This is a genomic window from Rhizobium sp. 3T7 (assembly GCF_020166565.1).
Taxonomy (GTDB): domain Bacteria; phylum Pseudomonadota; class Alphaproteobacteria; order Rhizobiales; family Rhizobiaceae; genus Rhizobium.
The window spans coordinates 1-83,511 of sequence record NZ_JAIQXS010000025.1; the positions used below are offsets into that span (position 1 = coordinate 1).

At 60.0% G+C, this 83,511-nt stretch carries 76 protein-coding genes, 1 tRNA gene and 4 pseudogenes; 37 read left to right on the forward strand and 44 right to left on the reverse strand.

Features of this window, described 5'->3' with window-relative positions; translation table 11 throughout:
* Positions 1 to 141 precede the first annotated feature (141 nt).
* Genes K9B32_RS24970 through K9B32_RS24985 form a run of 4 tightly spaced genes read left to right on the forward strand, consistent with a single transcriptional unit; the run spans position 142 to position 3,501 of the window.
* Complete coding sequence (locus tag K9B32_RS24970) at positions 142 to 1,380, forward strand: urate hydroxylase PuuD (protein WP_224567176.1); 1,239 nt, start codon at positions 142 to 144, stop codon at positions 1,378 to 1,380.
* On the forward strand, positions 1,377 to 1,811 hold the full coding sequence (locus K9B32_RS24975) for a COG3650 family protein (protein ID WP_224567179.1): 435 nt from the start codon (positions 1,377 to 1,379) through the stop codon (positions 1,809 to 1,811). Before K9B32_RS24970 ends, K9B32_RS24975 begins: the two co-directional genes overlap by 4 nt.
* A 41-nt stretch (positions 1,812 to 1,852) precedes the next feature.
* Complete coding sequence (guaD, locus tag K9B32_RS24980) at positions 1,853 to 3,160, forward strand: guanine deaminase (RefSeq protein ID WP_224567182.1); 1,308 nt, start codon at positions 1,853 to 1,855, stop codon at positions 3,158 to 3,160.
* A 2-nt stretch (positions 3,161 to 3,162) separates the two neighbouring features.
* Positions 3,163 to 3,501 (forward strand): dihydrofolate reductase family protein, encoded by a 339-nt coding sequence (locus K9B32_RS24985; RefSeq protein WP_224567185.1) that lies wholly within the window; start codon positions 3,163 to 3,165, stop codon positions 3,499 to 3,501.
* Positions 3,502 to 3,513: 12 nt separating this feature from the next.
* Here K9B32_RS24985 and K9B32_RS24990 read toward each other — a convergent pair whose 3' ends face one another.
* Positions 3,514 to 4,236 (reverse strand): LysR family transcriptional regulator, encoded by a 723-nt coding sequence (locus K9B32_RS24990; protein WP_224567187.1) that lies wholly within the window; start codon positions 4,234 to 4,236, stop codon positions 3,514 to 3,516.
* 9 nt (positions 4,237 to 4,245) lie between these two features.
* Between K9B32_RS24990 and K9B32_RS24995 the strand changes: the two are divergent.
* Together K9B32_RS24995 and K9B32_RS25000 are read left to right on the forward strand one after the other, a co-directional pair.
* Positions 4,246 to 4,899: pseudogene (locus K9B32_RS24995) on the forward strand (zinc-binding dehydrogenase); the annotation flags it as partial.
* Positions 4,900 to 4,975: 76 nt separating this feature from the next.
* Positions 4,976 to 6,118, forward strand: coding sequence for an alpha-hydroxy acid oxidase (locus K9B32_RS25000; RefSeq protein ID WP_224567189.1), 1,143 nt, complete (start codon positions 4,976 to 4,978; stop codon positions 6,116 to 6,118).
* Between the two features lie 8 nt (positions 6,119 to 6,126).
* On the opposite strand, the gene K9B32_RS25005 is transcribed toward K9B32_RS25000, so the two are convergent.
* The 9 genes from K9B32_RS25005 to K9B32_RS25045 form a co-directional block, all read right to left on the reverse strand.
* Positions 6,127 to 6,867, reverse strand: a complete 741-nt coding sequence (locus K9B32_RS25005; protein ID WP_224567191.1) for a metallophosphoesterase family protein — start codon at positions 6,865 to 6,867, stop codon at positions 6,127 to 6,129.
* Positions 6,868 to 6,870: 3 nt separating this feature from the next.
* Complete coding sequence (gene uraH, locus K9B32_RS25010; RefSeq protein WP_224567193.1) at positions 6,871 to 7,227, reverse strand: hydroxyisourate hydrolase; 357 nt, start codon at positions 7,225 to 7,227, stop codon at positions 6,871 to 6,873.
* Positions 7,224 to 7,724 carry an ureidoglycolate lyase gene (locus tag K9B32_RS25015; RefSeq protein ID WP_224567197.1) on the reverse strand — a complete coding sequence of 167 codons (501 nt, stop codon included), beginning with the start codon at positions 7,722 to 7,724 and terminating at the stop codon, positions 7,224 to 7,226. Before K9B32_RS25015 ends, uraH begins: the two co-directional genes overlap by 4 nt.
* A 4-nt stretch (positions 7,725 to 7,728) precedes the next feature.
* Positions 7,729 to 8,091 (reverse strand): DUF86 domain-containing protein, encoded by a 363-nt coding sequence (locus tag K9B32_RS25020; protein WP_224567200.1) that lies wholly within the window; start codon positions 8,089 to 8,091, stop codon positions 7,729 to 7,731.
* Positions 8,088 to 8,378, reverse strand: coding sequence for a nucleotidyltransferase family protein (locus tag K9B32_RS25025; RefSeq protein ID WP_224567202.1), 291 nt, complete (start codon positions 8,376 to 8,378; stop codon positions 8,088 to 8,090). The genes K9B32_RS25020 and K9B32_RS25025 overlap by 4 nt, the downstream gene beginning before the upstream one ends.
* Positions 8,379 to 8,429: 51 nt before the next feature.
* A complete protein-coding gene (uraD, locus tag K9B32_RS25030; protein ID WP_224567205.1) occupies positions 8,430 to 8,927 on the reverse strand; it encodes a 2-oxo-4-hydroxy-4-carboxy-5-ureidoimidazoline decarboxylase in 498 nt (165 codons plus the stop codon).
* Entirely contained in the window at positions 8,927 to 9,850 is a 924-nt protein-coding gene (gene puuE / locus K9B32_RS25035) for an allantoinase PuuE (RefSeq protein ID WP_224567208.1), read from the reverse strand. The genes uraD and puuE overlap by 1 nt, the downstream gene beginning before the upstream one ends.
* 98 nt (positions 9,851 to 9,948) lie before the next feature.
* Positions 9,949 to 10,671, reverse strand: a complete 723-nt coding sequence (locus tag K9B32_RS25040) for a DUF1045 domain-containing protein (protein WP_224567210.1) — start codon at positions 10,669 to 10,671, stop codon at positions 9,949 to 9,951.
* Between the two features lie 112 nt (positions 10,672 to 10,783).
* Positions 10,784 to 11,962, reverse strand: a complete 1,179-nt coding sequence (locus K9B32_RS25045) for an NAD(P)/FAD-dependent oxidoreductase (RefSeq protein ID WP_224567213.1) — start codon at positions 11,960 to 11,962, stop codon at positions 10,784 to 10,786.
* On the opposite strand from K9B32_RS25045, the gene mnmD reads away from it, so the two are divergent.
* Complete coding sequence (gene mnmD / locus K9B32_RS25050) at positions 11,961 to 12,677, forward strand: tRNA (5-methylaminomethyl-2-thiouridine)(34)-methyltransferase MnmD (protein ID WP_224567215.1); 717 nt, start codon at positions 11,961 to 11,963, stop codon at positions 12,675 to 12,677. The two genes, K9B32_RS25045 and mnmD, sit on opposite strands and share 2 nt — an antisense overlap.
* Here the strand turns inward: mnmD and K9B32_RS25055 are convergent.
* Complete coding sequence (locus K9B32_RS25055; RefSeq protein WP_224567218.1) at positions 12,674 to 15,532, reverse strand: response regulator; 2,859 nt, start codon at positions 15,530 to 15,532, stop codon at positions 12,674 to 12,676. The genes mnmD and K9B32_RS25055 overlap by 4 nt on opposite strands.
* 258 nt (positions 15,533 to 15,790) lie before the next feature.
* Between K9B32_RS25055 and K9B32_RS25060 the strand changes: the two genes are divergently transcribed.
* From K9B32_RS25060 to K9B32_RS25070, 3 genes are all read left to right on the forward strand, one after another.
* Entirely contained in the window at positions 15,791 to 16,201 is a 411-nt protein-coding gene (locus K9B32_RS25060; RefSeq protein WP_224567221.1) for a hypothetical protein, read from the forward strand.
* A 334-nt stretch (positions 16,202 to 16,535) separates the two neighbouring features.
* A complete protein-coding gene (locus tag K9B32_RS25065; protein ID WP_224567223.1) occupies positions 16,536 to 18,227 on the forward strand; it encodes a DEAD/DEAH box helicase in 1,692 nt (563 codons plus the stop codon).
* Positions 18,228 to 18,438: 211 nt separating this feature from the next.
* Complete coding sequence (locus K9B32_RS25070; protein WP_224567225.1) at positions 18,439 to 19,080, forward strand: bleomycin resistance protein; 642 nt, start codon at positions 18,439 to 18,441, stop codon at positions 19,078 to 19,080.
* Here the strand turns inward: K9B32_RS25070 and K9B32_RS25075 are convergent.
* Entirely contained in the window at positions 19,077 to 19,988 is a 912-nt protein-coding gene (locus tag K9B32_RS25075; protein WP_224567227.1) for a DMT family transporter, read from the reverse strand. The two genes, K9B32_RS25070 and K9B32_RS25075, sit on opposite strands and share 4 nt — an antisense overlap.
* A 356-nt stretch (positions 19,989 to 20,344) precedes the next feature.
* On the opposite strand from K9B32_RS25075, the gene K9B32_RS25080 reads away from it, so the two are divergent.
* Genes K9B32_RS25080 through K9B32_RS25090 form a run of 3 tightly spaced genes read left to right on the forward strand, consistent with a single transcriptional unit; the run spans position 20,345 to position 23,525 of the window.
* Positions 20,345 to 21,754, forward strand: coding sequence for a circularly permuted type 2 ATP-grasp protein (locus K9B32_RS25080; RefSeq protein WP_224567229.1), 1,410 nt, complete (start codon positions 20,345 to 20,347; stop codon positions 21,752 to 21,754).
* Positions 21,754 to 22,695: an alpha-E domain-containing protein gene (locus K9B32_RS25085; RefSeq protein WP_224567230.1), complete on the forward strand. Its 942-nt coding sequence runs from the start codon at positions 21,754 to 21,756 to the stop codon at positions 22,693 to 22,695. Before K9B32_RS25080 ends, K9B32_RS25085 begins: the two co-directional genes overlap by 1 nt.
* Before the next feature lie 11 nt (positions 22,696 to 22,706).
* Complete coding sequence (locus K9B32_RS25090) at positions 22,707 to 23,525, forward strand: transglutaminase domain-containing protein (protein ID WP_224567232.1); 819 nt, start codon at positions 22,707 to 22,709, stop codon at positions 23,523 to 23,525.
* Positions 23,526 to 23,603: 78 nt separating this feature from the next.
* On the opposite strand, the gene K9B32_RS25095 is transcribed toward K9B32_RS25090, so the two are convergent.
* The 5 genes from K9B32_RS25095 to chvE all read right to left on the reverse strand — a co-directional run bounded on the left by K9B32_RS25095 (position 23,604) and on the right by chvE (position 30,123).
* Positions 23,604 to 25,037, reverse strand: a complete 1,434-nt coding sequence (locus K9B32_RS25095) for an aldehyde dehydrogenase family protein (protein WP_224567234.1) — start codon at positions 25,035 to 25,037, stop codon at positions 23,604 to 23,606.
* Between the two features lie 71 nt (positions 25,038 to 25,108).
* Positions 25,109 to 26,104, reverse strand: a complete 996-nt coding sequence (araD1, locus tag K9B32_RS25100; RefSeq protein ID WP_007800266.1) for an AraD1 family protein — start codon at positions 26,102 to 26,104, stop codon at positions 25,109 to 25,111.
* A 111-nt stretch (positions 26,105 to 26,215) separates the two neighbouring features.
* Positions 26,216 to 27,424 carry a multiple monosaccharide ABC transporter permease gene (mmsB, locus tag K9B32_RS25105; protein WP_224567237.1) on the reverse strand — a complete coding sequence of 403 codons (1,209 nt, stop codon included), beginning with the start codon at positions 27,422 to 27,424 and terminating at the stop codon, positions 26,216 to 26,218.
* Positions 27,421 to 28,959: a multiple monosaccharide ABC transporter ATP-binding protein gene (gene mmsA, locus K9B32_RS25110; RefSeq protein WP_007800268.1), complete on the reverse strand. Its 1,539-nt coding sequence runs from the start codon at positions 28,957 to 28,959 to the stop codon at positions 27,421 to 27,423. The genes mmsB and mmsA overlap by 4 nt, the downstream gene beginning before the upstream one ends.
* 99 nt (positions 28,960 to 29,058) lie before the next feature.
* Positions 29,059 to 30,123, reverse strand: a complete 1,065-nt coding sequence (chvE, locus tag K9B32_RS25115; protein WP_007800269.1) for a multiple monosaccharide ABC transporter substrate-binding protein — start codon at positions 30,121 to 30,123, stop codon at positions 29,059 to 29,061.
* Between the two features lie 273 nt (positions 30,124 to 30,396).
* Between chvE and K9B32_RS25120 the strand changes: the two genes are divergently transcribed.
* Entirely contained in the window at positions 30,397 to 31,404 is a 1,008-nt protein-coding gene (locus K9B32_RS25120) for a LysR family transcriptional regulator (RefSeq protein ID WP_224567240.1), read from the forward strand.
* A gap of 55 nt (positions 31,405 to 31,459) precedes the next feature.
* On the forward strand, positions 31,460 to 31,930 hold the full coding sequence (locus tag K9B32_RS25125) for a hypothetical protein (RefSeq protein ID WP_224567242.1): 471 nt from the start codon (positions 31,460 to 31,462) through the stop codon (positions 31,928 to 31,930).
* Here the strand turns inward: K9B32_RS25125 and K9B32_RS25130 are convergent, their stop codons facing one another.
* Positions 31,931 to 32,185: a hypothetical protein gene (locus K9B32_RS25130; protein WP_224567243.1), complete on the reverse strand. Its 255-nt coding sequence runs from the start codon at positions 32,183 to 32,185 to the stop codon at positions 31,931 to 31,933.
* 151 nt (positions 32,186 to 32,336) lie between these two features.
* Here K9B32_RS25130 and iolG point away from each other — a divergent pair, with 151 nt between their 5' ends.
* A complete protein-coding gene (gene iolG, locus K9B32_RS25135) occupies positions 32,337 to 33,329 on the forward strand; it encodes an inositol 2-dehydrogenase (RefSeq protein WP_224567245.1) in 993 nt (330 codons plus the stop codon).
* A 92-nt stretch (positions 33,330 to 33,421) separates the two neighbouring features.
* Here the strand turns inward: iolG and K9B32_RS25140 are convergent, their stop codons facing one another.
* Complete coding sequence (locus K9B32_RS25140) at positions 33,422 to 34,645, reverse strand: ROK family protein (RefSeq protein WP_224567248.1); 1,224 nt, start codon at positions 34,643 to 34,645, stop codon at positions 33,422 to 33,424.
* A gap of 225 nt (positions 34,646 to 34,870) precedes the next feature.
* On the opposite strand from K9B32_RS25140, the gene xylF reads away from it, so the two are divergent.
* The 7 genes from xylF to K9B32_RS25170 all read left to right on the forward strand — a co-directional run bounded on the left by xylF (position 34,871) and on the right by K9B32_RS25170 (position 40,057).
* Positions 34,871 to 35,911 (forward strand): D-xylose ABC transporter substrate-binding protein, encoded by a 1,041-nt coding sequence (xylF, locus tag K9B32_RS25145; protein WP_007800280.1) that lies wholly within the window; start codon positions 34,871 to 34,873, stop codon positions 35,909 to 35,911.
* Positions 35,912 to 36,175: 264 nt separating this feature from the next.
* A complete protein-coding gene (locus K9B32_RS25150) occupies positions 36,176 to 37,489 on the forward strand; it encodes a sugar ABC transporter permease (protein ID WP_224567249.1) in 1,314 nt (437 codons plus the stop codon).
* 14 nt (positions 37,490 to 37,503) lie between these two features.
* Complete coding sequence (locus K9B32_RS25155) at positions 37,504 to 38,304, forward strand: ATP-binding cassette domain-containing protein (RefSeq protein ID WP_007800285.1); 801 nt, start codon at positions 37,504 to 37,506, stop codon at positions 38,302 to 38,304.
* Between the two features lie 129 nt (positions 38,305 to 38,433).
* Positions 38,434 to 38,510, forward strand: a tRNA-Arg gene (locus K9B32_RS25160).
* Positions 38,511 to 38,633: 123 nt separating this feature from the next.
* A complete protein-coding gene (locus tag K9B32_RS25165) occupies positions 38,634 to 39,380 on the forward strand; it encodes a hypothetical protein (RefSeq protein WP_224567251.1) in 747 nt (248 codons plus the stop codon).
* A 113-nt stretch (positions 39,381 to 39,493) separates the two neighbouring features.
* Entirely contained in the window at positions 39,494 to 39,616 is a 123-nt protein-coding gene (locus K9B32_RS29000) for a hypothetical protein (protein WP_263491106.1), read from the forward strand.
* A gap of 21 nt (positions 39,617 to 39,637) precedes the next feature.
* Positions 39,638 to 40,057 (forward strand): hypothetical protein, encoded by a 420-nt coding sequence (locus tag K9B32_RS25170; protein WP_224567254.1) that lies wholly within the window; start codon positions 39,638 to 39,640, stop codon positions 40,055 to 40,057.
* A gap of 55 nt (positions 40,058 to 40,112) precedes the next feature.
* Here the strand turns inward: K9B32_RS25170 and K9B32_RS25175 are convergent, their stop codons facing one another.
* Together K9B32_RS25175 and K9B32_RS25180 are read right to left on the reverse strand one after the other, a co-directional pair.
* Positions 40,113 to 41,192, reverse strand: coding sequence for an alkene reductase (locus K9B32_RS25175; protein WP_224567256.1), 1,080 nt, complete (start codon positions 41,190 to 41,192; stop codon positions 40,113 to 40,115).
* 29 nt (positions 41,193 to 41,221) lie between these two features.
* Complete coding sequence (locus K9B32_RS25180) at positions 41,222 to 41,971, reverse strand: SDR family oxidoreductase (protein WP_224567259.1); 750 nt, start codon at positions 41,969 to 41,971, stop codon at positions 41,222 to 41,224.
* Between the two features lie 97 nt (positions 41,972 to 42,068).
* Here K9B32_RS25180 and K9B32_RS25185 point away from each other — a divergent pair, with 97 nt between their 5' ends.
* A complete protein-coding gene (locus K9B32_RS25185) occupies positions 42,069 to 43,010 on the forward strand; it encodes a LysR family transcriptional regulator (RefSeq protein ID WP_224567261.1) in 942 nt (313 codons plus the stop codon).
* A 414-nt stretch (positions 43,011 to 43,424) separates the two neighbouring features.
* On the opposite strand, the gene K9B32_RS25190 is transcribed toward K9B32_RS25185, so the two are convergent.
* From K9B32_RS25190 to K9B32_RS25230, 9 genes are all read right to left on the reverse strand, one after another.
* A complete protein-coding gene (locus tag K9B32_RS25190; RefSeq protein ID WP_224567264.1) occupies positions 43,425 to 43,841 on the reverse strand; it encodes a DUF1622 domain-containing protein in 417 nt (138 codons plus the stop codon).
* Between the two features lie 49 nt (positions 43,842 to 43,890).
* Positions 43,891 to 44,571, reverse strand: coding sequence for a YoaK family protein (locus K9B32_RS25195; protein WP_224567266.1), 681 nt, complete (start codon positions 44,569 to 44,571; stop codon positions 43,891 to 43,893).
* 165 nt (positions 44,572 to 44,736) lie between these two features.
* Positions 44,737 to 46,335, reverse strand: coding sequence for an MFS transporter (locus K9B32_RS25200; RefSeq protein ID WP_224567268.1), 1,599 nt, complete (start codon positions 46,333 to 46,335; stop codon positions 44,737 to 44,739).
* A complete protein-coding gene (locus tag K9B32_RS25205) occupies positions 46,332 to 46,775 on the reverse strand; it encodes a DoxX family protein (RefSeq protein ID WP_224567270.1) in 444 nt (147 codons plus the stop codon). Before K9B32_RS25205 ends, K9B32_RS25200 begins: the two co-directional genes overlap by 4 nt.
* 162 nt (positions 46,776 to 46,937) lie before the next feature.
* Positions 46,938 to 48,920, reverse strand: coding sequence for an amidohydrolase (locus K9B32_RS25210; RefSeq protein WP_224567272.1), 1,983 nt, complete (start codon positions 48,918 to 48,920; stop codon positions 46,938 to 46,940).
* Positions 48,920 to 49,207: a XapX domain-containing protein gene (locus K9B32_RS25215; protein ID WP_224567275.1), complete on the reverse strand. Its 288-nt coding sequence runs from the start codon at positions 49,205 to 49,207 to the stop codon at positions 48,920 to 48,922. The genes K9B32_RS25210 and K9B32_RS25215 overlap by 1 nt, the downstream gene beginning before the upstream one ends.
* Before the next feature lie 66 nt (positions 49,208 to 49,273).
* On the reverse strand, positions 49,274 to 49,963 hold the full coding sequence (locus tag K9B32_RS25220; protein ID WP_224567277.1) for a hydrolase: 690 nt from the start codon (positions 49,961 to 49,963) through the stop codon (positions 49,274 to 49,276).
* A gap of 746 nt (positions 49,964 to 50,709) precedes the next feature.
* Positions 50,710 to 51,627 (reverse strand): LysR family transcriptional regulator, encoded by a 918-nt coding sequence (locus K9B32_RS25225; RefSeq protein WP_224567280.1) that lies wholly within the window; start codon positions 51,625 to 51,627, stop codon positions 50,710 to 50,712.
* A gap of 68 nt (positions 51,628 to 51,695) precedes the next feature.
* Positions 51,696 to 52,628, reverse strand: a complete 933-nt coding sequence (locus K9B32_RS25230; protein WP_224567283.1) for a VOC family protein — start codon at positions 52,626 to 52,628, stop codon at positions 51,696 to 51,698.
* Positions 52,629 to 52,739: 111 nt separating this feature from the next.
* Between K9B32_RS25230 and K9B32_RS25235 the strand changes: the two genes are divergently transcribed.
* The gene (locus tag K9B32_RS25235) at positions 52,740 to 53,639 is read left to right on the forward strand and encodes a LysR family transcriptional regulator (protein ID WP_224567286.1); all 900 of its coding nucleotides are present in this window, start codon (positions 52,740 to 52,742) and stop codon (positions 53,637 to 53,639) included.
* 21 nt (positions 53,640 to 53,660) lie between these two features.
* Here the strand turns inward: K9B32_RS25235 and K9B32_RS25240 are convergent, their stop codons facing one another.
* Positions 53,661 to 54,338, reverse strand: coding sequence for a gamma-glutamylcyclotransferase (locus tag K9B32_RS25240; RefSeq protein ID WP_224567371.1), 678 nt, complete (start codon positions 54,336 to 54,338; stop codon positions 53,661 to 53,663).
* Between the two features lie 77 nt (positions 54,339 to 54,415).
* A complete protein-coding gene (locus K9B32_RS25245) occupies positions 54,416 to 55,252 on the reverse strand; it encodes an alpha/beta fold hydrolase (RefSeq protein WP_224567303.1) in 837 nt (278 codons plus the stop codon).
* Positions 55,253 to 55,650: 398 nt separating this feature from the next.
* Between K9B32_RS25245 and K9B32_RS25250 the strand changes: the two genes are divergently transcribed.
* On the forward strand, positions 55,651 to 57,588 hold the full coding sequence (locus tag K9B32_RS25250; RefSeq protein ID WP_224567305.1) for a TPR end-of-group domain-containing protein: 1,938 nt from the start codon (positions 55,651 to 55,653) through the stop codon (positions 57,586 to 57,588).
* Between the two features lie 158 nt (positions 57,589 to 57,746).
* Here K9B32_RS25250 and K9B32_RS25255 read toward each other — a convergent pair.
* Positions 57,747 to 58,329, reverse strand: a pseudogene (locus K9B32_RS25255) (OB-fold nucleic acid binding domain-containing protein); the annotation flags it as partial.
* Positions 58,330 to 59,002: 673 nt separating this feature from the next.
* Here K9B32_RS25255 and K9B32_RS25260 point away from each other — a divergent pair.
* A pseudogene (locus K9B32_RS25260) lies at positions 59,003 to 59,753 on the forward strand (SOS response-associated peptidase family protein).
* A 287-nt stretch (positions 59,754 to 60,040) separates the two neighbouring features.
* Here K9B32_RS25260 and K9B32_RS25265 read toward each other — a convergent pair.
* From K9B32_RS25265 to K9B32_RS25280, 4 genes are all read right to left on the reverse strand, one after another.
* Positions 60,041 to 60,301 (reverse strand): DUF4242 domain-containing protein, encoded by a 261-nt coding sequence (locus K9B32_RS25265; RefSeq protein WP_224567308.1) that lies wholly within the window; start codon positions 60,299 to 60,301, stop codon positions 60,041 to 60,043.
* Between the two features lie 41 nt (positions 60,302 to 60,342).
* Positions 60,343 to 63,867 (reverse strand): ATP-binding protein, encoded by a 3,525-nt coding sequence (locus K9B32_RS25270; protein WP_224567311.1) that lies wholly within the window; start codon positions 63,865 to 63,867, stop codon positions 60,343 to 60,345.
* 25 nt (positions 63,868 to 63,892) lie between these two features.
* Positions 63,893 to 64,051, reverse strand: coding sequence for a hypothetical protein (locus K9B32_RS25275; protein WP_224567314.1), 159 nt, complete (start codon positions 64,049 to 64,051; stop codon positions 63,893 to 63,895).
* Between the two features lie 217 nt (positions 64,052 to 64,268).
* Positions 64,269 to 64,580 carry a hypothetical protein gene (locus tag K9B32_RS25280; protein ID WP_224567317.1) on the reverse strand — a complete coding sequence of 104 codons (312 nt, stop codon included), beginning with the start codon at positions 64,578 to 64,580 and terminating at the stop codon, positions 64,269 to 64,271.
* Between the two features lie 522 nt (positions 64,581 to 65,102).
* Here K9B32_RS25280 and K9B32_RS25285 point away from each other — a divergent pair.
* Positions 65,103 to 66,032, forward strand: coding sequence for a LysR substrate-binding domain-containing protein (locus tag K9B32_RS25285; protein ID WP_224567329.1), 930 nt, complete (start codon positions 65,103 to 65,105; stop codon positions 66,030 to 66,032).
* Here the strand turns inward: K9B32_RS25285 and K9B32_RS25290 are convergent.
* Positions 66,021 to 66,971: an alpha/beta fold hydrolase gene (locus tag K9B32_RS25290; protein WP_224567332.1), complete on the reverse strand. Its 951-nt coding sequence runs from the start codon at positions 66,969 to 66,971 to the stop codon at positions 66,021 to 66,023. The genes K9B32_RS25285 and K9B32_RS25290 overlap by 12 nt on opposite strands.
* 411 nt (positions 66,972 to 67,382) lie before the next feature.
* On the opposite strand from K9B32_RS25290, the gene K9B32_RS25295 reads away from it, so the two are divergent.
* The 3 genes from K9B32_RS25295 to K9B32_RS25305 all read left to right on the forward strand — a co-directional run bounded on the left by K9B32_RS25295 (position 67,383) and on the right by K9B32_RS25305 (position 69,649).
* Positions 67,383 to 67,826 carry a VOC family protein gene (locus K9B32_RS25295; RefSeq protein WP_224567336.1) on the forward strand — a complete coding sequence of 148 codons (444 nt, stop codon included), beginning with the start codon at positions 67,383 to 67,385 and terminating at the stop codon, positions 67,824 to 67,826.
* A gap of 73 nt (positions 67,827 to 67,899) precedes the next feature.
* Positions 67,900 to 68,295 carry a cupin domain-containing protein gene (locus K9B32_RS25300; protein WP_224567339.1) on the forward strand — a complete coding sequence of 132 codons (396 nt, stop codon included), beginning with the start codon at positions 67,900 to 67,902 and terminating at the stop codon, positions 68,293 to 68,295.
* Between the two features lie 34 nt (positions 68,296 to 68,329).
* Positions 68,330 to 69,649 carry an epoxide hydrolase family protein gene (locus K9B32_RS25305; protein ID WP_224567341.1) on the forward strand — a complete coding sequence of 440 codons (1,320 nt, stop codon included), beginning with the start codon at positions 68,330 to 68,332 and terminating at the stop codon, positions 69,647 to 69,649.
* A 76-nt stretch (positions 69,650 to 69,725) separates the two neighbouring features.
* Here the strand turns inward: K9B32_RS25305 and K9B32_RS25310 are convergent, their stop codons facing one another.
* A complete protein-coding gene (locus K9B32_RS25310) occupies positions 69,726 to 70,766 on the reverse strand; it encodes an AraC family transcriptional regulator (RefSeq protein WP_224567343.1) in 1,041 nt (346 codons plus the stop codon).
* Positions 70,767 to 70,835: 69 nt separating this feature from the next.
* Between K9B32_RS25310 and K9B32_RS25315 the strand changes: the two genes are divergently transcribed.
* Both K9B32_RS25315 and K9B32_RS25320 read left to right on the forward strand, forming a co-directional pair.
* Entirely contained in the window at positions 70,836 to 71,204 is a 369-nt protein-coding gene (locus K9B32_RS25315; protein WP_224567345.1) for a DsrE family protein, read from the forward strand.
* A gap of 226 nt (positions 71,205 to 71,430) precedes the next feature.
* On the forward strand, positions 71,431 to 71,724 hold the full coding sequence (locus K9B32_RS25320) for a hypothetical protein (protein ID WP_224567348.1): 294 nt from the start codon (positions 71,431 to 71,433) through the stop codon (positions 71,722 to 71,724).
* Positions 71,725 to 71,775: 51 nt separating this feature from the next.
* Here K9B32_RS25320 and K9B32_RS25325 read toward each other — a convergent pair whose 3' ends face one another.
* The 5 genes from K9B32_RS25325 to K9B32_RS25345 all read right to left on the reverse strand — a co-directional run bounded on the left by K9B32_RS25325 (position 71,776) and on the right by K9B32_RS25345 (position 79,493).
* On the reverse strand, positions 71,776 to 73,089 hold the full coding sequence (locus K9B32_RS25325; protein ID WP_224567374.1) for a glucoamylase family protein: 1,314 nt from the start codon (positions 73,087 to 73,089) through the stop codon (positions 71,776 to 71,778).
* 160 nt (positions 73,090 to 73,249) lie between these two features.
* Positions 73,250 to 75,697 (reverse strand): phosphoketolase, encoded by a 2,448-nt coding sequence (locus K9B32_RS25330; RefSeq protein ID WP_224567353.1) that lies wholly within the window; start codon positions 75,695 to 75,697, stop codon positions 73,250 to 73,252.
* A 69-nt stretch (positions 75,698 to 75,766) separates the two neighbouring features.
* Positions 75,767 to 77,446, reverse strand: coding sequence for an ABC transporter ATP-binding protein/permease (locus tag K9B32_RS25335; protein WP_224567356.1), 1,680 nt, complete (start codon positions 77,444 to 77,446; stop codon positions 75,767 to 75,769).
* Positions 77,447 to 77,649: 203 nt separating this feature from the next.
* On the reverse strand, positions 77,650 to 77,985 hold the full coding sequence (locus tag K9B32_RS25340) for a hypothetical protein (protein ID WP_224567359.1): 336 nt from the start codon (positions 77,983 to 77,985) through the stop codon (positions 77,650 to 77,652).
* Positions 77,986 to 78,299: 314 nt separating this feature from the next.
* The gene (locus K9B32_RS25345; protein ID WP_224567362.1) at positions 78,300 to 79,493 is read right to left on the reverse strand and encodes an MFS transporter; all 1,194 of its coding nucleotides are present in this window, start codon (positions 79,491 to 79,493) and stop codon (positions 78,300 to 78,302) included.
* Positions 79,494 to 79,921: 428 nt separating this feature from the next.
* On the opposite strand from K9B32_RS25345, the gene K9B32_RS25350 reads away from it, so the two are divergent.
* From K9B32_RS25350 to K9B32_RS25365, 4 genes and pseudogenes are all read left to right on the forward strand, one after another.
* Positions 79,922 to 81,061, forward strand: a complete 1,140-nt coding sequence (locus tag K9B32_RS25350; RefSeq protein ID WP_224567376.1) for an alpha/beta hydrolase — start codon at positions 79,922 to 79,924, stop codon at positions 81,059 to 81,061.
* A gap of 189 nt (positions 81,062 to 81,250) precedes the next feature.
* A pseudogene (locus tag K9B32_RS25355) lies at positions 81,251 to 81,392 on the forward strand (haloacid dehalogenase-like hydrolase); the annotation flags it as partial.
* An 80-nt stretch (positions 81,393 to 81,472) separates the two neighbouring features.
* Positions 81,473 to 82,003, forward strand: coding sequence for a DUF1269 domain-containing protein (locus tag K9B32_RS25360; protein ID WP_224567365.1), 531 nt, complete (start codon positions 81,473 to 81,475; stop codon positions 82,001 to 82,003).
* 150 nt (positions 82,004 to 82,153) lie between these two features.
* Complete coding sequence (locus K9B32_RS25365; protein ID WP_224567368.1) at positions 82,154 to 83,176, forward strand: DUF4105 domain-containing protein; 1,023 nt, start codon at positions 82,154 to 82,156, stop codon at positions 83,174 to 83,176.
* Positions 83,177 to 83,511: the final 335 nt, after the last annotated feature.

Sequence of the window (83,511 nt, forward strand, 5' to 3'; positions counted from 1 at the left end):
CCCGTGGGGCTTTTCAAAAGTTCGTTACCACGATCGGCTTTGCGTTATTCCCGGCATTAGCTCCAAGTGATCGCCAATCCCCTTTCCTCCTGGCACGACTTTCTGCAATGTGACGAGTCGGAGGAAGAACAGGGGAACTCAATGTATGAATATGCCATCGCGTGGGAATGGCTGGCCTTTGCCGCCCGCTGGTTCCACGTCATCACCGCGATTGCCTGGATCGGCTCGTCCTTTTATTTCATTGCACTCGACCTCGGCCTGGTGAAGCGGCCGCATTTGCCGCCCGGCGCCTATGGCGAGGAATGGCAGGTCCATGGCGGCGGCTTCTATCATATCCAGAAGTATCTCGTGGCACCCGCGCAGATGCCCGAGCACCTGACTTGGTTCAAGTACGAAAGCTATTTCACCTGGCTCTCCGGCTTCCTGATGCTCTGCATCGTCTACTACGGCGGCGCCGACCTCTTCCTCATCGACCGCCATGTGCTCGACATCAGCGCGCCGGTGGCGATCCTGATCTCGCTCGCCTCGTTGGCCGTCGGCTGGATAGTTTACGACCTGCTGTGCAAGTCGCCGCTCGGCAAGAACACCTGGGGCCTGATGGTCGTGCTCTACGCCGTGATCGTCTTTATGGGCTGGGGCTATACGCAGCTCTTCACCGGCCGCGCCGCCTTCCTGCATCTGGGCGCCTTCACGGCAACGATCATGTCGGCCAACGTCTTCATGATCATCATCCCGAACCAGAAGATCGTCGTTGCCGACCTGATTGCCGGGCGCACGCCCGATGCGAAATATGGCGCGGTCGCCAAGCAGCGCTCGCTCCACAACAACTACCTGACGTTGCCCGTCATCTTCTTCATGCTGTCGAACCACTATCCGCTGGCCTTCGGCACCGCCTATAACTGGGTGATCGCCGCCCTCGTCTTCCTGATGGGCGTCACCATCCGTCACTGGTTCAACACGACGCACGCGCGCAAGGGCCGCCCGACCTGGACCTGGATCGTCACCGTCATTCTCTTCGTCCTGATCATGTGGCTGTCGACCGTACCGAAGGTGCTGACTGGCGAGAAGGATGCGCAGGCGGTTGCTCCCGCCTTCCAGCAATTCGCTGGCGACCAGCATTTCCCCGCGGTCAAGCAGCTCGTCGGTACGCGCTGTTCCATGTGCCATGCCGCCGAACCGGTCTATGAAGGACTGGCCCGTCCGCCGAACAACGTCATGCTTGAAACCGATGCGGAAATTGCCGCTCATGCGCGCGAGATCTATATACAGGCGGGCCGCAGCCACGCCATGCCACCCGGCAACGTGACCGATATCACCCCGGATGAGCGCAAGATGCTCGTCGCCTGGTTCGAAAGCGCAGTCGAAGGCAAGCAGGAATGATGTCAGCCGCCCTTCGCGTCATGCTCCTCGCCTCCGCTCTGACCGGTTGCGGCCAGAGCGGTGCGGATGCGACGACGGCGGCGGCAAGCAGCCCGACAGCAAATGCAGGCGATTTCGCCGGTGAGCTCAACGCGCTCGGTACCGAGCCCTTCTGGGCGATCAAGATCCGTGCCGACGGTCTCACGTTCAGCCGTCCGGGTGTCGAGGACGTCAAGAGCGCCAACCCTGGTCCAGTCATCGAGAACGATCGTGCCACGTGGGCAGTCGCCGACGGACCGACACCGTTCAAGCTGACGCTGACCAAAGGGGATTGCTCAGACGGCATGTCCGATCGCCACTACGCGATGAACGCGGTTCTGGTGTTCGGAGACAAGACCATGTACGGCTGCGCCGCCACGCCGGCGTCCATCGCCGCCCAGCCGGCGCCCTGACGCGAAAGCCGCGCAACAAGACAATCGAGAGGCAGAAAGCCATGACACACACCCTTCTCCGCGGCCGCCTCCTCTCCTTCCTGCGTGTCCCACAAGACCTTGGCGATAGCGGAAGCTACCTCTACGAAAGCGACGGTGCCCTCTTGATCAAGGACGGCCTGATCGTTGCCTGCGGCGCCTATGACACGGTGAGCGCGCAGGCCCCCGTCGATACCGTGACCGTCGATCATCGTCCGCATCTGATCATGCCGGGCTTCATCGACATGCACCTGCATTTCCCGCAAATGCAGGTGATCGCCTCTTATGCTGCAAACCTGCTGGAATGGCTGAATACCTATACCTTCCCGGAGGAATGCCGCTTCGTCGAAAGCGCCCATGCCGCACGTATCGCAACGCATTTCTACGACGAGCTCGTGCGTCACGGGACGACGACGGCCGTCGCCTATTGCTCCGTCCACAAGACCTCAGCCGATGCCTTCTTCGCAGAAGCGCTGAAACGCAACATGCGCATGGTCGGCGGCAAGGTGATGATGGACCGCAACGCGCCGCAGGGCCTGCTCGACACGCCTCAGATGGGCTACGACGAGACCCGCCAGATCATCACCGAATGGCACGGCAAGGGTCGCAACCATGTGGCCATCACTCCCCGCTTCGCGATCACCTCGACGCCGGCGCAGATGGAAGCCACGCAGGCGCTTGCCCACGAGTTTCCCGATCTGCACATCCAGACGCACCTCTCGGAAAACCACGACGAAATCAAATTCACCTGCGAGCTTTATCCCGAGGCGATCGACTACACCGATATTTACGCAGGCTACGGCCTGCTCGGCGACAAGACGCTCTTCGGCCACTGCATCCATCTCTCGGATCGCGAGGCCGATGCGATGAGCGAGGCAGGCTCGGTCGCAGTGCATTGCCCGACCTCGAACCTCTTCCTCGGCTCTGGCCTCTTCCCGCTGAAGGCGCTCGCCCGCCGCGAAAAACCGGTACGTATCGGCGTCGCCACCGATATCGGCGGCGGCTCAAGCTATTCCATGCTGCGCACGATGGACGAGGCCTACAAGATCCAGCAGCTGCTTGGCGAACGCCTGAACCCACTGGAAAGCTACTACCACATGACGCTCGGCAACGCCCGGTCGCTCTCGCTCGCCGATCGGATCGGCACGCTCGATGTCGGCTCGGACGCCGATATCGTCGTCCTCAACGCCGCCGCAACGCCCGCCATGGCGCTGAAGATGGAGGTCGTGAAGACGCTGCCGGAAGAACTGTTCCTGCTGCAAACCATGGGCGACGACCGCGCGATCGTCGAGACCTACGTGGCGGGCGTTGCGGCCAAGAGTGCGATCTGAGGTTGCGCGGCGACAGGTCGCCCGCAGGCGGCGGGCAGACGCAGCACGTCTCACGCCCGGTAGCGAAGCGCGTTCACGAGCAGGCGAAAGCCGGCGACTGCCTCCGTGCCGACGTCGGCATTGACCGGCTTTTGCTCGAGGGTGGGGGCGGCATCAACGGCAGCTTCGTGTCCGCAGGGCTCATCGACGAGATCAGCCTGCTGATCCTGCCTGCTGCCGACGGGAGCAGGAGCATGCCGATGATCTTCGACCGCGCCGCCGTGCCGGCAACGAGCCTGTCGCTTGTTTCGGTCGAGCAACTCCAAGGCGACGTCGTCTACCTGCGCCATCGCCCACGATAATGCTGGCGGCCGCTATTTCGACCACGCAATCGACTTCAGCGCGTCCATGACAACCCGGATGATCGGCACGTTACGGATGTCGGCGTGCACGACCAGCCAGAGTTCACGCGTCAGCGGCTGCCGCTGAGGGATCGCCTCGACCAGGTCGTCAAGGTCGGCCAGCATGAAATTCGGCAGCATGGCGATGCCGCCGCCGGCGCGTGCCGTCGCCAGCTGGAATTCCAGCGTCGTTGCCCTGAGCGTCACCTTCCTCCCCTCAGTCGCCTCGGCAAGCCGCATCGATTGCGGCGCGCTCGCCATCGTTTCGTCATAGGCGATAAACGTTCTCTGCTCGTTCGGCGTCGCCGCCAGATAGGCGGCCGTGGCATAGAAGCCGAAGGCGACATCTCCAAGCTTGCTGATGACGAAGTTACCCTGCTCCGGCTTCGTCATGCGAACCGCAATATCCGCCTCCCGCCTGTCGAGCGAGGCGTAGCGCGTCTCGCCAACGATAGTGATGCCGATATCGGGGTGGCGGGCTCGCAAGGCAACAAGCGCTGTCGGCAGCATTGCGGCGGCGAGTGTCGGCGGCGCGCTGATCCGGACCTCCCCTGAAAGCGTCGCGCCGGCCGCAAGCCCCAGCCGTTCGACGGCAAGCGCCTCCTGCCCCATACGCTCCGCCATTCCGGCGACCCGCTCACCCTCTTGCGTCAGCACGATGCGGCGGCCACGCCGATCCACCAGCTTCACACCCATCTGTTCCTCGCCGTTCGCCTGCCCGATGGCGTCCCTTCAAACCTCGCGGCCGCATCCATGCTGAAGGGAATGACGGCCTATATGCTGTTGACGAAGACCTACCGCGTCCAGCCGGGAACCACCGTGCTTGTCCATGCCGCCGCCGGCGGGCTTGGAAGTGTTCTCGTGCGATGGGCCAAGCACCTCGGCGCCACGGTGATCGGAACCGCAAGCTCGGAGGAAAAGGCTGATCTCGCGCGTGGCTATGGTGCCGATCACGTGATCGTCGGCCGCGACGCGGACGTCGTCGCCGCCGTGAAGGCGCTGACCGGCAATCGCGGGGTCGAAGTTGCCTATGACGGCATCGGCGCCGGCATGCTCGCAAAATCCATCCAATCCGTCCGTCCATTCGGGGTCGTCGCAACGATTGGACAGGCCGGCGGGCCAATCCCGCCTGTCTCGGTCGACGAGCTTCGCCCCGGCAAATGGCTGACGCATCCGAGCATCATGGCCTACATCACGGATACCGCGGACTATCTGAGCGCAGCCGAAGCAGTGGTCAAAATGCTGGCCTCCGGCATCACCGCAACGATCGCCCGCGAATACGCTCTGGAGGCGGCAGCAGAAGCCCAGCAATTCCTCGAAGAAGGGCGTGCCGCAGGCAGCCTGATTCTTGTTCCGTAGGCGACGAAAGAGATACACAAAGCCTCGGAAATCATGTTAAGGGCCATGGCATTATTCAGATGTGAAAGTCTTATCCATGGCCACGCCTCTCACGATCGCCGACTTAAAAAGCCTCGCCCAGCGCCGCGTCCCGAAGATGTTTTTCGACTATGCGGATTCCGGTGCCTGGACGGAGTCGACCTATCAGGCGAATGAGAGCGATTTTGCCAAGATCAAGCTGCGCCAGCGCGTGCTCGTCGACATGACGAACCGGACGCTGGAGACGACGATGATCGGCCAGAAAGTGGCGATGCCGGTGGCGCTTGCGCCGACCGGCATGACCGGCATGCAGCACGCCGACGGTGAAATGCTGGCGGCGCGCGCCGCCGAGGAATTCGGCGTTCCCTTCACGCTGTCGACGATGAGCATCTGCTCGATCGAGGACGTCGCCTCGGTCACCACCAAGCCGTTCTGGTTTCAGCTCTACGTGATGCGCGACAAGGACTTCGTGCTGAACCTGATCAACCGCGCCAAGGCGGCGAAGTGCTCTGCCCTCGTGCTGACCGCCGACCTGCAGATCCTCGGCCAGCGCCACAAGGACCTGCGCAACGGCCTGTCCGCACCGCCGAAGTTCACGCCGAAACACATCTGGCAGATGGCGACGCGCCCCTTCTGGTGCCTGGACATGCTGCAGACCAAGCGCCGCACCTTCGGCAACATCGTCGGCCACGCCAAGAACGTTTCCGATCTCTCTTCGCTCTCCTCCTGGACCGCCGAGCAGTTCGACCCGCAGCTCTCCTGGGCCGATGTGGCCTGGATCAAGGAACAATGGGGCGGCCCGCTCATCATCAAGGGGATCTGCGACGTCGAGGACGCCAAATCGGCGGCCGAAACCGGCGCCGACGCCATCATCGTCTCCAACCACGGCGGCCGCCAGCTCGACGGCGCCCCCTCCTCGATCAGCATGCTGGAGCCAATTGTCAATGCCGTCGGCCACAAGATCGAGGTGCACCTGGACGGCGGCATCCGCTCAGGCCAGGACGTGCTGAAGGCAGTCGCCCTCGGCGCCAAGGGCACCTATATCGGCCGCCCCTTCCTCTACGGCCTCGGTGCCATGGGCAAGGAGGGCGTGACGCTTGCCCTTAACATCCTGCGCAAGGAAATGGATGTTACCATGGCGCTCTGCGGCAAGCGCGACATCAACGACGTCAACGCGTCGATCCTGCTCGGCCGTCAGTAAAGAGAGAGCTACGGCATCCAACCCGTCGCAAGCGCGCCCGCCCAATCCAGGCGGGCGTTTTCTTTTGCGAGGCGCGACATGGCCATGTGGTCGTAGGCGACAGTGCGGAAAGCCGGAAGCCAGCCAGCCTCTCCCTTCTCGAGGATGCAATAGGACGCGAGCGGATGGCCGGTCTCGACCTTGTGGTAGCGCGGCAGGTCGTCGTCGTAGGCGGGGCAGCCGACGCTGCCGGGATTGACGATCAGCCTGTTGTCGCTGAGGCGGACCACTCGCGGGATATGGCTGTGGCCGCAGAGGATCAGCGGGAAATCCGCGCCCTTGGCCAGCGCCTCGATTTCCGTAAGCGGCTTCAGGAACACATGGCCTTCCGTAGACACGGACTCCAGCCAATAGGTGCTGTCGTCCGCCGGTGTCGCGTGGCAGAGATAGACCTCGCCACGGTAGACCGCATTCGTCGGCAGACTGCGCAACCATTGCAGGTCATCCACTGTCAGCTGATCGAATGCGACCGCATCCGAGGCATGCATGGCGTCCCGCTGCCGTTCGATCAGGTAGCGATCGTGATTGCCGCGGACGGTCAGCATGTCCTGCGCCCGCAGCAGTTCCGCGGTTCGTCCTGCTGTCAGCGGACCGCTGAAGCAGTCGCCGAGATTGACGATATCGGTGATGCCCTGCGCCACAATGTCGGCCAATACAGCCTCGAGCGCCAGATGGTTGCCATGAATGTCCGCAATCGCCGCAAAACGCATGGTCTAGCTGCCGCGATAGGTCGAGTAGCCGTAAGGCGAGATCAATAGCGGCACATGATAATGCGCGGTCACGTCGGCGATGCCGAAGCGGATGGGCACGAGATCCAGAAACGCTGGATGCGGCAAAGCGATACCTTTTGCACGCAGGTAATCGCCGGCATGGAAGAGCAGTTCGTAGGTTCCCGCCTTGAAGCTGTCGCCGATCAGGATCGGCCCCCCATCGACACGGCCGTCGGAATTGGTGTTGACCGTCTTGATGTGCCGGCGGACGTCTCCTTCCAGGTGGAAGAGATCGATCCGCAGCCCTTCGGCTGGCTTGCCGGAGGCTGTATCGAGGACGTGGGTGGTCAGTCCGGTCATAGGCTCGGCTCGCTGATGATGAAGGGAGTTTCGAAGGCGTATTCTTCCAGATTGCTGCCAGGCCCCTCGCGGTCGACGACGAGAAAATCGCTGACGGCGCCGAGCGACATCAAGGGATGATGCCAGACGTTGCGGCGATAGTTCACGCCCTGATCGCCCCGCGCCAGGAATACCCGCGGGCGACCGGGCTTGTCGCCCTCGTCCTCGGAGACGACAACAAGGTAAGGACGAGCGGAAATCGGCGAAAAGCTCTGGCTGCCGAACGGATGCCGCTCCATCATGCCGATTTCATAGGGAAAGGCCCGGGGCCGGCCGCGAAAAAGGTTGATGATGACGCGTGCACCCTCGCCTGCCGCTTCGGCGGCGGCCAGCGCATGAAACCGTTCGGTCGTGCCGTTGTTGATATAGCGCATCGTTGCCGGATCTGCTTCGATAACGTCGCCGAAGGGCGCGAAGGCGGATTTGGTGAGGGGAAGAATATCGAGTAATTGAGACATTTCACTATTCGCCTTGGATGCGCCAATGGCGTATCGCTTGAAGCTGCGAGATCAGATCCGCCAGATCGCTTCGCACCGTACCCCAAATCGCCGAAAGATCTGCACGATGGTCGTCGTGCACAATCAGATTCCGCATTCCCTCTATTTTCGACCAGGGGAGTTCTGGATGATCGCGAAGGAAATCAGGGTGGTTCGTACCGATGCGAGCCGCTGCCTCGCCCAAAAGGACGAGGGACATTGTGACAGCCAGCTGGGTTCTAAGGTCCGCCAGAAAGGTTTCTTTGTTCAAACCTTCGGTTAGCGCGCGTGCTTGTTCAGCGGCCTGCTGCATGCGATCGATGTACTCCACCAGCCGCTCGACGCTCATGCAACGACCGCTTCCGAAAGAATGCGTTCGCGTATTTTCTCCGGCAGGCCACCGGGCGTTACAAGATCGACCTCGATACCAAGCGTCTCTGTCAACTCCTCAAGCAACCCTCCTAGATCGAACAAGGTAGTGCCTGGCAAGGTATCCACCAGAATGTCCAGATCGCTGTCCGGCCGATCTTCCCTTCGCGCCACAGAACCGAAGACACGCGCATTTGCCGCGGCGAAGCGCTTCGTCGCTTCACGGATCGCCTGCCTGTTCTTCTCCAGCACTTCTGACGGCTTCATGGCGCAACTATAAGTCACGGATGCGAAAGAGAAAAGTCGGAGACGTTTGTTTCAACGCGCCGGCAGCATCGTTTCCAGTCGCAGCAACGCGATGCGCTCGACCTGAGCCGTGGCCGTGTCGAACTCTTCGTCGCGAGTGTTGCCGATGCGCTTTTCGAAGGCCGCCAGAATGTCGTCCTTGTTCAAGCCCTTGACGGCAATGATGAAGGGAAAGCCGAATTTCTCGACATAGGCCGTGTTGAGCTCGGTGAAACGGGCATGTTCCTCCGCGCTTAGTCGGTCGAGCCCTGCGCCTGCCTGCTCCTTCTTGCTGTCTTCGGTGAGTTCGCCCGCTATCGCCAGACGTCCTGCAAGATCAGGATGGGCGCGCAGCACGCCCAGCCGCTCCTCCTCACTTGCCGCCCGGAAGATGGCGACGAGTGCCGTATGCACCCGGTCCACCGTCAACTCGTCGCCGACGAAACCGTCGTCATAAGCGCGCTCGGCAGTGAACGGCGAATGTTCGAAAACACCGCCGTAACGCGATACGAACTCGTCACGCGACAGCATCAGATTGCCTCCGCCTTGTGGTTGGTGTGCCAATGCTGGGCGATCTCGATACGCCGTGGCACCCACACCTTGTCGTGCTTGAGCACATACTCGATGAACCGCTTCAGCGCCGCCGCGCGGCCCGGACGACCGACGAGGCGGCAATGCAGGCCGACAGACATCATCTTCGGGCTGCCCGCCTTACCCTCTTCATAGAGCGTATCGAAGGCATCCTTGAGGTAGGTGAAAAACTGATCACCCGAGTTGAAGCCCTGCGGTGTGGCGAAACGCATGTCGTTGGTCTCGAGCGTATAGGGGATGATCAGGAACGGCTTGTCGTCGATGCCCTTCACCCAGAACGGCAGGTCGTCGGCATAAGAATCCGAGGAATAAAGGAAACCGCCCTCCTCCATGACGAGGCGCAGCGTGTTGTCTGAGGGCTTACCCTGATACATACCGTAGGGGCGCTCGCCGGTCAGTTCCGTGTGCAGGCGCACGGCTTCCTGAATGTGCTTGCGCTCGACGTCCTCCTGGAAGTCCTTGTATTCCAGCCAGCGGTAACCGTGGCTGGCGATCTCCCAGCCGGCCTCTTTCATGGCCGCGACCGCTTCGGGGTTGCGCGCCATGGCCAGCGTCACGCCATAAACGGTGACCTGAACCTTGAGCTCGGTAAACATACGCCACAAGCGCCAGAAGCCGGCGCGCGAACCATACTCGTAGATCGATTCCATGTTGAGGTTGCGCTGGCTCGGCCAGGCTGCAGCACCGACAATTTCCGACAGCAGGTTCTCGGAGGCTGGATCGCCATCGAGAATGCAACTCTCGCCGCCCTCTTCGTAATTGATGACGAATTGGACGGCCACGCGCGCATCGCCCGGCCACTTCGGATCGGGCGTATTGCGTCCATAACCGATCAGATTGCGCGGATAAGTCTCGGATACCATGAAATCACCTTCCTGAAAGTCGGTGAAACGGTAACACCCGGAGACGGAATGTCGAGACGGAAAGTACGCAACAGAGTTTTGCGGTTGTGGCACAACTCTTAGGCTAGCGCGGGGACGCGATCTTTCCGGGCGCTGACCTTGCCCATCGGATGCAGCGAATGCACGCGAAACGGTCCGCCATTTCCCTCCTCGATCATCAGCGCGACATTGGCGACCTTCACGGAATCGGCAAGCACGGGCTCGAAGACGTTGCGCAGCGCGCGCTCGAGCCGTGGCAGGTCACAATGGCTGACCGGTCCGGTCAGCGGCATATGGAAGCGAAATTCGTCCATCACATAGGGGCTTCCCCAGCGGTGCAGATTGGCGAACTGCGCCGCCGACAGACCGCCCGGATCGGTGCGCTCGATTTCCGCCTCGCTCAACGGCGCGCGGAACCGGTCGAACTCCTGAACAACGGCATTGGCAAGATAGTGGACGTGTTCGCAAGGCAGCGACGGCACAAGGCTGTAGAATCCACCGAGCCGGGCCACCTCCAGCCGATTGATGTGAAACGGCGTCAGCGTGCCGCAGAAGCGCATGAGATCACGCAGAAGTTGCGCCTCTGTCACATCGGCGGCCAGGCGGAAGGGCGCCTTCAGGACACCGTGAAAACCATAGCGGCGTGGCATGGCCGTATGAAAGGCGATCTCGTGAATGCTCAGGCCACGTATCGCAATCGGCTCGACCATATCGCCGGAAAACACGTTCCGACCCAACCAATTTGCGGCCACATGCGAGAGCGGGTCGCTCGCAGCGGGCGTAAAGCAAATGGCGTAGCGCATCAAATTTCCTCCGTAGACAAACGGCGCAGCCCTCCGTCGGCGCCGCGATTGCGCTAGCAGATAGGTGATTTGCGTGACAAATTGACGAAAGGCAGGAAATGCTAATTCACGTTTAGCGTGAAGCCACGCGGATGTGATTGGCAAACAGGAAGTTTTCGGGCAGCGCAAAGGGCGGCTGAAGACCGGCGGCTAGGTGGACCGCTGCGGCCGCTAGACGGTGCGCCAAGCCGAAGCTGACCTTGAAGCCACCGGTCAAAGCGATCAGGCCGTCGTAGTCAGGGTGCACGCCAATCATCGGATCTCGGTCGATTGCCTTCGGCCGCAAACCGGCCCACCGTTCAAGCACAGGCGCACTCTTCAATAGCGGCACCAGCTGTCCGGCCGCCTCAAGCAGTGCGTCGAGCTGTCCATCGGTCGAGAACGGCTCGTCGAAACGATTCTCGCTGGTGCTGCCGACAGCGACGTGGCCGCCCTCGTGTGCAACGATATAGAGCCCGTCACGGAAGATGGTCGGCAAGGATGGGTCGACATCGGCTTTCAACAACGCCGCCTGCCCTTTGACGGGCTGGCCGAGCGGCCGCACAAGACCGGCGGTGTAACGCCCCAGCAAGGGAAAGGATTCGTGACCGGCTGCGACGATGCAGCGGCCGAACGCAATGTTACCTGCGGTCGTTTTCGCAACCTTGCGCTCAAAATCGATATCATCGACCGAAACATATTCGGCAACCCGCACATGCCGTGCGTCGCGCGTCGATGCGGCCAGTACTGCAGTCAGCGATCGGGGGGCAACCCTTGCCGCAAGCGTATCGTGCACGAAGCCGCTTTCGCCGGCCGCTGCGTCGAGCCAATTGTCCTGGGGAGGCCTGTCGAGGACGTGCCAGTGGAAACGCCGCTCGCCCGCGATCCAGCTATCGTCGGCATCGCGGGAATGACCAAAGGCGATCTCACGCAAATGCGGCTTCGGCAGCGGGATAAGGCGCCCAGAGCGGCGATAGCAGGCGGAAAGGCCCGTCTGCTGTTCCAACGCGGCAATCTCCGCTTCCAGCGAAACCAGCGCATCGAACTGAAATTGCTTCTTGGCGTTCCATTTGTCCGGCATATGGGGCATCAGCGCGCCGAGCAGGCCGCCGCTCGCACCGTGGCCAAGCCGACCGGCATCGACGAGCACTGCATCGATACCCAGCCTTTCCGCGTGAACTGCCGCCCACAGCCCCATGATCCCACCGCCGACAATCAGCAGGGCGGTCGATGATTGACCGGAAGACAAGGCCGGACTATCGGCTTTGGGCATGACAGATACAGATCCTGAAAAAATCGCTGGCGCACATGAGCCGTTGGAGTGGCGCGACGGCGATATGCCCTATTCACCGGCCTTTGGCGATCATTTTTATTGCCAGACCGATGGCAGGCTGGAGTGCGGGCATGTCTTCCTGAGCGGCAATGGCCTGCCGGAGCGCTGGGAAAACAGGAGTGATTTCCTGATTGGCGAACTTGGCTTCGGCACCGGCCTGAACTTTGCCGAAACATGGCGACAGTGGAAGCTCAATCGGCGCATCGGGCAGCAACTGCACTTCATGTCGTTCGAGCTCTATCCGATGCAGCGCTGGGAAATCGACCGTGCACTTTCTCATTGGACCGAGATCGATGCCGAACGACACGCGCTGACGGCAGCCTGGCCCGACACACCGCAAGGAACGGTATCCTTGAGGCTCGATGACCATACATGTCTCAGCGTCGTCTGCGGCCGTGCCCTCGAAAGTGTGGCAGCGGCGCGGGCAGATTTCGATGCCTGGTATCTCGATGGTTTCGCCCCGTCACGCAATGCCGACATGTGGTCTGCGGAATTGATGCGCCTCGTCTGCGAGAAGACGAAGCCTAGCGGGACCTTCGCGACATATGCGGCGGCGGGCTTCGTCAGGCGCAATCTGATTGCCGCCGGTTTTGTGGTGGAGCGCCGCAGCGGCTTTGCGGGAAAACGTGAGATGCTCTGTGGCATCAAATCCTAGCTGGCCGAGCGGTCCGACTGCTGCTCACTTCTGCCCAGCCATAGCCCCAGCTTTTCTTCGAGCAGTTCCGGGCTGATCGGCTTCGACATACAATCATCCATGCCGGCCTCCAGGCAGAGATCACGGTCGACATCCAGCGCATGCGCCGTCACGCCGATGATTGGCACGCGATGGCCTTGTCCGCGCTCGCGATCACGTATTGCTCGCGTCGCATCATGGCCGTTCATCACCGGCATCGAGACATCCATCATGATGATGCGCGGGGTGTAGCGATCCCACGCCTCCACCGCCTCCTGGCCGTTGCTGACGACGAGAAAGCTGACGTCGGTTTTCTGCAGGATCTGCTTGAAGACGATCTGGTTGACCTCGTTGTCCTCGGCGACCAGCACATCAATGAACCCCGCCGGCATTCTTTCGGAAGACTCGACCTTGGGGAGCAGCGACGGTGCTGTCTCCTGAACATTGGGAAACATGTTGACCGCCGTGGCGATCTGTTTCGTCCGGCTGGTACGCACGACGTCGACGATTGTGTTCCTCATGACGTTGGCCCGCGCCGGCTTCATGAGATAGGCTTGGCCATTCAGCGCCGCGAAGTCCTTCTCCGTCCCTGAAATGTCCATCGACGTCAGGAAGATGATTGGCAAGCGCTCGAACCGGCAGTCCGCACGCAGTTTTCGCGCGATCTCGGCGCCGTTCATGCCGGGTATCTGGTAGTCGAGCACAACCGCATCGATCTCGATGCCAAGCTCGTCGGCCGCCTCGAGGATCGCAACGGCCTCCAGTCCATCCCCGGCGGCCGCTCCATCGAAGCCCCAAACAGCCAATTGCTCAGTCAGTATCTGCCGGTTGACCGCGTTGTCGTCAACAATGAGAACACGCGCCCCCCTCACGTTGACGGGCAGCGGCTTTGGAGCCAACCGCGCCGCGGCCACGACGAAAGGCAGGTTCACGGTAAAGACCGAGCCTTCCCCCGGCTGACTGTCCACCTCGAGGTAGCCGCCGAACAGGTCAACCAGCCCTGTCGTGATGGCAAGGCCAAGGCCCGTTCCTTCGTGGCGACGCGTGGAGGATGTATCGATCTGCGAGAACTTGTCGAAAATGGACTCAAGCTTGTCGCCTGGAATACCAATGCCGGTATCTTCGACCCGGATACTCGCCATGATCTCATCTTGCGCACCCGGCGTGAAGCAAACGTCCACAAGGACGTGACCGCGCTCCGTGAACTTTACGGCATTGCCGATGAGATTGGTGATGATCTGCCGGAAGCGTCCCGCGTCGCCAATCACCGCCGACGGCAAATCAGGCGCCGTGCGCACAAGCAATTCAATATTCTTTTCCGCCGCAGATGAAGACAAGAGGGTCGCAACATCCTCAATCGCGTCAACCAGATCGAACGTCGTGCGCCTGAGCGTCATCTGTCCGGCATCGATCTTCGAGAAGTCGAGAATGTCGTTGATGATCGTCACCAGCGCATTGCCTGATTTGACGATGATATCGATGAACGTCTTCTGGCGCGTATCGAGATCGGTTTTTGCCAACAGCTCAGCCATGCCGAGGACGCCATTCATCGGTGTCCGGATCTCGTGGCTCATGTTCGCCAGGAACTCCGACTTGACGCGGTCAGCGGCTTCCGCCCGTGACAGCAGCCGCTCGAGCTCGGCCTCACGTTGCTTCGCTTCGGTGACGTCGGTGAACAACGCAATCCAATGCTGCCGCTCGCTGATGGTAGCGTCCAGGTTGACCCAACGCTCTCCAGCGACATGAAATGGCGTCGAAATCGGTTTCTTGGCCGCGATGTTGTCTCGCCAACTCGTGAGGATTTCCTCCTCCTGGCCATGAAAATCCCCCCGCTCAGCGCAGAACCGGAAGAGGTCGATCCATCCTCGGCCGACCGTCAGGTACTCGGGCGGAATGGCGAGGATGTCGCTGAGCGGGTCGCTGGCGAGCAGGATGATCCCGTCCTGAACGATCAGGAGGCCCTGCGACATCGCCCGCGTCGCGTCATCCATCAAGTCACCCAGACGCGCCAGGGCCGCCCGCGTTTCATGGATTTCCTTCTCTCGCAGGCGGACCGCGGTAACGTCCATGTATGAAAGCAGGACACGCCCGTTGGAAAGGCGGCGGCCCTCGAACAGGACCCGCTTACCGTTGACCCAGCCGAGTTCTACCGGCTCTTCCTGTCCCGCGGTGGCAAAATGCGCCTCCCGTCGCGCAAGAATCTGCTCCGGTGTCAGCCTGTCCCCGTAGCGTCCAAGTTGGTGATTGCGACGAATGACGTCAATGAAGGCCCAGCCGTCGAACCGCTCGTCTCGCGGCAGATCCCAGACATCGTAGAATTCGTCATTGGCATAGAGGACGTCGCGTTCGTCGTCGAGAATCATGACGCCGACGGGTAGAGCGCCAAGGATGCTTTGCAGATCCTCTGTCAGGGCCTGGCTGCGTGCTGCATCCGATGCCGATGGGGTAGGATTGGACACCGACCGGTTATCGCCCTTATGGCGTGGCGCCCTTCTCTCGAAGATGCCGAGCACGTAGACACGGTCTTCGGAGGGCGAGAAGCTCTCAATGCGCACCCGCTCGTGCTCGCCACGACGGGAATCGAAGCAAACGGCGCTTTCCTCGCTTGCAAAGACGAGAGCGCGCCGCTCCTTGTCCTCGCGGGTCTCCTCGTCCGGCGTATCGATCAGTTCGCGGCTCCGGCGACCGATAAAATCGGAGATCTCCTTTCCAAAGAAGGACGCATAGACCCCGTTGACGGCGACGTAGCGAAGCTCGCTGTTCTTGACATAGGCGGGGCGATCCAGATCTGCGATCCGGCGGCAGGCCAGTTCGAGAAGGTCCCCGTTCGATGTCAAAATTAGTCCTCGGTCAGGCAAAGTCTGTTCGTCGAACGACTATAGCCGCGCCGCTTTAACAAGGCTTTAACCATGATTCTCGAGGGCATGAGCAATTTGCGTGTTGGCCGGCGCTGTATCGTCACAAGCAGTAAACATCCGGGAACTGTGGTATAGTTTCAGTCGTTTCTAAAATGAACTCGTTCAGCTGGCCCGTAAACCCGAACGGCTTCTCCTGACGGCTTCAAGAACAAGCTTCGTCAACGAAAGGAGACGACCATGTTCGTACTTCGTAAAAGCATGGCGGCGGGCTTAATGGCATTGACCCTGACTGGGACAACCTTCCTCCCGGCAACGCCCGCGAACGCTAACAGTGACTTCTGGGGCGGCGTCGCGGCTGGGGCTGTCGGTGGCATCCTACTGTCGCAGGCTGTACGTCCCTACCCCAACTACGGCTACTATCCGCGGCCATACTATCGGCCTTACTACGGATCGGTGTATCGGCCCTACTACGGCTCCTACTATCGGCCCTATTACCGGCCCTATTACGGATCTTACTATCGCCCATATCCGGCCTATCGAAGCTACTACAGACCGTACTACCGCCGCGACTACTACGCACCCCGTTGTTATGTTCAATGGCAGCGCAACGGATGGGGCGAGGCTTACCGTGCAAGGGTATGCTACTGAGGACTGAAGCTGGTCCGAAGCGTCACAGGGCCTTCGCGCAGCCGCTCCTTGAGCCGGCGGCTCTTGACTTTTGGCCCGAACTAGACCAAATGCAGGCCAGCTTTCACCTTCCGGCCGCCGCGTGAGCGTGCCCCTGCCAGCAAATAGGATGCAGGAAGAAGGACAAAAGCGCATTTCATACAGGCCGCATCCCAAGACGCGGCAGAAGCGCTGGAAAGCTTTTTCCAACAAGACAAGTTCCCACTTCACGCGGGGTTCTTGACGCCAGAATGACACCGGGCCGCACTCTGCGTTCCGGCGATATTATTTTGGCGCGCCCTAAAAAGGTTATGACTTGACCAATTTTGAATCGCTTGGTGTTTCCAAGCCGATCGTCGCCACTCTTTTCCAGCTCGGCATTGAAACGCCGACCCCCATTCAGGAAAAGGCGATCCCGCTTCTTCTCGAAGGCCGTGACCTCATCGGCCTCGCCCAGACCGGCACCGGCAAGACGGCCGCTTTCGGCCTGCCGCTCATCGAAAAGCTCATCCCCGAAGAACGTCGCCCCGACAACCGCACCACCCGGACGCTGATCCTGGCGCCGACCCGCGAACTGGTGAACCAGATCGCCACCAACCTCAAGAACTTCTTGCGCAAGTCGCACCTGCGCATCAACGTCGTCGTCGGCGGCGTGTCGATCAACAAGCAGCAGCTGCAACTTGAAAAGGGCACCGACATCCTCGTTGCCACGCCCGGCCGCCTGCTCGACCTCGTCAACCGTCGAGCCATCGGCCTCACCGCCGTGCGCTATCTCGTTCTCGACGAAGCCGACCAGATGCTCGACCTCGGCTTCGTGCATGACCTGCGCAAGATCGCCAAGATGGTGCCGAAGAAGCGCCAGACGATGCTTTTCTCTGCGACGATGCCGAAGTCGATCGCCGATCTCGCCGGCGAATACCTGACCAACCCGGTCACCGTCGAAGTGACGCCTCCGGGCAAGGCTGCCGACAAGGTCGAGCAGTACGTCCACTTCGTCAACGGCAAGAACGACAAGACGGACCTCCTGAAGAAGTCGCTTACCGAAAACCCGGATGGCCGCGCCATCGTCTTCCTGCGCACCAAGCATGGTGCGGAGAAGCTGATGAAGCATCTTGATCACGTTGGCTATTCCGTCGCTTCGATCCACGGCAACAAGAGCCAGGGCCAACGCGAACGCGCCTTGAAGGCCTTCCGCGACGGCGACATCAAGACGCTGATCGCCACCGACGTTGCCGCCCGCGGCATCGACATTCCGGCCGTCAGCCACGTCTACAACTACGACCTGCCCGAAGTTGCCGAAGCCTATGTCCACCGTATTGGCCGTACGGCCCGTGCCGGTCGCGACGGTATCGCGATTGCCTTCTGCGCGCCTGACGAATCCCGCCTGCTGCGCGACATCGAGCGGCTGATGAGCATCAACATCGCTGTTGCCAGCGGCGAAGCCCCTGCCAACATGAACGCGACCCCGCGCCGCGGCAATGGCAATGGCAATGGCGGCAACCGCGGCCAGGGTCGTGGTGGTGAAGGCCGTGGCGAGGGCCACCGCGCCGGCGGTCGTCCGGAACGTCGTCCGCGTCGCGAAGGCGAAGGCGGCGAAGTGCGTGCCAACAACGAGGAACGTCGCGAGCGTCGGCCGCGTCCGGAGCGCCAGTCCCAGCGCAACGAGGATTTCCGCGGCCAGCGCCGTGGCGAGGCCGCACCGGTGACGTCAGGCCCTGACAACGATCTCGCGGTGACGTCGGACTTCCGTTCAGCGGGCCCGGCTCGCAAGCCGCAGCGCCCGCAGCATGGCAATCATGCCAATGGCAGTGATGCAAATCGTCATCATCCCGGTGGTGGCGCGCGCAACGCCCACGGTCGTCCGGCCCGCAAGCACGGTGAAGACCGTGGTGCACAGGCCAACGCTGGCGGTGGCGAGCGCGGCGAACGTCGCGAAGGCAACGGCGGCCAGCGCCGCGGTGGCCCATCACGCGGCGGCAATGGCGGTCAGCGCCGCGAACGCGCGTAAGCGTTTTGCAGGAGATACCAGTAGACGGCGGGAGAGATCCCGCCGTTTTTATTGCGCGTCTGACGGCCCGCCAGATGGCTCCTCACCATTTCAAGCCTACCTTGTGGCAACCGCTCAGCTGCGTTAGCATGACGGTGCTCGTGTAGGGCGCGTCGGCTTCAGGCCGGGGGGGCATTGCCCGCCTACGACAAAGTCGAACGTAGCCCGCGCCATGCCCAATATCGAAAACCTTCGAAAGCAAGCCAAGACCTACCTGCGCTGGCATCGCCAACGGTACCATCCCGTGGCGGCGCAAATCAGGTGGATTCTGCCCAGGTATCGCGACCAAAGCGATCGGGAGATACTGGAAGCAGATTTCAAGCTCAGCGACGCCCAGGAGCTTGTCGCCAGAAAGCATGGCTTTGCGAATTGGCCGGCGCTGCTCAAGGGAATCGAAGCCATGACAGAATCGCCAGTATGCGACAGCAAAGCCTCGGTTATCATCTCCGCGCAGCCGCAACTCTTCGTCTCCGACCTCGATGCCGCATGCCGGTTCTATGCCGAACAACTCGGCTTTGAAATTGCGTTTTCCTATGGAGAGCCGCCGTTTTATGCCCAGGTCGTTCGCGATGGCGCCCGCTTGAATCTGCGTAAGGTCGCCTTGCCGGCCTTCGATGCCGGCTTCACAGCCCGAGAGCTCGATGCCCTTTCCGCGACCCTGACGCTCGACGATCCGAAGCCGCTGTTCCTGGAATATCAGGCAGCCGGTGTCCCATTTCATCAGTCCCTGCGGACCGAACCATGGGGCGCACGCACCTTCATTGTCCGGGATCCCGATGGGAACCTCATCGCGTTTGCAGGCGGCTCCGTCTAGGCTCGCTCCATCGCAGCCGCTCCTCGCGAAGGCATAGCCGCCGCTCGATTGGTCAGATACACGCCGGCCACAACCACGACGGTGCCGAGGATCAGCGGCAGCGTCAAAGGCTCGCCGAAGGCGATAAATGCCTCGAGCGCCACGGTCGGCGGCATCAGATAGATGAGTGAAGCCGCCCGTGAGACCTGCCCACGACGGATGAGGTAGAGCAACAGTCCGACGCCGCCCATCGACAGCCCGAACACTGACCAGATGAGCGCCGCAATGGCCTGCGCCGATCCATCGAAATGCATGCGCTCGAAAGTAAGCATCAGCGGTACCGTGACGATCAGAGCACCGACATATTGCAGCGCGGCGATAGGCAAAAGGTTGCCACGCTGCAGGTGCTTCTTTTGATAGAGCGTTCCGTAAGTGACGCAACACATGGCGACGAGGTTGATCGTCAGCGGCACGGCGGCATGCGCCAGATCGGATATCGCCGGATCGAAGAGCTTCGGCGATATCGCGATGGCGATGCCGAGGAAGCCAAGCAGCAGGCCCAGCCTCTGGGTGCCCTGCAAGCGCTCGCCGACGAGGAGTGGCGCAGCCATGGCCGTCAATAGCGGCTGCAAGGCGGCAATGATGCCTGATATTCCCGCCGGCACGCCATTCGCGATCGCCCACCACAGGCCGGCAAGATAGAAGCCATGCAGGAACGCACCGGAGTAGACCGCCTTGAAAGCAACCACCCTGCCCGGCCACACCGCGCGCATGACGAGACAAAGGCTGAAAAACGCCAACACCGACAATGCATAACGCACCGCGAGGAAGGTGAAGGGCTCCGAATGAATGGCGGCGTATTTCGCCACGACCCAGCCGGTCGACCAGAGAAGAACGAAAATGGCGGGTGCAATGCGATCGAGCGACATGGAAGAATCCTGGGGCAGCAGAGAGTGCCGCAGATAACCGACCAGCAGCCTCTCCGTCAAAGTCGAAGCGTTGATGCTTACCTGCAGTTTCGTTGATGGGTGGCGCGATCGGTCGTACTGCGGCCCGGCCCGAAAATGAATCGAATGCCGATCTGAAAATAATCAGGTGCTTACATTTTGAGCGGCCACCAGGGATTGACGACGGCAACGGCCATGCCAGATTTTGATAAATGCCCAGTTTTTCGGCTCTTTTGGCCATTTGGGAGGATTTTACGAATCTCGCCCTCCAACTGTGCATGGTTCTTGCATTGCTTATTGCGTTGTATTCAAATGAACAAAAAAGGGGAGCCACACCTTTGGCATTTGATGAAATGATCACCGGGGACGAAAGTCCTCGTCAGCCGTATGAAAAATACTTTGAGTGGTACAATAACCAAGATCGAACGCATCTGATTGCCAAGAGCCGGGACGCGGAAAACATCTTTCGAAAGACCGGCATTACCTTCGCGGTTTACGGACACGCAGACTCTTCCGAAAAGCTCATCCCGTTCGACATCATCCCCCGCATCATTTCCGGCCGCGAATGGCGCAAGCTCGCGCAGGGCATCGAACAGCGGGTGATCGCACTCAACGCCTTTCTCGATGACATCTACCACAAGCAGGAAATCATCCGCGCCGGGCGCATTCCGCGCGAACTGATCGAGAAAAACGACGCGTTCCTGCCCGAGATGATCGGCTTCCGGCCGCCGGGAGGCGTCTACACCCACATCGTCGGCACCGATATCGTTCGCACCGGCGAGGATGAGTTCTATGTGCTGGAGGACAACGCCCGCACGCCATCCGGTGTCAGCTACATGCTGGAAAACCGGGAAACGATGATGCAGATGTTCCCGGAGCTGTTCCACGCCAATAAGGTCAGGCCGGTCGAGGACTATCCCTACCTGCTGCGCCAGAGCCTGGCGTCGCTTGCGCCTCCGGGCTGCAAGGGCAAGCCGCGCGTCGCCGTGCTCACCCCCGGCATCTACAATTCCGCCTACTACGAGCATTCGTTCCTCGCAGACACGATGGGCGTCGAGCTTGTCGAAGGCTCGGATTTGCGCGTCATCGATGGCAAAGTGAAGATGCGCACGACCCGCGGCTACGAGGCGATCGACGTGCTCTACCGCCGCGTTGACGACGACTTCCTCGATCCCCTCACCTTCCGTCCGGATTCCGCGCTCGGCATCCCGGGGATCATGGATGTCTACCGCTCGGGTAACATCACCATCGCCAATGCGCCGGGAACCGGCATATCGGATGACAAGGCGATCTATTCCTATATGCCCGAGATCGTAGAGTTCTACACCGGGCGCAAGCCGATCCTGGAAAACGTGCCGACCTGGCGCTGTTCCGAGCCGCAAAGCCTCAAATACGTCCTCGAGCATCTCGAAGAGCTCGTCGTCAAGGAGGTACACGGTTCAGGCGGTTATGGCATGCTGGTGGGCCCGACAGCTTCGAAGAAGGAACGCACCGACTTTGGCGAGAAGTTGAAGGCCAAGCCCGCCAACTACATCGCACAGCCGACGCTTTCGCTTTCGACAGTGCCAATCCTCGTCAACAAGGGAATTGCGCCGCGCCATGTGGACCTGCGCCCCTATGTTCTCGTCTCCGACAAGGTGCAGATCATCCCCGGCGGCCTGACCCGCGTAGCCCTGAAGCAGGGTTCGCTGGTGGTCAACTCCAGCCAGGGCGGCGGCACAAAAGATACCTGGGTATTGGAGGACTGATGCTCGGAAGAACCGCAAATGGACTCTACTGGATGTTCCGTTACTTCGAGCGCGCCGAAAACATCGCGCGCCTCATCGATGCCGGTCTTCGCATGTCGCTGACGCGAAGCGGAACCGGTGACGACGATTGGGATGGCGTCCTGCAAAGTGCGGGCGTGCGCGAGACCTTTGACGAAGGCCACAGCAAGCTGACGAGCGCTGATGCCATCGACTACCTGCTGCGCGATCGCACCAATCCCTCGAGCGTGATGTCCTGCGTCGACTACGGGCGAAACAACGCCCGCATGGTACGCACGGCGCTGACCCGCGAAACCTGGGAAGCGACCAACGAGTTCTGGATCGAACTCAAGGCTCTGCTCTCCAAGAGGCTGAAGCCGGCGGAGCTGCCTGAAGCGATCGATGCCATCAAGCATCGCGCTGGGCTAATCCGCGGCGCCTTCCATGGCTCCATGCTTAGAAACGAGCTCTATAATTTCGCGCGCATCGGCACCTTCATCGAGCGCGCCGACAATACGAGCCGTATTCTCGACGTGAAGTACTATGTGCTGCTGCCCTCGGTCTCGGCTGTCGGCACCTCGATCGACAACATCCAGTGGGAGTCGATCCTGCGCTCGGTCTCCGCTCACCGCTCCTACAGCTGGGCCTACGACGGCGAGTATCGCGCCATGAACATCGCCGACTTCCTCATCCTCAACGGCCAGATGCCGCGCTCGCTCGCCTACTGCTACGAGAAGATCGTCAGCGAGCTCGGCTATCTCGCCAAGGACTATGGCGAGCGGCTGGCGGCGCACGACACGGCAGACGCCATCCGCAAGACGCTCCAGACACGTGCCATCAAGGAGATCATGGATCAGGGCCTGCATGAGTTTCTCGAGGATTTCGTCACGCGCAACAACCAGCTCGGCATGGAAATATCCGACGGTTACCGGTTCTATGCATAGGCGGGCACGACATGAAACTTAAGATCAGCCACGTCACCGAATATCACTACGAAGAGCCGTCGGCGTTCTCGCTGCAGCGGCTGCGGCTGACGCCGCCGACCGTGGTCGGGCAAACGATCCTCAACTGGTCCCTGCATGTCGAGGGCGCCAAGCCCGAGGTTGAATACGACGATCAGTTCGGCAACCATGTCAACCTCGTCTCGCTGGAGGGTGAGCAGCGGACGACACGCATCGTTGCCGAAGGCGAAGTCGAAACGGAAGATCGAAACGGCGTCCTCGGCCCCCACAGCGGCTTCTGCCCGCTCTGGCTATTCCTGCGCGAGACGCCAAGGACGAAGCCCGGAAAGCTTGTCAAGGAGCTGACCAAAGGCGTGAGCGGCGAAAACGAACTTGCGCGCATGCACGCGCTGATGTCCGAGATTCATGAGATGGTAGCCTACCGGCCCGGGACGAGCGATACCGAGACGACAGCGGAGCAGGCGCTGGAGAAGAAAAGCGGCGTCTGCCAGGATCACGCTCATATCTTTGTGGCCGCCGCACGCAGCCTCGGCGTTCCGGCCCGCTACGTCTCCGGTTACTTGATGATGGAAGAGAAGGTTGAGCAGGCAGCGACCCACGCCTGGGGTGAAGCGCACGTCGCGGGCCTTGGTTGGGTCGGCTTCGACCCGGCCAACAATATCTGCCCGGACGCACGCTATGTGCGTGTAGCCTCCGGCCTCTGCTACCGCGATGCCGCCCCCGTTTCAGGCATGCGCATCGGCACGCCGGGCGAAAAGCTGTCGGTCGTCGTCACGGTGGAAGATCAGGGACAGATGCAGAGCCAGAGCTGAGCGGCTGGCCTAGGAAGAACTCTGTATCGAGATCTGGCCGAGCCGCCACAGGGCGGCTCGGATCGTTTTGGGCCGTGGTTAGGCCAGCGTGTAAGCTGTCTTGACGGTCGTGTAGAACTCCGCCGCGTACTTGCCCTGCTCGCGCGGGCCATAGGATGAACCCTTGCGGCCGCCGAAGGGAACGTGGAAATCGACGCCCGCAGTCGGCAGGTTGACCATCACCATGCCAGCTTCGGAGTTACGCTTGAAATGCGTGGCGTGCTTGAGGCTCGTCGTGGCGATGCCGGCTGACAGGCCGAACGGCGTGTCGTTGGCGGTCGCCAGCGCTTCTTCGTAGTCCTTGACGCGGATGACCGAGACAACAGGACCGAAGATTTCCTCCCTGCTGATACGCATCTGGTTCGTGGCTTCCGTAAACAGCGTCGGCTGCAGATAGAAGCCGGGCGTCTCGCGGGTGATGAGTTCGCCGCCGAAGGCGAGTTTCGCGCCTTCTTGTCTGCCGATCTCGATATAGTCGGTATCGGTCTTCAACTGCTTCTCATCGACGACCGGCCCGATGTGCGTGCCAGGCTTCAGCGCGTTGTCGACGACGAGCGTCTCCAGCTTTTGCGTCAACGCGGCAACAAACTTGTCGTGGATGCCTTCGGTGACAATCAAACGCGACGACGCCGTGCAGCGCTGGCCGGTAGAAAAGAAGCCGGAATTGGCGGCCGCTTCGACGGCGACGGTGAGATCGGCATCGTCGAGGACGACCATCGGGTTCTTGCCGCCCATTTCCAGCTGGAACTTGCGGTTATGCTCGATCGAGGCGGCCGCGACGCGGCGCCCCGTGCCGGTGGAACCGGTAAACGTGATGCCCGCGACATCAGGACTGTCGAGCATCGCCTGGCCGACAACCGAACCCTTCCCCATGACGAGGTTCAGCACGCCCTTCGGCAGGCCGGCACGGTGCAGGATGTCGACGATTGCCCAGGAGCAGGCCGGAACGAGTTCGGCTGGCTTGAAGACGATCGTGTTGCCATAGCAGAGCGCCGGCGCGATCTTCCAGGCAGGAATCGCGATCGGGAAATTCCAGGGCGTGATGATGCCGATCACGCCGAGCGGGTCGCGGGTGATCTCGACGCCAATGTTGGGGCGAACCGACGGGATGACCTCGCCTGCAAGGCGCAATGCCTCGCCAGCGAAAAATTCAAAGATCTGCGAGGCGCGGATCGTTTCGCCGATCGCTTCAGGAAGCGTCTTGCCCTCTTCGCGGGCAAGCAGGGCGCCGAGCTCGTCCTTGCGGGCCATGATCTCGTCGCCGGCCTTCTTCAGGATGACGTGGCGCTCCCAGATGCCCGAACGCGACCAGGCAGGAAAGGCTGCCTTGGCGGCGGCAATCGCATTCTTCGTGTCTTCGGCCGTACCGTCCGCATAAAGGCCGACGACTTCGTTGGTGTCCGACGGATTGATGTTCTTGGTCGCGTCCGAGCCAACCCATTCGCCGGCAATGAGGTTCTGATAAATGGTCATGGGCTGATTAGGCCTCCTTCACCGTTCTTATGGAAACGGTCCGGCCGTCGAAGCGGCCGGGCCTTGCGAAATTAGAGCTGCTTGACGGCAATCTCTTCTTCGGCGGCAATCTTCAAAGGGTTGCGAAGCGGCAGGCCGAACTCGGCGACTTCGATTTCGAAGACATCGCCCTCTTCCGCCTTGATGCCTTCCGCGAAGGAGAGCGTCGCCGTTCCGAACATGTGGACGTGGACATCGCCGGGCACACGGAACAGGCCGTACTTGAAGTGATGATATTCGAGATTGGCAAAGGTGTGCGACATGTTCGCCTCTCCCGACAGGAAGGGCTTTTCGAAGATCACCTTGTCGCCGCGCTTGATGCGCGAGGTGCCGCGGATGTCTTCCGGCGCCACGCCGATGCGGATTTCCGGACCGAAGCTTGCCGGGCGCAGCTTGGAGTGCGCGAGGTAGAGGTAGTTGATCCGCTCCGTGACGTGATCGGAGAACTCGTTCGACAGCGCAAAACCGATGCGGAACGGAGTACCGTCTTCCGCGATGACATAGATGCCCGCCATTTCGGGCTCTTCGCCGCCATCAAGCGCAAAGGACGGGGAAACGAGCGGCGTGCCGGGGGCCGCCGAACCGTAGCCGTTGCCCTTGTAGAACCACTCGGGCTGGACGCCCTTCTCGCCGGCTTTCGGCTTGCCGTTCTCGAGGCCCATCTTGAACATCTTCATCGAGTCGGTGAGCGTCTCTTCAGCCGCCTCGGAGGTCTTCTTGTGCATGGAGTCGCGCGTGGCGGCCGAGCCCAGGTGGGTGAGGCCGGTGCCCGTCAGGTGCAGGTGCGCCGCATCGGGATGCGTCATCGGCGGCAGGAAGCGGCCCTCGGCGTAAGCCTTTTCGAGATCGACCGCATCGCCGTAGCCATGCGCTTCGATCACCGAAACCAGCGACTTGCCGCCATTTGCGGCTTCCATGGCCAGCGCATAGACGCTGCCGGCATTCTTGACGGCTTTCGCGGTACCGCCCGGCTCGCGCACGGCGACAATGATCTCTCCGTTCGAACCCTTGATCTGCGAAATGAGCACGGTCTTCATCCTTTTTTCGATAGCGCGGAAAATGCTCCGCCAATCCGGCTCTAGAATGAGCCGGATTGGTAAGTTCACATAACTGCGAATGCGTGGGCAGCGCCGGAGCGCTTAGCCCTTGTTCTTGTTGTAGACGTCGAAGAAGACGGCAGCGAGAAGCACCAGCCCCTTGACCATCTGCTGGAAGTCGATGCCGAGGCCGACGATCGACATGCCGTTGTTCATGACACCCATGATGAAGGCGCCGATGACAGCGCCGGTGATCTTGCCAACGCCGCCGGATGCCGAGGCACCGCCGATGAAGCAGGCCGCGATAACGTCAAGCTCGAAGCCGACGCCCGCCTTCGGGGTCGCCGAGTTCAGGCGAGCCGCGATGATCATGCCCGCGAGGCCAGCCAGGACACCCATGTTGACGAAGGTGTAAAAGCTCAGGCGCTCGGTGTTGATACCCGAGAGCTTGGTTGCCTTCTCGTTGCCGCCCATGGCGTAAATGCGGCGACCGATTGTCGTGCGGCGCGTTACGAAGGCGTAGGCCGCGATCAACACGAGCATGACGACGAGAACGTTCGGCAGGCCCTTGTAGCTCGAGAGCTGATAGCCGAGAAACAGGATTGCCAGCGACAGGACGGCGTTCTGTGCGATGAAGAAGCTCGTCGGCTCGACATCGATGCCATGGCTCTCGTTTACCTTGCGGCGGCGCCAAGCGAGATAGAAGAGGACAACAGTAATGGCAACCGTCAGGATCAGGGACGTGGAATGCAGCGGAACACCAGCGACATCGATCATCGTGCCCGGTAGGAAGCCGGTCGAGATGACCTGAAAGTCCTTCGGGAACGGGCCGATGTTCTTGCCGCCGAGCACAAACAAGGTAAGGCCACGGAAGACGAGCATCCCCGCCAGCGTAACGATGAAGGACGGAATGCGGTGATACGCAATCCAGTAACCTTGGGCAGCACCGATCAGACCGCCGATGATCAGGCAGAGGATGCCCGCCACCACAAAATTCATTTGCCAGGTGACGGTCATGATTGCGGCAACAGCACCGACGAAGGCGACGATCGAGCCGACCGAGAGGTCGATGTGACCGGCCACGATGACGAGCAGCATGCCAAGCGCCATAATGACGATGAAGGAGTTCTGCAGAACGAGGTTCGTCAGGTTGACCGGCTTGAAGAGAATACCGCCGGTATAAAACTGGAAGAAGATCATGATCGCGACGAGCGCGATAAGCATGCCATATTCGCGGATATTGCCCCTGATATAGTCGGCAACAGATACGACGTTACTTTCCTCGGTGGCTGAAGGGTTGACCGGAGTCATTGTTTCTTCTCCCCTGAGCGCATGATAGCGCGCATGATGGTTTCTTGGCTCGCCTCTCCCTTTGGCAGTTCCGCCACGATACGTCCTTCATTCATGACGTAGATGCGGTCGCACGTGCCAAGCAGTTCCGGCATTTCCGATGAGATCATCAGAACGCCTTTGCCGTCGGCGGCGAGCTGGTTGATGATAGTATAGATTTCGTATTTTGCACCGACATCGATGCCGCGTGTGGGTTCGTCAAGGATCAAAACGTCAGGATCGGAGAACAACCACTTCGACAGCACGACCTTCTGCTGATTGCCGCCCGAGAGATTGACCGCTTCCTGGAAGATGCTGGAGCTGCGGATGCGCAGCTTCGAGCGGTAGTCCGATGCGACCTTCGATTCCTTGATACTGTCGATAACCGTGGCGCTCGACACGCCGGCCAGATTGGCGAGCGTCGTGTTGTGAACGATGTTCTCGCCGAGCACGAGCCCGAGATGCTTGCGGTCTTCGGTCACATAGGCAAGACCGGCATCGATCGCCTTGCGAACGGTGCTGACATCCACCGGCTTGCCGTGCATGGACACGTCGCCATGGATCTTGTGTCCGTAGGACTTGCCGAACAGGCTCATCGCAAATTCGGTGCGACCGGCGCCCATCAGGCCCGCGATACCGACCACTTCGCCCTTGCGGACGGTGACGTTGATGTCGTGCAGAACCTGGCGGTCACGGTGATGCTGGTGATAAGCGTTCCAGTTCTTCACCTCGAGGATCGTCTCGCCGATCGGCACCGAGCGCGGCGGATAACGATCGGCGAGCTCGCGGCCCACCATGTTCTTGATGATGATGTCTTCGCTGATCTCTTCGGTCTGACAGTCGAGCGACTTGACCGTCATGCCGTCGCGCAGAACCGTGATCTGGTCGGCGACCTTGCGCACTTCGTTGAGCTTGTGCGTGATGATGATCGACGTCAGGCCCTGGTTGCGGAACTCGATCAGGAGTTCCAGCAGCGCGTCGGAATCCTTTTCGTTGAGGGAAGCCGTGGGCTCGTCGAGGATCAGCAGCTTTACGCTCTTCGACAACGCCTTGGCGATTTCGACCAGCTGCTGCTTGCCGACGCCGATGTCGGTGACGAGCGTTTCCGGCGACTCCTTGAGGCCAACCTTGCTCAGCAGCTCTTTCGTGCGCTTGAAGGCTTCCTGCCACTTGATGATGCCGTTCTGGGCGACTTCGTTGCCGAGGAAGATGTTTTCGGCGATCGACAGGAGCGGCACCAGCGCCAGTTCCTGGTGAATGATGACGATGCCGATCTCTTCGGAGTCCTTGAGTGCCTTGAAATGACGGACGTCGCCTTCGTAGACAATATCGCCGTCGTAGGTTCCGGCCGGGTAAACGCCGGAGAGAACTTTCATCAGGGTCGACTTTCCGGCCCCGTTTTCACCCACCAATGCGTGGATCTCACCCTGTCGAACCTTGAGGTTCACATTCTCAAGCGCCTTTACGCCTGGGAACGTCTTGGTGATGTTCCGCATTTCGAGGATTGTATTGTCCATGGTCATAATCCAGCGCCAGCAGCCAAAAGAGGCGCGGCGATCATAAAATTGAAGACCGGAACCCGCAAGCAGCGGATTCCGGCCAACTTGGTACAATTATTACTTCAGCTGGTCAGCCTTGTAGTAACCGCCTTCGACGAGGATCTTCTCGTAGTTGGTCTTGTCGACTGCGACCGGGGTCAGCAGGTAGGACGGAACAACCTTGACACCGTTGTCGTAGGTCTTGGTGTCGTTGACTTCAGGCTCCTTGCCTTCCATCAGAGCGTTGACCATGCCGACGGTAACCTTTGCGAGGTCGCGGGTGTCCTTGAAGATCGTGGAGTGCTGCTCGCCAGCGATGATCGACTTGACCGACGGAACTTCAGCGTCCTGGCCGGAAACGACCGGAAGCGGCTGGTCCGGGGTGCCGTAGCCAACGCCCTTCAGCGACGAGATGATGCCGATGGACAGACCGTCGTAAGGCGACAGAACTGCATTGACCTTCGCGTCGGTGTAGTTGGCCGAGAGCAGGTTATCCATACGAGCCTGGGCCGTTGCCGCGTCCCAGCGCAGCGTGCCGACCTTGTCCATGCCGGTCTGGCCGGACTTCACGACGAGCTTGCCGCTGTCGATGTAAGGCTGCAGAACCGACATTGCGCCGTCATAGAAGAAGAAGGCGTTGTTGTCGTCCGGCGAACCACCGAAGAGTTCGATGTTGAACGGACCCTTGCCATCCTTGAGGCCGAGGGCATCAACAATGGAAGTTGCCTGCAGAACGCCGACCTTGAAGTTGTCGAACGTCGCGTAGTAGTCGACGTTGCCCGAATCGCGGATCAGGCGGTCGTAAGCGATGACCTTGATGCCTGCGTCGTGAGCCTTCTGCAGAACGTCGGAAAGCGTCGTGCCGTCGATAGCGGCGATGACGAGAACCTTAACGCCCTTCGTGACCATGTTCTCAATTTGAGACAGCTGGTTCGGAATGTCGTCGTCGGCGTACTGCAGGTCTGTGCTGTAGCCAGCTTCCTGGAGCTGCTTGACGATGTTGTTACCGTCATCGATCCAGCGAGCGGACGACTTCGTGGGCATTGCAATGCCGACAGTCCCCTTGTCGGCTGCCATAGCCGGCATTACGAACGAAGCGACGCCAAAGGCCGCCGCTGCCATCAACGAGATAATGGATTTCATATCTCTCTCTCCCTTAGTTAATAAACGCACGGACGAAAAATCGCCCGCTCCGAAACTGTGGCAGGTTCCGTCTTGGATAATACTTCAGATGGTGAGAAACGAAGTAGGTCTCCTCCACGCTCTCACACGTGTTGAGTGCCAACCAGCACACGGCGGCAAACTGGTATGGATTCCTATAACTGTCAAATAGAATAACTGGCAAAGTGCATAACAATTTTGGTATATCGTTAAAAAGTATTACTTTTAATGGAGCGCGGTTGGGAGGCCGCAACCATGGCGTTCATGTCAGACCCGCAGACCGATGCCTATGTGGACATTCATACCGATATTTTCGGTGACGACGCCCTTTTGAGATCGGGGCTTAAACTGAATCACCTGCGGATGATCGTCGCAATCGAAGATAGCGGGCAAATTTCAGCCGCCGCCGAGGTGCTGAACATTTCGCAGCCGGCGGCATCGCGAATCCTGTCGGAAATGGAGTCGATCGTTAAGACACCGCTCTATGAGCGCGTGGCGCGCGGCGTCGTACTGACGACCTTCGGACAGGCGCTTGCCAGACGGGCGCGCAAGATCATGCTGGAACTTCGCGAGGCCGGCCGCGAGATTGCCGAACTGAAGACGGGAAAGGGCGGCGCCGTCTTCATCGGCGCGGTTACCGCGCCGGCCATGAGCCTTGTGGTACCGGCGATCAAGCGGGTTAGAACCGCCCTGCCCGGCATAGAGGTGACCATACAGGTCGAAACGAGCAACGTGCTTGCCCGCGAACTGCTGGCCGCCCGGCACGACTTCATTATCAGCCGCATTCCCGACGATCTTAATCCGCGCTTGTTCCAGGTCCAGGAGATCGGCGTGGAGAAGGCTTGCCTGATCGTGCGGGGAGGTCATCCGCTGCTGAAGAAGAAGGTCGCCGTCCTCGAGGACCTCCCACGATATGATTGGGTCTTTCAGCCGGCGGGGACGCTGCTGCGCCGGACGATCGAGGACTTGTTCCTCTCTCGCGGCGTGCCGCTGCCGGAAAATATCGTCAACACCTCGTCGCTACTGCTCACCTGCGCGACGGTTTGCCAGACGGATGCAATCGCCCCGATCGCGCTTGACGTCGCGCAGTTCCTGGCGACCCATAAGTCGAAGGCGTCGGATGTGCGGGTATTGCCGATCGATTTCGAGATCAATGTCAGGCCCTACAGCCTGATCACGGTGAAGGAGCGGGCACTCCCCCCGAGCGCGCGCCTCCTTTATGACCTAGTACTGGCCGAGAGCAAGAAGGCGGCCGCGGGCTGACAAGCTTTGCACCATTTTGCTCGCATCTAATGCCCCCCGCCAAAGGAGGGCAATCATGCTGTTCAGCCAATCGGTGTTCCAGTCCGTGCTCGACCGCCTGAAAGCGGAGGACGAGACTGTCGAACAGGATGCACCCGCTTCGGCCCGTGTGAGCGGTCTCAACACCGGACTCGCTTTCAACGTCATGGAAGGGGTCTCGGTATCGTCAGCACGGCCCGACCAGGCGTATTTCGAGACACTGGAATTCATCCCTCCGGAGACGGTGGCCGAGCCCCTGCCGCCTCCTGAACCGGAGCCCGAGCCGGTGATGCCGGATTATCTTGCACGCATCACAGCAGAGGACATCGCCGCCGAATTGGATATTTCAGCTCGCGAAACGGTGCAAAGTCTCAGCGTGAAACGGCGCGCCTTTGCCAAGCAGAACCATCCAGATCGCGTTGACCCGCCGTTCCGTGAGAACGCGACGAAGCGGATGACCACAGCCAATCTGCTGATCGACCAGGCACTGCGCCGCCTTGCCCGCTGACTAGTCCACGTCCTTCTTGTCTTCCTTGTCGTCGTCGTCATCGGTCGATGGCGGCGTGGCGGTCTCCTCCGACTGCGGCTTGTAGGTCCAGAACAGCATGTAGACCGCGTAGACACCGGCACCGCCCGACAGGACGGCCCAGAATGGATCGCCGGTGATGATTTCGACCAGCGCCCAGCCGAAGCAAACGGCCACAATCAGGATGCGAACCCAGAGCGGGCGATAGGCCGGATGTTGTGGATCGATCAGTTGCATCTCATTCCCATAGCTAAATTGTCACACGTCTTTAAGGTGGATTCTGAAAATGTGAAAGAGCGCCGGCTTGACGCGGTGGACATAAAATGGAATGAAAATTCCACATTAGATGCAATTCGGTTCATTTGTTCCGAATCCAAGGGAGGTTCTCATGACAGTCAGATTTGGTCTTCTCGGCGCCGGCCGTATCGGCAAGGTTCATGCGAAGGCCGTCAGCGGCGATGCCAACGCCAAGCTCGTTGCCGTTGCCGACGCGTTCCCGCAGGCAGCCGAAGCGATCGCGTCCGCCTACGGCTGCGAGGTCCGCACGATCGAGGCGATCGAAGCCGCCAAGGATATCGATGCTGTCGTCATCTGCACCCCGACCGACACCCATGCCGATCTGATCGAACGCTTCGCGCGCGCCGGCAAGGCGATCTTCTGCGAAAAGCCGATCGATCTCGACGTTGCCCGCGTCAAGGCCTGCATCAAGGTCGTCGACGAGACCAGGGCCAAGCTGATGGTCGGCTTCAACCGCCGTTTCGACCCGCACTTCATGGCCGTTCGCAAGACGATCGATGACGGCCGAATCGGCGACGTCGAAATGGTCACCATCACCTCGCGCGATCCGGGCGCTCCGCCGGTCGACTACATCAAGCGTTCGGGCGGCATCTTCCGCGACATGACGATCCATGACTTCGACATGGCCCGCTTCCTTCTTGGTGAGGAGCCGGTTGCCGTCAGCGCGACCGCGGCGGTCCTCGTCGACAAGGCGATCGGCGAAGCCGGCGACTACGACAGCGTTTCGGTGATCCTGCAGACCAAGTCCGGCAAGCAGGCGATCATCTCCAACTCGCGCCGCGCCACCTATGGCTACGACCAGCGCATCGAAGTGCATGGCTCGAAGGGCATGGTCGCCGCCGAAAACCAGCGCCCGGTCTCGATCGAGGTTGCCAACGGCGACGGCTACACCCGCCCGCCGCTGCACGACTTCTTCATGACCCGCTACACCGAAGCCTATGCCAACGAGATCGCGAGCTTCATCGCCGCGATCGAGAAGGGCGCGAAGATTACGCCGTCCGGCGCCGATGGCCTCGCTGCTCTGGCGCTTGCCGATGCTGCCGTGCAGTCCGTCAAGGAAGGCAAACTCATCAAGATTGGCTGACGGCCCTCTCCCGACCGAAAGCCACCTGTGAAATGGCCGGGTCCCTGCCCGGCCATTTCTCGTTTCATTGCTATGCTGCGCGGGACGCACGGCTAGTCCGATCCCTGAATGCCGGACAGAACCAGCTCCTGATCGATAACCGACAATGCCCTGTCCAGATGCCCCTCGAAGACGAGGATCGATTCGTCAGGTACGACGCGGATCTCCGGCATCCCTTCCATCCGCACGACATGCGCTTGGCCAAGCCCTTCCTCGATCCCTTGTCGCAACAGATCATAGTAACGCGTTCCCGGACCGGTGATCGCGATCGGCATACGCTCCGTCAGGCTGAGGAGACGCGAAAGCCCGTTTCCGAGTGCGATACCGGCCTGCCTGAACGCAAAAGCGGACATGCGATGCCCCTGGCGCGCTTGCGCGGCGATCTTGTCGAGCTCGGCAACCGGCACGAACTTGGCCGGGATCGTGTCGAGCGGCACTTCGAAGGCCATGCGCAAAATGGCATAGAATCCGGCATAGGCCTCGATGCACCCCCTGCTTCCACAGCGACAAAGGCCTCCGTTTGCCATATGCAGCATATGGCCGAAATTCGGCGCCGAGATCTCACGCTCCCCCTGCCCCGTGCGCCGAACGATGCCGAGGCCGATGCTATGTCCGAGCGACAACGCCGCCAGCGAGCGGAATTCCGCTGGCCTGGTGTTCTCCTCATGCGCGCCGAGCGCCGCGGCAACCAGCTGCGTCTCGTTGCCGAGAATGATCTTGGCCTGCCAGTCCGGCCGTAATGCCGATTCAAAGTCGATCTGATTGCTGCCGAATATCGGGGACCACACCAGCACGGGGTCCGTGGCATGCACGAGACCTTTGCTGCTGATCGATATCAGCAGCACTTTTTCCTGGGAAAGCTTTGAGCGTGAAAGAATGCGTGCAAGCCCCTCCCTGACGGAGGCAATAAACCGCTCGGCACCGGCGGGATCGTGTGACCTTTCCTCGCTGAACCGGTCGATGAGCCTGCCGGCATAGTCGACGAGCGAATACTGGACGCCATCCGATGAAATGATCACGACGACAAGGTAGCCGCAGTCGCGCCGCTGCCGAAACAGCACGCGCGGACGCCCTCTCCCGCTCGTTGCCTGGTGTTCGGATTTCTCGATGATCTGCGCTTTTTCCAGATCGGCGGTGATTGCCGAGATCGTCGCCGAGGAAAGCTTCGTAAATTCGGAAATCCCCGTATGCGCCAGCGCGCCATGTCTTCGAAGCGCGGCAAGCACGAGGACGCTATTTCGCTGCCGGACCAATTCCGTGCTCGACTTGGTCAGCATATATGCCGGCCCTCTCCCCCTCGCATTCCGCCCTCGTTCACACAGCATCTCCAGCAGTTTTCGCAACGGAAACGAAGCTGATAGTGCGGTGTTGACAGTTGAAAAAATCTCTGACACTAAATTTCTCGACTGTCGAGAAAATAATTGGAACTTCTCGTCAGCGAACCGCGGCGGCCGGAGGAACCACTGGCTGGGGCTGGCCGCAACTCACTCGGGAGGATAATTATGAAGTCAATTTTGAAGCTGATGGCCGGGGCGGCCATCCTTGTATCGGTCCACACTGCCGCCATGGCTGCCGATCTCGTCGTTGGCGTTTCCTGGTCGAACTTCCAGGAAGAGCGTTGGAAGACCGACGAAGCTGCCATCAAGAAGGCACTGGAAGCCAAGGGCGCCAAGTACATCTCCGCTGACGCCCAGTCGTCCGCCGCAAAGCAGCTGACCGACGTTGAATCGCTGATTTCGCAGGGCGCGAATGCACTCATCATCCTCGCTCAGGATAGCGACGCCATCGGCCCGGCCATCGAAAAGGCCGCCGCTGAAGGCATCCCGGTCGTCGGTTACGACCGTCTGATCGAAAACCCGGCTGCCTTCTACATCACCTTCGACAACAAGGAAGTTGGTCGTCTGCAGGCTGAAGGCGTGTTCAAGGTGAAGCCGGAAGGCAACTATGTCTTCATCAAGGGCTCTTCGTCCGACCCGAACGCGGACTTCCTGTTCTCGGGCCAGATGGAAGTGCTGAAGGCCGCCGTGGATGCCGGCAAGATCAAGAACGTCGGCGAAGCCTACACCGACGGCTGGCTGCCAGAGAACGCACAGCGCAACATGGAGCAGTTCCTGACGGCGAACAACAACAAGGTTGATGCCGTTGTTGCTTCGAACGACGGCACCGCCGGTGGCGCGATTGCAGCCCTCGACGCGCAGGGCCTCGCCGGCTCCGTACCGGTTTCCGGTCAGGACGCCGACAAGGCAGCTCTGAATCGCGTCGCGCTCGGCACACAGACGGTCTCCGTCTGGAAAGACTCGCGCGAACTGGGCAAGCGCGCCGCCGAAGTCGCGCTCGACCTCGCTGCCGGCAAGAAGATGAACGAGATCGAAGGCGTTCAGACCTTCAAGGGTGGCGCCAAGGGCGTTCCCATGGAATCGGTCTTCCTGAAGCCGCTTCCGATCACCAAGGACAACCTGAACGTCGTCATCGATGCCGGCTGGATCTCCAAGGCTGAAGCTTGCCAGGGCGTCAAGGCCGGCAGCGTCAAGGCTTGCGACTAATCGACGGCCGCAAGGCATAGATTGCCGGCGCCGCAACGGCTGAAACCGTTGCGGCGCCGGATGCGGATTGGAACCGTCGGTCGATGGTCTATCCGCCTCACCCAACCATCGCGGCCTTGATTCCCTGCCGGTTTCATGTCGCGGGACAGAGCGACCGAAATTCGGAAGCACGGCGATGGTCAATACAAGAACGGGGCGACGCCGCGGGCATCGACGTGATGCGAAGCGGATCAAACGTCCAAACAGTGGGGGAACGGCAAACCCATGGCCGAAATGGTAAAATCCACAACTTCAAGCGGACCGAGCATGGCTGAGGGCAACCTCGTCAGCCGCTTCTTCCGCGCGACCGAAATCGACACGCGCCTTCTCGGTATGATCGGTGCGCTGCTTATCATCTGGATCGGCTTTCACATCATCACCGGCGGGTTGTTTCTGACGCCGAGAAACCTGTGGAACCTTTCGGTTCAGACAACCGACATCGCGATCATGACGACCGGGATGGTTCTCATTATCGTGACGCGCAATATCGACCTCTCGGTCGGCTCCGTGCTTGGCCTCTGCGCCATGATCATGGGCGTCACGCAGGCAAAAATCCTGCCCGAATTCATCGGCTTCGACAGCCCTTTCACCTGGATCATCACGCTGATCGTCGGCCTCATCGCCGGCGCACTGATCGGTACCTTCCAGGGCCTCATCATCGCCTTCCTGAACGTTCCCTCCTTCATCGTGACGCTCGGCGGTCTGCTCGTCTGGCGCGGCGCCACCTGGCTCGTCACCAGCGGCCAGACGGTTGCCCCGATGGACCAGACCTTCCGCATCATGGGCGGCGGTGCCGAAGGCTCGATCGGCGCTACCTGGAGCTGGATCGTTGGCGTGCTCGCCTGCCTTTTCGTGATCGGCAGCATCCTGAACTCGCGCCGCCAGCGCAAACGCTTCGGCTTCCCGCGGCGCCCGGTCTGGGCCGAGTACTTCCTGTCGGCGCTCTCCTGCGTGTTGATCCTCGGCGCCGTCTGGATCGCCAACAGCTATTACTGGCCGATCAATATCGCCAAGAGGTACGCAGAGGCGAACAACATTCCGTGGCCCGAAACCGGCTTGGATATCCCCTACGGCATTGCCGTGCCGGTTCTGATCGCAATCATCGTCGGCATCATCATGACCTTCATCGCCACCCGCCTGCGCTTTGGCCGTTACGTCTTCGCGATCGGCGGAAATCCTGAGGCGGCAGAACTTGCCGGTATCAAGACCCGCTGGGTCACTGTCCGCATCTTCGCGCTGATGGGCATGCTCGCCGCTGTCGCGGCAGCGATTTCGACCGCCCGCCTCAACGCCGCCACCAATGCTCAAGGCACGTTGGACGAACTGTATACGATCGCCGCAGCCGTCATCGGCGGCACGTCACTGGCCGGCGGTACCGGCACCATCGCCGGCGCCATGCTCGGCGCACTGGTGATGCAGTCGCTGCAGTCGGGCATGGTGCTTGCCCATGTCGACACGCCGCTGCAGAGCGTCGTCGTCGGTGCGGTGCTGGTCGTCGCCGTCTGGCTCGACACTGTCTATCGTTCGCGTGCCAAGTAAGAGGAGTCCTAGATATGACTGATCAACGCACTCCCCAGAACCAGAACGCTCCTCTTGTGGAACTCAAGAACATCTCGATCTCCTTCGGCGGTATCCACGCCGTGGACAACGCTTCCGTCGATCTTTACCCGGGCGAGGTCGTAGCCCTTCTCGGCCATAACGGCGCTGGCAAGTCGACGCTCATCAAGATCCTCTCCGGCGCTTACAAGCGCGACAGCGGCGAGATCCTGATCAACGGCGAGCCAGCCGACATCCGCAATCCACGCGATGCGAAGAAGTACGGCATCGAGACGATCTACCAGACGCTCGCCGTCGCCGATAACGTCGACGCCGCCGCCAACCTTTATCTCGGCCGCGAGCTGCGTACCCCCTGGGGCACGCTGGACGACGTCGCCATGGAAGCCTCCGCGCGAGAGGTGATGGGGCGTCTCAACCCCAACTTCCGTCGCTTCAAGGAGCCCGTAAAAGCGCTCTCCGGCGGCCAGCGGCAATCGGTGGCGATCGCTCGCGCGATCCTCTTCAACGCCCGCATCCTGATCATGGACGAGCCGACGGCCGCCCTTGGTCCGCAGGAAACGGCGCAGGTCGGCGAGCTGATCAAGCAGCTGAAGAAGGAAGGCATCGGCATCTTCCTGATCAGCCACGACATCCACGACGTCTTCGATCTCGCCGACCGCGTCTCGGTGATGAAGAACGGCCAGGTCGTCGGCCACGCCCGCACCGAGGACGTCACCAAGGATGAAGTGCTCGGCATGATCATCCTCGGCAAGGTGCCGCCTAAGGCCATCCCTGGCCCCGGCGCCATGCAGGTCTGACCCCCAGACGTGAGATATAAAAGTCCGCCGCCCGCAAGAACGGCGGACTTTTCATTTTGTAGATTGAAGCCAGCGAGAAGCTAGGCTAAGAACCACGCATCGGACAGGCGATTCAAACGCCTCAGGCATGCACCCGTAGCTCAGCTGGATAGAGTGTTGGATTCCGATTCCAAAGGTCACAGGTTCGAATCCTGTCGGGTGCGCCACCATTTTCCTTTTCTTTGTCATCACATAAGTGCGAACTCGCACCCGCGGTTCGCGAACTGTAGCCACCATAATTGCGAACTGAGTGCGGTCAACCGAGGGCAATTCGATCCAGGATTCGCACGATGTCGTGGAGCGATACACTCAACCAAAAAGCGGCTTACTGGAGACAGTCCGCAGCCCGCTATAAGGCCACCATTGACCAGACTGGAGCGTTGCCCCGGAGCGACTGGTGGCGCTACGAATACTGCCAGACATCTTACCTGATGCTCGCGAGCAACGAGTATCTGGCCCAGCGATGGTTGGACCAATACCACAATAACGTCCGCCTGACGGCGACGGGGCAGATCGCGCCGCGTGAGGACTTCGCGGATGAAAAGGGAATGTTCGGCCCCCTGTTCAGCCACCTGACGATGGAGTTCGGCACGCGGGGTAGCGTCCCTGCCAAGCTTATCTCGGATGGCAACGCGATGATGGACAAGTATTTCGCGAAAGGCGAACCCACCGGTGTGCGTCTCTTTCAGGACTATCCCGAGACCCTCGACGGCGTAATCGTGAAGTTCGGACAACGAGAGCACATCGAAAAGATGCTCAACAAAGGGGAGGTGCCGGTCACGCCATCCACTTTCTATTCTCAGGCGAGTTTGTCGAAGGCGATGCATGATCTGGAGAGCGAACGCCAGTTCCATCACCCGGCCTTCGATGTCGTCCGAGCTGGCAGGACACGCGCAAAGACGAAGACCGGCTTCGAGGAACCATCGAGGACGGCTTCATCAAGGAAACGGTGCGATGCCCGAATTACGTGCTCTGGTGCGCATGCCGTGACATCGACCGCCGCATGCCGGATGACTTCAACGTCGACGCGGCGCTGATTATTGGAAGCCCGGTGCGTTTGCAAGAAGGCGAAGCCAGCCGACCTGGAAAAGAAGCCCGCTAGAACTATCCGGGGGCTGTGAAGGAATTCTCCGATCCCAAGGAATGCAACATGGTGGGCGCGTGGCTCGGCATGGCCACCGGTCAGATATCCATCGATGCCGCCCTCGCCCGCAATCCCGCAATCGCCAACGATGCCGTGAAGTTCAAGGAAGGCATGATCCGTCTGCAGTAGGACGCGAAGGCCAACCCCAGCATGCTGGACACGTTCCGCGCTCTCGCAGGCATGTGCGATCATTCGACCGAGGAGAACTTCCTGAAGATCGCAAAGGCCGGTCACGACAAGAATCTTCGAACTTGCCAGATCAGTTCGAATCCGTTCGCGCAGCAATTCGTCTGGGTCTCCGACTTCGACAATGGCGGTGCGTGGGTGGTGTCATCGCAGCCCGAAGGTCCATGTGGCGTTGTCCAGCTTTCGCGGTTTGAGAAGGACCAGTCCGCCACCTCCGACCTGTTCTGGCGATACATTGCCCGGAAAGCCGCCACCAATCCGTCGGGCACAGTGTTGCCGGGATTGAGTTGCTCGGCAGTCGATCAGGGCGAGTACGTCTACGACTGGAAGAAGCCTAGATCTGACCATCTGCAGTGCGAGTTCGTGGAGTTCAGTCCTATCTGATCCGCGATCCGCGTGAATCGGTCTTTCCGACCAATACGCAGGATTCTCCGAACTCTCACTGGGCGTCCGACGGGTAGTCGACGTAGCCTTGAATGCCCTGACTGAACCACGTTGTCGGGTCATCCGCAGCGAGTGGGATCTTTTCGGCAAAGCGTTTGGGCAAGTCCGGGTTGGCGATGAACGGACGACCGAACGCGACCGCGTCGCCGACGCCTTCGTCGAGCGCTGCCTGCGCGCGCGCGAACTTGAAGTCGGAATTCAGAATCAAAGGGCCCTTGAACGCATGCCGCAGTTGCCGCGCCAAAGGATCCATCTCGCCGACGCCGAAGGTACCGTCGATCGGCGGCTCCCTCAGTTCCAGATGGGCGATGCCGATCTCCGACAGCATCTCCAAAACCGCAGTGAACAAGGGTAAAGGATTGCTGTCGCGGACACCCTGCGTCTCGCCGTTCGGAGACAGCCGCACGCCCACGCGGTCGGCGCCGATTGCATCGGCTACCGCCTCAGTCGCCTCCCGCAGGAACCGGGCGCGATTTTCAATCGAGCCGCCATAGCGATCGTCCCTGAAGTTCGAGCTGTCTCGCAGGAACTGGTCGATGAGGTAGCCGTTCGAGGCGTGGAGCTGCACCCCGTCGAATCCTGCTTCGATCGCGTTCAGCGCGCCCTGACGGAAGTGCTGGACCAGCTCGGCGATCTCGTCGATCGAAAGCGCCCGTGCCTGCTCATAGGGCTTCTTGCCGCCGTAGGTATGGGCGTAGTTCGGCGCGATCGTGGCTGAAGCCGACACCGGCGCCTCGCCGCTCAGGAAGCTGGGATGGACGACGCGCCCCATCTGCCATAGCTGGGCGATGATGCGGCCACCATTCTCGTGGACTGCATCCGTAATCCTGCGCCATCCGGCGATCTGCTCCGGCGACCACAGGCCGGTCGCATAAGGCCAGCCCAGGCCGAGCTGGTTGATGCCGATCGCCTCGCTGATGATGAGGCCAGCCGAGGCACGCTGTGCGTAGTAGTCGACCATGATGGGCGTGGGGACGTGATCCCTTGTGCCGCGTGCGCGTGTCATGGGTGCCATGAGGATGCGGTTCGGCGCCTTGATCGCTCCGAGTTCTATGGGATCAAAAAGACTGGGCATATTACTTTCCTCTGAGATCTGTTGGTGCTTCAGACCAGACGCGATCCGCCGTCGACGTTGAGCACGGCACCGTTCATCCATCCGTTGCCCATCAGGAAAACGACCGCTTCGCCCGCTTCCGCTGCCGTCCCGAGACGATGAAGCGGCAGGGTCTGCTTGAGTGATTGGACATAGGCGTCCCTGCCATCACCGAGGGTTTTCGAAAGGATCGGCGTGTCGATCGGACCTGGCGACAGCGTGTTGACCCGCCGCGGTGCAAGCTCGACGGCAAGGCCGCGGGCAAAGGCTTCCATCGCGGCGGAAGCGGCCGCGAGCACCGCTGTGCCGTAGGCGTTTGGACGGTCGGCGAGCGCTCCTGAGATGAAGGTGATCGAGGCATCGGAAGCGAGTTTATCGCCGAGCGCACGCAGAACGTGGACCGATGCCCAGATCCGCTCTTCGAAGGCGCGCCGCAGGTAGGTCACGTCAGCAACAAGAACCTTGCCGGCGACGAAGGATCCGGCCAGAAGGACGAGATGGTCGACATGTCCGACGTCGGCGAGCGCTGCATAGATCGCTTCGGTGTTCGTGATGTCAGCGGCCCGCCAGCCCTCGAAGGCGTTCTCCGCCGCCACGTTTTTGGCACGCTCGCGGTCGGAACCGACGACGGTCACCTTCGCGCCAGCATCCCTCGCCTGCCGGGCCGCCGCCAATCCGATTCCGGAGGTGCCGCCAACGATGAGAACACGCTTGCCAGCGAGCGGATTCGTGTGGCTTTGGGAAACTGCTGCCTCTGTCATTTCTCTCTCCTTGAAGCGCCACCGTGGCGCGTTGAAGGAAGATTTAGATTAGCAAGCCTGCCTTGATAATCAGGCCGCATTTCGCTTTACTCATGCCATGGTGGAACAAATCGGAATTGAACGGCTGACGGGGATAATCGCCTTCGCACGTGCGGCCTCTCTCGGAAGCTACACGGCGGCGGCCCGCTCTCTGGCGCTCTCGCCATCGGCGGTCAGCAAGAGCGTTCAGCGCCTGGAGCAGCATCTTGGCATCAGTCTGTTCACGCGCACCACGCGGTCGCTGACCCTTACTCCGGAAGGAAGGGACCTTCACGAGAGGGCCTTGCGACTCCTGAGGGAGGCTGAGGAGATCGAGCAGGCGGCGATGGCTGCGCGCGCCGAGCCCGCGGGCTTCATCAAGGTGACCGCCCCTCTTCCCATCGGCGTGCATCTGATAGCGCCGGCCATTCCCAGGTTTCGGGAGCGGTGCCCCAAGGTGATCATCGACCTCAGGCTGGGCGACCGGTTCACCGACCTTGTCGAGGAAGGCATCGACGTCGCGATCCGCGTTGGAGAACCGGCGGACTCGCGGCTGATCGCAAGAAAGCTCGCCCCCAACAGGATCTGCGCCTTCGCCTCTCCATCCTATCTGGCGGCGCGGGGATGTCCGAAACGGCCGGAAGACCTCGTAGACCACCATTGCGTCAACTTCCGGTACCAGAGCAGCGGGCAGACGCTGCGCTGGCCGTTCAAGGTCGGAGACAAGGTGCTTGAGATCGTACCCAACGCCGTGACGATCGTCGACAACAGCGACGCCGTCGCGGCAGTTGTCGCTGCCGGTGGCGGTATAGGGATTTCGCCCACATACATCGCAGCACCCTACCTGCAGCGGGGACAGCTCGTACCTGTCTTGAAGGAATTCGCCGTCGACAGAAGCAGCATCACGGCGTACTGGCCGGAGAGCCGGAGGGGTAACCCGAACGTCAAGGCGTTCGTGGCTTTCCTAGGCGAAGTCTTTTCCTCGCCTACGGCCTGGGACGCAACATTCGCCTCCTCGTGACCGTCTTGATGTTACAGTAGGCGATGTAGTCAGGAAGGCCGTGGTCGTCCTTCAGGCCTTTGGATTCTTGATAATTTTGTCCTGGATTCGATACTGTCACCTGGCAAATCCGCGAACGAGCTGCTCGGCAGGCGATCAGGGCGAATACGTCTACGACGGGAAGAAGACCAGATCTGACCATCCGCAGTGCGAGTTCGTCGAGTTCAGTCCACTCTGACCCCGTCACCTCGAAAACAAAAAAGGCCGGGGCGAAACCGCACCGACCTTCCTCATCATCGCCAATCTACCAGTGCCAGTACATCCGTGGTCAAAAGCATTTCAACGATGCGACGTTGCGAGCAGCGAATTTCAGCGCTCATCAGCAATGCCAATGAAAGTGTTCTACCTAAGAAATGTGTTCGCAACAAGCCGCAACTAGAAATCAGTCACTGGGCCAATCGTTCGCGGGCTCCCACGCTGGGCATTCCTCGACCACGGCCACTGACCATCGATCTCGGCCTCGAGCGAAAAGCTCAGGAAAGTTCGAATGAGGACGATGAGTCCGAGAAGGCCGACGCTTTCCCACGTCAGAGGAGCAATGATAGTGGCGATGATATCCGCCCCTATCAGGATTTCGAGCCCAAGCAATATTCCCCGCCCGAGATTGGCGCGATAGCGCTCATAGGCATCGCGTTGTCCGGACGAGAGCAGATCCCGGACGTATCCGGCCGTCGCCACGGCCACACCGATCAGGATTACGCCGACCCCGAAGAATTCGAGCCCGGTTGCAAGCGGCTTCAACACGGGAGCGATCAGGTTGGCGAGACCGCTCGCTTCACTACCAATGTCCATCTCAATATCCTCTCTAATAAAACTGAAAAGTCCTGACTCCCAGTTTCTGTTAATTGGGCTCGGCACCTGACGTGCTGGCGAAGAGAGCAACGGCGGCGACGATGGCTGGCAGGCTAAAGGCGGCCGCGGGGATGAACATGTAGCCGGCCGCTCCGGCGCCGCATCCGACGGCAAACGTCAGGACAGCGGTGGCCATCTTTTTCACCCGTGCTTTTGCGACGGTGATTTCCTGGGCTTTCGAGTTGGCAAGGATGTCGGCAAGATCGAGCATGATCTGTGTCGTCGTACCCGTCATCAGGGTGGTCGGCGGCGCTTTCGACAGATGGGACCGGTGAAGACCGTTCTGTATGGCCATTGCCGACACCAGTGTCATCGCAACGGCAAACGTAATGCCATTCTCGTCGCCGTGGAATGGACCATAAATAATGGCAATGACCGCGACCGCGGCGAGCAGGATCAATTTTACGACCAGCATGGGCCGGACGGGGGAGCGATTCCGGTTTTGAAGTTTCAGGCAGACCAGCCGGGACGCGAAGACGACCAGGCAGAACATCGGAAGGACCAGCACCTTCGACAAGGCTCCGCCAAGGCCATGCGCCATCGTTGCGCCCAAGGTCACGAAGTTGCCTGTGACATGCGCAGTAAAAAGCCCTGAAAGAGCCAGGAAGCCGAGCGTATCGACGTAGCCGCCATTGAAACTCAGCAGGGTAGGAAGGGAGGGAAGCTTCATTTCTTGACCTCTATTTCTGTTAGGTACCGCGACTTTGCTCGCGACCTGGCTCCAGTTTTGACGCCAGATGCCGGCTTCAACAATTGCATCAATTGTTGCGAGTTCATTGCGCGTGGCGGCATAATGGGCTGGGCGGCCGAAGCCGCCGCCCAGCCCAAGTCTTCGTTATGCGGCACCAGGCCGATTGATCGTCAGGAAGTGACGGACGACAGGTTTTTCGGAACCGACATGGTAGGCCAGCACCTTGCCCTGCAGGTCGGCGTCGGCATTGGAGACCCGCTTGTGCTGGCGAAGATGTTCAGCCCAGGATTCCACCATGAACCATTCGACGATCTTCTCCGGGTCAGCCGAGTCCTCGGTGACACCCCAGCCGTAGGCACCATCGCGGCGGCGTTCGTTGGAAAGATGATCGATGGCGTGCAGGAATGCGCTGCGGTGCTGCTTCTCGACCTTGTACTCGATCAGGATCAGAACCGGACCACGGTCATGGGCGACGGGTTCTGCCACCAGCGGCTCAGGCCAGTGGTTGGACGGGACCATGTCGGCATCGCCCGCCGGGAGCTTGACGCGGTGCATGATGAACCCAGCGACGAGAAGGCCAGCGGCTCCGATGAGCAGGGTCGCTTGGATGCCGACAGCCTCGCCGACCGCGCCCCAACCAAGGCTCCCGGCGGTCATCGCACCATTGAAGACGGTGAGGTAGACGGCGAGGCCGCGACCACGCACCCAGTTCGGAAGAACAGCCTGGGCCGCGCCGTTGAGCGTGGTCAGAGCAGTGATCCATGCCGCACCAAGGAACAGAAGAACGATGATGGCAACGATCTTCGGCGGGGCGAGTGACAGGACACCCATGACGGCAGCGGTGATCAGCGCGGCACCGAGAAGCAGGCCGTCAGAACTCAGGCGTTCGCGCAGCTTCGGCATGACCAAGGCGCCACCAATCGCGCCTGCACCGACTGCACCGAGCAGGATGCCGTAGAAGCTGGCATCACCACCGAGCAACTGCCGGGCGACGAGCGGGAGGAGCGCCCAGACGGCGCTGGCGAAGGCGAAGAAGATCGCGGCGCGCAGGAGGACGACGTGGAGCGGTGTGCTCGAGCGGGTGTAGCGAAGCCCGGCCCGGAAGGCACCGAAGAAGTTCTCCTGAAGCGCGTCGTTTGCATTCTTCGCCCGTGGCCACCAGACCAGAGCTGCAATCACCACGGCGTAGCTTGCGACATCCGCGCCGTAGGTGATCCCGGCTCCGAGGGCTGCGAGAAGCAGGCCGCCCGCGGCAGGCCCGATGGAGCGGGCAATGTTGATGCCGAGCGAGTTCAGCGCCACGGCGCTCTTGACATCCTCGCGTTTGACCAGTTCGGGAACAATGGCCTGCCATGTCGGTCCCATCAGAGCAGCGCCAATGCCGCCGAGGAAGGTCAGACCGATCAGCGCGCTGACCGACAGCATGCCCGTCTGGGACAGGACCATAAGCGAGATGCTGACGGATGCCAGCAGGAGCTGGACGGCGATCAGGAACTTGCGGCGATCAAGGATATCGGTGAGAACGCCCGCAGGAATGGCAAGCAGGAAGATCGGCAGGGTTCCGGCCGCCTGCACCATGGCAACCGCGGCCGGCGATGCCGAAAGATCCGTCATCAGCCAGGAGCTTGCGACGTCGCGCATGAAGCTACCGGTATTGCCAAGGACGGTGGCGATCCAGAGAACCGCAAACACAGGCTGTGCGAGTGGCGCGAAGGTTCCGCCGGATGCTTTTGCAGCGCTCATTTGCCTGCTCCCTTGGTGAGGTCGAATGCGGCGACGAAGAGGAATGCGCCAGCGAGGCCAACATGTTCAAAGAAGGCGTTGGTCGCCATCATGCGGTCCATGCCGGGAGCCATCTCCCAGAAACGGAGGGCGATGAGCGTTGCCATGAGCGTGAAGCCAGCGAGCGCCAGCGCTCCGATCCAGCGAAACAAGCCCGATACCACCATGGCTGAAGCCGTCAGCTCGAACACGATGACGGCGACAGCAAAGAACGCGGTAGGATGAAGACCGAAATGATCCATCTCAGCCAGTGCGCCGTTGAAGTCGAAGATCTTGGTAAGCGGACCTTGTATGTAGGCAGCGCAGAGTGCGAGCAGTGAAACGGTTCGCGTGATCGGAGAGGCCATAATGCGCGTCAGGCCGCTTAGGATCGGGTTCGACGTGGGGGATAGGTGGGTCATGATCTGCTCCTGCATATTCGCCGCGAGCGGCTGCATTTGATGGAGCGATATTGACTGGTTGCAGTGGCACCAACAATTGCAGCAATAGTTTCGATTTAATTGCAAAATGAGCAATTATGAAGTGATGCTCGGGTGACTGGATGCCACCCGAGCTAAGGCTCGTCAGACGGCCCAGCAGGAGCAACCGAGTGCGCCAAAGAACCCCTTGAGGTCGGCGATCGGAAGCTTGGATGTCCAAGCTCCGGCATGGTCGTGGCCGTGCACGCCGCAATCGCTGGCGCATCCGCATGTGGAGATGGCGGTGCGGCGCAAGGATCGAGCGCCCGCGCCCTCCGGTTCGCCCCAGGCCGCGTAGCCGCCGAACTTGCGTACGGGAGACCAGTCGGGCATCGCGGGCGGGATGTCGTTCTCGTCGAGCGTCTTGAAGTCGCCTGCACCATAGACGATCTTGCCGCCGACCATGGTCAGTTCCGAGGTGAGGAACGAAATCTCGTCCTCGGCGCAGGAGAAGAAGTCCTTGTCCGGCACCACCAGATCGGCGAACTGACCCTTCTCGATGCGGCCCTTCTTGCCCTCTTCATTGGAGAACCACGTGACCTTCTCAGTCCACATGCGCAGCGCGGTCTCCCGGTCGAGGCAGTTGGCTCGCGGATAGAGTTGCATTCCGCCGACAGTCTTGCCGGTGACCATCCACGACAGCGAAACCCACGGATTGTAGGAAGCAACGCGCGTCGCGTCGGTGCCTGCGGAGACATTCACACCCTTGTCGAGCATGCGACGGATCGGCGGCGTAGCCTCGGCCACGCCGTGACCGTACCGCTCGACGAAGTATTCGCCTTGGTAGGCCATGCGATGCTGAGTGGCGATGCCACCGCCGAGTGCGGCGATGCGGTCGATCGAGCGATCCGAGATGGTTTCGGCATGGTCGAAGAACCAGTTCAGTCCTTCGAGCGGAATGTCCTTGTTGACCTTCTCGAACACGTCGAGGGCGCGAGAGATCGTCTCGTCATAGGTGGCATGCAGACGCCATGGCCAGCGGTTTTCCGCCAGTACGCGGACGACCTCTTCCAGCTCGCTTTCCATCTCCGGGGCCATCTCCGGACGGGGCTGCCGGAAATCCTCGAAGTCGGCAGCCGAGAAGACGAGCATCTCACCGGCGCCGTTGTGGCGGAAGTAATCGTTGCCCTGCTTGTATTTGACCGACTGCGTCCAGTTCAGGAAGTCCTGCTTCTCTTCCTTCGGCTTCTGAGTGAAGAGGTTGTAGGCCAGACGCACCGTCATCTGGTTCTCATCGGAGAGCTTCTGGATGACCTCGTAGTCGTCCGGATAGTTCTGGAAGCCCCCGCCCGCGTCGATCACGCCTGTCACGCCGAGGCGGTTCAGTTCGCGCATGAAGTGGCGGGTCGAGTTGACCTGATAGTCCAAAGGAAGCTTCGGGCCCTTGGCAAGCGTCGAGTAGAGAATGCCCGCATTCGGCTTGGCCAGCAGCATGCCCGTCGGGTTGCCGTTGGCATCCCGGGTGATCTCGCCGCCGGGCGGGTTCGGCGTGTCACGGGTGTAGCCGACTGCGCGCAGAGCGGCGCCGTTGAGCAGCGCACGGTCATAAAGGTGCAGAAGGAACACGGGCGTGTCGGGCGCGACAGCGTTGATTTCCTCGATTGTCGGGAGGCGCTTTTCCGCAAACTGATGTTCGGTGAAGCCGCCGACAACGCGCACCCACTGCGGCGCGGGTGTGATCGCCACCTGGCGCTTCAGCATGTCCATCGCATCGGCGAGCGAGCGCACGCCATCCCAGCGCAGCTCCATGTTGTAGTTCAGGCCACCGCGAACGACGTGGGTATGGTTGTCGATCAAGCCGGGCAGAACACTCTTGCCCCTGAGGTCGACGATCTTAGTGCCAGAACCAGCCAGCGCCATGATCTCGCTGTCGGATCCGACTTCGAGAAACAGGCCATCCTTGATGGCGATCGCCGTGGCGTTCGGATTGGTTCGGTCGAGGGTCGTCACGCGGCCGTTGTGGAGGATCAGGTCGGGATGCATGGTGTCTACTCCGGTCTGGTTGGGATCGGCGGCTTTCGCGGGGGAGAAGAGGTTCGAGAACGCCAGGCTCGACGCGCCCCCAAGAAAGGATCGACGAGTCGTCATCAGCTCCGCTCCTCTGCTTTCGCCTCTGCCTGATGGGCGAGGTCGATAAGATCGCCGCCCTTAGGCAGGTGGCCGAACATGTGCGGCTTGATCTGATGAAGCCATGAAACGGCTGCTGGCTCCCTGCTCCACAAGGTCTTTGCGAAAGGGATGACCTGTTCACCGACGAGAATGCCGAGAAGGCCGACCAAGGCGATCACAGGCGGAGCCGGCGAGCGGACGTTCAGGAGGCTGTAGACGATGCCCACAAGCAGACCTGCACCGAGAGAAAGAAGATAGATTTTCACGGGATGTCCTCCACGGTTAGAGAAAGGCCGCTCCGACGGGGTTATCGGAGTGGCCTGATCAGGCCGTTACTTGGCTGGGTTCGGGCCGATGCGCTTGCCGTGCTTGACGCGTTCCTCTGCGCCGTGAACCATCGTGTAGGCGTAGTCGATGCCCATGCCGTATGCGCCGGAATGCTCCTTCACGAGGGTGGTGACAGCATCGTAGGTTTCCTTCCGCGCCCAGTCGCGCTGCCATTCGAGCAGGACTTGCTGCCAGGTGACCGGGATCACGCCTGCCTGCACCATCCGGTCCATGGCGTACTTGTGCGCGTCTGAGGACGTGCCGCCGGAAGCATCGGCGACCATGTAGATCTCGTATTCCGGAACATCATGGAGAGCGGAAAGTGCGAAGGTTGTGTTGCACACTTCCGTCCACAGACCGGAGACGACGATCTTCCGGCGGCCGTTTGCCGCGTTCTTTGCCAGCGCATCGCGCACGTTCTGGTCGTCCCAGGAGTTCATCGAGGTGCGCTCGAGGATATCGTTCTCCGGGTAGACGGCAAGCAGTTCCGGAAACGTGTTGCCCGAGAAGGATTGCGTCTCGACCGTGGTGATCGTGGTCGGGACGTTGAAGATCCTGGCGGCCTTGGCGAGGCCGACGACATTGTTCTTCAGTACCTGGCGGTCGATCGATTGGACACCAAAGGCCATCTGCGGCTGCTGATCAATGAAGATGAGCTGGCTGTTGGCGGGAGTGAGAACTTCGAGCTTGGACATGAGATTTTCCTCTTCGGTTGTTTGGACCGCGAATGCGGCGGGTTATAAACTGGGCAGGGCCTGTCGGACGGACACCATCTCCTGGAACACGGCTTCATAAGGCCCTGAGTAGATCGAAACCGATGCTTTCATTCACTCGTTGCCTCGGCTGCTGAAAGGAAACGTAGTGCGATTTGCGCTTGTGCAAAATTGCAATATTAATTGCGAATGAGTTGCCTTTATCGCAATAATTACTCTGAAGTTCGGTTGACCTGCGGACGTCGCACGACGCTACGCTACGCGACCATTCGGTCCAAAATTTACTCAAGAAAATTTCATTCGCACAGGCGGCCCTGAGGTAGTTTGCAGTGTCGCTGTTCACGCTATTCGGCGTGGAGCGATTTGGCTGACTTCGCTTCGGGCGAGACAGCCCGTGGACAACAGGAGAGCGGCGTATGAGCCGCGAAATGCTTGGCAGTCTGCCATTGAGCATTGACGCGACTAGATGGTGGGTATGCTGTACGCGCAGGGGTTCCATATCGCGATTACTTGCTTACTCTCAACAGCCGTTGCTCCAAATTTATAGGCCGATTTATGCCGAACCAGGAGACGAGCGCCATGTCACGGCACACTCCCATACAGGATAGGGCCATCACCCACTCCGCGCTGTCCGACGGATCAAATCAGCCGTGGGAAATATCTTCAAAGGAGAGATGGGAGAAGCCCGTCATTGTGGAGTAACTATCCATGGATGTGGACAAAGCCACCTAGGGTGTGCCGGTATTATCGTCGTAGGCAGAAAACACGCCCGCAACCCAGTCTGCAAAGACCTGATACTTAACGCTCGGAAACCGGCCCGCTGGTCTTGCTATGTGAACAGGATAACGTGGTGGCGCCCAATCGTTCATGATTGGGACCAGGGCGCCACGAGCGATATGGGGCCGTGCCAAGAATTCAAATGTCTGCCCGATACCCAGTCCTGCTAATATTCCATGCAAATGGGCCGTCGCATCACTGGTGGAGAGCTTGATGGGGCTGTAGATCTCTATTTTCTCATCGCCATTAATCAGTCGAACGGGTGCAGCTTTCAGACTACGTGCAAAAAAGTACTGCACGAAAATATGATCGCGCTGCAGATCCGATGGCGAAGCTGGCACGCCGTGTTTTTCGAGGTACAACGGGGTTGCGCAGGTCACTATCTCAACGCTGCATAACTTCCTCGCAACAAGAGATGCGCTGGGCAGATCGCCGGCACGAATGACGCAGTCTATGCCCTCTTCGACGATGTCGGCCTGACGTTCTGTTACACCAAGATGCAACTCGATCTCTGGATAGAGCGCGTAAAACTCTGGCAACCGAGGGATCAGGATCGCATTCGCGAAGGTTCCTCCTACGTCAACCCGAAGTTTTCCCCTAGTGGCTAGGCGCCCACGGGTCGCCTCATTGTTCATTTCGTCGAAATCGGCGATCAGGCGAATGGCGCGCTCGTAATAAGCAACTCCCTCAGGTGTCACGGTGACTGAACGTGTCGTGCGTTCGAGCAGTTTGAGGCTCAAGCTTGCCTCGAGATCCTGAACAAGCTTACTCACGGTCGACCGTGGCGCACCCATCGTGTCTGCAGCCTTTGCAAAGGATCCGGCCTCCACGACGCGAACAAAGGCTCTGATCGCTCCCAATTGATCCATTGCCATCTCTCCATCGAAATTTATGCGGCGCCCAAAATTCGAAATGCCATCAGTTTTGAGTGGTATTGTCAGGCAGCCAATGGCTCGAGATTTGCCTGGATCTGATCGCGGAAAGCTTCATATCGGCCCGGTAGCTTGAGCGCTTCCCCGAGATGGGCTGTGTCCTCGTCGCGGTTGAATCCGGGCTCGTTTGTGGCGACCTCGAAGAGGATTCCGCCCGGCGTGCGGAAGTAGATCGCCCAGAAATAGTCGCGGTCGATGACGGGCGTGACCTGGTAGCCGGTGTCCATCAGCGCCTTGCGCACCTCGAGCTGCTTCTCGCGGTTGTCGACGGCGAATGCGATATGGTGCACCGATCCTGCACCCTGTCGCGCGAACGGAGTCTTTGGCAATGCCAGTAGATCGATCGTGTCCGCCCCGTTACCGTTGGGTATGATGAAGCGTACAACGTCGCCCTCCTTCTCGGCGCGCTCGTAGCCCATGAAGCCGAGCAGCTCTTCCGTCGCAGCCGTGTCGTGCAGGCTGAAGCGTGCGCCAGCGAAACCGCGGATGGCCGCATCATCTGGAATTCCATCTGACAGCCATGGAGCACGCTTGTCGTCTGCGGACTCGATAAGCGCAAAGCTGTCGCCGTCCGGTCCCATGAAGCGGAGTCGTTCGACGCCGAAGACAGTATCGCGTTCCAGACCGTCCACGCCTTGGGTTGTGAAGCGATCCTGCCAGAACTTCAGCGATCCCTCGGGAACGGAGAACTGGGTCTCGCCGACTTCACCGACACCGGGGCGGCCGAGCATCATGTTGGGGAACGGGAAGTAGGTCATCACCGTTCCGGCCGAGCCCGTCTCGTCACCATAGTAGAGGTGATAGACGCTCGGGTCGTCGAAGTTAACAGTCTGCTTGACGCGACGAAGACCGAGCGTGTCGGTGAAGAAGCGGTTGTTCTGCCGCGCGTCCGATGCCATCGAAGTCACGTGGTGCAGTCCCTTGATGTCCTTGATCATCTTGAAGCCTCTCGGTTTGTGTTCCGGTATTGATAAGAATGTAGACCCGTTGATCGCCGCGCGAAATTGCAATATTCCTTTAGATTGAATTGCAATTTATGAAACAATGAGATGAACGACTACAAAGCTCTCCGAACCTTTCTGCTCGCCGCTGAGAAGCGGAGCTTTGCCCAGGTCGCCCGCGAACTGGACATGACGCCAGCAGCCGTCACACGGGCGATCGCCGCCCTCGAGGCGGAACTTGGCTTGCAGCTCTTCGTTCGCACGACGAGACAGGTATCGCTGACAACCGACGGCGCAATCTTTGCTGCGCAGATCCAGCCAGCGGTGAAGACGCTTGAAGACGCGCGGCGCGAAGTAATGAACGCACACAAGGCCGACGAGGGTCGGCTGCGTATCAGTGCGCCGACATGGTTCGGCAAGACGGTGCTGCCGCCGATCCTGTCTGGGTTCAAGGAACGCTATCCGAAGATGAGCTTCGAGATCTCGCTGTCCGATGGATTGGTCAACATCGTCGATGACGACTACGACCTGGCGATCCGCATCTCATCCCAACCATCGGACAAGTTCACGATCTGGCGCAAGATCCGCGTCGTGCCTCGGATACTTATCGCGGCGCCCGGGAGTCGGTTCGTCGAAATGCAGCACCCGAACGAACTGACACCTGACGACTGCCTCGCCTATAGCGGTGAGAGCCGGCGCGAGAACTGGGTGCTGTCGGATGGTGGATCCAGCATGACGATTTCGGCAGGTCGGGCCTTCAGCGCCAATAGTGGCGAGGTTCTGGCGGACATGGCCGCCGACGGTGCGGGCGTTGCCATGCTTCCGGGGTTTCACATCGCCGAACACCTGCGCACCGGACGCCTGGTACAGGTCTTTAAAGGATGGACACCCCCAGAGTTGTGGCTGACGCTTTATTATCCCCCATATCAGGCCCTGCCTCCCCGGATCGCATCCTTCTCGAAGTTCTTTGAAGAGCAGGTCCCGGCGCACATGGTCATGCTGGATTGACGCTCGGTTAGGAGGACGACCTCAGGCTGCTTGCTTTGCCTTGATCCGCTCGGCCACGAGCGCCTGCAGATGCCAGAGGTTTCGGTCTCGGATCCCCTCGGCCTCAAGATCAACGATCGTGTTGTGCAGATATTGCGCGCACGATCCGCCTTGCCCGCAGGCGTTTGCGATGAGCCCCGCGGCGATCTGCATCGGCAATGGCTTGGTGAGGCCGGATCGTCTGGTACTTGCCCAGAACGTCAGGGCGTTCTTCATGCCTTCAGGCGTCTGCACGCGAACCCACCGGACCATGTCGGCGACCTCGTGGTACTTGATCTCGCGCGCCACGAGCGCACGGAGATCCTGGCGGCGACACTCTTCCGATAACCGGAGTACCACGCCATCACACCTCCCGCCGCGTTCGAGAGCCATCATCAGGCCTGGTTGTTCGCTGGTTGCCCGCCAACGTTCGATCTTCAGCGAAAACGATCGGTGCCATCCGTATGCGGATGCTTGCATTCGGGCTGTCGGCTTGAACTCAGGATTCCAGATAAGGGAACCGTAAGCGAAGACCCAAATCGCCTCGCCACCTACCTCTTGTTCAATCCTGTCGACGAGACAGTCAAGTTCCGCGTCGGAGAGTGGTGTCCAGCCCGGTTCTGGGCCATCGTCCAGGACGTCTCGCAACGTCAGGGCAACAAGCTCTGGGGTCAACAGCATCATGGTCCCGTATTTCTTCTGTGTTCAAGAAAAGATCGGAGCCGCGATTGCTTTCACATCGCGGCTCCGTGTCTTGTTTAGGCCTGAACGAAGGCCAGAAGATCGGCGTTCAGCACGTCGGCATTGACTGTCAGCATGCCGTGTGAGAAGCCTGGATAGGTCTTCAGCGAGCCGTTCTTCAGAAGCTTGGCCGACTTCAACGCCGAGTCCGCGATCGGAACGATCTGGTCGTCTTCACCATGCAGGACGAGCGTCGGAACCGTGATCGCCTTCAGGTCTTCCGTCTGGTCGGTTTCGGAGAAGGCCTTGATGCCGTCGTAATGGGCCTTGGCACCGCCCATCATGCCCTGACGCCACCAGTTCTGGATCACACCCTCCTGAACCGCCGCGCCGTCGCGGTTGAAGCCGTAGAACGGGCCAGCCGGAACATCGCGGAAGAATTGGGCGCGGTTCGCCGCGAGTGCCGAACGGAAACCATCGAAGACTTCGATCGGCAGGCCTTCAGGATTTGCATCCGTCTTCAGCATCAGTGGCGGGACGGCGGAAACCAGAACCGCCTTGGCGACACGACCGCTCGGCTGGCCGTGCTTGGCCACGTAACGAGCAACTTCGCCACCGCCGGTGGAGTGACCGATGTGGACCGCATTCTTCAGGTCGAGATGTTCGGCAACAGCGAAAGCATCGGCAGCGTAGTGATCCATGTCGTGACCATCGGAGACCTGGGCGGAACGGCCATGTCCACGGCGGTCATGGGCAACGACGCGATAACCTTTCGACAGGAAGAACAGCATCTGTGCGTCCCAGTCGTCCGACGACAGCGGCCAGCCATGGTGGAAGACGATCGGCTGGGCATCCTTGGGACCCCAGTCCTTGTAGAAGATTTCGACGCCGTCCTTGGTGGTTACATATGCCATTGTTTCGGTTCCTTCGATTGAGCTGGAGATTGATGCAGCCTCGGCTGCAAAATTGAGAGAGGGTGAAATTGCCATGGCTGCGACGGCGGCACCTGCTGTGAGAAGCGCGCCCCTGCGTGTCGTGGAGGAAAAGTTCTAGGTCATCTCGCGTCCTGCGATTTCATCATTGAAGACTTCAGGCGACACCAAGTTCGTCTGACGGATGGATAATGCCGTCAGATCTCACCCCTCACAATTGCAGGAATAGTTTCCATTTTATTGTTCGTTCCGCAACAATGGACAGCCCAGTATCACTCGAAACAGATGCTGAAGCGGGGCTCTTATCCTGCTCGATTCTTTCCAGCTCGCAGACTGTGCTACTATCCGCGCCGGAGAGGATGGTCATCGAGGGGATCAGCATGGAACGCAAGCTCGCAGCTATTCTCGCCGCCGATGTCGTCGGTTACTCGTCGCTGATGGAGATGGACGAAGCCGGCACATTCCAACGACTAAGGGCGGGTTACAGGGAATTGCTCGAGCCGGAAATCCAGAACCATAACGGGCGCGTTTTCAAACTGATGGGCGACGGATTGCTGGCGGAATTCGGCAGTGTCGTGGATGCGGTGGAATGTGCCGCAGCACTTCAACGCGGTATGGCCCAGCGCAATGCCGGCGCTTCTGAATTCACCGACTTGGAAATCCGCATTGGCATCAACCTTGGCGAAGTGATCGTCGAGGGCGAGGATCGCTATGGGGAGGGTGTCAATATCGCCGCCCGCCTGCAGGGGCTCGCCGAGCCGGGCGGCATCTGCGTTTCGGGCAAGGTCTCGAAGGAGGTCGCGGGCAAGCTCGCCTTTGCGTTCGAGCCGATGGGCGACCAGCAGGTCAAGAACATCGCTGAACCGATCGCCTGCTATCGCGTGAACTTTGACCGAGGTACACCGGAGCGCGCCGAGCGCGGATCGCCGAATGGCACGCTCCGGAAGATATCGATCGCGGTCCTACCGTTCAGCAACATGAGTGGCGACCCGGAGCAGGAGTATTTTTCCGACGGCATCACCGAAGACATCATCACGGACCTGTCGAAGATTTCGAACCTCCACGTAGTCGCCCGCAACACGACGTTCACCTACAAGGGAAGGGCCGTGAAGATACCGCAGGTGGCCCAGGAACTCGGCGTTGCATTCGTACTGGAGGGCAGCGTCCGAAAGGCCGGCGCGCGGGTTCGTGTCACTGGACAGCTCGTCGACGGCCGGGATGGAAGCCATCTCTGGGCCGAGCGCTACGACCGTGAGCTCACTGACATCTTCGCCATACAGGATGAAATCGCCCACGCCATTATCGAACAGTTGAAGGTTAGGCTGCTGCCAGACGAGAAGACGGCAATCAGCGCAACGCCGACAGAAGACGTCGAGGCCTACACTTACTACCTCCGGGGCCGGCAGTTCCTGTACATGTGCTCGAAATCCTACATGCTCCTGGCGCGGCGCATGTTCGTGAAGGCGTCCGAGATCGATCCGGGATATGCGCGTGCCTATGCCGGCATCGCGCTCTGCGATTCCGTTTTGCACTCATGGCGATATGCCGACATCTCCATCGAAGGCATCCTCGCAACGAGTGCCAAGGCGCTCGAACTTGATCCTGATCTGGCTGACGCACACGCGTCGCGTGGCCTAGCTCTCCAATATGGCGGACAGCGTGAACAGGCCGTCGCCGAATTCGAGCTTGCCCTCGGGCTCGATCCCGATTTGCATGAAGCAAACTACTTCTATGCACGCTTCTTCTTCGAACAGGGCGACTTCGAAAGAGCGGCCGAGCTGTTCGAAAGGGCCACGCAGGTGCGGTTCGACGACTACCGCTCCGCGGCGTTGTTGGCGTGCGTCTATCTCAAGCTCGGGCGGCCTGTGGACATGGAGAGAGCGGCTCGGCTCGGTCTGGAGCGGGCCGAACGAGAGCTCCATCTGCATCCGGAGAATTCAAGTCCTGCCCAACTGGGGACACTGGTGCTGGCCTACCTCGGCGAGCGGGACCGCGCGAAGGAATGGGCGGCGCGCACGTTGGCCATCGATCCGGACGACCTCAACGCCATGTACAACATTGCCTGTGCCTATCTGCACATGGGGGAACATGAAGCGGCGCTCGACTTGCTGGATCAGGTTATTCCGAGGGCGTCCGTGCATCGCTTCTGGTGGACCAGCGATCCTGACCTCGATTCGATCCGCGATCATCCGCGCTACAAAAGACTGGTCGACAAAACCGTCGCCGCCCCAAATCAGGCACTGGGCCAATCGTTGGCGGGCTCCTCGACACGCTCGGATCGCCTGCTGGATTCGGATCCCGGTCATAGGCCGCTTTAATTTCAGCCAGCTCTTTGTCGAGCGCGGCCATGACCTCCGGAGCTTTCGCCCCTAAAGTGACGTACTCATCGACGAGCTGCTCTAGCGAAACCGACATGCCTCCCCTTGATTGAAAGCTTCATGTAAGATCGACAACAGAATGCTGGAGTAACTGAACTTCACTGAAAATTCCTCGCCTTTACTTTCAGCGTGTCGATGTGCAAATCCCTCACGAAGATGTCGCGCGGCTGCGGCACTGGCTTCGGCCTGTCGCGCGAATCCGGGTTTCCGGGTGATCCATGGGCGAACTCGTCGCCCCTGCCTGTCGGGATCTTCACGTCGATCTCTCGATCAGCGAGTCCGGACAGATCTCCAGACAAATCGAAGAGCTGCTGCGCGACAAGATGGACGACATCGCCTTCCCGCTGGATCCTGCCGTTGATGGCCATCATCGACGATCCCAGCACTACCCTACGGCGCTTCTCGAACAGCGACGGCCACACCACGACGTTCGCCGGTCCAGTCTCGTCCTCGATGGTCACGAACATGACCCCCTTTGCCGACCCTGGCATCTGCCTCACCAGGACAAGTCCCGCCGCCATCAGCCAGCGGCCGTCCCGCGCGTTCATCGCGTCCGCGCAGGTCACGATGTTCCGCTTCTGCAGATCCTTGCGCAGGAACGCGATCGGGATGCTCCCGGAGTGTCAGCCCGGTATGGCTGTAATCGGCGACCACGTTATGGCCTGCGGTCATCTGCCGGAGCAGCCCGAAAATAGGAATATCGTCTCACAATTTTAGTGACGCGAAAGATTATGCCGTTGAATCAGGGACGTAGGCGAAACCAGTAAGTGACCGGCCTTATTGAAAAAATTTTTGTCGGGACCGAAAGATTGCCTTCGACGCCCAGTCCGATTAACGACCCGGCCGTTTCGTCATGGAGCCGTCGTTGCCCGGGAAGACCAAAAAGCCACTCGACTTGTCCTCGACACTGCGTCAGGTGCGCGATCCCATGGGGATCGGTGCGGCACTCGGTTCCCATGCCTGCAGCCGACCCCGCCCAGTGGAGTGGCAGCTTGCTAGTCGTCTGGAAAACGAGCTACGATATCCACGACAACCACGTCGGAACCGATACATTCTGCGCAGATTCCGAATGCATCTTCATCGAATTCGTCCCTGCTCTTCCTCTGATGGCAGCAATCGCAGACGACAGTTCCGCGGCAGGAGAACCTCGCTGGGGGAAGGATCTCGACAAGAGGCCTTTCGCCCGCACGATTGGCAGGTTCTGGCATGGTAACCTCCCTGAATTCCTATTGGGCTTGAGATAGGAGCGGTCGCCGGTGCTTTCCAGATCGCAGGTGTTGGCAGCTTTATGTTGGTCGGCTACGTTGCGCATCCCAACCGACGGGAGATGGCTGGCGTGTGAAATCTATACCGCATGGACGACAGAGACTGGGTCCGGAAATGGGCGATCGATGCCGAGAGCATGATCAACCTGATGCCCACGTATCAGATGAAGCCGGACCAGATGGGCCGATCATCTGCAACACCGCAGACGGTCGCAAGCAGCTCGTCCATGCCCGCTGGGGTCTGCCATCTCCGACGCGCGTCCAAGAGGAAGCTACCGAAGGCCGTGCCGCGAAACTCGCAGCCAAAGGAAAGCCTTTCGATGTGGACGAACTCCTGCGGATGGAACCTGACCGCGGCGTGACGAATGTACGGAAGCTCAATCTTAAGCACTGGAGGCAATGGTTTGGCGTCGAGCATAGATGCATCATTCCGGTGACAACTTTCGCTGAACCCGATCCCGACAGCCAGGAGCCGGGAGGGAAAGTCCCGAATGCCTGGTTCGGCCGAGACAAAAGCAAAGAGCTTATGTTCTTCGCCGGGATCCACGTCCCGCGGTGGACAAGCGTATGGAAGGTGAAGGACGGGCTGACGACAGACGATTTATACGGTTTCCTGACGACGAACCCGAACGACATCGTGAAGCCATTCACTGGAAGGCGATGCCCGTCCGGCTGCTGACGAAGGAGGAGACGGATGTCTGGATGAATGCGCCGTGGGAGGAGGCACAGCATCTCGCACGTCCGGCGCCGAATGATGCGATCATGATCACATCGCGCGAGCCCTACGGATCCAGTATCGTCTCGAAGGACGGAGAACCGGTTCAGGCGAGCTTACTGTGAAAGCGAGGTTGCTGTGGGTCGACACGAAAGCCGACGAAGAGGCCCGTGCGCTCGACCGCGGCATGTGGGAAGTGGTCGGTCAGCAGGAGCCGGATGGAAGCTTTGTTGCTCAGGCAACAGGTCCGGCACCTGAGAATGGTGAGTTCTGGGCGGACGCCCTCGATCGCATCAAGGACGATCCTGACCAGCGTTATGCTATGGCCCGCCGCCACCTGCCGCTCCCGGCAGCGTGGCGGGAGATGGCGATTGCTCTCCGGACTAAGATCAGGAAGGCACGGAAGGGAGCGCTACGCAAACATATTGGGACCGATCTCCTCGCTAACCTCAATGATTACATCCGCGGGGACATTGTTCCTCCGGGCCGCGGCGAGAATGGCTTCCGTATTGGGCGCCTCGTAAAGGCAGTAAGTCTTTTTCCTATCCGCACTGAGGAAGGAAAAAATCCACTTCACTCCTTCCTGGTCGTTGATCAGGTTGATTTGCTCGACCCCCTCTTTCGATAAATCGAGTTGCTCTGCAAAGTTTCTTTCAATGATGTAGCGTGGCATGACGAGACCCTCTTCCCACCAAAAGCAGCGAACTGTTGGTCCTAATGAATCGTCAGCTTCAGTCGCTGTTGCAGCCGGGCCATTCCCAGTTCGGCCGCAGTTGACCGGGCATGCTCGGATAGTGACATTGCTCTCTTTATCGCGGCCCGGCTACCTATTTTCATCAGCAAGTCCGCATAGTCTGCCTGTGTGTGCGCGAGCCACGGTCGCGAGCCGATCGCCGAGTTCATCTCGAGCGCATGCTCAAAGTGCTCCGACGCTCTGTCGAATTCACCCAGCGCGGCTGCCAACATACCCAGATAGCGGCTTGCCGCGCCGAAGCAGAGGGTCGCCATACCTATCGTGACGGTCATCTCCTTGTAGTCGAGCAGCAGCTTGTAGAGGGTCCTGGCAGCATCCGCGTCGCCGAGACCGGCGGCGACTTCCGTCAGGAACGAGAGGGACGCACTTCGCTTTCCGTCAAGCGGAAGGGCGAAGCGGCTGCGGGCAAGCTCGCTCAACCTCCTTTGGGCCGCTTCCCGATAGCCCAGGTCAAAGGCAACCAGCGCAAATCCCGGTAGCCAGATGGTTTCCTCCGGGTTTTCCTCGATCAGCAGTTTCATGACCGGTGCGACCTCCGAGAGGCGGCTCTGCTCCCGTCGGATCGCAAACATCTGCATGCCGTAAACGCCCTCGGGCTGAGCGCCAAGGGTCCGCATGCCCAGCTTCAGCGCTTCTTCAGCAAGATCTTCCGCTGCGGTGAACCTTCCATCGAGGATGGCCATCATCGCTCTTGCGATCCGAGCGTAGAACTGGATGTTGAGATGCTGCCGCTTGGTACCAAGCTCTTCCAGCGCGTCAACCGCCCGATCGGCTCGTGCGCGATCGCCTAGTTCCGTGGAGACGAAGGTGTCAATTGAAAGCGCTCGGCTTTGCACATCGTCGTCGTCGATCTCACCGGCGAGGCGTCTTATTTCATCTACGCGAGCGATCCGGTCGTTTTTTTCCATGACGGACTTGACCGGTGCCGGCGTCAGGAATGGCAGAGCGGAGAGCTCCACAAGCGCAGTCTTATCGCCAACCCGTCGGGCCAGTTCGATCCCTTCACCATGGCATTTTGCGGCGTTCTTGCTGTCGCTCAAGTAGGTGTATGCCCGCGCAAGGCGGCTGAGAAGCTGGCACCGTGACCTGTTATCCGCTGGTTCAACCATCGCCAGGGCTTCCTCGAGAAGCGGCAACGTTTCGGCAAGCGAACTCGAGGAGAGGAATTTGGAGCCGTCAAGACCGATCACTGCGCGAATGAAGGCTTGCGTGTCGGCCGCTTTGCGTGCCAATGGGGCGGCAAGCCTGTATTTCGCCAGCGAATCCGTCATGCGGCCCGCAGCGAACAGGGCGTCGCCGAGTTTCAGGATCGCGGCGAGCAGCTCCGTATGCCGGTCGGGTCCTTTGGGCAACTGCTCTGCGATCACCAGGGCGTTCTGGAAGTGGTCGACCGCCTCGAAGTTGGCTGATCGTGCAAGGGCGCGTTCCCCGGCCTTCATCCAGTAGGGAAGCGCGAGCTCAACCCGTTGCGCTTTCTCGTAGTGCTGGGCGATGAGCTCGGGCTGCGTGGCAGCGACGTCGGCATACTGGTCGACGAGAACCTTGGCGATCTCCTCGTGGAAATGTCGACGGCGCCGGTTGAGGAGCGATTGATAGGCCGCATCCTGAATGAGCGCATGGCGAAAAACGAGAGCATCATGCAAGACGCCGCCGACGACGATCTGGCTGGACTCGAGCTGGTTCAATGCTTTCTCGAGCGTTCGGTCGTCGAGGCCTGCGACTTTCGAAAGAAGGCCGCGATCGAATTCCCTGCCTATTACGGCGGCAATTTGCGCGACCTCCTTGGCCGTCGTCGCTAGACAATCGAGACGTGCCATCAGGGAGCCCTGCAGACTGTCCGGGATCTCTACGTTGAGCGACGTCGACTTTCCCCTCTCCACGATCGAGCGGGTCAACTCCTCGACGAACAGCGGCACTCCGTCCGTTCGCTGCGCGATCCTTTCGGCAAGCTGTTCGGGAATGTCGGAGACCATCGATTCGATCAGCTCGCGCATCTGCTGCCTGGTCAGGCGCCCAATGGAGAGCGTCGTCGCCTGCGCCAGTCCGCTTGCCCAGTCCGCACTCCATTCCGGTCGGTGGGTCACAACGACAAGGGCGGCCGTGCCGTGAAGCCGGCTGACGAGTTCTCTCAGCACTTCGCTGGTGGACGGGTCCATCCAGTGCGCGTCTTCGACAACCATGAGCACCGGTGCGATCCTGGCCGCAAGCAGCAAACGGTTCGCCAATGTGCGGACGAGAAGTTCCTTGCGCTGGTGGGCGGAGAGATCCGGCGGCCTAAATTCGTCGCCGACGTCGAGCGAAAGCAGCTCGGCATAGATCGCGCCAACTTCGGCGGGACTTTCGCCGTAGCGGCGAACAAGGGTGCGAAACTTTTCGACGCGCGTGTTCCGGTCATCGGCCGGCGCAAACGACGCGACCCGGCTCAGTCGCTCGACGATCGGGTAAAAGGCCGAGGTAGCGTGATAGGGTGAACACTGCAATCGGATGAGTTCATGCTGTGTCTCTTGCAGATGTTCTTCGAAAGCCTCGATAAGGCGCGATTTCCCGATGCCAGCCTCCCCCGACAGGAAGACCGCCTGGCCTTGGCCGGCCTTCGCCAACTCCCACCGTTCGAGCAGCAGGCCGATCTCACTAACGCGGCCGACAAATTTCGAAAGCCCGGTGGCATGCGCGGCTTCGAAACGGCTTTCCACCTCTCGTTCACCGCGGACTTCGAACAGCGCGATGGGCGAGGTGAAGCCTCTGAGCTCCTGCTCGCCGAGGCGCTCGATTTTGAACGACTGCCCGGCGAGGCGGCGGGTGCTGTCGGAGACCACGATCTGGCCTGGGGCGGCCACGCCCTGCAGGCGTGCTGCCAGGTTGGGAGTGTCTCCCGCGATCGATGCACGCTCCTTCGCGCTGCCGTCGGGGTTGCCAACAACCACGTGCCCGGATGCGATGCCGATGCGAGCCTTCAATTGCTGCGCGTTGGGCGACTGCAGGGCGTCGACGGCGGCCATCGCCTCGAGTCCGGCCCGGATCGAACGCTCGGCATGGTCCTCGTAAGCCATAGGCCATCCGAAATAGGCGAGCACGCCATCTCCGAGATACTTGGCGACGTAGCCTCCGAACCGCGTGACTGCGCCGGCGACGCTATCCTGATAACGGCGGGTCAACTCGTGCATGTCTTCCGGGTCGAGCTGCGCCGACAGCGCTGTCGACCCGACCAGGTCGCAGAAGAGCACGCTGAGGAGTCGCCGCTCAGCCGCTGCTTCGGACGTGGCCTCAATAGCGGCCGAAGCAGGAGACTGTTCGTCCGGACGTTGCGGCGCAAGTCCGTTTATAGCAGCTAGAATAATCTTCCGGTGCCCAAGCGAGACGCCGAGCTCCCGGAGGTCGGATTCCGCGATATGAGGGAGCGCTCGCAGATCGACGTCATTCTCGACGAAGGCCTCAGCGTACTTGCCAAGACCGAGTTGACCTAGCCAGTCCTTAATCGTCTGCATCGACGTTCATTCCGCTCCACCGTTCTCAAAAAATACCACGAACGTCGGTGTCGTACCACGCTGTGGCGCAGGAGCTGTTCACCTTGGAGGGGATCGAGGAGATGGCGTCGCCGCGGCGATGGCGGAGCTGACCCATGGATTTTCCAGGACACCGCTCGACCAGCCTGGGCTTTAGATTCGTCATGTCGTGATCCTCCAATATCGAGGAAAGCCGGAGACAGGCGTCTGGTTCCTTCGCGCTCTATCATCGGCCAGATACTACGCCGGAAGCGGCCCCTTGGGCGCCTCGGTCACGAAGGCCAGGATGACGAGGCCTCCGACGGCGCAGAAGAACGTCAGCCAGAAGGCGTCGATGAAGGACAATACGTTCGCCTGCTTCTGTACATGCTGCCCCAACAGCGTCAGACCGCGGCTCTGCGCGAGCGCCTGTCATCGTCCGGAAATTGTTGCCGCTCCAGTCGCCCATCAGACCGGCTCCGAGGAGCGCTGCCGCCGCGAAACAGCACAAACCGTCCGTCGGTGCGATGCAGCGCCCACACGGCGATTGGCGTCATGACGAGCAGCGGAATGCACGTCCAATAGAGCAGCGTCTGGCCAATCTGTTCCGGACGAAGCCCTGCGAGGGTCGTCAAATAATTCGGGATCAGGCTCATGTTCGAGAGATCGGGCAACGGTTGGTCGGGCGGGATTGTCGCAATCGAATGGTCAGTCATGAGTTTGAAGACCCCTTGTTTTTCAGCTCCAGATTTTAGGGCTGGGACCTTCGATCTCAATACTCGAAAGGTGCTCACCTCGTGTTGCGATAATGGAACGTGGGACCTGCTAGATGAGATGGTGTTCGCACGCCACGGGCCCGTCACTCAACACTTCGTCGGCGTCTTTGCCTCGTACCAACGGTCAGGAAACCCCGGCAGCAGGGCGTCCTGCTTGAAGTACCTTCTGTTCAGGCGCAATGCCGACTGTGGATCGGGATCATACCTATCGCGAAAAACCACAAAAATTCTCTAAGCACGATCTTCTGCAAAAAATAAGCGAATGAAATTGTTGCATTTTCTGACTCGCGAAACGTTCGCAGACGCAAAACCTACGCGGGCTTGCCACCTAGATCGCGAACTCATGAACCATGAGACCGGCAATCGTATCGCAATCTCGCACGTGACAGGGCGCCGTCAAACGTGTTCAATCCTCCGAGCCGATTTGGCTTCGACAAAGACAAACGCTAGCTTCGGTGTTCGATGGACAGATTTGATGCCATGCGTGTGTTGCTTGCGGTGGTCGACGCTGGCAGTCTGTCGGCCGGCAGTCGGGTGCTGAACGCGCCGTTGCCCAGTGTCAGCCGCAAAGTCGCCGATCTTGAACGGCAGCTCGGCGCAAATCTCATCATCCGCACAAGTCGGAACCTGCAGCTGACGGATGCCGGGCGCGACTATGTCGAAGCCGCGCGGAAAATCATGGCGGATCTTGAGGAGGCCGAGCGCCGTGCCTCCGGGGAATATCACACCCCTCGTGGGACCCTGACAATTACGATGCCCGTGGAGTTCGGGCGCCGTTACGTGTTGCCGATCGCGCTGGAATTCATACAGCAACACCCAGAGGTCTCGTTGAACCTGCTGTCGCTCGACCGCACGGTTCACTTGGTCGGTGAGCAGGTGGATATCGCCATCAGGCTTGGCGAACTTGCGGACAGTTCCCTCTATGCGGTGAAGGCTGGCGAATTCCGGCTGCTCACCTGCGCCAGCCCGACCTATCTGAAGCAGAGTGGACGTCCCGAGCATCCCGGCGACCTGGCAAACCACGACGGCATCATTTTCAACAAGCGGACATTCTTCTGGACATTCGACGTCGATGGCGCATCGATTGAATCCGTCCCCCGCCATCGGGTCGAGGTCAACACTGCGGCGAACTGTGTCGCCGCCGCGCTCAGCGGAGCGGGTATTGCACGGCTCTTCGACTACCAGGTTGCCGCCGAATTGGCGTCGGGCGCGCTTGTGCCGATCCTGGATGAATACGCCGGCCCACCAGGGCCAATCCACATCGTCTATTCGCGCCAAGGTCTACTCGCCCTGAAGGTGCGTTCATTCATCGACTGGACCCTGCCGCGGCTTCGGGCGGCCTGCAGAAGTTATGGTGCCGACCTCGCGAGTGCTACCGTCTCACCGGAATGAGGCGCGCACTTCTTCAACGGTCTGCTCTGGCTTTTGCAAATGCGGGTAATGCCCGAGGCCACCAAATATATCGAGTTTCGCATCGATCCGCTTGGCCAACTCGGCGCCCATTTCCTTCCTGATGTAGAGGTCCTTCTCGCCCCAGACCACCTTGATTGTGGTCTTGAGCTTGTCCAGATTTGCCTCGAGGAAATCCTCATCCCGCGTGAACTTGGCATAATAATGATAGAAGGCATCAGCCGAGGTCAAAGCCCCGTGGCTCCAGCCACGGACCATGTCTTTCTGGACGTCTTCGGGCAGGTCGAACTGCTCTTCCTTTGAAAGACCTCGCCTGTAGGCATTCGCCAGAATCTCGGCGCTGGTCTCGTTCATGTGCGCGCGCACCTGTGAGGCCGAAGGCTCGGCCTTCAGGCTCTGCAGACTGTCGAACATGTATTCGGGCCGGTTGAACGGCGCAAAGTCGCCGACGATGATGCTTCTGGCAATATCCGGTTCGTCGACTGCCAAAAGCAGCGCAGGAAGGGCACCGATGTCCGTGGCGTAGATCGTAAGATTCGATCGATCGATGCCGGCTTTCTCGATATAAGCCTTCAGCACCTCCGCGTAGGCTGTGGGTGCGTAGGAGAATTTCTCGACAGCGGGTCGCGTCGATTGTCCAAACCCTGGCCAGTCGAAGGCATGCACTTCGAAATCGTCGCTGAGTGCAGCCGAGATCTCCTTCCAGACAAATAGGGTTTCGGGAAACCCGTGCAGGAAGAGGACCGTCCCCTTCGGGTTCGGTGCCCGCACCACCATTCTCCTCAGCGTGATGCCCTTGCCAACGTCGAGGAAGCCGATGCTGGCCTGGCTTTTTCGCTCGGCGGCTGCAAGATGCCCCAGCGACATAGGTGCAAAAGCCGCTGCGGCCGCAAGCAGGGTTCCGATTGACAACTTCAGCATGTGAGTGCCCTTTCGTTCGAAATTCCACGACCGGTTTGGTCGATCACCGTAAAATCGAACATCGCCACCGCATCGGGTAGAGCAAGAACGCGAGAGGCAGCCTCTTGAATTCGGCAGGTCCCGAACGGGGCATAAACCGCTGCGTCGATCGCACCGCAGCCGATCTGGCGGATGCTCGCCGCAGACGAAATACAAACGTGCACGGTGTCGTCGACGATCTTTGTGGATAGCGAGCTGGCGCCCAGAGACCTGCATCGAAGCCTATTCAGGGCATGGAAACGAGAGGCTGGCTCTCAGTTTCCCTGAGTACCGAGGCAAGCTTGCCCCGCTTAGCTTCTTCCCACTCGCTGGCCGGAGAGCTCGCATCCGAGACGGCCCCGATTGAACCCCTGAGCCAAAAGGAAGAAGCACATGAACGACATGACAGTCAACAAACAACCTGCCGCCCGGCCCGAGACGGTGCGTGGCCTGCCGGGCCATTCGACCGTCGGGACCAACGACCTGGATGCCGCCTCGGCATTCTACGACAAACTGCTTGGCGTATTCGGGATCGGCCGTGTTCTCGTCCAGCCCGGTCGCGCTGTCTACTATGGCCACCAGACGCTGGAATTCGGCGTCATCAGACCGTTTGACAGCAAGCCGGCCACCGTCGGCAATGGTGGAATGGTTGCTTTCGAAGCTCGCTCCCGCACCCAGGTCGACGAAGCGCATGCGACGGCTTTGGCGTTGGGCGGGTCCGACGAAGGAACTCCGGGCCCGAGAGGCGAAAACGGCGAAGGCCCCTATTGTGCATATTTCCGCGATCCTGAAGGCAATAAGTTCCTGATCTACCGTGCAGGTCCGGATCAGGTCTGATCGCGCCTCCAACTATCTCGGGAGCGTGGCGTACCTTACCCACGCCTCCCACCATCTTCGAAGGGGGAAGCATATGAAAACGCGTAAGACCATCATCTCGGCCCTGGCACTTGGCGTCCTGTCGCTTCAGACAGCTCAGGCACAACAGCTTGATATACAGCGCATCGATCTCGTCAAAAGCAACATCAGCGTTCCGGGAGAGGAAGTCATCCAGACGAGAGTCGATTTCAATCCCGGCGCTCTGGCAATCAATCACAAGCACCCCGGCGAAGAAATAGCGTTCGTCCTCCAGGGCACGCTGGAATACCGGATCGAGGGCCGCAAGCCCGTTACGCTGATAGCCGGCAAGTCGCTGTTCATTCCCTCGGGAGTGCCGCACTCCGCCAGGAACGTCGGTGGCGGCAAGGCTTCCGAATTGGCGACCTATATCGTCAGCAAGGGCGTCGCACTCGTCGAGCCGGTCAAATGAGCCCTGGAGGCTTCCCGCGCAAAGGATGCATGTCATGACGATCCAGCAATCAATCGAAAGAATGCATATGTCACGGCGCTCACTGCTGTTTGGCGGTGCGGCAATCGGACTTGCGACGACGATACTCCCCTTGGCGGCAGCCGCAGCGAACGCCGTTGACGTGACGAAGGCTGGCGGAGGGGATATCCGTCCGTTCAGAGCCGAAGTTCCCGAGGCCGCGCTAACGGACCTCAGGCGACGCCTTGCCGCGACGCGGTGGCCGGACGGCGAAACGGTGACCGACCGCTCTCAGGGTGTCCAGCCCGATAGACTGAGAGATTTGGTCGACTACTGGCAGACGTCCTATGACTGGCGAAAGGCCGAAGAGAAGCTGAACGCGCTGCCCCAGTTTCTGACGAACATCGATGGCCTGGACATTCATTTCATCCACATTCGTTCGAAGCATGAGGGCGCACTGCCACTGATCATGACGCACGGATGGCCGGGGTCGGTGTTCGAACTTTTGAATGTCGTAGGCCCGCTAACCGATCCCACTATTTACGGCGGCAGCGCTGAAGACGCCTTCCACCTGGTGCTCCCCTCGATCCCCGGTTTCGGCTTCTCCCAGAAGCCGACCGTGACGGGCTGGAACCCGCAACGGATAGCGGCAGCATGGGACGCGTTGATGAAACGTCTCGGCTATAACAGTTACGTCTCCCAAGGCGGTGACTGGGGCGCGATCATCAGCGATGCCCTGGGTCGTCAGGCACCTGAAGGACTGCTGGGTATCCATGTCAACAGGGTCGAACGCGCGACGACTTTCCCACCGGAAGCTGCGCAGGCTCTCAAGGCCGGCGCACCCGCGCCGAATAGCCTGTCTCTAGATGAAAAGGCCGTTTTCGAAGAGGCCCGCGACTTCCTGAACAACGGCTTCGGTTACGCGGCCATCATGGGTACCCGTCCGGAGACAGTCGGATATGGCCTCGCGGATTCGCCGGTCGGCTTGGCCGCATGGCTCTACGATAAGATGGCCGATTGGGTCTTCACACGTGGAGACCCGGAGAAGGCCCTGAACAAGGAGGCTATCCTCGACAATATCACGCTCTACTGGCTGACGAATACCGGCCCTTCCAGCGGGCGGATTTATTGGGAAAACACTGCTTCGGGAGTGAAATTGACCCCGGTGAACGTTCCGGTTGCCGTCACGGTATTCCCCGGAGAAGTTTACAAGCCGCCGAAGAGCTGGCTATCCAGGGCATATCCCAAGCTCATCTACTACAATCGCGCCGCAAAAGGCGGGCACTTCGCGGCTTGGGAAGAACCTGAACTGTTCAGCGACGAGGTCAAAGCCGCATTTAGAACGTTGCGATCTTGAAAGGCCGTCGGGTTGCGACCCGACGGCCCACTTTAGACCGCCAAACAGCCCGCTCGCCGTGCAGCGCACAAGGCTTTCACGGTGTACTGGAAAGTGGCCTCTGGCCCAAGGCCGCGTGGGGATTCTGCGCCTGTGTGCGCCACGTCGCCGGCGGTGTGCCGAAGGCGCGGGAGAAGGCTCGACTGAAAGCCGCCTCCGTCGCATATCCGGCTTCATAACCAATTGCCGCGATCGGCGCTCCGGTCGTCGCCAGCGACACGCTGGCAAGATAGAGCCTCCAATCCCGCACATACCTGATGGGGGATGTGCCAAGAATGATCTGAAACCGCTCCGCCAGCACACTTCGCGACATCCCGCAGGTGATCGACAATTCCTTTAAAGACCAGTCGTGCGTCGGGTCGTCGTGAATGATGGAAAGGCACCGCGACAACGCCTCATCCGCCAGCGCCGCCAGCCAACCGACACTACCCGGCTCGGCCATCATGATCTGGTGGCGGAGAATTTCGATGAAGATCATTTCGGTCAGCCGCGGCAGCATGGAAATTCCACCCGCACGTGGCCTATCCACCTCGTCAACCATCTGCCGGATGGTGGCACGGAGCCAGTCTCCACCATTCGCGCCGAGCGTCTTCACATGAATGAGCTTGGGCAACGCCTTCCTCAGTGGCTCAAAGCTCAGCGCATCGCATTGTAGGTAGCCGCAGAGCAGCCTCACGCCGTCCGCTTCGTCTCCATGCCGGAGAACGGGGATTTGCCGCCACGGCTTCGGCGGCAATTCGCGCATGGGTTCGACCAATACGCCGCCGGCCCCTGCCCCTAATTGATGTCCGGTACCGAAGGGGAAGATCAGCACATCACCTGCATTCAAGGTTGCCTCTTCGCCTTCAATCTTCAGCCAGCATTGGCCCGCGACGACGATGTGGAACGGCACCGTACCGTTTGCTTTTCCCGAGAGAGCGGCCAGGGAAGGTTTGTCATCCGTCTGCCAGGCACCAGACGGCATAAAGCAGAACTGCAGCGATCCCGAAAGGCGCATCGCTGACAGTAGCGTCGACAGAACGTCATCCCGCGCCACGCCGCGCATCGGTTGAGGACTTTTGGATAAGTCTTCACGCATCTCGGCCAAATACAGGTGCTTCCCGCCTCCCTAGAGTGAACAGGTACAACTCAACTGGAGGAGAATACTATGCAAACCTCGACTGAAAAACTCGTCGTGCTCCTGACGAAGGGAATTGATTCCGAGCTTTCATCCGTTGCCTTCACGATCGCCAACGGCGGCATCACCGCCGGGCTCAAAGTCTCGATGTTCCTCACCAGCACCGCGATCGATTTGGTGCGAAAAGGCGGCCAGCGCATGACGCATGTCCCTCCTCTCGACCCTCTCACGAATTTGATCGAGGACTTTCAGAATCGCGGCGGCACGATCTGGGCTTGCCCACCATGCGTGACGTCGCGCGGCTACTGTCAGGAAGATCTCCTCGATGGCGTCGTGATCGTCGGCGCAAGCGCGATGCATGCCGAGATCAAGGAGGGGGCCGCAACGCTCTCGTTTTGACTGAGATTTGCGGAGTGCAGCCCCGAGCCAACACGGGGTGCTGCTGAAGCGATAGCGCTTGTGCCGGTCGCCGCTGCAGGCGCCAAAGTAAAGATACAGAAGTCCAGCGCGGGGCACTTCCTATCCCCGCGGCCTCTCATTGGACGAAGCACAGAAAATACAGGCTCGACTACAGGTTTGACTTGCGACATTGTAGTATTGCTGCAGTTCCAGCGGGGTGCATGTTATGTCGTACTCGCAAACGCTACCAGTCTACGCGTCCGTCCTCATGACGGGCATCGTCGCGCCGCTCTTTGCTCTGTCGGCTGCCGAAACGGCTGCAGGGAAGTCTGCGCGGAACCCATCGATATCAATCCTGGTCACGGCAAACCTTGAACAAGGAAAACTCTCGGCGCCCGCCACGTCGATCGACTGGTGGTTGCGGGAGGATATCGTGCAGACCTCCCAGGCAACCGATGGAGCGAAGCGTGTTTTCAATCGGAATTGGCTCGTGGACAATCAGCTTCGCGGTTCCCATTGATCGAACTCGACGAGTGCGACCATCGCACAAGTGCGCATGCACAAACACTGGCTAAAGCCAGCCGCCGGTAAATCCGGCGCGGCGCAGTCCCCTGACAATAGGTTCGCAATTGCGCATCAAATTCCATAGGAAGCCGGTCCGGTAATTCTCGATCATCAGCGCCACCGGGCCCTGATCGATGCCGAAGTGGCAGGGGCTGATCCACCACCCTGTAGGACTGTCTGCAACCTTGAAAGTCTGATTGAACGATGGCTTGAACCCGTAGAGCCGCGTCATTCCCAGATTCATGCGCCCGCAGTTGAGGACGGTCGGAATGACGATCTCGGGTGCGAAAGGCAGGGACGCCACGACGACCCAGGGCGAGACCGTCCCGTCGTCCGGCCCGAACGGTGCCCCGCGGGCGATATAGTCGAAGAACTCCCTGCGCACCCCGTCAACTTCCGCCGTCAGCCAGCCGGGTCCATCGCTTGCGGTAAATCCCCAGCAGTGCTCGCCATAGCCTTCGAACTCCATCGGATTTCGGATCGCATATTCCTGCTGGACAAACGTCGCCTGCCTGCTGTTTTGAAAATAGTCGCTGTCATGCTCGCGCATGAATTCGTCGCGGAGGTTGCGGAAATCGATCCACATGTGCGAAAGCTGGTGCGTGAAGAGCGGACCGGAATAGAGCAGTTCGCGTCCGAAGATGTTGCGCCAGTCATAGCTTTCCGTGTAGGCCGCATAACTTTCCCGCGGCAACGGATGCGAGGACGAACCGAGCCCCAGTATGTAGAGAAGCAAGCCTTCGTCGTAGCCGCGCCAGCGGTAGGGAATGAAGCCGTCCTCCGGGCGCCAGCCGTGCGTCAGGGTCGCGCCGTGGTCACATGCCCAGTTCCAGTCTGCCCGCTCGTAGAGCGATGCAGCAAGTTGCCTGATCCTTGCTTCGTCAGCCGTATCCTCATCAAAGTAAGTGGCGACCGTCAGGGCGCCGGCAAACAGGAAGGCCGAGTCGATGGTCGACAATTCGCACTGCCATACCCGACGTCCTGTTTCGATATCGAGGAAGTGGTAGAAGAAGCCCTTATAGCCCGAGGCGTCCGGCTCGGGACCCTGGTGGCAATGCAACAGAAAATCAAGCCTCCGTCGGGTGATCTTGCCGGCAAACTCACGAATGATGATACCGCGCTCCACGAGGACAGGGATAGTGGCAAGGGCCATGCCGATGGCGGCGATACTCGCCGGCGCGCCCGCTTGCGTCTTGTCGCGCACGAGCCCGTTGTCCGGGTTCGTGCAATGCAGGTAATAGAGTAGAGTCGTGAACTGTAGTCGCGCGAAATCCTCGTCGCTGGGCGCGGACTCGATGTTTGGGGTGGGTACCTCGACCATGATTTCCCCTTTCCACACGGCTTCGCGCCTGACGGCGCTCATCAACTCGCCAATATGCAAATCGCCGCCCGAGCGTCATCACAGCAGTGACTTGTATACTGCACCGACGTCATCGGCCGCCGGGATGCGCCGCCCTGCCGCACGTTGCGGGCCGAACGCCTTAGGTGTTGTCACCTTCCGTCGACGTCCTTTGTGTCTTTACTGGCCGCCCCTGGACGCCCCATTTCCAACCGGTGATTTCAGGCATGTCATCGCCATGCTCTTCAATGTATTGCCGGTGCTCGATCAGCTTCTCGCGGATCGCTTGCTTGAAGTAGGCGGCGCGGGAACCGAGTTGCGGCAACCGATCGATGACGTCTTCGACAAGATGGAAGCGGTCTAGCTGGTTCAGAACGACCATGTCGAATGGCGTCGTCGTCGTCCCCTCCTCCTTGTATCCGCGTACATGCAGATTGCCGTGGTTGGTGCGCCGGTAGGTCAGCCGGTGGATCAGCCAGGGATATCCATGGAACGCGAAGATGATCGGCTTGTCCTTGGTGAAGAGCGCATCGAAATCGCGGTCTGAAAGACCATGAGGATGCTCGCTTGATGGCTGCAACTTCATGAGGTTGACGACGTTGATGACGCGCACCTTCAGTTCGGGCAGATGCTCGCGGATCAATTGCACCGCCGCCAGCGTCTCGAGCGTTGGAACGTCGCCGCAGCACGCCATCACGACGTCAGGCTCACTGCCTTTGTCATTGCTGGCCCATTCCCAAATGCCGAGGCCCTCGGCGCAATGCTTGATCGCCTCATCCATGGTCAGCCATTGCGGCGCCGGTTGCTTGCCGGCCACGACGACATTCACGTAGTTGCGGCTACGCAAGCAATGATCGGTGACGGAAAGCAGCGTGTTTGCGTCCGCAGGGAGATAGACGCGGATCACCTCGGCCTTCTTGTTGACGACATGGTCGATGAACCCCGGATCCTGATGGCTGAAGCCGTTATGATCCTGGCGCCAGACATGTGAGCTCAGGAAGTAGTTGAGCGATCCAATTGGCCGCCTCCAAGGTATGTGACTACACACCTTCAACCATTTGGCGTGCTGGTTGAACATCGAGTCGATGATGTGAATGAAGGCCTCATAGCACGAGAAGAAGCCGTGGCGTCCTGTCAGAAGGTAGCCTTCAAGCCAGCCTTGGCACTGATGCTCACTCAACACCTCCATCACCCTGCCATCAGGCGACAGGTGATCGTCCTCGGGATAGATCTCCGCCATGTAGCAGCGGTTGGTGACCTCGAGCACATCCTGCCAGCGGTTCGAGTTGTTCTCGTCGGGGCTGAACAACCGGAAGTTCTTTGTGTTCAGGTTCAGCTTCATGACATCGCGAAGAAACTTGCCCATTACCCGGGCGGATTCGGTCATTGTCGCCCCGGGCCTCGGCACGGGAACGGCGTAGTCGCGGAAATCCGGCATCTTCAGGTCACGCAGCACCAGGCCACCGTTCGCGTGCGGATTATCGCTCATCCGGCGATTGCCAGCCGGGGCGAGCGCCGCGAATTCGGCGCGCAGCTTACCGTCGTCGTCAAAGAGCTCTCCAGGTTTGTACGTCTGCATCCAGTGCTGAAGGATCTCGATGTGTTCCGGCTTATCCATGTCGCCCATCGGAACCTGGTGCGACCGCCAGTAGTCCTCGCATTTCTTGCCGTCGATTTCGCTTGGGCAGGTCCAGCCCTTTGGTGTGCGGAAAACGATCATCGGCCACGCCGGGCGTTTCAGATTACCCTTCTCACGCGCCTCCGCCCAGATCCGGTTGATCTCGCCAACGGCTGTATCCATCGCTGCCGCCAGCTGCTGCTGCACCTTGTCAGGATCATGACCTTCCACGAAAAGCGGAGCATAGCCCATCCCCTCGAAGAACTTCCGCAATTCGTCCTTGGGGATGCGGGCCAGGAAGCAGGGATTGGCGATCTTGTAACCGTTGAGATGCAGGATCGGCAGCACGCATCCGTCACGGGCAGGATTGAGAAACTTATTGCCATGCCATCCTGTGGCAAGCGGACCGGTTTCCGCCTCGCCGTCGCCAACGACGCAGGCGACGATCAGATCCGGATTGTCGAAGGCCGCGCCATAGGCATGGCTCAACGCATAGCCCAGTTCGCCACCCTCGTGGATGCTTCCCGGCGTTTCGGGAGCGACATGGCTCGGAATGCCGCCGGGAAAGCTGAACTGCTTGAACAAAGCCTTCATCCCTTCGGTGTCCTGACCGATATTCGGGTAGACTTCGCTGTAGGTCCCCTCCAGATAGGCATGCGCGACCAGCGATGGCCCACCATGGCCAGGCCCGATCACATAAATCATGTTGAGATCGTCGCGCTTGATCACGCGGTTCAAATGCACATAGAGCATGTTCAGGCCAGGCGACGTTCCCCAGTGGCCAAGCAGCCTCGGCTTGATGTGCTCCCGCTTGAGGGGTTGCTTCAGGAGCGGATTGTCGAGCAGATAAATCTGCCCGACCGAAAGATAGTTCGATGCGCGCCAGTAGGCGTCCATCAAGCGGAGTTCCTCTGCTCCAAGCGGAGTGCTCGTTTTCAGATAATCGTCGGTTGCAAGAGCGGCATTCGTCATCGTCAGCCTCCTATAGACTTTCTTGTCGTCGCAATCTCCGTGCTGCACGCCGCGGAAGCGTCTGCGCGGTTATGTGGGTTTCCTCCATTGCCATCCGCCACTATCGCCAAAGTCCAGGATGGCGTCATAGGATGATATGTTGGCGGCGCTCCCGATATGAACGCAGGCGATGCCGTCATTTGCAAAGCGTGTCATGATCCGGAAAAGTGTATCCCAGCCAACCACAACCTCGGCCCTCTCAAGCAAGATGACATCCGGCTTCGCAACGCATACGCTCGCCAGCATCAGCAGGCACTGCTCTCTTTGCGTCAGAGACGTATGCCATTCCACTTCTTGTTGAAATCCGTCTGCCTTAGAAATGCGCTCGAGTCCGAATTCGGCAAGTAGCAGCGAAATTTGTTCGTCCGGAATTTTTGTGCTCGCATCCGGCGGAGCAATGAGCTGTCGAAGCGTACCCGTCGGAAAATAGGACTGCTGCGGCAGGAAGCGTGTCCGTTCGCCGGCGGGGCGAAAAATTCGGCCAGAACCGGGACACGCAACACCGGCGGTGGCCCTGAAAAGCGCGCTCCCTTGGTCCTCTCGGGCGCATGTCACCAGAACGCGAGCACGAGGCGGAATGGCTACGGTCAACTCTTGCAACAACGTCGAGCAGTCCCGCTCGGATCGTACCGTGAGCTTGTCGAAAGACAGGCCCTCGCTGGTGTCGACGATCTGGATATCGGATCCCACGCGCTGCTGCGAGTTCTCTATCGCTTCCAAGAGCATGCTTAGTCGCGCCACGACGGCGGCAAAATTGGATATCGAGTTGAACTGGTTGATTATCAGCGAAAAGGCCCCCACCAGCATTGCGAATGCCGCCGCGGATTGGGTGATCACCCCGAATTCGATATCACCGCGGAAGAAGGCGGGTGCGACAATCAAAGCGGGGATGATCTGGATCAGCCAGTTGTAGCCCGTCGTGAAGAAGCCGACATTGCGGTTCACGGATGTTATGCTGCGAAAGTTGGTCACCAAATCATCAATTCGGCTTGCGAGATAGGACTTCATGCGCAGCTCACTGCCGGTCAGTATGATTCGCTCGGCGTTCTCCCTCGCTTGAATGAGGCCCGTACGGAAACTTGCCTCTTTATCGAGCTGGTCGTAGTTCAGCTTGATGAGCGGGCGCCCCAGCCAGATCGTCAGAAGCGAGCCGCAAGCCGCATAAATGAAAGCCACGGCGAACAAGACGGGGTTGATGGATAAAAGTACGCCTGAGAATGAAAGGATCGTTAGCCCGCTGCTGAAGATCAGCAGCAGGAAAGACAGTGTCGTCACGGTAAATGCGCGGATATCTTCCGAAATGCGCTGATCCGGATACGAAAGTTCGCCCGAAACACCGAGGCGGTAAAAGGCTCCGTCAGTAAGATAGAGACTGACGGCGCGACGCGTCAGAAAGTCTCTCCAGGTGAGTGCTAGCCGTTCCTCCGTAAAGCGCGCATAAACCGATGCGATCGTGGAGCCAGCAAACACGAGAAGATAGAATACGGCTTGCCGGGCGAACTCCGCGATCTGCCTGTCGGCGATCGCCGTCATGAAGTTCCGGCCCACGAAGCTGTTCAGCACATTGAGCCCGTTGATCGCGAGGAAGAGCGCGACAAGGCTTGCCGTCAGAAGCTTGGCTGCGCCGCCGACTTGCGAGGACATGAAAATCCTCACCGAGCGCAGAAAGCGACCCGCTGTTACCTTGAAAGGAGTTCGCAGCTTTTCCATGCCTCGTCCCCCCTCGCGTCGCGCCAATAGCTGAGCTTCACGCTACAGATGAAGCCCCACCTCCCTGACGGCCTCCTCGAAGGCTATTCGTGCGACGTAGGTTGTGAGCCCAATTTCGAAGGACATCCTGGCAACTCTCCATCGCCCCGTGCGAATGCTGGCCTTGGTCGAAGCCAATGGCCCAGAAGCGCGGCGTTGCGGGGCTAGGATTTGAGGTCGTGCGCCTGCCCTGACGCGCGCAGTTCCTTGAGGGTTTTGCCCACGCAACTTCCCCCATCGGATCCGCCGACGGCCTTTGCTTTACCGTCCAGCGTTATCGTGCCCGCAATCCGGTCGGAGGCTGAAAAAGTGGCGGTGCCGTCTTTCGTCACCCTCAACAAATAGAATGCGTGGTAGGTGCCCTTGTATTCACAACTGATAACCAGCGGAAAATCGTCAAAGGGATCTTGTGCGTATGCGGATGTACTGGACAGAAGCGACGCCCCGCAAGTGGCGAGTATTGCAACCGATGTTTTGAGAGAAGGCGACAGATATACCATTGATCGAACCCCAACCGCGTGAAGAACGCAAATGCGCAAGGTGTTTCGAAGCATGCATACAAGTGGCTATCAGCTGCGCTGAGTATGTCGCAGCATGCCGCTATTAGGCAAGAAAATTGTGGTCGACGACCACACAATTTTACCGGGAAAAGAAACATCTGAGACGCCTGGCAAAGAATGCTTCCCGCGGAGCGCCAGCCTCCTCCGCCGGGTTAAGGCACAGATACTCCGCCGTCAAAAAAGTAACAGTGGCCAACGCAATTGGGCTCGCATCGACCACCGTTTCGGGATGTTGGGGATTCCCGTCGCCGTTGTTAGGCAGGCTGGCTCGCAGTGTCGGCATCGGATGCCGAGCGGCCATCCAGAGCGCCACTCCAGAGTGTTAGAACCAGCGCTGCCACGACGAGGATTGCACCAACCCATGGCGTTGCACCAAGCCCCAGCGAGGACTCGACCACCAGACCGCCGATCCATGCGCCCGCCGCGATGCCGAGGTTGAAGGCCGCAATATTCAGGGCCGAAGCCACATCGACGGCGGCGGGGCGAACCTGCTTTGCCAACTGGACGACATAGATCTGCAGGCCTGGCACGTTGGCGAAGGAGAGGAAGCCAAGTGCTGCCAGCGTCGGAACGACCAGCCAGGGCGATGCTGCGGTGAAGCTGAAGAGCACCAGCACGATTGCCTGGGCGATGAAGAGTCCGGTCAAGGCACGTACCGGGCTGCGGTTGGCGAGCCTGCCGCCGGCGACATTGCCGATGGCGATGGCGATGCCGTAGACCACGAGAATGAGGCCGACGGTGCCGGCGGCAAACCCGGTGATTTCCTGCAGGATCGACGCGAGGAAAGTAAAGGCGACGAAGGTACCGCCATATCCGAGCGCTGTCATGGCGAAGACGATAAGCAGGCGACCGCTGCCGAGCACGCGGATCTGGTCACCGATGCCGGCGGCTGGTGCCTTCTTCAGGTTCGACGGCAGCAACACGGCAATCGCAAGGAAGGCGATTGCGCCAAGGCCGGCAACAGCGGCGAAGGTTGCGCGCCAGCCGAAGACCTGGCCGATCAGCGTGCCAAGCGGAACACCGGTGACGATGGCGACCGTCAAGCCCATGAACATCATAGCGATCGCCGAAGCACGGCGGTTTTCGGGAACGAGGTCGGCCGCAATGGTCGAGCCGACAGAGAAGAAGACGCCATGCGCAAAGGCCGAAAGCACGCGCGCGACCAGCAACGGCGCGTAGTTCGGGCTGATTGCCGCCATGCCGTTGCCGATGACGAAGAGTGCCATCAGGCCGAGAAGCAGTGGCTTCCTTTCGATACGTCCGGTCAGCGCCGTCAGCACGGGTGCGCCGAAAGTGACACCCAAGGCATAGACGCTGACGATCAATCCGGCCAGCGGCAGACTGATATGAAGATCTGAAGCGACAGTCGGCAACAGTCCGACGATGACGAATTCTGTGGTTCCGATCGCATAGGCCGCGATCGTCAAAGCAAAGAGAGCAATTGGCATAGTGTGCCTCAAATGACTGCCGGCCTGCCGGCGTGGTTGACTGGCGAACATATGGAGGCATTGGATTTCGATGATAACCGGTCACTTGGTCCAAGGATCTGTGAACCGAATTCACAAAAGGACAAATAAGGGCGAAAGGAGCGTCGCGAGGATCGGGCTGGAGGCGCCCAGAGGACAAGCGGCGTGCACTCGTTGCGGTTCGGTAACACTTGCCCAAAACTCGTCGCAGCACGTGGGCGTCTCGCGCGAATTGCACGTAACATCTGCGTGGTTACTGTAAAGTACATTCACTATGGCCCGGCCACCGTAAGGTGCTTGCGTTTTCAAATGAGGGGACCGGAAACGTGATCGCTGCCCGCACTGTTCGCACAATTGCACCGCTGCTCGTCGCCGCACTTCTTGCCGGTTGTGGTCATCCAAGCGGGGTCATGGCACCGATTGCGCTGACGGCGGCCACGCCGAAGACCTCGCAGGTCAGCATGCTGGTCGCGACCACCCGCGAACCGTCCGGCGACCCTGCAACGCTTTTTACCGGCGAACGCAGCCCGAAACCTTACTTGACGGCGGTCGACGTTTCGATACCGCCAAAACGGGAGCCCGGCACCGTCCAATGGCCGAAGCGCCTGCCACCCAACCCCGCGACCGACTTTGCAGTGACCAGCGTCAGAGAGATCGAGACGCAAGCGCAGGGCCGTGCCTGGTTTCGCCAGCATATTCAAGGCGGTCACGCGCTGGTTTTCGTGCATGGCTTCAATAACAAGTACGAAGACTCGGTTTTCCGCCTCGCCCAGATCGTCCACGATTCCGGCATGGAGGCGACGCCGTTTCTCTTCACTTGGCCCTCACGCGCGCAACTCACGGCTTACGAATACGACAAGGAGAGCACCAACTACTCGCGCACAGCACTCGAGCAGGGGCTGCGAACGCTCGCCGCGGACCCGGATGTCAAGGACATCACGATCCTTGCCCACTCCATGGGCACCTGGCTCACCATGGAGTCGCTGCGGCAGATGGGCATCCGCGACGGCCATGTGAACAGCAAGATTCACAACGTCATCCTCGCTTCCCCTGATATCGACATTCAGGTCTTCGCCAAGCAATTCGCCGAGATGGGCACGCCGACGCCGAAGTTCACGATCTTCGTGTCGCAGGATGACAAGGCGCTTGCCGTGTCAAGCTTCATCACCGGCAAGGTCTCGCGTTTGGGCGCGATTGACCCGACCGTGGAGCCCTATCGCTCGAAACTCGAAGCTGCCGGCATTACGGCGATCGATCTTACCAAGGTGAAGGGGGAAGGTCTGAACCATGGCAAGTTCGCCGAAAGTCCTGAAATCGTTCAGCTGATTGGCCAACGCATCATCACCGGGCAGACGCTGACGGATTCGAATGTCTCGCTCGGCCAAGGGCTGACCGCTGTGGTCGGGGGCACGGTGACAACCATCGGCAACGTTGCCGCCACGGCTGTCGCCGCACCAGTGACAGTGCTTGAGCAGCCGACGCAGGCCAAGAGACGCCCTGCCGACGAAACTCTTCAGGGAGACTTTAAGCCACAGCCGCTGACCCAGTAGGCCAAGGGACTTCTGCTCGCTGTTACGTTTTGACGCTCGCTTATTACCGTAACGTACTTACCGAGTGACCCTCTTCAGTGGGAACGCAGGATCGTAGAGAAATGCGACGAGCATTGTGCAGCGCCCGAGGCTCCAGCCTGTCCCAACCAGTGGTCATGGCTGGATGCGGCCCTACTTCGCAATGACACCGTTCATCATACCGATGCAGATCGGGAATACGCATATGATGCGCAAATCTGACTTCGGAATGCTCGAAAAGGCGCTTGACGAGGCTGCGACACGCAATTGGTTGCTCGTTGACATGAAAGCCGACTGGAGGAAGATCTACGCGTCGATCAATAGACCCGGGCTGGCGCACGTCTGCCAGCCGTCATGCTCCATATCCTCGCCATCAAACGAAAGGAACGGACAATGTCGGAACTCGTCGTCATCGGCTTCGATGCCATGGATGAAGCAGACAAGGTGCTGCTGAAATTGAACAGTCTGAAGAAGGAATACCTCGTCGATCTCGAGGATGCAGTCGTGGTGGTTCGAGACGAGACCGGCAAGGTCCATCTCAAGCAGAGCCTTAACCTGACGGCGATCGGCGCCACATCAGGCTTGTTGTCCGGCTCCCTGTGGGGCGGTCTCGTCGGCTTGCTGTTCCTCAATCCGCTCGCGGGCTTTGCGATCGGCGGCCTCGTCGGTGCAGGCACCGGCGCGATCTCCGGCTCGCTCACTGACTATGGTATCGACGACGAGTTCATCAGGTCTCTTGGCGGGACCATACCGAATTCCTCCTCCGCTCTCTTCATCCTCGTGCGCAAGGCGCAACCGGAGAAGGTTCTCGCCGAGCTCCATGGGCTGCGTGGCCGCGTCCTGAAAACTTCGCTGGCGCCGGATCAAGAGGAGCGGCTGCGCAAGGCGCTCTCAGGCAGTTCGAGCGAAGCCGCATCCGCATAATTCAACGAGGCGGCCCCGCTCGCACCGCCGGTGGGATCCGGGGCCGCCATTGAAGCGGACGTCGGTCGTTGGGTGGTTTGCGCGTCCTGGAAGGCCGCGCGATATTGCTCCTTCCGATTGGCAGGCAGGCGCGTTCGCGGGGGCGAAACAATGGCAATTATCTCCACTGCGGCAAAGCCTCGGAAGTGGCAAATTCTGGTACTTATCGCTCGCTTCGTCTTCCGGCTGGCAGCCATTGCCTTCGCCGGATGGTTTGCCCTTGGAGCCTTCTATCAGGCGCCTTCTACATGGACATGGCCAATCATCGCCACTGGCTTTCTCGTCGGACTGATCGCCATTGTGACTATCAGGCGGCGCCCGCTTTTCGCCGGTGTGCTTCTGCTGGCGGCGATGCTCGCGGTTTCCTACTGGTGGAGCGGCATCAAGGCGAGCAACAACCGGGCGTGGGCGGCCGACGTTGCCCACGGTGTCACCGCAACGATAACAGGCGACCAGATCATCCTGCACAACGTCCGGACCTTTCAATGGCGGACGACTGAAGACTTCGATCCGTTTTGGCAAACCGAGCAGTATGACCTCGCCACGCTCCGGTCGGTCGATTTGCTGAACTCCGTCTGGAGCAACCCCGCGATTGCCCATACCCTTGTCAGCTTCGGTTTTGCGGATGGTCGCCATGTCGTATTCTCGGCCGAGATCCGAAAGGAACGAGGCGAGGCATTCTCGGAGATCGGCGGCTTCTTCAAAGAGTTCGAACTGGTGCTGATAGCTGCGGAAGAGAGCGACATCGTCCGCCTGCGCACCAACATCCGCCGGGAGAGCGTGTCGCTTTATCCGCTCCGTGTCTCCCCGCAGATAGCGCGCGCCCTCTTCCTGTCCTACCTTGAAAAGGCCAACGCGCTGGCGGCACAGCCCGAATTCTACCAGACGATCACGGCAAACTGCACGACGATCGTCTTCAAGCTCGCCCGACTGATCGATTCCGGCATGCCACTCGACTGGCGCATCATCGCATCTGGTTACCTGCCGGACTACCTCTACGACCGCGGCCTGATCCGTACCGACCTGCCTCTCGACGAGGTCAGGGAACAGGCCGCGATCAGCAGCCGGGCACTCGCCGCCCCGGCGGGGAGCGACTACTCGAGGGCCATGCGCTCCACATTAGACGGCGGTTGACAACGTAAGCTGCGTCAAGTCTCACGAGTCGAGTTTGCGCGGAGATCCTCATCCACTGCGTGCTGCGCGCCGCTGTTACATCGGTATTTTAGATTGTGCACTCGGATCGCGGCATCGTCATATTCATGCAATTGGCGTGCGGGGCGCGCTCAAATGGCCGGCAGCAACGCCTCCGTTTCGTCATCACGCATGCTTCCTTTTGGACTGTGGTTAAGGGGTATCGAGAAGTGAAAAATTAACCATAGGCGGTAATAATTTCTTAGAGAATCGCCGAGCATCCCGTTGGAGACCCTATGCACCGATATGCAATCCTTGCCGCACTGTCTGTTCTGTCA

What these genes read in the sequence shown, in the direction of transcription:
- K9B32_RS25350 (WP_224567376.1), top strand. Translation starts at nt 79,922, where the DNA reads ATGGCACCGATTGCGCTGACGGCGGCCACGCCGAAGACCTCGCAGGTC.
- K9B32_RS24970 (WP_224567176.1), top strand. Translation starts at nt 142, where the DNA reads ATGTATGAATATGCCATCGCGTGGGAATGGCTGGCCTTTGCCGCCCGC.
- K9B32_RS25300 (WP_224567339.1), top strand. Translation starts at nt 67,900, where the DNA reads ATGAAAACGCGTAAGACCATCATCTCGGCCCTGGCACTTGGCGTCCTG.
- K9B32_RS25120 (WP_224567240.1), top strand. Translation starts at nt 30,397, where the DNA reads ATGGCGTTCATGTCAGACCCGCAGACCGATGCCTATGTGGACATTCAT.
- K9B32_RS25275 (WP_224567314.1), bottom strand. Translation starts at nt 64,051, where the DNA reads ATGACGAATCTAAAGCCCAGGCTGGTCGAGCGGTGTCCTGGAAAATCC.
- K9B32_RS25280 (WP_224567317.1), bottom strand. Translation starts at nt 64,580, where the DNA reads ATGACTGACCATTCGATTGCGACAATCCCGCCCGACCAACCGTTGCCC.
- K9B32_RS25330 (WP_224567353.1), bottom strand. Translation starts at nt 75,697, where the DNA reads ATGACGAATGCCGCTCTTGCAACCGACGATTATCTGAAAACGAGCACT.
- K9B32_RS25000 (WP_224567189.1), top strand. Translation starts at nt 4,976, where the DNA reads ATGGCCACGCCTCTCACGATCGCCGACTTAAAAAGCCTCGCCCAGCGC.
- K9B32_RS25205 (WP_224567270.1), bottom strand. Translation starts at nt 46,775, where the DNA reads ATGACCCACCTATCCCCCACGTCGAACCCGATCCTAAGCGGCCTGACG.
- K9B32_RS25150 (WP_224567249.1), top strand. Translation starts at nt 36,176, where the DNA reads ATGGCCGAAATGGTAAAATCCACAACTTCAAGCGGACCGAGCATGGCT.
- K9B32_RS25140 (WP_224567248.1), bottom strand. Translation starts at nt 34,645, where the DNA reads ATGCTGACCAAGTCGAGCACGGAATTGGTCCGGCAGCGAAATAGCGTC.
- K9B32_RS25220 (WP_224567277.1), bottom strand. Translation starts at nt 49,963, where the DNA reads ATGTCCAAGCTCGAAGTTCTCACTCCCGCCAACAGCCAGCTCATCTTC.
- K9B32_RS25075 (WP_224567227.1), bottom strand. Translation starts at nt 19,988, where the DNA reads ATGTCGCTCGATCGCATTGCACCCGCCATTTTCGTTCTTCTCTGGTCG.
- K9B32_RS25365 (WP_224567368.1), top strand. Translation starts at nt 82,154, where the DNA reads ATGGCAATTATCTCCACTGCGGCAAAGCCTCGGAAGTGGCAAATTCTG.
- K9B32_RS25070 (WP_224567225.1), top strand. Translation starts at nt 18,439, where the DNA reads ATGCCCAATATCGAAAACCTTCGAAAGCAAGCCAAGACCTACCTGCGC.
- K9B32_RS25185 (WP_224567261.1), top strand. Translation starts at nt 42,069, where the DNA reads ATGGTGGAACAAATCGGAATTGAACGGCTGACGGGGATAATCGCCTTC.
- K9B32_RS25045 (WP_224567213.1), bottom strand. Translation starts at nt 11,962, where the DNA reads ATGCCCAAAGCCGATAGTCCGGCCTTGTCTTCCGGTCAATCATCGACC.
- K9B32_RS25200 (WP_224567268.1), bottom strand. Translation starts at nt 46,335, where the DNA reads ATGAGCGCTGCAAAAGCATCCGGCGGAACCTTCGCGCCACTCGCACAG.
- K9B32_RS25020 (WP_224567200.1), bottom strand. Translation starts at nt 8,091, where the DNA reads ATGAGCGTCGAGCGGCTGGTGGAGTACATCGATCGCATGCAGCAGGCC.
- uraH (WP_224567193.1), bottom strand. Translation starts at nt 7,227, where the DNA reads ATGACCGGACTGACCACCCACGTCCTCGATACAGCCTCCGGCAAGCCA.
- K9B32_RS25085 (WP_224567230.1), top strand. Translation starts at nt 21,754, where the DNA reads ATGCTCGGAAGAACCGCAAATGGACTCTACTGGATGTTCCGTTACTTC.
- K9B32_RS25005 (WP_224567191.1), bottom strand. Translation starts at nt 6,867, where the DNA reads ATGCGTTTTGCGGCGATTGCGGACATTCATGGCAACCATCTGGCGCTC.
- K9B32_RS25210 (WP_224567272.1), bottom strand. Translation starts at nt 48,920, where the DNA reads ATGACGACTCGTCGATCCTTTCTTGGGGGCGCGTCGAGCCTGGCGTTC.
- K9B32_RS25245 (WP_224567303.1), bottom strand. Translation starts at nt 55,252, where the DNA reads ATGGCATATGTAACCACCAAGGACGGCGTCGAAATCTTCTACAAGGAC.
- guaD (WP_224567182.1), top strand. Translation starts at nt 1,853, where the DNA reads ATGACACACACCCTTCTCCGCGGCCGCCTCCTCTCCTTCCTGCGTGTC.
- K9B32_RS25265 (WP_224567308.1), bottom strand. Translation starts at nt 60,301, where the DNA reads ATGCCACGCTACATCATTGAAAGAAACTTTGCAGAGCAACTCGATTTA.
- K9B32_RS25095 (WP_224567234.1), bottom strand. Translation starts at nt 25,037, where the DNA reads ATGACCATTTATCAGAACCTCATTGCCGGCGAATGGGTTGGCTCGGAC.
- K9B32_RS25090 (WP_224567232.1), top strand. Translation starts at nt 22,707, where the DNA reads ATGAAACTTAAGATCAGCCACGTCACCGAATATCACTACGAAGAGCCG.
- puuE (WP_224567208.1), bottom strand. Translation starts at nt 9,850, where the DNA reads ATGGTATCCGAGACTTATCCGCGCAATCTGATCGGTTATGGACGCAAT.
- K9B32_RS25315 (WP_224567345.1), top strand. Translation starts at nt 70,836, where the DNA reads ATGCAAACCTCGACTGAAAAACTCGTCGTGCTCCTGACGAAGGGAATT.
- K9B32_RS25180 (WP_224567259.1), bottom strand. Translation starts at nt 41,971, where the DNA reads ATGACAGAGGCAGCAGTTTCCCAAAGCCACACGAATCCGCTCGCTGGC.
- K9B32_RS25325 (WP_224567374.1), bottom strand. Translation starts at nt 73,089, where the DNA reads ATGGTCGAGGTACCCACCCCAAACATCGAGTCCGCGCCCAGCGACGAG.
- K9B32_RS25125 (WP_224567242.1), top strand. Translation starts at nt 31,460, where the DNA reads ATGCTGTTCAGCCAATCGGTGTTCCAGTCCGTGCTCGACCGCCTGAAA.
- K9B32_RS25305 (WP_224567341.1), top strand. Translation starts at nt 68,330, where the DNA reads ATGACGATCCAGCAATCAATCGAAAGAATGCATATGTCACGGCGCTCA.
- K9B32_RS25225 (WP_224567280.1), bottom strand. Translation starts at nt 51,627, where the DNA reads ATGGATCAATTGGGAGCGATCAGAGCCTTTGTTCGCGTCGTGGAGGCC.
- K9B32_RS25235 (WP_224567286.1), top strand. Translation starts at nt 52,740, where the DNA reads ATGAACGACTACAAAGCTCTCCGAACCTTTCTGCTCGCCGCTGAGAAG.
- mnmD (WP_224567215.1), top strand. Translation starts at nt 11,961, where the DNA reads ATGACAGATACAGATCCTGAAAAAATCGCTGGCGCACATGAGCCGTTG.
- mmsB (WP_224567237.1), bottom strand. Translation starts at nt 27,424, where the DNA reads ATGACTCCGGTCAACCCTTCAGCCACCGAGGAAAGTAACGTCGTATCT.
- K9B32_RS25335 (WP_224567356.1), bottom strand. Translation starts at nt 77,446, where the DNA reads ATGGAAAAGCTGCGAACTCCTTTCAAGGTAACAGCGGGTCGCTTTCTG.
- iolG (WP_224567245.1), top strand. Translation starts at nt 32,337, where the DNA reads ATGACAGTCAGATTTGGTCTTCTCGGCGCCGGCCGTATCGGCAAGGTT.
- K9B32_RS25360 (WP_224567365.1), top strand. Translation starts at nt 81,473, where the DNA reads ATGTCGGAACTCGTCGTCATCGGCTTCGATGCCATGGATGAAGCAGAC.
- K9B32_RS25040 (WP_224567210.1), bottom strand. Translation starts at nt 10,671, where the DNA reads ATGCGCTACGCCATTTGCTTTACGCCCGCTGCGAGCGACCCGCTCTCG.
- K9B32_RS25320 (WP_224567348.1), top strand. Translation starts at nt 71,431, where the DNA reads ATGTCGTACTCGCAAACGCTACCAGTCTACGCGTCCGTCCTCATGACG.
- K9B32_RS25345 (WP_224567362.1), bottom strand. Translation starts at nt 79,493, where the DNA reads ATGCCAATTGCTCTCTTTGCTTTGACGATCGCGGCCTATGCGATCGGA.
- K9B32_RS25190 (WP_224567264.1), bottom strand. Translation starts at nt 43,841, where the DNA reads ATGGACATTGGTAGTGAAGCGAGCGGTCTCGCCAACCTGATCGCTCCC.
- chvE (WP_007800269.1), bottom strand. Translation starts at nt 30,123, where the DNA reads ATGAAATCCATTATCTCGTTGATGGCAGCGGCGGCCTTTGGCGTCGCT.
- K9B32_RS25170 (WP_224567254.1), top strand. Translation starts at nt 39,638, where the DNA reads ATGCTGGACACGTTCCGCGCTCTCGCAGGCATGTGCGATCATTCGACC.
- K9B32_RS25015 (WP_224567197.1), bottom strand. Translation starts at nt 7,724, where the DNA reads ATGTCTCAATTACTCGATATTCTTCCCCTCACCAAATCCGCCTTCGCG.
- K9B32_RS25060 (WP_224567221.1), top strand. Translation starts at nt 15,791, where the DNA reads ATGTTCGTACTTCGTAAAAGCATGGCGGCGGGCTTAATGGCATTGACC.
- K9B32_RS25340 (WP_224567359.1), bottom strand. Translation starts at nt 77,985, where the DNA reads ATGGTATATCTGTCGCCTTCTCTCAAAACATCGGTTGCAATACTCGCC.
- K9B32_RS25290 (WP_224567332.1), bottom strand. Translation starts at nt 66,971, where the DNA reads ATGCTGAAGTTGTCAATCGGAACCCTGCTTGCGGCCGCAGCGGCTTTT.
- K9B32_RS25130 (WP_224567243.1), bottom strand. Translation starts at nt 32,185, where the DNA reads ATGCAACTGATCGATCCACAACATCCGGCCTATCGCCCGCTCTGGGTT.
- K9B32_RS25250 (WP_224567305.1), top strand. Translation starts at nt 55,651, where the DNA reads ATGGAACGCAAGCTCGCAGCTATTCTCGCCGCCGATGTCGTCGGTTAC.
- K9B32_RS24975 (WP_224567179.1), top strand. Translation starts at nt 1,377, where the DNA reads ATGATGTCAGCCGCCCTTCGCGTCATGCTCCTCGCCTCCGCTCTGACC.
- K9B32_RS25295 (WP_224567336.1), top strand. Translation starts at nt 67,383, where the DNA reads ATGAACGACATGACAGTCAACAAACAACCTGCCGCCCGGCCCGAGACG.
- K9B32_RS24990 (WP_224567187.1), bottom strand. Translation starts at nt 4,236, where the DNA reads ATGGGTGTGAAGCTGGTGGATCGGCGTGGCCGCCGCATCGTGCTGACG.
- K9B32_RS25165 (WP_224567251.1), top strand. Translation starts at nt 38,634, where the DNA reads ATGTCGTGGAGCGATACACTCAACCAAAAAGCGGCTTACTGGAGACAG.
- K9B32_RS25285 (WP_224567329.1), top strand. Translation starts at nt 65,103, where the DNA reads ATGGACAGATTTGATGCCATGCGTGTGTTGCTTGCGGTGGTCGACGCT.
- K9B32_RS25175 (WP_224567256.1), bottom strand. Translation starts at nt 41,192, where the DNA reads ATGCCCAGTCTTTTTGATCCCATAGAACTCGGAGCGATCAAGGCGCCG.
- K9B32_RS25025 (WP_224567202.1), bottom strand. Translation starts at nt 8,378, where the DNA reads ATGAAGCCGTCAGAAGTGCTGGAGAAGAACAGGCAGGCGATCCGTGAA.
- K9B32_RS25310 (WP_224567343.1), bottom strand. Translation starts at nt 70,766, where the DNA reads ATGCGTGAAGACTTATCCAAAAGTCCTCAACCGATGCGCGGCGTGGCG.
- K9B32_RS25195 (WP_224567266.1), bottom strand. Translation starts at nt 44,571, where the DNA reads ATGAAGCTTCCCTCCCTTCCTACCCTGCTGAGTTTCAATGGCGGCTAC.
- K9B32_RS25270 (WP_224567311.1), bottom strand. Translation starts at nt 63,867, where the DNA reads ATGCAGACGATTAAGGACTGGCTAGGTCAACTCGGTCTTGGCAAGTAC.
- K9B32_RS25155 (WP_007800285.1), top strand. Translation starts at nt 37,504, where the DNA reads ATGACTGATCAACGCACTCCCCAGAACCAGAACGCTCCTCTTGTGGAA.
- K9B32_RS25230 (WP_224567283.1), bottom strand. Translation starts at nt 52,628, where the DNA reads ATGATCAAGGACATCAAGGGACTGCACCACGTGACTTCGATGGCATCG.
- xylF (WP_007800280.1), top strand. Translation starts at nt 34,871, where the DNA reads ATGAAGTCAATTTTGAAGCTGATGGCCGGGGCGGCCATCCTTGTATCG.
- K9B32_RS25240 (WP_224567371.1), bottom strand. Translation starts at nt 54,338, where the DNA reads ATGCTGTTGACCCCAGAGCTTGTTGCCCTGACGTTGCGAGACGTCCTG.
- uraD (WP_224567205.1), bottom strand. Translation starts at nt 8,927, where the DNA reads ATGCTGTCGCGTGACGAGTTCGTATCGCGTTACGGCGGTGTTTTCGAA.
- K9B32_RS29000 (WP_263491106.1), top strand. Translation starts at nt 39,494, where the DNA reads ATGGTGGGCGCGTGGCTCGGCATGGCCACCGGTCAGATATCCATCGAT.
- mmsA (WP_007800268.1), bottom strand. Translation starts at nt 28,959, where the DNA reads ATGGACAATACAATCCTCGAAATGCGGAACATCACCAAGACGTTCCCA.